Source organism: Pseudoalteromonas sp. PAB 2.2 (assembly GCF_001938575.1).
GTDB lineage: Bacteria > Pseudomonadota > Gammaproteobacteria > Enterobacterales > Alteromonadaceae > Pseudoalteromonas > Pseudoalteromonas lipolytica.
The window spans coordinates 57672-140088 of record NZ_LYPI01000016.1 but is presented as its reverse complement, the minus strand read 5'-3'; the positions used below and the strand labels follow the sequence as shown (position 1 = coordinate 140088).

The window sequence follows — 82417 nt, the reverse complement described above, 5'->3', positions numbered from 1 at the left end:
ACAGTTTCGTTTCGGAATAAACTCATTCCAATTACAGACCACATAATAGCTTCTAGCGGTAACCGCCTTCTGCGAACAGTGGCAACTCCCGCATGTTCAAATGCTTGTTCAAGAATATCTGGGTCAAGAACCTGCTTAAGTTTGTCGAGTGTATGTACATCATCTAAAAAGGAGGACATATCATCGAAGTGTTGAATTAGAGACATAAAAAAATCCGATACTATTTCTAATATCGGATTGTGAAGCTATGAAAAGATCAGTCAAGTGATCATAAAAATATGCTTAACTGATCTGCATTATGCAAAATTGCAGGTTTTTTGTGTTTGAATAATTACTTTATAAGCGTGGTTTTAAGCTTGTTTAGGTCGGCTGGGTTTACAACCGGCCAATCGTTTTTCCAGCTCATCGGTAAAATTCGTAGCTTTTGTACGCCGTTATCGGCTGTTTCATAGGCGTGCAACACGAGGTAGTCTTTACCATCAAACGTGTAAGCGGCATTGTGACCAAGGGCTGCCCACTCTTTGTTACCTTCAATCACTAAGCTACCACCGCCATCAACCAGAGAGCGACCTTGCTGATCTAAATAAGGACCTTCAACGTTTTTACTGCGACCAACGCGAACATTGTAAGTACTTTCAATACCTTGACAGCATTTATCAAATGATACAAACAGATAGTAATAGCCATTCTTTTTAAAGATATAAGGCGCTTCAATTGGGCCATGCTCCGTGTTTGGACGGCTGGCAATGTGATGCCACTTTTCAGGCTGTGCTAAGCGCACCATGTCATCATCTAGTTGCACTAATTTTAAACCACCCCAAAACGAACCAAAGCTCATCCAAGGTGTGCCATTGTCATCTTCGATAATAGCTGGGTCGATAGCGTTCCAATCATCACGCTCAGGCACTGACTCAACCACAATACCGTAATCAATCCACTTGTAGTCAGGTGATGATGGGTCAAGAGTGTCGTTTACCGTTACACCAATTGCTGAGGTGTTTTTACCAAATGCAGAAACAGAGTAATATAGGTAAAACTTGCCATTTTTCTCGTACACATCCGGTGCCCACAGATGGCCACCGAAATTAGGTGACACGCGTTTTGCCCAGCTAGGCTCGTCTTTAAAGACGCGGCCAGTGAGTTTCCAGTTAGTTAAATCTTTTGATTCATAATAGGTAATGCCAGGGCCTGTACTAAATACATAATACGTGTCGCCTTCTTTGGCCATAACTGGATCGTGTACTTCTACCTGTTTTGCCGACACTGCAGCTGCTGAGATAAGTAGTCCAGTTGAAAGCCACTTCATTGCTCGTGTCACTTGGTGTGCGGGTCTCATGATCGAATACCTTTTTGTTGTTTTAACTTTTGTGTTCATTCGTCTACTATATAATATGTAATACAATATTAACAATAAAATAAAAGCGAAATACAGGACACATTATGCTCAAAAAATTATCGCGGCTTACGTTACTTACCGTGTTAAGCGCTTCGTCAGTGCCAGCCTTTGCTGATGCTAATAGTAGCAAGACCGTCGCGCCAATTGATAACCCTATTGTACTTAAGCGTGCCGATCCTTGGTTAGTGCGTGATGAAAAAACCGGATGTTATACCTTTATTGGTAGTTCACCGATGTTTGATGAAATTGAACTACGCCAAGCATGTCGCTTAAATGACTTAAAACTAGCCGAGCCAAAAGTTATTTGGCAAAAGCATGATAAAGGCCCTATGAGCGTTAACATTTGGGCGCCTGAGCTGCACCACATTGATGGCAGTTGGTACATTTACTTTGCGGCCGGTGACATTGAAAAGCCTTTTAGCATTCGTATGTATGCACTTAAAAATGACCACGTTGATCCTATGCAAGGCGACTGGCAAGAAATGGGGCAGGTTATGAGTCACCTAGATAGCTTCTCTCTTGATGCGACCAGTTTTACTCATAAAGGCAAACGCTACATGATTTGGGCACAGCAAAACCAGCCTGCCACATACAACTCGGCCTTGTGGTTAGCAGAAATGGACTCACCAACGTCAATTAAAGAGCCTGTTATCGCGATTACTGAGCCGACTCTTGAGTGGGAAGTACAAGGCTATAAAGTGAATGAGGGGGCTGCTGTAATAACGCGTGGAGATAAAATTTTTGTGACCTACTCGGCCAGTGCCACCGATCATCGTTATGCGATGGGCTTGCTATGGGCAAATGTAAATGATGATTTACTTGACCCTAAAAGTTGGCATAAAAAGCCAGAGCCTGTTTTTACTACCCACGCTGAAGTTGGTCGCTTTGGTCCGGGTCATAACAGCTTTGTAAAAGCGGAAGATGGCGTGACAGATTTGCTAATTTACCATAGCCGCGATTATAAAGAGCTGAAAGGCACGCCATTGACGGATCCAAATCGCCATGCGCGAGCACGCATTATTACATGGGATAAAGATGGGTTTCCTGTGTTTTCACCACAGCTAGCTGATTAAAAAATTTTTAAAAAAAGGGCGCCAATTGGCGCCCTACAACTTTGGGAACGAAATGTTTACCAAAAGCGGTAATATATAAAGGCAGTTATGCCTAAAATGCCCGCTGTATGGATGTAATCCCACTTATCTAAACCCTCGGCGACCTCTTTGAGTGTTGCTTTGTCTAGGCTTGAGAAAGTAAGGCCTTTTAATTGCTCTTCATCTGCTTGTTTAGTGAAAATACTCACCACAATCATAATTACGACAACCACAACAAACAGCAGGATACAGTAGTACAACCAGTTCATTGTCGTTATCCATGCAAACGATGAACCCGTTAAATCATCTTTAAAGGGTAATAATACTAAGCGGATCATACCCAGTACGAAACCAGACACAAGACCAACAAACCCCGCTGTTGGCGTTATGCGCTTACTACATAAGCCGAGTAAGAATACAGCCGCGATGCCTGGTGCAATTAATGATTGAACACTCTGTAGATATTCATAAAGTACATCGGCAATTAAGCTCATGACGGGTATCCACAACAGTCCGAGTACAACGATAACGATAGTGGCCATTCTGCCTACTTTTAGAAGGTGTTTTTCGCTTGATTCTGGCTTAAACTTTTTATAAAAGTCGATCGTAAATAAAGTGGCTGATGAATTGAATAGCGAAGCGAGCGAGCTCATCAGTGCTGCGACTAAGCCACCAATCACAATTCCTTTCACACCCGCAGGTAACAGCTCAGCGACTAACGTAGGAAATGCTTGGTCAGCGCTTTCGTAACTAATAATTCCTTTTGCATTCAGAGCGTAAGCAATCATGCCCGGCACTAAGAAAATAAACACAGGGAGGAGTTTTAAATAACCCGCAAACATCGTCCCGCGACGTGCTTCTTTAATCCCTTTCGCAGAGAGTACGCGTTGCACAATATACTGATCGGTACACCAATACCAAAAACCGATAATAAACGAGCCAAAGATAATCCCAGGCCAAGGGAATTCAGTGTCTGATGCGCTGCGAATAAGGTGCATATTAACGTCATTTAAGCGTTCAACTTCTGCCCAGCCGCCGACTTTATCAAGACCAACAACTAAAATGACCAGTGAACCAATGATCAACACTGGCGTTTGCAGCACCGAGGTCCACATAATGGCTTTCATGCCCCCTAGAACAGTATAAATCCCGGTGATCACCACTAAACCAATGGCAGAAATCCAAAAGAAATCGATACCCCAAATACTCTCAATTCCTAAAATGGTTTTAAAGGCGATACCACCGGCATACACGGTCACGGCGACTTTTGTTAATACGTAGCTGATTAATGAGATAACAGATAAGAAAGTTCGCGACTTAGAATTAAAGCGACGTTCTAGAAACTCAGGCATGGTGTAGACCTTGCTACTCCAATAGAAAGGCACAAAAATCCAACCGAGTAATAGAATAATCCACGACTGCATTTCCCAATGGGCGAGTGCCATACCTGATTGAGCGCCAGAACCAGATAATCCGACTAAATGTTCTGAGCCGATGTTTGATGCGAAAATAGAGGCACCAATTACTAACCAGCTTGCATTACGACCCGCCAAAAAGTAGTCAGCGGTGTCTTCTTCTTTTTGTCGCATAGACATGACGACAACGCCTAATAACAGGACAAAAAATCCTGCCAGCACTGCCCAGTCTAAGGTACTTAGTTCGACCATTGTGTGTTCCACCTAATTATGAAAGAGAATGTTGCTTTTTAATTGTCAGTTAAAAATATTATATTATAAATTGGGTGAGTGAAAGTGATTTGTTAAAATAAGGTGACACTGGATATATAAAAAAGTGACGATTACGCGCGGTTATAATAAGAGGTTCTGTCTTTTTAATGTTTTGTTATTGATTTTAATCAACTATTTGCAGGATGACGGAATAGCTTTATAGATGTATTATATTACCTAGATCTTTAGAGGAACACACATGGCGCGTTTAGAGAATTTGAACTTATCACAACAAGTTACCAATGAACTTGGTAAAGCAATTATTGTTGGTGATTATAATACTGAGACGGGGTTACCAACCGAAGCACAGTTGTGCGAAGTGTATGGTATAAGCCGCACAGCTGTTCGTGAAGCAGTTAAAATGTTGGCTGCAAAGGGATTAATTTCTTCTCGTCCACGACAAGGGATCCGTGTTGAACCGGCGGATAACTGGAACTTATACGACACCAGCGTATTAAAATGGTTACTTGAGAGCAGTCCGTCACTTTACGTACTGAAAGAGTTCTTGCAAGTACGCTTAGCTATTGAGCCACAAGCAGCGGCGTTGGCAGCACGAAAAGGTGACCAAGCTGCGATCGCTGAAATTAAAATGGCGCTTGATAAAATGCAAGCGGCTGCCGATGAACCTGAAGGCGTAATGCACGAGCCAGACCTTGCGTTCCACACGGCAATTTTGCACGCCAGTGGTAACCGTTTTTTCTATCAATTACGTGACTTTATTCGTACGGCATTGCATGTCAGTATTCAGCACACAACACCCGCTAAAGGTAATAAACAAGCCATCGCTGAAGAGCACTTTAAAGTGTATAACGCGATTGCCAGTGGTGACCCTGAGCGTGCGAAAAATATGATGACGTACATGATTGATGAAGCGATGGCGTTTATCGAAAAAGAAATTGCAGACAAAGAAGCTGCAGCTCAATAAGTTTCGCTACTCAACGTTGTAAATACTGTAAAAAAACAAAAGGTTATCATGCCAAATTCAAATGAGCTTAAAACAGTTTACGCCAGCCTTGCCGGAAAAAGTGTATTTATTACAGGCGGAGCGACGGGAATTGGTGAAGTAATGGTAACGCGCTTCTGTGAGCAAGGCGCAAAAGTCACCTTTGTTGATATTGCAAAGCAGCAAAGCGAGGCTTTGTGCGCAAAGCTTGCGGGTAAATATGAGTTTGATCCGCAGTTTATCTATTGTGATATTCGTGATGTTGAGGCATTGCAAGCCGCTATAGAGCAAACCCGTCAGCAACAGGGCGATATTGGGGTATTAATTAATAATGCAGCCGATGACACTCGCCATGCAGCAGAAAACATGGATGTAAAATATTGGGAAGACAAGTTTGCTGTTAACTTACGCCCTTGTTTCTTTTCTTCACAGGCTGTTGTGGCGCATATGCAGCGTTTAGGTGGGGGAAGTATTATTAATATGGGGTCGGTCAGTTGGCGTATTAAGCAAACAGGAATGCCTGCTTACACCACTGCTAAAGCGGGTATTGAAGGTCTGACGCGTTCTTTAGCGGCCTCGTATGGCAAAGACAATATTCGGGTTAATACCTTGGTTCCTGGATGGGTAATGACAGAGCGTCAAATTACTCATTGGTTAACCCCAGAGATGGTTGAAGACGTTCGTTTAAGCCAGTGTATAAACGAAACAATACAACCCGACCACATTGTTAATGCAGCATTATTTCTGGCTGCTGATGATAGTCGGATGATGACAGCACAATCATTAATCGTAGACGCAGGTTGGACTTAATTGCATTTATACATTGCAAAATGACTGACTTGCGATAAAATTTTTTCAATAAAACAAATGATACTATAATAATAAAATATGGGTTGGTATTGTTACCATCTCCCCTATTTTTCTAAGGTGGTAAGAAAGTTTGACCGACTTTGTACTCGTGTATGTAATTCTGATCATTGGTGCTTGCTTGCAAAGTGTTATTGGCTTTGGCCTTGGTATGCTGTGTGTGCCAGTTTTATATTGGTTAATGCCTGAACTGGTGCCTGGCCCTATGATTTTGAATGCACTCTTTTTAACTTCGGTGTTAATGATAAAGCACCGAGGGTCAATCGATATGAAACAGACGGGGATCTCAATAGTCGGTGGTGCAATGGGCGTAATATTCGCAGCGGCAGTGATGTGGTATGTGAATGCTAAGCAGTACCAGTTATTGCTCGGAGTGAGTATATTAGTCGTCGTCGCATTATCTATCATAGGTATGAAACCTAAAATATCGACCATAACGAGTTTATTAGCCTCTATGTCGTCGGGGTTTTTAGGAACCACCACCTCCGCTGGGGGCGCGCCGATGGGGCTGCTCTATCAAGCTGAGGATAAAGATAAAATAAAGGCCAACCTTAGTGCATTCTTTGTTTTCATTAACCTATTTGGCATTATTGTGCTGATGCTTACTGGCTCTGCTGATATGGGGGATGTAAAACTGTTTTTCTTTTGTCTGCCAGCAATCTTAATTGGCTGGGGACTGTCTTTTATAATTAATAACAACTTAAATGAAAGAGCAATTCGCAGCATCATACTGCTAGTCGCAGGCTTATCTGGCCTAGCACTTATTTTTATACACAGATAGAATGGTAAAAGTTCAGCTGTTTATTTAATGAAATTTATGCTCGATGCCACCCTAAAAATAATTATTTCTAGCCAATGCCAATTAGGCGAAGGTGCTTACTTTGCAAAAGCCCACAACTGCGTATTTTGGGTTGATATTTTGGGTCAGCGTTTATTTCGTTTGCACTGCCAAAGTATGCGGGTAAGTCAGTTTGCCATGCCAGAGCCCATTTGTTGGGTAATGGAAACGGAGCAAGGTGAGCTTGTTGCTGGGTTTGCGAAGGGCATCTATAAACTTAATAGCGAAGACTTTAGCCGCGAACTGCTTTACTCAATCGACAATGAGCCACAGCAAAACCGATTAAACGATGGTAAAACATCACGGCAAGGTTTTGGTTTTTTTGGCTCGATGGACTCTCAAGAACAAGCTCCGAGTGGAAAGTTATACCGCGTTGGTCATGGAAAGGCTCCTGAAGTCGTTGACCAACACTACACCATTAGTAATGGACCGGCGGTAAGTAAATGCGGGCAGTTTTTATACTCAACAGACTCTGAAAAACAAACTATCTATCGCTTCTCATTAAGTGCACAGGGCGAGCTTAGTAATAAGCATGCGTTTATCCGTTTTACCGATAGCATGGGTTACCCAGATGGCATGACGGTTGATAATGACGACCACTTATGGGTCGCAGCATGGAATGGTTATGGTGTTTATCGTTTTTCGCCACGCGGCGAGCAAGTGCAATTTTTACGTATTCCCGCACCACGTGTTACCAGTGTTGCATTTGTCGGAGAGGCACTTGAGCATGTGGCAATTACTACCGCAGCAGTCGGGTTGGATGAGTCGGTACTTGCTGATTACCCGCACAGCGGGGGCGTGTTTATTTTAAAGCCGGGTGTTAAAGGCATCGCTGAAACACCGCTTAAACTATAGATTTTCCATTACTTGGTAGCGTAATTCGCCAAGAAATGCCCGTGCTGCGGGACCCAGTTTGTCACCGTCTTTGAAGAGCAAATGTAACTTAGCACTGCGGCTACTGTTATGCGTTAAATTGAGCGCTTTCATTTGCCCTGCTGCGAGTTGTTTTTCAATCGCTATTTTTGGTAACCACGCAAAGCCTAGACCATTACTGATCATATCAATAGAGGTGCGTAAATGCGTTACCGTCCAACGTTGATCGGCACCTAGCCAGCCGCCATCTTGTTTGTGTTTATTCGCTGAGTCACGCACTACAATTTGTCGGTGTGATTTTAAATCTTCTAATGTTATTTCGCGGTCAATCGCATGCAAAGGGTGATCTGGATGCGCCACGGCAATAAATTCAATATTGCATAACTCTTCATGAAAGCCAGCCGCTATCGGAAAACCTGTAATGGCAATATCGACCTGATCATTTACAAGTAATTCATTGCCACCCATCAGCACAGATTCATGCAATTCGATACGCAGTTGTGGGTATTGCGAAGACGTGTCGTTAAGCACTTTATAAAGTAATTGCTGTGGAAAAATGGCATCAACTGCAATGCGCAGCTTGCTTTCGATACCTTCGCCGAGGGTTTGGCCAATCGCTTCGACTTTGGCAGCTTCATCGAGTAAATAATTGGCACGGCGTAGCATCATTTCACCGGCTTCTGTGAGCACCGTTTTACGCCCTTGAATAGTAAATAATTTTACATTGAGTGCCGATTCAATTTTGCCCACGGCATTATGAATACTCGACTGGCTTTTATGAATGCTTTGTGCGGCTTGATTAAAGCCACCAAACTCAACAACAGCACGAAACATGCGCCATTGCTCTAGGGTGATTCTTAGCATGGTATTCCTTTGCTAACGTGGTTACTTACTAATTAGTGCCTGTAAATGGATAGTACCTATAAATTGCAAAAAAGTTTACTTTTTAGCAAAGGGCAACTCAATATATTCAAGCTCATCACCGGGGATTTTAGCAAAGCGCTGTGCTTGCCAATCTTGTTTTGCTTGCTCGATACGCTCTTTGCTGTATGCAACAAAGTTCCAGTGTAAATAAGGAACTTTATTGAATTTACTGCCACCGAGTAAAATAAAGCGGCTATGCACATGGGTCGTAATTTCGTGTTCGCTGTCATCGAGTAGAACAAAATTGTCTTGAGTATAGCGAGTATCACCAATACTAACTTCACCATAAATTACATACACAGCGGTTTCATGATGAGGATGCGGTTTAGTAATATAACTGCCTTGCTCTGCTACTGTATCTAAATAAAACATAGGTGAGTAGCTTTTCACCGGGGAGCTCAAGCCATAGGCATCACCCACGATTAGTCGCATCAGCACTCCTTTTTCTATTTTTTCAGGCAGTTGCTGTTTTTTGATATGTTCAAATCGCGGTGCTATTTCGGTCATGCTCTCAGGCAAAGCAACCCAGCATTGCAGACCATTAATGTCGTGCTCGCTTGCACGCACTTCAAGGCTTTCTCTTTCTGAGTGCACTATACCGCGACCTGCGGTCATCCAGTTAACATCGCCAGGTTCTATTTGCAGGCTATTGCCTAGTGAATCGCGATGGTAAATACTGCCAGTAAACAAATAAGTGAGCGTTGAAAGGCCAATATGAGGATGAGGCCCCACATTTATGCCTTCACCGCGAGGAAAGTGATTCGGCCCCATGTGGTCAAAAAAGATAAATGGCCCAACCATTTTTTTGTCAAAATGCGGCAAGATGCGTTTTACATCGAGCCCACCAATATCGTGGCTGGTTGCTGTTAATAACTTTGCCATATTTGCGCTCCTTAAAAACAAACCCAGCCAACAACCTAGGTTATTGGCTGGGAGAAATGTTATGCCTGACTACGTTTTAACATTAGTTGATCTAGGCTGATTTTGCCTGCACCAACACTGGCTAATGCTAAAAAGCCACCTGCCATTGCAATGTTTTTGTAGAACATTAAAAATTGCATTTGATCATCAAGTTGAAAGTGGAATAACAAAGCACTGGCCAGGCTGAAACCAGCAAAAGCGACAGCGGTTAGTTGTGTTAAGAAGCCGAGTAAAATAAATAACCCGCCAACCATTTCAAAAGCAATGACAAATGGCAGTAAGAACTCTGGTAAACCAACGGATGCCATGTACTGTGCTGTTGCATCGAAAAACTCGATTTTACTAAAGCTGGTGAGTAAAAAGATGGCCGATAAACCAATACGTGCCAATAAAGTGCTAATATTTTGTAATTGTGGTTGAGCTGAGATTAAAGTAAAAAGTTTCATAGTAGGTATCCTGTTTAGTTAAGCTGTGTGTCTGCGATGAAGTAACTATAAATTCACTTTAAAAGAATTAAAAATAGTAAAATTAGCGCTTATTATTCTTTAAAAAAGAATCTTAAAGAAGATTCAATGTGAAGTTATTGTTATCAATAGGATTTTGTTTTTCTATGGCTGCAAGCAGCGTGGTGTTTGCTAATCAAAACTTACCCAATAGTCGTCATTATGAGTTATTAGTTTCAGATATAGCGGTGCAGCAAAGCTGGCAAGTTAAAGACATAATTAAAGGTTATGAGATGTGGGAATATCAAATAAACCTTAATAAAGGCAATACATTAAAGGTTGATTTTGCTCCTTCAAACTCTAGTAACTACTTTAATATTTTACCGAAAGGTAACCCAACCGCTTTGTATGTTGGCCCGGCAAAAGGTGATCATGCTGAGCTTAAAATTCCTGATGATGGCAATTATGTGATTTGGGTATTTTTGATGCGCAATGCCGCAGGCCGTGATGAGCATAGTAAATTTACAGAAGATATTAGCGTTATCAAAAGCCCATTAAATGGGATGCACCCAAGCTGGGATGTCGATGGAGATGGGCCAATGATTGCGAGAAAGACGGCAGCTGTGATCACACCGTTGACTACAGTCTTCCTCGAAAGTCGAATAAGGCCTCTTATAAGGCCTCATTAAGTGACTTATTCAGGCGCGACTTCAAGGGTGGTAAATAATGAGTAACGCACGTTATCGATATCTGCTTCTGTTGGTTTTTGATCAACAGATGCTTCAATCAGATACATATCAGCGTGTTCGAATGTCACGGTGAAGAAACCTTCACTATCGGTAGTAAGTTTTACTTCATCACGCGCATTACGGTAACGAGCACTGCCGCGTACAATCGCTAGCTCAACGTTAGCGGCAGGTTTTCCATCCATTAATAATTGGAATTTAGCCTCTTCACCTGCAAATAAATCGTTTGGATGCGTTGGGCCCGAAATCTCTAAGCCTTGGCCAAGTAATGTGGGTTTAGAAGTGCCGTTACGGCTTACAAAGGTATCAACGGTTGCGATTGACTTAATCGTGCGTACTTCGGTTGCACCAGCAGGAAGATCAGCGTCTTTTTTACCTGTAAATACACGACCACGGTTGCCGTCTTTATCTTTGTAGAATGTCATTAGCAGGGGCTTTTGCTGCATCGCAATATGGTACGTCCCATCTTGCGATAAGCTAACGGCCGCTGAGTTTTTACGTTTTAGGTAGTACGCGCGAATCTTCTCTTCTACAGGCTTACCGTTTGGCGCAAGGGCGATTAATAAGTTGTCATCATATTCTGCGCCTTGTTCATTTGGGCGGTAGGCTTTGTCTGGGCTAAACAACTCGTTTGAAATACTGGCATCAATCATCACATAATGTGTTTTTTCACCCGATAAAGAGGTGTGCGATGGCATTAACCAACGAGCGTGTGCCTGTGCGTAACTTGATGCAAGTGCGGTGAACGTAACGGCACCGATTAGGGCCGTTTTTAATAATTTTAATTTCATTGTTTATCCTTAATTGCTAGTAATAGTAACGAAGCTAGTCGCGAATTCTTTTTCGCCAGCGAGAGTGACTTTGCCATCTTTTGTTAAGTCGATTTCAACACGGCTGTAATCACGGCCACCTTCTTCACGTACAACTTCCACATTGAGTAAATATTTACCGGGTTTAACGGGGTTACCTTTTAAATCCTTACCGTGCCACTCAATGGTGTAAGTACCAGGACGTTTTGTGGCACCTGTTACGCCGTCGAAGTTATCGTTACTGCGACCTGCTTTACGCCACCACTGACGTAAGTCTTTAAACCACTCTGCTTTTTCAACCCAAAGTGCCACTGTGGTTACATGTTTACGTTCTGGGGTTTCAAGCCAAAGCGCAACATATGGACGGTGATAAGGGGATACATCAAGCTCAGGCAAAGTGAACTCAACGGTGAGGTTGGCGTCTTTGGCAAAGCTAAGTGGGCTGAATAAACAGCTGAACAGTAGAGCAAGTAGTAAGTGGGCTTGTTTCATTAAGATACTCCTTTAAGTTGAGGCACCCAAACTAGATAAATAACCAGAGGTGTGACGACACCAAACAGTGTTAGCCAAAGCCCTGAGGTACGCTTTTTACGGTTTTGAAATAAAATAAATAAGCCAGTTATAGCGAAGATGATCATTAATACTGCTGAGATATCAATTACCCAGCTCCATGCCTCGCCTGTATGACGGCCTTTGTGCAAATCACCAATAAGGCTCATAACCCCACCTGTTTGGTAGTCAAGATTGAGCTCTCCCGTTTGAAAGTCGATTTCGGCATAAGCAAACCCTGCAGGCAACGGGTAGTCGAGCATGACTAGTGCGTCTTGTTTTTCCCATTCAATGCTTTTTACATTCTGCAGAGAAAACTGATCTGCCATATAGCGTTCAATTTCAGGGTAAAGAGTGGGTAATGCATTAAGGTTCTGCTGTGCTTTTTCGAAGAGCTGTGCAGAAATGAGCACGTGGGTTTGACCATTATGTTTGTCATTTTCAAGCCAACTTACGTGATTGAGGATGATGCCGCTGATACAAAATAAGATCAGTAGAAAAAATAGCGCGGTTGATAAATAAATATGTAAGGCACGGCTAACGCTATAAAACATGCGTTTATTGAAAGAGAACATAATGTAAGGTACTTGTTATTGATGCTCACATGATAATAGTTCGTATTATTAATAACAAGTGCGTTTACGTTCTTTACATTCGAGCAGTTAATACTGAATAGCGAGGTACGCAATAATGGCGAGTTGTGAGGTAAACAGGCTAGCAAGTAGCATTAATTGCAGCCGAGTGGATATGTTAAGTTGGATCAGCGTCGGATGATTAGGCTTTGAGGGACGATTGATTAAATAGCCCAACACGCACACCTCGATAACAGCTACAAGATACATAACCCAAATCGGTGCTGCGCTTTGCAGTAAGAAGAAATAGCCCACGGCCATGCCAAGGCCAGCTAAAAATTTTGCTCTTAGCGGAACCACTTTATAGAGCTGCCAATATCGAAGTGATTCGCCATACCGAGGATGATTTAATAGCCAAGCAGACAAAGCGGGAGAAGAGCGTGTAAAACAGCCCAAAGCAAGAATAAAGAAAATAGTTGTGGGCATCACAGGGAGTGCAATACCTATGATACCTAAGCCAACCATCAATAATCCAAGTAATTGATAGCAGCCATTTTTATAGGCGGTAAATACCGTTCTTACATTCATCAATATAATTGAGCCTGATAAAACTGAAAATGCGGTGATGCATATTTTGCAAAATCATACATTTATTCTGCGTTACTTTTAACTGTAGCTCAGCTAACGTTTTTTACCTAATGTTGCTCGAAGAACGTTTAAGGTGTGAATGACATAATAAGTTGTGAGATAGCAGGTGTTTATTTTAACTAATTAATTTTTAGCACTTAGCAAAACAAAGCAAATAATCACGTCCCTGCTTTGTTTTGTTAGCAGCATTAACAGTATGCTGCTTTTGAAGGACGTGAAAGTATGTATGCAATAACCAGCACTTTTATTATCCCTACGGTGCATATCAACCACCCCGAAGGTAAGGTAAATAGCAGCATGAGATAACTTACACTAATTCCCATTATCGCTAACATTTTTGCTTTTATAGGGATTAATTTATGTTTTTGCCATAGCCGTAGCGTTTCACCAAATCGAGGATGATTTAGCAACTTTTCAGCGAGTGTGGGTGATGCTCGGTTGAAGCATGCAAGTGCGATAATAAGGAACACTGTGGTTGGCATCACCGGTAAAAAAACACCGGCGATGCCCAGGCTCACAAACAAATAACCACATACTTTAAGAGCGGTATTCTTATAATGTGTGAAAGCCTTATTTTGATTCATGAGTAAATGTGAGCTTGAAAACGTTGAAAGCGAATAAATGCTTGGCGTGCTCCTTCTATAAGGGCATGTTCTTGCTGTGCTGTTAGTTGCAGATTATCAATAAATTGCACCAGTTCGCGCCACGCACTACCCCGACCAGCCCCTGGGCCTGTTAAGTAGCGTCCACCGTGACTTGCATCATAATTAAGATGCGTTTTCAGGTGTTTTCCAAGCATTGCTGCGCCGACTTTTGAGCCTTCGACGACATATAACCAACCTATTGCTGTAGCAAAGTCGGTTTTATCAGAAATATGTGGCTGTAAATATGCTTTTGGTAACGGTGTTTCCAAGTCTATAAAGTCTTGCTCCAACAGGTCTAAACGACGTCGTGAGGCTAAATTTGAAATCGTTTTTGTAAGCTCAGGATGCGTGTAAAGTGCACTTACATCATTTAAAAAATAATACTGCAAGTTCAAAAAAGAGAGGTAACTAGATGTATCAGCAAATGGATTTTGTGCCATGATACTTTTATCAACATGGTGATGAACATCGGCTGTTGCTGCTCTTAAGGTATGTGAGCGTGACGGGGTTGAGACATGAATAGTCATACTAATTCCAACAAAAATAACAATAAAAAATAACGGCAGCGATAAAACTGGCCACCGCCGTGTCAATCGAACAAAGTCAATTTACAATTTGATCTCTACACCTAATGTGATTGTTTTTCCGGGTTCTGGCATAGCAACGACAGAACCTGTTGAGACCTTATATTGGTCTGTTAAGTTAGTGATGGCGGCATAACCACTTAGGCTTTCACTTAAGGTATAGTCAATGTAAAAATCAAGCTGATAACCTGCAGGTATAAACTCTAATGCATCAACACCTGTGCCTGATAAAAAGCCACCAGGGTGATGTTTTTCAGAGTGTTTTTTGTAAATGAAGCCAGTATCAACGTCTCCCTCAAATAAGCGGGTACCCAGTGTTGCAACGTAGCTTTTCTCAGGTGGGATCCTCAGTGGTGTTAGGCTGCCAAGAAACCCTTCACTGTTACAACGCTCGGCTTCCCCAATATCTGCTAACTTATTTGAGCACATCTCGACATCTTGATAATTGATCATCGATGCGGATGCATATAAGTACGGGCTTTGATAATTCAGCTTAAACTCCATACCGGGTAAAGTGAAAGAATCATAATTTGTAAATGAATACGTGCGCTGCCATGAATGTGTATTGTGTTCTGTTTTTGGCATATTGGCAGTGGCAAGCATACTGTCTATTTTTGTGTGGAAATAGTTTGCAGTCATAGTGAGCGTATCATTTTCGTTTAGTAAGGCTGCAAACGTGCTTTCTAATCCTATTTCGTATGAATTCGTTTTTTCTGGTTCAATAGGGTGCTCTGGCGAATATGAAAACACTTCATTAGAGACAGTACCTTCGTACAAGCTTGGCATTCTGTACGCTTGACTGTATTTTGCTTTCAGCACCGTATTACTCAACACGTGATAATGCAGCTGAGCGGTCAAGTCTGTCTTTAGATCAAAGTGCTGAGTTAAATGTGTTTGATTATCGGTGATTTTTGCATCGTGGAGGTTCGCGTTAAATACTAGCTCAAGTTGGTTTAAATCAACTTGTGTATTAGCAAACATGCTGTTGGCTGTTCGTTTTCCATCTCGCGAAGTGGGTAATTTTGTGTGAAAGGTACTTTCATAACCGGGTTTTGGAGCCAACTTTTCCGCTTGCCATGAGTAACCTGTTGTTAATATGACCGGTGTGTGTGGATTTAGTTTGAATGACGCTACGTTATAGGCACTAAACCCATGTCGTGTATTAGAATACTGATGTAAATATTGCAGCGCACTTCGACCGTAGTTTGATGCTAACCCATTGTATTGATGTAATTTTGCATGTGTTTTCCATACATTAACTTTTACATCAACGAACGAATTATTGGTTGGCAAATAATGATAAACAGCACTTACGCTATTCACATGTGCAGTGCCTTGTTGCCATTGCGGCATTGCTTCTTCGCCTTCGGGTAGTGTTTGCCATTCGCCGTCAGGAGATTGAATATAGTCACCAGCTTCAAATTTATACCAATAAGAAGCAAGCATTTCTCCTGCTTTTTGTTGGTGATGGCGAGTGTTTACTTCAAGGGTATGTTCATCATTTAAGTCATAACTAAACTTGGCTAGGTAAGATTCACTTTCGAAACTCGTATTGACGACTTCTGCACCTGGATTGACTGGCGGTAATATTTCCCATGTTCCCCAAGAACTACTTTGCGTCTCTATGAATTTTTCAAAGCCATTACTCCCAGCAAAATAATTCCCCGTTTTTTTGTCGCTAAATGCAAATACTGCGCTAAAGTTATCGCTTTTGTACGCCGTCGCCAGCATGATGCTACCATTCTCAAAGTCACTGGAATTATGACTATTATCAACGCGATAATAATTTTGTTGAGTTGCATCATCGCTGACCGTCGGCATGGCATTATTGTTATAAGTTTTTAATTTTACTAATGCGCCTAACGGTTCACCGTTTTTTAAAACATCATGTGGATTTAATGTACTGATGTTGACGGTGCCACCAATAGCGCCTGAGCCAAATGGCGAGACTTTTGCCGAAGCGCCTTTTTCTATATTTACAGTGCTAATTAAATCTGAATCAATGTAGGTGCGATCAGATGTTCCCATGTAACCACGATTCGTATGGGTAGACTGCAAGCTGCCATCGATAAAAATAGGCACTCTCCCTTCACCTTGAACCCCCCGAATGCCAATATCTAATGCGCCAGCTTCATTACGAATATTATTTGCTTCAATCCCCGTGAATGTTGAAAAAATATCGGCATTTGCATTACCACGAGTTCGGTCAATATCATCGCGATCGAGTTGTAGCTGTTCTCCTTTTACGGTGATAACTTCTATTGATTTGTCATTTACTTTCTTTGCTAATGATTGAGTGCTATAGCCTAACAAGGAAACAGGTAGGGCTAGTAAAATACTTAAACTTAAAAGACGTCTTTTCACAATAAATCTGATGGAAACTAAAAGGTGCACACATGATAATGATTTTTATTTGTGTTTTAGGTGTTTGTATTTCATTTTGAGTCAGATCAGACCAGTCTAAATGTGGGGATATCTTTTTTTATAACACTTAACGAACACAATTCACTAAAAAGCCACAATGGTTCGTTGATTTGGTGCTCAATAGAGTGAATAGGTAAAAGGTAGAACGGTGTCGCGGTGTAAAAGAAGCGTAAGGGGAGTTAACTCCCCTTGATTTATAATCGTTTTAAAAGTAGTAACCGATATTGATATTGAAGCGCGTTTCGGTCTCGTCGCTGTCGCCAGCTATTGAGCCACCAACAAACGGTTGGTTTTTCGCTTTTACAAGATCAAAGTAGGTAAATAAGCCACCTGCGGCGACCGACACACCCGTTACATTCATCCACGTGTCTGCACTGTTATCTGACTTATCGTAAATAATGCCGTAGTCATTATAAAATTGCAGGTTGGTTACTGGCCCCCACTCAACAGGTAAACTGTAAGCAATGTTGGCATTAGTCATGGTGGCTTCGGCGGCGATACTGTCATAAAAAGAGTAGGCGCCGACAGCCATACGATTTACGTTATCAATGTCGTAATCGTATTCACCGTGTTGCAGTTGGAAGTTCCACGGGCCAATGGTGCTGTTAAGGTGCACAGCCCAAGCCATGTAGTCGCCTGCTTTGTCTTCACCGTCGTGTAGGCCGCCTGATAACGCAGAAACACCTAACTCAGTGGTGCCACCATCATGCTCGAAGTGGTAACCATAACGTCCAGAGAATGTATTGTATTCACCTATCGCATTGGTGGGTTCTGCGTAAACGCCTTCGTCGGCATCACGAAAACCAACGACATCATACGAATAACGATCGCTGCGATTATCAACGTAACCGTCAACACCACCTAATTCATCATTTTTAAAAAAGCCAAGGTCAATTTGCCAGTTATCGGCTATTTTACGCTTAAATAACACACCTAAATCGTGGTCATCTTCTAAGCCAACGTAATAAGTGGTGCCAAAAAAGTAGTTGTGAGAGTTATAAGGCCAGTTACCAAAGGGGACTTTGGTGATCCCCGCTTGCACTTGCCAATCTTCGGCAAAGTCATAGGCTGCATAGGCATATTTAACTGCGGTCATGTAATCGAAAAAACGAATTTCTGCATTTAATTGCACGTCACCAACATCGCCTGCAAAATTCAATCTGAAAATATCAAAATCGAAGTCGCCACCGCGGTTCTTATTGCCGTCATCATAAGATGTGTGACTAAAGTTAGTACGTACAGCACCGCCAACTCGAATCCCAGACTCTTTCTTTTCGAGCTCTGAATCAACAGCAGCCGTTTGCTGCTCAAGCTGCTTTTGTTGTTTAGCAACTTGGGCATCAATCTGTTCTTGCTGCGCCGCTTGTTGTTTTGCTTGTTGCTCTGCTTTATCGAGCTGAGTTTGAAGTTGCTGCATCTGTTGCTTTAGTAATTGCAGCTGCTTTTGAAGGTCATCGATTTCTGATGCCTGACTAAGACTTGAAGTAGTGCCCAACGCTATCGCTAGGGCTAACTTTGAAAGTTTAAGCATGAATTATCGCTAATGTAAGAATGGGTACTATTTAGCATAGATGATATTCACACTGAACCCAAGGGTAGCCACATAAATTTAATATTAATCAACGGGTTTATTATTGAGACTCAATGGTTCGCGTAAGCGCACCTACTTCAAGTAAGGGGGAGGCATCAAGTTGGTCTGCATCCATCATGGCTGCAATACGTTGCATAGATGACAATAATAGACTTTGTTCCCACTCTTCAAGGGCTGAAAACTTTTCAATAAAGTGCTCTTGTAAAGGCTGTGGCGCTTTATTCAAAATTTCTTTGCCGCGCTCGGTAAGGTATAGACTGACACGGCGCTTATCTAGTTGACTGCGAACACGCGTAACTAGCTCACGGTTTTCAATGCGGTCTAAAATATTGGTGACAGTTGCGGGACTTAAATTAACGTTTTGTGCGATGCGGCTGGCCGTAATGCCATCGGTGTGCGCGACTTCGTTCATTATAAGTAATTGTGGGCCTGTTAATCCCGATGTTTTGTTGAGTTGTTTTGAATGAAGGTCGATAGCCCTGATAACTTTACGTAACGATACCAATAGCTCGTCATACTTTTGCATAGTTGTGTCTCTTTAAAAAGGCGGTATCTGGCGACCGCAATCGCGAAATATTACACATCTAATAAATTGAGTTCAAATAAATTACACCTATATCAGCCATAGATTAAAGCTAATAATGGCATGGTTTTGATTTGTATTTAGTTAGAGCAGAAATTAAATGCTCTATTTTGTCGTTTAGATAGGGTAATTGTTGTTAACACTGAAAATGCTAATATGGGGTGACTTAGCATTTGGTTGTAAAACATTTTCATCAAATAACTAAATATTATTTACTAATTGCCACCGCTTTGGGTAAGGTGGATTTTTCTTTCATTAAATGGGACGAATTATGAAGTTATCGCCATCAGTTACGATTGAACAAAGTGACACCGGACTTGAGTTTATTAAGGTTGCGAGTGAGTTGTGTGAAGCAACTATTTTTCTGCAAGGTGCGCAAATTACTGAGTTCACGCCTGCAGGCAAAAAGCCGTTGTTGTGGGTGTCTGAGTTAGAAGACTATCAAGAAGGGAAAGGTGTACGTGGCGGTATCCCTATTTGTTGGCCATGGTTTGGTGTAAGTCAGCATGAAGGTTGGCCTGCGCATGGTGTGGCTCGTACAGGTCTTTGGCGCGCTGAAGAAGTGAAAGAACAAGAAGATTCAATCTATATCAGCCTTTCGTTACCGATGACTCAGGTTGATGATAAATATTGGCCCCACAAAACTAAGCTACTTGCGGAATTTATTTTAACGTCAAGTCTTGAGTTACGCTTAACGACCACGAACATGGATAATGAAACCATTCACTTTACTCAAGCGCTACACACGTATTTCCCAACACCTGCGATTGAAGAAACCAAAGTTGATGGTTTGCAAGGGGCAAAATACATTGAGTTTGGCGAAGGCCCTTATGAGCAGCACGACTTGGTTTCTTTTGCGCGCGAAACCGACATGGTGTACACCGAAGCAGAGGCTACACAGCGTATAATTACCCCAGACGGCATTATTGAAGTAGGTCGTGAAAACTCAACATCATGTGTGCTGTGGAATCCGTGGGTTGAGAAGTCAAAACGCTTGTCGAACTTTGCCGACGATGAGTATCATGTGATGCTCTGTTTAGAAGCAGCAAATGTACTTGATGACAGTGTAGAGCTTGCGCCAGGTGCCAGCCATACGCTTGCAACGACACTTCGCTGGGTTTAATTTACCACGCTCAACGTTAGCACGTAAGGCCAGTGACACTGGCCTTTACAAGGAATAATCGTGTTTAGTAATCAACAAATCGACACTCTGCCTCGCCACCATACTATTAAATTTCAGCCACTTGCAGATAACGCTATTTGGCATGTACAAATTAATTGGCTGCTTTTTTATATTCCACTCATGACGGTCATTGTGGCTGTTCGGTATTTTAATCAACCGTTTGCTGATGCGGTATCTGCACCTTGGTTGCTACTGCTGCCCGTGCTCGTTGTGCTTTCAATGCTGTATAACTTTTACAGTGTTCGTGTAAAAGGGATTGCATTACGTGAGCATGATATTGCTTATAAGCGTGGTTTAATTTGGCAACAAGTGACCCTGTTACCTATTTCTCGAGTTCAACATACTGAGATACATCGAGGACCCATTGAGCGGAAACTTGGCTTAGCAACACTCAGACTCTACAGTGCTGGTGGCATGAGTGCGGATCTTCATATCAGTGGTTTAACAGATAAACAATGCAATGACATTAGGCAGTTTGTACAAAGCTATGGTTATGACAATCATGCAACAGTTGATGAGCTAGCCGATGAATAACAGTGATTGGCAACGCGTGTCGCCGTGGGCACTTTTATATTTTATTGTGCATTTTGCTATTCGATTTGTTAAAGATGGCTTACTAAATTTACTGCCTATTTTAGTTATTTTTGTGACTCAGGTTGAGCAAAAATGGTTTTGGGGGCAAGTCGCAGCAAGCATCGCTATTGTCATGTTAGTGGTTTATGCATTTGCGTATTATAGAAATTTCTCTTATCGCATCAGTAGCGAAAATGAAATCCTGTTAAACAAAGGGGTATTTAAGAAAGAGCGCTTAACACTGAAGTTTGCCAGAGTGCAAAATGTGAATATCGCTGAGCCCTTTTATTTCCAGCCCGTAAATTTGGTTAACTGTATTTTTGATGCTGCAGGCAGTAGCGCTCAAGAAGCCGTGATCCCAGGTGTAAAGCTCAGTTATGCTGAGCATGTACGCGAACAAGTGATGGCATTTAAAGCGCAGTTGCAGCAAAGTGACACGCCTGAAAAAGCGGAACATGCAGCACAACCATCAGCACAATACACACTCACGCTTAGTAACGCCGAAATAGCGAAGTTTGGTTTGATGTCGAATATGGCTATTTTAGCGTTAGCGGCGCTTGCCCCTTTTATGAATGCCATTTTTGATTACCTTGAAACCTCATTGATTGCGCGTCTAGAAGCCATGTTTAACGAGCAGGCTGCCTTTGTTGGCAGTGCGGCAGCATTGGCTGTGGTGACAGTCATTGTTGTTATCGTGCTGTGCGCTGTGTTGTTGTCGATTACTATGGCTTTAATTAGGTTTTTTAATTTTCATTTATATTTTCAAGATAATAAGTTTAAACGTGTAGCGGGGCTCTTTGAGCGCCAGCAGTTATCAATAAGCTCAGAGAAAATACAAAGTGTACAAATTAAGCAAAATATCATTGCACGATTATTAAAGCGTTATACATTGATATGTCCACAAGTGAGCAGTGGTAATACAGCCCCAGGTGTTGCGGCGCATAAAAACAAACAAACACTGGTGATGCCCGTGTTAACCGCAGCGCATGTTCAGCAAGTGTGCCGTTGGTTGTTTCCGTGGTTTATTAATTTAAATGAGCTTAATTTTATTAAACCCGAACGGGCACTGCTGTATAAAAACACTGTGTTGTATGTATGTTTGCCGAGTGTGATTAGCATTGTCGTTATTGATCAACTATTTGAAACGTTATCAATGCTTTGGGGTTTATTACCTGCGAGTATATTGATGGCTGCCGTATTTTTACGTTATCAAAAAACAGGCATGGCGCTGTATCAACATGAAGGCCGCTCATTTGCCGTGTTTAGAACGGGAATGATAGGGACTCAGTATCGTTTGTTTGAAATTTATAAAGCACAAAGTGCCACGACTATTAGTACATATTTAATGCGAAAATCAGGTTTAAAAAGCCTGTATATACAACTTGCATCGGGTTCTGTATCAATGCCGTATTTAAAATCAGTTGATGCAGAGCAGTTAATTGATTTTGTGCTTTATGAAATAGAATCAGAGCCACGCAATTGGTTTTAAATGAAAATGATTATCAATACCGTTGATTCGGTTTCGTTTTTGGGTATACTGTCCAAAAGTGAGGGATGCAGGTATTCAGATGATTTATTTACTTCCAATTATCGCTATTTCAGGCTTAGTTGCTTTACTGTGGTACGCGCGCTTTAAAAATGAGTGTAAAGGCTTTTGTATTAGTTGCGCAATTACTTGTATCGCGTTATTGGTAACCAGTGCAATGATGCTCGCAGGCCTTGGTGCGCTCAGAAGCAGTATGATGTTTGCAGTGACTATTTTTATTATTTATCAACTTTTGGGGTTAGTAAAACCTATCAAAATCGATTAATTTCTTACATTTTTTAACTACACCCGCGCAAAAAAGCAACGCATACTAGTGTGAATATTTAAAATCAATATACCCAAGCTGGGGATCAAGGATTATGATGAAAAAAGCACTATTGAGCGTTGCGCTGCTTGTTGCAGGCGAGGCGTCTGGCCAAGAAATATGGCAAACAATTCACACTGAGCATTTTAATGTACACTTTAGCGTTGAAAACCAACAGTGGGCGCAATCGGCTGCCACAGAGCTTGAAATTGTGCGTGATAAAGTGCTTAAGCAACAGCATCGTGCTTTGGATGAAGTCGTTGATGTAGTCGTGTTTGACCCTCTGAATGCCGCAAATGGCTTTGCTCTACCTGTCTCTAATAAACCCTTGATGGCACTTTTTACCACGCCACCGCAATCCGATACGGTGATTTCTAATACCGATGGTTGGCAACAGCTATTGATCTTGCACGAATATATTCACTTGGTGCATTTAGCTCAGCCGACTCGCAGTGATTTTCGTCAAGCAATTAAAAATAGCTGGGATCTGTATGACTTAGCAGAAAAAGACATGCCACGCTGGGCCGCAGAGGGTTACGCAACATTATTAGAATCAAAAATGACAGGCCGTGGTCGAGTGTTTGACAATTTGTCTGAAGCGATTTTAATTGAGTTTGCTCAGCAAGGTGCATTGCCAGGTTATAAGCAACTAAGCAATACAAAAGGCGGCTTTTTGGCGGGGTCGATGGCGTATTTGGTCGGTTCGCGTTTTTTGGCTTGGCTTGAAGAAAACTATTCAGAACAAACGCTTGATGCTGTTTGGACACGAATGCAGGCAGTAAAAGACCGTGATTTCGATGAGGCATTTACAGGTGTATTTGCTGATTCTCCAGCCAAGTTGTATCGCCGCTTTGTTGCTGAGTATACATACAAAGCAATGGCTAAAGAGGTAAGTGAACAACCACTTACAAGTAAGCTTTGGTTGGAGCTTGATCTCTACGCATCAAATCCAGCACTTAGTCCAGACAACTCTAAACTGGCTATTGTTGAGCGTAATAAAGAGGGTGATACACGTTTAGTTATTTACAGTACAGAGCAAAATACACAGGCTGCAGAAGAATTTGCAACACAGCAAAATGCGCTTTTAAACGATGATCCTCTGGATATTGTCGATAAAGCACCCGCAGTATTTAAGCGTGAGCAGAAGCATGTATTGCAGCAAATAAATAGACAAGGGATTAAAAATCCACAATGGCTGGATGAAAATACGCTGTTTTTTACAGCAACAACCACCGTGGGCAAAGGGTCTGTTCTTGGGATTTCTGATTTATACCGTTACGATATTACAACGGGTGAGGTCACAGCATTGACGCATCACGCGGGCTTGCGTCGTTTTAGCATTAGCGAAAATGGCGAAACTGTTTATGCAGAACAAAATCAGCATGGTTTCTCAGCGTTAGTGAAAGTAGACCTTACTCATGGTGACGTCACTCCCTTGTTTACAAAAAGCCTTGAAACTGTTTATGACTACCCCGTATTAAGCCCTGATAAGTCGCGGCTGGCCTATTTGAAAACCACATTGAATCAGAATTGGCAGTTGTATATACAAGATTTAAACACGACAAAATCATATCGTGTGCCTATGCCTGCAGGGTATCAATATGTATCGCAACCTAATTGGCAAGCTGATGGGAAAGGCCTTTATTTTGTGGCGGGTAAAAATGCAGCAGTTGATTTGTACCACTATGACTTTGATAAAAATGAACTTTATCAACTAAGCCAAGGCCAAGAAGTTATCGCTCATCCCATGGCGATGAATAATGGTGAGTTATTGTATTTATCAGTCACACCGGATGGCCCAAATATTAAGCACTTTACAGACTTAACTCAGCGCGAAAAAGTGACTGAACTTGCTGTAAACCCCACACCACCGCGTGGTGTGACCGCAAGCGAAGTACTCCCTAAAGCGGCTATTTATCAACAAGCGACAGGTCGACAAACTGACTATGATGTATTACAGCAAAAACCGACTTTATCGTTGGGTTCTCAGTATTACTCCGCATCATCGTCAATATTAACCTTGGGTGTTAAAAGCAGTGACTTTTTAAAACAGCTTGATTTGCAAGCAGGCTACAGTATTGATTTACAAGATAGCGCATTAGAGGGGGCGTTTGCCGCTGCCAAATATTCAGCCTTTGATTTACACTTTAAAGCTTTGTTATTCGATTATCAGTTAGATACAGATAAACAGTACCACGGACACCATGCTGAAAAAATTGAAAACACGGGTATACACTTGGCAACAAGTTATCCAATGCAGTTTCAACAATTAAGTATAATTCCTTCTGTGAGTTATAACTACAGCGACTTTGTTCACGGCGATGATCAATGGTTAAAGCTGGGGCTAAAACAAAAGTGGCAATATGATAGACAAACAGTGGGGTTTTCTCAGTCAGCAAAGATAGCTTTACTGAAAGGTGATAGCAAAACGCATAATTGGCAAGGTTACGACTTTGCTACTGAGTTTGGTGCGCATGCGTTTAATATTCCTGTTTATGTTAACTTTGCTCAGCATTATCGTGACAATAATACGCTTGCGTTAGGTGGTTTTGCTTCTAACTTAATTAACAACGAGACTCAAAGTGGTTTAGTAGTGGCACCCGAATTACCGTTTATTAGCCAGCTTGGTAACCGCTATAAAGGTTATGGTGGCGGGGTTAGTTATAAAGATTCGCTCCCTTGGCTTTACTATCAACAGCACCAAGTAGATAACCGAGTATATGCACAAAGCTATGGACTAAAATGGCAAGGCGAGTTTAGCTTTGGCCTAGGGCCTGCTGGGCTGAATGATGTGAATATTGATTTGGGCGTCGCCCGTGTTGAAGGCGACGACTTTGAAAACGATTTACGTGCTTGGCTTAGTTTTTACTATTCTTTATAACGGTTACTGCTTGGTATTTAAGGCGAATAGTTTGGCGTGATAGAGCGCCCGCTTTTCGTCTTCCCTTTCAAGCTCAATGGCTTTTTCGAGCCACTCTTTGCTCGATTGCTCATTGCCTTGTTGGTAGTTAATAATAGCCAGCTCTAGATAGGGTCCAGACAAATAAGGTGCTAAGGCTATGGCGTCTTCGAGCTGCTTTCGGGCTTTAAAATACTGACCATTGTTGCGTGCATTTATTGCCGTTGCTAATAATTCGAACGGATCTTGCTTTGCTAGAGCAAGCTGTGAGTTGAGTTTAGTTAGAAGTACTTGGTCGTCGAGCTGTTCGGCCAGCACAGCGTAGTTATGAAGTAAATTGGTGTTTTCAATGTTGTGCTGTAATGCGGTTTGATAAATATGTTTTGCTCCCACTAAGTCACCAGCTTGACGGTGTAATACCGCTGCAAGATTATACAGTGCAGGATCGTAAGGGGTGTAATCGCCAGCTTTAAGAATATAGCTGTAACTTAAATTAAATTGTTTAGCGGCTAAAGCCTCGGCTGCTAAATTACTGTAGTAGCGACTTATTAAATCGTTTAAATGGGCTTTGCCGGTATAAAAACTGCCGCGGCTCGGAAAATAATCAATAATACTTCCCGGTGTGATTAAGTAAGTCACCTCATCATCAAGTGGGGCATAGACTTTGGTCCTAAAATGACCCGATACATACACAATATTACTTTCTTTGCTGTATACCGGTTCACTCGACACTGATTGAAACCCTGTTTTTAGCCCAGCTAACTGAGCATACGCCTGAGTTAAAATAGCAAGGCTAATACAATTACCTTTCTGTTTTTGAATTGTCTCAGAGGCAGTGAGTGTTTCACTGTAATAGTTAAAATTAGTGAGTTTATTTTCTAAATAGTGATAGAGAATTTGATCATCTCTGAGATAGCCACCTTGTCTTTGTGTAAAGTAATCAAGGAATTGTTGTTGCTCGTCGATGGGCAGAGCAAATAGCTCAGTGTCTTTTAAAGTAACAGGCTGAAAAAGTGTGCTATTAAGGAGGTCTGCAACACGAGGTGGCATAACAGGTTGGTTACTTTTACTGGCACATCCGAGCAGTAACATACTGATAAGTAAGATGCAGAAGAGTTGCTTCATCATCTACCTCTAAGCTTGTTTTTTATTCAATGTACCTATGTTATTCGTTGTATTCAAGTTATGAATGCTGTCTCTAAGCTGTAAACACACTGTACGGAAATCTTGCCAAGTCCTCGCTGGCTATTTTTTCATCTTCATTGCATTTTATGAGCATCTCATTAGAATGCCGCGCTCTTTTAAATGGCTTAAAAAACAATGATTTACTTGTTGTGTATGGGCTGTTTATAAACTGCTAACGTATTAACTAAATTGTAACGAGAGAGGTCTGTTTTGGCGCACTATTTGCCGATTATTTCATGCTTTATTTTGGCGTTTAGCTTTTATCCGCTATTAAATAAAATTCGTAAAAATCGCAGTGTGTCGGGCGTGTCGTTGCTAATGATGAGCTTTGGGGTGGCACAAAGTCTTTATTTCATTACCTACAATGTGTACTTTCAGCGCATTTACATGGTCTTACCGTTTATCGTGACGGGTGTGTTAAGTGGTTTAATTCTTTATTACTTCGTGCGTTACAATGCAGCGCGCCAGCAACGGTTGCAATTAGCTGGGCTATTAATTGTGTCGGTGACGCCTTTTTTGTTATTGCTTAGCCCGTCACTGGACACTGCCACAGTCCTTAATTGGCTGACATATGTTGGCTTAGCGATGAGTTCTATCCGTGTTATGCCGCAAACCTACAAAACCATTAAAAGCGGTGATATTAGTAACTTAAGTGCACGTTATTTTAGTTTACAGTTTGTAGCGGGAGCCTGTGGTTTAGGCGCAGAACTGGCGATGGCTTCACCGAGTGTGTCACATGTTCTAACTTTTGTGATGATATTGCTAACTAATGCCGCCCAACTTGGTTGTATTCAATATTACAAGTCACGTCCAGCGATGGCTTGATTATAACGTTGAAATAATAAAAGGCTGCCCGTTGGCAGCCTTTTGTGCTTATTAATTAAGCTTCGAGCGCTTTGCTAATTAAGCGATCGATATACTGCTTATGTGCTTTAGCAGCAGTGTCGGCACCCCATGGCGTACTGATATCAGCAATTTTGTTTAGCTGATAAAGCGCAGCAGCTTTGGCTAGGTTGTCGTGCTTGCTCGCTTTACCTAAGCCTGCAATCGCAATCAGCTGGTTCACATACTCAATTTGTAAGTTATGACTTAATGAGTTCGCTTTTTTACTATCGACAAAAATGCTGGCTGTTAGGTCATCCATAAATTGGCTTAGTGAATACTCATTACCGTACATTGCGCTGTCTGAAATACGCAGCATGACTGCAGGGTGCAACAATTGCGCAAGCACAAGCTTTTGCATGCCTAAAATCATGTTATGTGGTTTTGGATCTTCGTTCTTACCGTAATGATTAAAACCACGACGTTGCTGTTGTAAGTAGTTATATAGCGGTTGCATGCTGACTAACACATCAGGTGCAAACACATTTTTGGCCAGAATTTGCATAGCCTGTTGCTGGCGCTCTAATGGCACTGGCGTAAATGGTGCGCCATTTTTATCATCACCCACGACGTTGCGCTCAACATACACCCCACCGATTTGACGAGATACTACGCCAGCCTGTGTTCTGTAACTACCAAATAGGATGTTGGCAGAAGTAACTAGTTGCTGATATGACTCACCTTCAACCGTGGCTTTGTCTTTTAGTTCAGTAAATAGTTTATTGATTAAGGCCATACGGTCTGCGGCATAGGCCGCTGGGTTTGATGACATATCACCAATCATGATACGTGGATCAATGTGACGTCCTGGCGCTCGCATATCATCAGCGTCGTTACCAAATGCAAGCGCATGCTCAGATGAGCGAGCAAGAATTTTTTCTAAACGTTGTTGCTCGGCATCGGCGTCTGCCAAAGCTTGACTGTAACCATATTCAATAGCCCAGTCGTCATAAGGACCTGGTTTCGTTTGGAAAATGTCGCCTTGTTGCATGCCAATTGGAGCGATATTTGCCGGCGCATAGTCCATAACAGAGCCTGTAACAATCCCTTGCGTTTTACGCTTGTCGTGTACGTCTTTTTCGTTCCACAAAATAGAAGATTTCATATTGTGGTTTAAGCCTAAGGTATGACCGACCTCATGCAAGACAAGTTGCGTTAAACCTTGGCGTAAAATTTCTTTGTCTTCGATGTTTGCACCAGTACCTAGGCCTTTTGCAAGTAACATGTTTTCTTGAATACTGTGGCCCAAAGAGCAGTGTAGTTCTGAGTCATTCATATGTTCAGTGAGTGTCGCCGCACCTTGTGTATATAGGGTGTCGTACATCCAACGGTTTTTCATGAAGACATACTCAAGCATGATGTCTGAGCCTAAGATCTCACCCGTTAATGGATTAGCAAGTGCAGGACCATAGCCACCAAATGGTGGACGTGGAGATGCGGTCCAACGTAATACGTTGTAATTTATGTCGCCTGCATCCCAGTCTGCATCGTCTGGTTGTATTTTTACTTCAATCGCATTTTTGAAACCTGCTTTTTCAAACGAGGTGTTCCATGCCAGTACCGCATCGCGGATGGTATCGCGCCACTCAACCGGTGTGGTATTTTCAATCCACCACGTAATTGGTTTTACAGGTTCAGATAAGGCTGCGGATGGATCTTTCTTTTGTAAATCCCAGCGTTTGATCACGTCTTCATAAGGGGCCCAGTCGGCAGAGGTCATATTATCGAACTGGTTAGTAAAATAACCAATTCGCGCATCATCTTGACGAGGTTGGTAGTCATTTTCAGGTAAAGCAACAAATGAGTGCTGTACTTTTATTGATACGTTACGAGGGTCGCTTATAGCGGCAGAGCCCCGCACACTTGGGTTGGCGTTGCTGAATACATAATCAACAATAACATCTAGGTTATTTGCGTAAGGGCGCTGGTTAACAATACGCGATTTTTTGTCATCTAGTTTACCTAGCTTGAAGCGTTTTTTAGCGTTTTTATCGTCAGGGTTAACCCATGGAGACACTTTATGCAGTGCTTCGCTTAAAAATAGCTTATCAACGTCAAAGGCTATTTTGCCGTCTTCTTCTTTGTCTATTTTGATACTTGCGAGAACGGCTTCACTGATATTGGCATCTGCAGAGCGGGCAAGCGCTGAATTCTCGTCAAACTTATAGCGTGGTGTTTTGCTTACAATATCAATACGATCAAAATGCTTTCTAAACTCTATGAGTTTGGTCTCTCGGTATGAGCCTCGAAAGTGGCCTGCATCTGTCACGCCATCAACGGTATGTGCAAAATACACAAACGGGGTATTAAGCTGTGACTCATTGATGACCATTAAGTTTTTACCCGTTTTGGCATCTTGGTAAAGTGTAAAAATACCGATAAATTCGGTTTTATCTTTGATCATCTCAGCCAGTGTTTCTGGCTTTTTTTCTTCTTTTTTTGCTGCAATGGCATGACCATTGACTGTCAATGCTAGGCTTAACGCTAGCGCAATATTTGTTATTTTCACTGTTAGAATGTCCTTAAACTATGTCATAGAGCAGTTTAATGAAATAACGTCTTGATAAAAGGTGATATGTTAACAAATGTGAAATTGTGTTTTTAACCAGCTGAAATTAAAATGATTTTCTTTGTAACAAATTGTTTTATACGTCACTTTAATCTGAACGGCATCATTCTATGTCTGTTTGTAACAGTTACTTACAAATGTCACATTAATGTTTCTGTCAGCTTTGGTATGATAGGACCAGTTAAAATATTAAAGGTGTAAGTTATGCGCACGAATTTATTAAAATGGACGTTACCTATTATCGCTTTATTCATTGGTATTGCTGGTTTTATGGGGATCAATGCGATTGCCCAAGAGCCACAAGATAAGGATGAAGTAGATGTGCGTCCTCTCGTGAAAGTTGAAGCTGTTTCTAGTGATGATCACCAAGTGATTATTAACAGTTACGGTGAAGTGAAACCACTTGAAAGTACCCTGATTGCATCGCAAGTTGCAGGTGAAGTGACCAGTTGGCATCCAAATTTTGTTGCGGGCGGAATCGTCGCGCGTGGTGAAGTGTTATTTACTATTGAAAAAGATAACTACGAAGCTGCTGTATTACAAGCAGAGGCTTCGCTTGCAAGTGCGCAAGCGGCATTGATTGAAGAGCAAGCACAAGCAAAGGTTGCACAGGATGAAGCAAAACGTTACCCAGAGCGTGAACGCACAGACTTATTCCTTCGTAAACCGCAAGTATTAAGTGCCCAAGCGGCTGTAAAATCAGCACAAGCTGCATTGAAACGCGCTGAGCGTGACCTTGCTCGCTGTGAAGTGAGAGCACCTTACGATGCATTGGTCATTAACCGTGAGATTGGTGTAGGTCAATACATTAATGTGGGAAGCCAAGTTGCTGAACTTAATAACATTGAAAGTGCCGAAATCATTGTTCCTATTGCTGGTTTTGATAGTGTGTTTTTACCGAAACGCCTTAAAGGTGTTAAGGCGACGATTATTAATAAAGGTTTAAACAGCTTTACACGTGAAGCGGTGATAGACCGCGATCTAGGGGTTGTTGATAATGCGACGCGTATGAGTAATTTGGTGATACGAGTGAACGATCCATATGGTCTCAAGCATGACGTACAGCCGATTAAGTTTGGTGCTTATGTGCAAGTTAGCTTCGCGGGTGAAACACTGCAAAATATTTACCGTTTACCGCAATCACTTGTTAATAATCAAACGGTTTGGGTTGTAAATGACGAGCAAAAACTTGAGCCTCGTAAAGTCACGGTAGTGCGTGAAGAAGGTGAGTTTTTCTATATCAGTGACGGCTTACAAGTTAATGATCAATTGGTGCTTACATTACCGGAATACCCGCAAGCGGGTATGGAAGTGAAAATTGCAGGCATGAAAGAAATGACGAGCGATGCAGAGAATACTGCAGCGGTTGAAAAGCTTTAAGGTGGCGCTATGACAGACGAAAACACAGAAAAACAGTCTGGCATTATTGCCTACTTTGCCAATAACTCGGTTGCTGCGAACCTCATGATGGTCTTTATCGTTATTATGGGGATTATTAGTTATTTTACGATTCAGCGTCAGATGTTCCCGAATGTCGAAATTAACTACATTGAGATACAAGCCAATTATCCGGGTGCATCACCGCAAGAAATTGAAGAAAGTATTCTGATCAAGATAGAAGAATCGTTAAAAGACATCACCGAAATCAAACGAGGTGTGTATCGTGCGTTTCGCAACAATGGACGAGCAAGTTTAGAGATTAATACCGATGCAGAACTCACGGATGTACTTGATAAAGTAAAGCTGCGTGTTGACGGTATTGCAACATTTCCTGCAGGTATGGAGCCCGTTACCATTAGTCAGGTCGAGTTTCGTCAAGACGTCATTGGTATGACCTTGGTCGGTGATATTCCGCTAACTGAGTTAAAACCGGTTGCTAATCAAATTGAAGATGAGCTACTGCAATTATCGAATGTGTCCTTGGTACAAAACGATGTGCCACTTGATGAGATTGCGATTGAAATAGACCCTGATTCGTTGCGTCAATACAACCTGACATTAAGCGATGTTGCTAATGCGGTGCGTCGTTACTCGGCTAACATTTCGGCGGGTCAATTACGCACAGATGCAGGTATTATTTCTGTGCGTGTTGAAAATCAATATTACAGCGGTGACGAATTCCGCCAAATTCCCGTTAAAATTGGTGAAAATGGTGCGAAAGTCCTGTTGCAAGATATTGCCGTAATTAAAGATCAATTTATCGAAGGTGAACGCTACTTTAAATTTAATGGCGAGAATGCGGTTTATTTATCGGTAAAAGCAACGAAAGAGCAGAACATGATCCCCGTTGCAGACTCTGTTAAAGCCTTTATAGAAAAGAAAAATAAAGAGCTGCCAGTTGGTTTGCGCCTAGAACCGCTCATGGATATGACCTACTATCTTAATGCGCGTTTAGACATGATGAAAACCAACCTGATCCAAGGGGCGATTTTGGTTGCCATTATGTTGTCGATTTTCTTACGCTTTAAGTTAGCACTGTGGGTAATGATTGGTTTACCCGTGTGTTTCTTAGGGGCGATGATGATGATGCCGCTCTTTGGGATTAGTATTAATATTGTATCGTTATTTGCCTTCATTATGGTACTGGGGATCGTGGTCGACGATGCCATCGTCATAGGGGAAAGCGCCTACACCGAAATTGAGAAAAAAGGGGGAGGCGTTGTTAATGTGGTGAATGGTGCTAAGCGAGTTGCAACACCAGCAACCTTTGGCGTATTAACGACCATCGCGGTGTTTGCACCGTTTACATTATCAAGTGGCCCCGAAAGTGCGTTTTTCTTTGGTATCGCAGTGGTGGTTATACTGTGTTTAATATTCAGCTTAATTGAATCTAAACTGATTCTACCGGCTCACATTGCGCACACGAAGTTTCCACCTATTAACCCAAATAGCTGGCGTGCCCGTTTTAATAAGCGTTTTTTCAAATTTGTAAACGGCCCATATAAAGCATTTATCGTACGTTGTGTAGAGTGGCGCTGGTTTGTGTTGTTTTCATTCATTGGCCTATTAATTTTAACCTTTGGCTTGATTTCTTCTAATCAAGTGCGCGTGGTGCCAACACCAAAGGTACCTCATGATTTCCCACAAATTCGTTTAGAGATGAACGAAAATGCGTCGGACATTCAAACAATTGATGCGGTTCGTGAAATTGAAGCTATGGTGTTAAGAGTTGATCAGGAAACTGAGCGTGAGTTTGGCCAAAAACTGATCCGCGATATTTTGGTATTTAATCAAGGCCGAACTGAAGCACAAATTTTAGCGCCGTTGGTTGATGAAGACCTTCGTCCATATAATGCCTTTGAGCTATCACGCCGCTGGCGTGAACAAATGCCAAGCATTGCGGGGGTTAAGTCTTTACAAATTTACGATGACGTGAATGGCGGTGGCAGTGATGGCGAGTTTGGTTATCTACTTTATGGCCCAGACATTGATACCTTAAATGATGCAGGGCGTCGCTTTATTCAGTTATTACAACAGCAAAAAGGGCTGTTTGATATTAGCTCGACTATCGACCCAGCCAGTAAAGAAGTACAGCTCAGCTTAAAACCTGTGGCGTATGACTTAGGGTTAGACTTAGCAAATATTGCTAATCAAGTCGGCGCAAGCTTCTATGGTGGTGAAGCACAACGTGTTATTCGTCGTGGTGAAGAGGTGCGTGTAATGGTGCGTTACCCTAAACTCACACGTGAAGCGTTTGCCTCTTTAAAGCATGCTGTAATCACAACCCCTGCGGGTAAAGAAGTTATGCTAGGTGACGTGGTTGAACTAACCGAAAAACCGGGCATCAGCTATATTCGCCGCGAAGGCGGTTATCGTACGGTTTATATTTACGGCAGTATTGATGAAGAAGCCATTGAGCCGGGTGCCGTTGTTAAACAAGTTGAAGACACTTTATTACCACAATTAAAAGAAGAGTACCCATCAGTGAAAACTGAGTTAGGAGGCTCAATTGAAGAGCAACAAGCGCAAGCAAACGAGCAATTAATGTTCTTCATTGGCGGTATGATACTTGTGTATATTTTGCTTGCAGTCCCACTTAAGAGCTATTCACAGCCGTTGATTGTGATGTCAGTTATTCCATTTAGCTTAACAGGCGCTATATGGGGTCATTTTTGGTTTGGCCTAGACATTAGTTTAATGTCGGGCTTTGGTTTAATTGCAGCTGCTGGGGTGGTTATTAATGACTCCTTAGTAATGACAGACTTTGTAAACCAAGCGAGACGAGAAGGCATTTCAACTCGTCAAGCCGTTATCGAGGCGGGGTGTGCACGTTTTAGGGCTATAACCCTAACCTCTATTACAACGTTTGCCGGTGTGTTGCCGATCATGTTTGAAACAAGCCTACAAGCGAAGTTTGTTATTCCGATGGCGGTCGCACTGGGTTTTGCTGTGATGTTTGCAACGTTGATTACCTTAGTGCTTGTCCCTTGCTTATACATTGTGATGAGTGACGTTGGGCACGTATTCTTACGTTTCTTTCGCTCGGTGCGTGAGTTATTTCCAAGCGCTAAGCCAGTAAGAGATTAAGTTAAGATAATGTTTAAAAGCCAACCTCCGGGTTGGCTTTTTTGTATCTGCATTTGCTAGTACTTAATAGTTATATGTATGTTTTGGTTACATTCTTTTGTTTGATTTGTTTTCCGGTCGCGATTATACTCAACTCAGTTTTTGGCAAACTAACTGAAAAGTTAGGACGCAAAGTTTCCGGTCTAAGGTTTTGTTAACAAAACTATGATAGCGGGGCCGCCGATAAGCGCATATTCTTCGGGCTTTGGATCTTTTGCCTCAAACTAAAAAATGTATTTATTTTGTTCGGTTATTGTTGGATAGTACCTATTAGTTGTTCTTAGGGTGTTACTTTGTTTATGCATTCGTCATTGGCCTCTGGAAAGTGGTTACCGATTGGTTGCTTGAACCATCATACTCAGCTTTTTGTTGGGGATACGGTGGTCGTAACCTTTTATGACATGCAAGGAGAGCTAGTCGATTTATCATTCAATTACCGGATCACCAGTACGGATGAAGGTGAGCCTCATAATTGGCCACGTTTAGTTGCCGAGCATATAAACGTGCACATTCCACTGGTTGAGGCCGGAAAAATGACCGAACAAGGTTTGGTGGTTGCATACCGTTCAAACCAAATTTATGCCCTTGAAGGTTCGGGCATAACACATGCAAAAGTGGCGTTTAACTGCATCGCGAAATGTAAAGAACGCGCGGTCGATAATCCACAAGATTATGATTATGTTTACCCACAGGCATGCAGTGATTACAGTGCTGGTGTAAAAGTGCTACAGCCTAAAACAGGCCACATTTATAGGTGTAAGCCTTGGCCATTTAGTGAATTTTGTCGTGTTAAAGATTCACATAACCCGTTGTTTGAACCGGGAGTTGGCAAAAGTTGGGCCATGGCATGGCAGCAGATATCGCATTAACCGTTTTCCCCCTAAATGCTATTTTAGCATTGCTTAGCCCACTCAATTTGAGTGGGCTTTTTTATACCCATTTGTTAAGCGAATTGGCCAAGCTTCTATGGTAAACTCGGTTTAATTCGTTTTTTAATTGTGGTTTCTTTGTGTCATCAAGTTCGTATTCATTGTCATTATTAGCGCATCCGCCGGTTGCTAAAAAACAGCCTCATTCCTTAAGCACTCATCAGTTTACTCGCATCGATAATTACTATTGGATGCGCGATGATGAACGACAAAATACCGAAGTATTAACTCATTTGCATGCCGAGAATGATTATTGTGAAAAGCAGCTTGCAGGTATAAAGCCACTTCGTGAGCAGCTATTTGATGAGCTAAAAGGGCGTATTGTAAAAGACGATAATACCGTACCCGTAAAAGATGGAACGTATTGGTATCATTCAGAAGTACGTGGCGATGATGAATATGCCCGCCACTACCGCAGTAGCTCAATTGACGCCCATGATAAGCAGTTACTATTAGACGTAAACCAATTAGCCGGTGAGTTTGAGTTTTACGAGCTGGGCGAAGTGGCCATTAGTCCAAATGAGCAGTTGCTTGCTTACTCAGAGGATACTGAAGGCCGACGTGTTTATACGGTACGATTTAAACACCTTGCCACAGGTGACATGTTTACTGATGTACTCGAAAACACCGAAGGGCAAGTCGTGTGGGCAAACGACAGTAACACCGTATTTTACGTGAAAAAAGATCTGCAAACCTTGCTTGGTTTTCAGGTTTTTCGCCATGTGTTAGGCACGCCTCAGGCCGACGATGTATTGGTGTATGAAGAGCAAGATAAAAGCTTTTTTATGGGACTTGGCAAAAGCCGTGATGAAAGCCTTATTATCATTGATCTTGCGACCACAGAAACCAGTGATACATGGGTGCTTGATGCCAACAATCCATGTGGTGAATTTAGTGCGTTAACACCACGTGAAGAAGGCCATGAGTTTGATGTAGATAAGCTAGGTGATACGTTTTATATCGTGACTAACTGGCAGGCAAAAAACTTTCGTTTAATGACGGCTACGTTAAGTACAATCGCAGATAAATCACTTTGGCAAGAACACACTCCACACCGCGACAATGTGTTACTAGAAGGTGTAGAGATATTTGATGATTATTTAATTTTAACTGAGCGAGAGCTAGGACAAACACGATTTGTTGTGGTGAATAAGCACGGTGAGCGACTCACTTTAGAGTTTGATGATCCCTGTTATTACGCTGCAATTGCAATGAACCCAGAACCCAACGTACGCTCTGCGCGTATTTATTATTCGAGTCTGACGACACCGGGATCACTGTATGATGTTGATTTAAATACAGGGCAAAAAACCTTATTAAAACAACAACAGGTATTGGGTGAGTTTAAACCAGAAAAGTACCGTTCAGAACGTATCATGGTGACGGCAAGAGATGGCGAACAAGTACCTGTATCACTGGTTTACCGCATCGATAAGTTTAAAAAAGACGGCACAAATCCATTGCTGCAATATGGGTATGGTGCGTATGGCATTACTATCGATCCGAGCTTTTCTAGTAGTTCATTGAGCTTACTCGATCGTGGCTTCGTGTATGCGATTGCTCATATTCGCGGTGGTGAAATGCTGGGGCGTAGTTGGTACGAACAAGGTAAAAAACAGCACAAGCAAAATAGCTTTAATGACTTTATCGATATTACGCGAGCGTTAACCAAGCAAGGGTACGCACACCCTGCAAAAGTCTGTGCGTCGGGTGGCAGTGCTGGAGGTCTATTAATGGGTGCCGTCGTTAACCAAGCACCCGAGCTTTATTTAGGCATTGGCTGTCATGTGCCATTTTTAGATGTTTTGACGACCATGTTAGATGAAAGCATTCCGCTTACGACTAACGAGTATGATGAGTGGGGAAACCCGAACGACCCCGCGTATTATGATGTGATTCAGGCCTATTCTCCGTATGACAATATTAAGGCGCAAGCGTACCCTAATATTTTAGTGACGACGGGCTTTCATGATTCACAAGTACAGTATTGGGAGCCCATGAAATGGGTGGCTAAACTTCGCGAGATGAAAACAGATGACAACATTCTTGTCTTTAAAACAGATATGGATGCAGGTCATGGTGGTGCGTCGGGTCGTTTTAAAAGCCTTGAAGAAAAGGCTCTTGAAATCGCATTTTTTATTGCTTTATTATCGAATTAAAGCTTAGATAACACCTATAAGTGCAAAACTTAAGTTGTATTTTAAGGGGTGAGCATGTTTAAAGCCCACGGTGATTGGTGTTACTTTATTGAACCGCCAGTGATTTATGTGGAAATAAGTGGCAGTTTTAATAAAGAAGCTGTTGCTTCGTTTAGTGTTGAAGTTGCTCAAGAAATAATGAAATACCCTGAGCACTCAATTCAGTATGCTGTTGTTAATTTAGCGCAATTTGAATTAGCAACGGCAGATAGTATTGAAACCGCGAAGGCGTATTTTCAAGCTATAAAAGCACGTGGTTACAAACGCGTTGACTATATCAAAGCAAATATAATTGCGCGCAATTTACTCGAGACAATATGGTCGGGTGTCGATATGGATATTAACTTCCATCACAATGCTGATAGCTTTTTTGAAGACAGGCCAGAATACAGTCACCTGAGAAAGTGGTTAAAATAAAAAAGCCCTCATAGAGGGCTTTTCAAGTGATGTAAAGTAAGGGCCTAGCCTAAGTAAGCTTTTAACATCCAAACAAGTTTTTCTTGTTCTTTAATGTAATCACTCATTAGTGATGCAGTCCCTTCGTCATCAGCATCGCCAGCTTCTGTTAAAATTTCGCGCTGCATTTGAATAAGTGTGCTGTAACCTGCTAATAGGTTTTCAACGGCTGCGGTGCCTTCAGTAATGTTCTTCGCTTCATTAATCTTACTTGCTTCGAGGTATTCTGAAAACGCATGAACAGGTGCGCCACCAAGTGTCAAAATACGCTCTGCAATTTCATCTACTTTTTCAAGAAGTAGGTTATAAATTTCTTCAAATTTAAGGTGTAATTCAAAAAAGTTACGACCTTTAATATTCCAATGAAAGCCACGTGCATTCATATATTGAATTTGGTAGCAGCTTAATAAAGTATTGAGAGATTTTACGATATCTTCACTTTTTGCGCTGTTTAAACCAATTGCATTTACCTGTGACATAGATTAGCTCCTTAAAAAAATAATCGTGAATAGGTTACTTGCTAGTGCGTGATATCAAGTATTGGCCATTTTTATTAATCTGTAAAATGGTTTAATTCGAACGGGGTGATAGGTTTTAGCTATCAATACGCATTTTGAATCAGTCGTCCACTATCAGCATAACCTCGAAGTACTCTTCTATAAACTTGGGGCAAATGACGTAAAAAACCACCATAAAAAGTGATTATTTTTTAATGAAGGTGAAAATATGATCTAAAACAAGTTTTGCTTTAGCTAATATACACGCCGATTTAGAACTTGATTTAGGTCAAAAAATCAACGTAGCAGAAGCGCATAATACCTTTACCGCATTTAGCTAGGAGAACAAAAATGGACGGTAAAACAGTAAAAGAAAACAAAGCAGAAATAGTGGTTGTTGTTATTGCATTACTTGCGTTTGTAATCGGTTTAGTTGGTCATCTTGCAGGGGCAAGCTTTGCTAATTTTGACACCTTTGGTTATATCGCTGCGCCGGTGCCGTTGATTCTGGGGATTATTGTATTAATTTCTTACAAAGTTGCCGCAAGTGCTGAGAAATAAAATACAGCTAACGTTGATTGATAAGCTTAATAATGTAATCCATGACTTGGCGTGAGTAGATCATACTGGTGTGACTTAAATGAAACACCTTGTGCTCTGCCATGCCATTGAGTTTGGTTTCATCTATAAGCACTGTGCCATCGGAGGCACTGCCTTTAGCAATGAGCGGCATTAATCCAATGGGTAAGTCGCCTGCAATACTATAAAGCTTGGCATTAAACGGCCAGTCGCCATTTTCAGACAACAAAAACTCGACACTATTTTTAAGTAACATATCGAAGCCTTTTTGCTGCATTTGCTTAGCAATATGGCTGCCTTTATGAGGCGTGCCTAAGGTAATGACTTTTTCAACATGTTTGCTTTGTAGCGAGTTTGCTTCAAGGTAGGCTCGGGCGACTAAACCGCCCATTGAATGACACACCATTGCTGTGGGTTTGCCATTAATAAAGCGGTCAATCTTATCAAAAATAGCCGTTCTATTTGGCGACAGCGTATTGTAGGTCAAATTGAGTATATTAAGCCCTGATTTTTCAAGACGTGCGCACAGAGGGCGCATTACAAAGCCCGACATATAAAGTCCGTGTAATACTACAACCTGCCTAATTGCCATCGCATTCCTTACATGAGTTGCTGAGGTTTAATTTCGATATTTGCTGTGTCTGAGCTCACCCATACCTCACCGTCTTGAATCGTAATCGTAAGCTTAATATTACGGTCTGCCAGTGCGGCTAATGCTTGAGTCGCAGCATAATCGAGGCTAAAAATACTTAAGTTTTTAAAATCATACAACTTAGGTTGATGCTTTTGCCACCAAATAGTTTGGTTATTTTCGCCGTAAGTATACAAAATAACCTGTTTAGCTTTGTTACAGGCTTTTTTCAAACGCTTTTCATCAGGTAGACCAAGCTCAATCCATAACTCAATTTCTTCGCTGTAGTTTATGTGCCAAAGCTCAGGTTCATCATCAGCACACAAGCCTTTGGTAAACTCCAACCCTTCACGGGCATTAAGTGCAAATGCCAGCAAGCGGATCATCAGTCGCTGCTCGGTCTCTGATGGGTGCTGAGCAAGGGTTAGATTGAAATCTTGATACAGGTGTCGGTCCATATCGCTCAGCGATATGTGTGCTTTTATAATGGTTGATTTAAGAGCCATAACTGCTTACTTGAAAAAATTTGCGTCATTATAGCGCAATTAACTGCTGAGCCAGTTAAAATACCGTGAAATTATCTTGTAGGAGTAAAACATGGCAATCCAGTGGTTCCCGGGTCTACAGCCTTAACTTCCATAACTTTCCATGTTAATTTTCCAATAAGTTTAAATTTTTGAAAATAAACGATTTAATTGCCTTTCCTTTCCGTGCTCTTCCACCAGCTGCCAGGTGCTATAGTACCCACCAAAGTACCCATGGGTTCTAAAAGCGTATATACTGACCTAAATAAAGCAGGAGTTTATATGCCTAGGCCAGTAACCAAACTAACCGATAAGAAAGTTAAAGCAGCAAAGCCGCAAGAGAAAGAGCAAACTCTTTCAGACGGTGGAGGCTTGCAATTGCGTGTCTTACCAAGCGGTACAAAATCTTGGCAGTTTAAGTACAAAAATCCAGTTACGGGTAAATACAACAAAATGCCTTTAGGTATTTACCCAGATAAATCCCTTTCAGACGCAAGGGATGATGCCACTGATAAAAGAAAGTTATTAGCCAATGGCGTTGATCCAAAAACACATAAGTTAGAGAAGAAGAAAGAGGAAATCCGTAAGCATAATAATACTTTTATCGCTGCAGCAGAGCTTTGGTTTGAGCGTAAAAGGCCAACCGTCACTGAGCAGCATGCGTCTCGTGAGTGGAGGGCTTTAGAAAAGTATGTATTTCCAAAAATGAAAAATATGCCTCTGGAAAGCATTACAGCACCTGAGACTATTGAGATTCTTAGGCCTTTAGAATCTGATGGGAAACACTCAACTGTTAAGCGTATTTGCCAGAGCCTTAATCAGATTATGGATTACTCTGTTAATCATGGCTATATACAAGCTAATCCATTAGCCAAAATTATTAAGGTGTTTTCTAAGAATATAGTAGAACATATGGCAACTATTGAGCCAGATGAGTTGCCTGAATTCTTAAAAGCTTTATGGGGTGCGCCAAACATTCAAAATAAGACTAGGTTATTGATTCTTTGGCAGCTACACACCATGACTCGACCAAAAGAAGCTGCTAGGGCTAAATGGGAAAATATTCACTTTGACGATAAAGTTTGGATAATTCCAGCTGAAGAAATGAAGCGCAGAAGAGCGCATAGAGTACCTTTAACACCTGCTACGATAGCAATATTAGAGAAAATGAAGCCACTCAGCGGGCATCATCAATATATTTTTCCTAATGAACGTGATCCTCATGGGCATGCAAGCACCTATACAGTGAATGCAGCTATAAAACGCAGTTTAGGTTACAAAGGTAAGCTGGTGGCTCATGGCCTTCGTTCTGTTGCATCTACGGCTCTTCATGAGCAAGGTTACGATAGTTTGTTAGTTGAAGCTTGCTTAGCTCATGCAGATGAAAATGAGACTAGAGCGGCATATAACCGCTCAGATTATTTGGAGCAAAGAAGGCCGATAATGATGTGGTGGAGTGATAACTTAGAGCGGTCTGTGAGGGTAATTGACGTATCCTAATCAAGTTGCTTTGCATGTTCTTTCTCAATTAATTGTTCAACTAAATGGCCGAGGGTTACGTTTCTAGCTTTAGCTAATTCGTCTAGTTTTAACTTAGCATCTTCGTGTAGCACTATGCTACATGCTTTTTTCCCTTGTCGACTATCGCGTAGCTTTTTTTGTTGCCATGCCTTATTAAATTCGATTGAAAAAAGCCTCTTAGCTTCTGTTGTCGTTCTCCAAGTGTCATACGCTGCATATATAGTTAAATATACTTCCGCAGTATTCGTAGGTGAAAATTTGTAAATTGTAGGTTTGGAGCGATTAAAATCAATTTTTCTCATATATTCCCATGCCCAACGACATTGTTCGTCGTTATCTTTTTCTAACCAAGAAAAAGGTTTACGGCTACTAAAAATATGACCCCAAACACCTTTTAGATGCGTCATTAAGTCTAACTTCCACTGTTTATGTTGCCTAACTCGATCAAAGTATTTAACAGCTTCATTAAACCTCTCCATTGAGTTTGAAGGGTTATTTTTTAATCCTAATTGAAAATAAGATAGGGCATACTGGAGAGTAGGTGGTGGTGCAGTCGCAGTTGGATTGCTCGGATCATAGTAATAAGGGTCGTATGTGGGTGATTGAGGTTGTGGTGCGGCCGTCGGATGATTCGGGGCTGAGTAGTAACTATTGAGATAGATAGAAGCCCAGACAAAGTAACATGCACGCTCATCATCTTTAAACCAATTAAATTCTTCTAAAGGCAATAGCTCCTGCTTGGCTTCATCAATTAAAGATAAAGCCATTTGGTCTTTTTCTTCTGAGCTTGCCTCTCTTGATGCAATAATTTGATTAATAATTTTTGCACCTTCTATGGGAGTCTCAAAGCTATTAGGGAGTTGTTCGCCTTCACGTTGGAGTACACGGAAGCACGACTCAATGAAACGTCTTTCTTTTCCCTCTATTTGGCTCACACCCTTAAATTTAGTCATAATTATGCTCTGTTACTACGTAGTATTTAAAGTAGTCTTCAGTGTAGTTTGTTTAGTGGCTTTATGGTAGTTTTATAGTGTACTTGCAGTGATTTTTACGTGGCTAAGATTCATTAGGTGCTATGTTTTATAAGGGGGGCAGGCGATTTTTGGCTAAATTATAACTTCAGAGTTAATTTAAATTTTTAAAGCAGCCCTCAGTAATGCTTTAGTGAAGTTAGCCGTTGTAAATTAAGATGGCATTATTAGTGTAAATTTCGGTTTGGTAATATTAATTAGAGTTACTAGTAACTAGGTAATATTAATTAGAGTTACTAGTAACTAGGTAATCATCACAACAAATACAAATTAAAAAATACTATTCATCCACCTGATATGAACTAATACTTATCAGGACAAAGAGAATGAATAATCCAACACAATACCCAGTAACCACCAATCCTACCTACAAGCAATATCAAACACTCGCTAGAGACAATCAGCCTTTAGTTACTCCCTACTTAGATGCTATTGAGAAAGTCATGCTTGCTGCATGTGCTGAATATAAAAGGACGTTTGCTGTGAGAATTGATTTAAGGTTACCTACTCATTCAAATACAATTGATTTAGATTGTAATAAAGTTATTAAACGATTCGTTGCCTCTCTTGAGGCGCAGATTAAAGCAGATACAAAGCGTAAAGCTCGTGAAGGTAGAACGTCACACCCTTGCAATGTTAGGTATATTTGGGCAAGAGAACAGAGCACAGCTCATCATCAGCATTACCATTGTGTACTGTTTTTTAACAAGGACCGGTACCATTGTACGGGTAAAATAAATGTAGAGAGTGATAACCTGTTTACTCGAATAGTTAAGGCCTGGGCAAGTGCGTTGAGTTTAACTGTAGATGAAACTGTGCAATTAGTTCATTTACCTAATAATGCACATTACTACCTTGACGCTAATAACTCTGATTTCAATCAAGACTTTCATGCTCTGTTTTATCGACTGAGTTACCTCGCAAAACTCAATACTAAGCAATATGGATTAGGGCAGCGTTGTTTTGGTTATAGTCAGAGGTAATACTTTTAATAAAGACCTGTGCTTCTCATTATTCGTTTTAACTAACTTTTGAGACCTTCAACTAGCTAAATAAGCTTAAACCCTTAGTATATAAGGGATGGCAAGTTCCCAAAATACCATTATGAGAACCTAAAAATAAACGGTGTTATTACACTTTAAAAGAGTGCTCATTTAGAGCACTCGTATTTGACTAATCAAACAAACTAGCAATGCCAGCAACTATCCCTCCAGCAACAGCTAGAGGGACTGTAACAGGCGCAGACGCAACACCAGCACCAATTACGATTGCGCCAGATGTAAGTGCTCCAGCGGCTGCACCGGAGCCTATAGCCACAGCTGTTCTGCTTACGCTAGAGTCACTACTGCCAGTTATCTGTTTTGATAACTCATTACCAACTAAGCCGCACGAAACGGCTTTATTTAAAGACATAATGCTTTCCTTTTAGTTAAGTATCACGAGCACCAAAATGGCGCTGTTAGGGTTTATAGCTCTAGTTCTTCAAAGTCTTTGTCTATTTCCTCCTGTGTTATGCCTATGTAACGAAGTGTGGTTGCTTCGGAGCTATGGCGGAGCATTTTCATTACTCGGGCGATGTCATGGGTTTTCTGATACAAGTGATAACCGCGTGTTTTACGCATTGAGTGAGTCCCCAAATGAATATTTAGTTCTTCACCTACTAGCGCAAATGCTTTTGTGACAGCTCTGCGTGATAGCGGTCTAGGCTTTGAATTAATCGCTTGTTGATTGCGGTATGATTGAAATAAGTAGATGTGATGTGGATGAGTTAGTTTAATTTCGTTGATTAAGGTAAGCGCCTTATCATTTAGTTTTATTTCAGCTAATTTCGAGGTCTTTGACTCATAAATAATTAATCTATCGTTACTTATGTCAGTAAATTTCACAGCAAGTAAGTCAGATATTCTAAGCGCGAGATTTAAACCAATGTTCCATATTTGGCTCATTTGTTTTGAGCAACGCTTTTCTAGTAAATAGCTAACGAGTCTAACTGTATCAAGGTCTTTAACTGCTTGTACTTCAGCCATAAAAACCTCCCTTTACTCAGTCGTAACCGTTACCTTATAACAACCTGTGTTGTAGTACTCTACAAAGTTTGAAATGAATAGGTCTAATAGCTCTTCACCTTCTTTAGCGCTTAACCAACCTACTAAATAGTGAAAAATCTGCTTAATGCTGAAGCACACATCAATCTCTTTTATCAGTTCAGAACTATGGTGTCCATGATACGAGAAGTCAGTAATGTAAAGAAGTTGCCAGTTGGTGATCTGCTTTTCTAATCGTACCTCTACCGGATGAAACCCTCCAGACTTAGGGCTATAATCGGGATCTCTAAAGTTAAGTGTAATCGCCTTTGCCTCCCCAACAGAGTCACCCCCGTCAGTAGCTGCATTAATAATCACACTAATAAATGAGTCAGGCACTTTTAAGCCTGACACTTGCTCTATTTTTAACGTCATATTTAACTCCTTTTAAATTAAGCCATGCTCAGCAAATGAATATGTGCTTTCGCCAATGATGATGTGATCAAGTATTGATACATCTATTAGGTTAAGTGCCTGCTGTAACTTGGTGGTAATGAGCTTGTCTGTTTGAGATGGGGTGGTAACGCCTGAAGGGTGGTTATGCGCCAATATAACGGATGCTGCATTAAGCTCTAAAACCTCTTTGACAACTTCTCTAGGGTAAACGTTAGCAGCGTTAATAGTGCCTCTGAAGAGCTCTTTAAACTCTAGTATGCGGTTTTGGCTATCTAAAAAAAGTACGGCAAAAGCTTCATGCTCATGTATTGCTAGTTTATGTTTCAAGTACTCTTCGCAATCATTAGGGCTATTTAGTACACCATCTCTAAACTGCTTCTGAGCGATGATGTAGGCAGCAGCTTCTAGTATCTGTTTATCATTTACCGGATGCTTGAATTCATATAACGACTGTTGACCTTGCATTATTAATTCCTCTTAAGTGGTTTATGCAAGTTAGTGATGTATATGTGTAAGTTTTTCATTTGGAAGGCGTAAAAAAATACTGCCCCCGGAAAGGTTATGTACTAATAACCAACCGGAGAAATTCCATGCGTTTAATTAAACTGAAAGAAGTGATGGCAAAAACATCACTGGGTCATTCGAGTATCTATAAATTTATTTCTGAGGGCACTTTTCCAAAGCAAGTATCGTTAGGTGCTAAGTCAGTGGCTTGGGTTGAGTCCGAAGTGGATGATTGGATAGAAGAAAAAGTTAAGGGGAGAGGCTAATGAATCTTCCATTTAATAAAGATAGAGTATTGTCGTGCTTAGATGGAGTATTAAACAACAATACAAGGCTTAAAGTCGTTGCTGAGAGAAATGATGGATTAAAAGTATGTAACTTCTTAAACGATATATACAAACCTCTCTTCCCTGAAATTCGCGTAAATGAAACCGTTATCAATACTGAGACATCAGTCTGTTTATATACAGAGGACGAATTAGGTGTAATTACGAGCACAGTATCAATATCTTGGCTGGATGGAGAGGTAGTGCCTAAAGCATTGATGGAAGAGGCTGCTTTGATTAACAAAAATAATGAGGTCACATTACAAATTGGGCGGTTTTACATTGGAGCTGTGAAAGAGCAGTCATTACTAAGGTTGTATTTTAAATGTTTTGTGGAACTTGCTGGTGCTTTGAGGGTATCGACAATTACAGGTCTAGTTAAGAGCAAAGATTTACGACTTCATGAAGGAAGATTCAAGGCTGATGTCTTAGTGAGGAATACAGGACTTCGGTTTGGCAGTGCACACGTCTTTGCTTTGGTTCAATGGAGTTTAAATCGCTTAGGCAGCCGTTTTTACAAGTGGCTTGGGGATCTTCAATCCACGACCCCTAAAATCTTTACAGCTCAAGATTGGAATGGATATGCGAGACCTTTCGCCTCAGTGCAAACTCAGGTTCAACAGGAGCTTCAACAAGAGGCTGTGAAGCACTTAAAAGGTAAAGTCGGTGATTTTGGCTGCGGTAGTGCAAAAATTGGTTTGATGGTATCAGATAATAATAGAGTCCGATCATATGTTGGTATTGATGCATCGATAGAGATGACTAGAATTGCTAGAGTATTGCTCAAAGAGATTGAGCCAATAAATGAGCAAAGTATTCATCATGGACTTATCGAAGACTACACCCTTACATCTTTTGAAACAGCAGTTAGCTTAAATAGCTATTATTCTTGGCCAAACCCACTTACTACCTTAAAGCATATTTATAATTTAATAGAGACAGATGGTATCTTTATTTTAGCTACACCAAACAAGACCTTAGATCTGGTTTTATTAGATAAACAAGCAAAAAAGGAATTAATAGCACACCCCGATTATAAAGAATTCAGAGAGCATAATTTGAAACTAATAAATGACAAAGATGCCAATCTAGTTGAAATGTCAGAGTTGATCAAGCAAGTGCAAAGTGTTGGCTTTAAAGTTGAGGCTTGCCACCAAGAGTTTTATTGTGGGGGCTTAAACTTCTTAGTTTTATCTAAGTAAAACAGTTTGCTGAGAGGGACCTCAGCAACTTATACGGACGAATAGTTAAGTTGTTTGATGTAAAACTAGTATATTGCCTCAATGAAACTGTTATTCTTCATTTAGTTAGATGTTGTAATGTTATAAAAAGGAATTTGCTTTGAGTGAAAATGAAATAAGTTTGTGGCTTAAGTCGCTTTTTACTGCTTCTCAGAATAAAGGTATCGGAGAATTTAAAGAATACTGTTTTGAGCACCTGAAGAGTGTAATTGAATTCGATAGCGGACTCTGGACCACGCGCTCAGATATGTTTAAGAAGGTCAATGTGCACTGGGTAGATGACTCTTTCTTATTTAATCAGCCTGATGCATTTATGGAAAATTACTTCAATATTGCAAGTGCTGCTGAAACTCCCGACTTATTGAATGAGTATTTAATTAACCATCCAAATCAATTCATCGACTTATGGCAAGTCGTTTCAGTTGATGAATGGCAACGTACAGTCTATTACTCTGAACATTGTAAGCTGTATGGTATTGAAAATGCCTTAGCTGCTTTAGCTAGTAAAAATGAGAATACATCAGTTAGCCATGCAATTAGTATCTATCGAAATGATTATGCCCATAAGTTTACCGAAAAAGAGCGGGAGCTGCTAACTTTCCTATTACCATTTCTACTTCAGGCCTTTAGACTTAATCTGCTTTATTCATTTATGCCCAATAGCTCGGGAAGAGTAGTGAGGGGAGTTGTTGATCGGTTTGGTACTATTATTGAAGCTCAAGATCAATTTATAAGAATTATGACTTTTTGTGATGTATTTGATTGCGGCATGCTTAAATTGGAATCTTACGGAGGTGTTGATGCATTATCAAGCTTTTGGTTGGATCGATATTTAATACAAATAGAACATGAAAAAGGTCTGTTTTTTATTAAGGTTACTCTACCTTTAATTGAAGAGTTGCTTAGCCCGAAAGAAATCGAAGTAGGAAAGTTATTACTCAATGGATTGAGTAATAAAGATATTGCAAACTACTTATGCCGAAGCCCTAATACAGTAAAAAACCAAGTAAATAGAATACTACAAAAGCTGAATGTTAATACTAGAGAAGCTGCAGTATTAGCATTAATGGAATGGATGGTTTGAATGTGCAGAAGGTACCGAAATCTACGCAATCTAATTATCAGAATACAATAAGTAAAATGTATGAAGCAGCCCTCACTTTGGTACCAAGTTTGTTTCAACAGAAACTTAGTGAGCAGTTGAATGGAATGACGAGTTCATCTTGTCAAATTTGGATTTATGAAAATCAACGCGGCCTTGTAAGTCACTTTAGCAAATATGATTTCTATGAAGTGAAAAGTAGAATGCGAACACTAACCGATGTAAAAATTTTACAGCGGTTCGAATCTTTAAGTAACTCGCAGGTTACAATATTGTCTAACGAGCAGTGGTTAGGAGTGTTATGTGATTATCCTAGTTATAAACAATATAGACCTCCAATAATTTTAACCATCAGCAGCAGCGATGAATTGCAAAGCATAATTCTTTTTCGCTTGAGTAGCGAAAAAGAATTTTGCAAAACGGATGTTGAGGTTCTTGAATTTTTAGAGCCTCATATAGGCGGTGCAATTGAGATGAATAGTAAGGAGTTTATTCGGTATGGCTGGAAAGTAACTAGAAACCAAAGAGCACTCTTTGATAATCACAATGAGTTAATCGAAAAAACAGAGCTATTTGATAGCTTTTACAATAAGTTGTGCTTGCTAGATAGCCGCTTTTCAGTACTTTCAAACCTATTAGCAAGTTCAGCAATATATAATATTGATTGTAAGTTTAAGGTATCAATATCTTGCTTATCAGCTTACAAGACTATCAGTATCATTGAATATGACTTTTGTATTGAGTCACTTTCAACAGCAGAGTGGTCAGTGTGTGAGCTTCTAGCGTTAACCTATTCTAATCAAGATATAAAAAACACACTGGGCATAAGTGTTAAAACAGTTGAGGCACATATAAAACAAATAATGAGTAAGCTAGGAGCATCTTCTCGTGCAGAGATTATTAGCTATCTGTATTACTCAGGTTATGATCTAATTGAAAGTAACTTTAATAATGAACAAGTTAGATTTTAGTCCAAAACCCTTATTCTCTTGATACTACTCCTTCGCCATACTAAAACCAAGTGTAAGGTGTTGACCCAATTGGGTTTTAATTAACTGTTAGACAGCGCGTCAGCAGTTGAGACTTTTATAGGGCTGGGAGCTTTAAAATGGAAGATAATGACGAAATATTGGCAGCTAGTGGGGATAGTGAGGTATATGAAGAAGGTAGCTTTCTTAGTAAAGAGTTAATTATTTGGGGTGTAATATCTGTTCCAGTAGCAATATTTGCATGTTCAGCTCAACCTGAATTTACTTATGCAGGTTTTTGGCTCTCATCTCTGTCAATTATATTAGCGAGTATTTTTGGTTTAGTTGGAGCTTTAATTGGTAATGCCTTAAGAAAGTTCGCTAAACCTGATTCGGTTTTTACTAGTGGTGGTTTTTTTCAATTAATTTGGATTAAGATCTTTTGGAGTATTGGGCCTCAAGTTATTGGGCTGCTAATAGGGGTCACTATAGCAGGAGCTTTGGTTCTTAAGTAGTTATAAATAGTTCAATTTTTAGCACGCTATTTAACCCACATTTGACGAGGATGGCTTACTGCGACAATGTCAGGTTCCAGCTACGGGTTGGCATTGTCCATTTCTCGGAAGTATTCAATATGCCCGTATACAATAAATCATCAAACTACTTCTTTGGGCCTCCTTGGTATTTAAGCCGTCTCCAAAAAATCCTTGATGCTAACCATTGCCTTATCATTACTAAGGCCAAATCGTTTCTCGTGGCTTTTTGATGCGAGAACTAACTTAGGCTAGATACTTCAACCACATTAATGTTAAGGCTTTTATAAAAATACTTTATCCGTTAACTTAAGGCGATAATTGTTGATATATTAGTTTCGGTAATTTTACAGGGATTTTGAAATGTCTATTCGGTTGTGGTTAGAAAAAGGCTTAAATGAAAACAACTTAACAGTAGCTGGGTTAGCTAAAAAGTCATCTGTGTCGGTGTCTACATTGTATAGGTTGAAGTTGTATGATTATCGATTTCCAAGCTCTAAAATAATGCAAAAGTTAGAGAAAGTGCTGGGAGTATATAGTAAGGAGGAGTTTAAGTTAAGAGAAACACTTACAAGGCACTTTACCGATGACTATGGGGAGGTGCCTATTGAACAACTTACTTTGAATAAACAAAATCATCGGTGTGCAGTATGTCAAACGATTCTTGATGGTAAGAAAACAGAGTGTTTTATCATCAATCTACACCGAATGAAAAACTATCCCGAAGGTGCTTCTCGAGAAGTCTATGCTGATGAAATAGATACTGAAGAGCCTTATGTAGTTACGTGTGAAGATTGCTCGTTTGTTTTTGAAGATGTGATGAACTATACGTACCCAGAAATGTTAAAAATAATTATGGCGCCAGGGCCGTCACCTATTACATTTTTTTCTAAAGAGCTAAACAAAGATGTTGCTATAACGAATCAGTCGTTACTTGCTGAAAGGCTTTATGTCAATCAATCAACAATATCGAGAATTATTAGTGAGAAGAGAAAAATACGAGAGAGTCAATCTTATAGGAGCTTTAAAATAGATCTTATCGGCTGTAAGTTAGCAATAAATATACACGTTTTATGCGCGAAAAGAGTTTTGGATCAGTCGTTTAAACCGGGTGATATTTTAGATAAGACTTTTGCCAAACCCCACCTCAGAAGGATATTAATAAACGATTTTAAATACCCAGATGATCACCTTATCAGTGATTATTCACAAACAGTGCAAGGAACTGACTTTACTGTGAAATGCGATCTTATGGTTTTGAATGAACAATTCGAAAAATTAGCAGCATGTTTTATCGTTGATGTTTCTAACCAAAATTTAGAAGGTATAACTGGATTTGATATATCTAGAGATGAGTATATCGGGTTAGCGCTTTGTATGAAGGTTAAATTTATAAACATTATAGCTTTTGATAATAAGAATAGCTTCTTTCCTGTATCCGATATTATTACTTATCAAATCGACCACACCAATAGTCAAATTACGATTGCGCTATCACATTTTAGAGATTTCAATACATATGATTATTGGTAGTCATACTTTTAAAAGTTTGTAAGGAACCAAGTTAAACTTTTTTGCTTCAATTCTTTTTTGTGCATAAATTGGTTTCTTTTTATGCATAATCAGTTTCTAAGATAATTGAAGTTTTATATTGCGCATAAATTTAATTTTATGTTGTCATGCTCATTTTTAGAGCCTAACCTGTTTACATCAACCGCAACCATGCGGATCCAGTGAGTCTTTGGCTAAATTTATTGATGTGAGGTAAGAGTATGATGAACCAACTTTCCTATACAACTAATAGTAACTATGTGCGCTTAGTTTTGCAGGTAAATACTCAAGAAGGCTTCAGCATTGAGTGCATCGAAGGGCTCCTTGATATTGCACTTGCAAATTATCAGCTACTTACCAAAAAACATGAATTGACCTTTTCTAAATTATTAGAAATTTGGGAAAGAGATTGCTCTCATACCTTACCCTGTTGGAATCTGGCCGCCTAAGTACGGCTTGACTTAAGCGTATTAAAGTCTTCTAGCTCTCAGTTAACCGAAAGAGCTTAAATAAATTTCTTAACTTTTCTATTTTGGATGTTATCAATTAAGGTAGCAAGGGGATCTCTATGCCTAAAAGTAAACAAAGCTCAGATCTATTTACGTGTTTTTTTGATTCATTAGGTAGAAAGTATATGCCTGACTGGGTAGAGGTTGCACTTGATGAAGCTTATACTTTTTTTTCAAAAGCAGGTGAGGATCACCTTCATGCTTCCGTCAGCATACCTTTCACAAATATGGATATGCGGGGTATAGAAGCATTCATTTTATTGGGGGTAAAAAATCTTGAAAGCTGGTACATCAATGAAAGGGGCTTTTCTAATAGTCGAAGCTTACAAGCTGAAATTATCATCAATACTAAATCTCTTACCAAAATAGTGGCACAGCATTACAAGGTCTATGATCAACGTTTATTTTTCCAACATGTGAGAGAGTTTGCTGATTCTCTTAGACACCAGTTCGAAATAGGATGCTTTTCAGACTTCGGTGAGCTATTGGATAAGTTTGTAAGCTTATTGATTAATATGGATTTAAAAAGTAAAAACTGGGATCTTGATGACGAACTAACAAGCTCAATATTTGATAGTTTAAAAGATTACAGCTTAACGGATTTGCTTAACTCCTCAGATGCAAACCAGATACAGGGAACACTTGAAAATTATCTAGATGATGATTGGTTTGAAGAGGGGTCAAAAAAACCAGCTGATAATCAAATAATACTAGATATTGAGCCATCAAAGGCTGATCCAATTTTCATTAAGTTAGCAGATCTCACTAACAGTGGAGCCTCAGATACAAAGCAGCTAGTAGAGCAGTTAACGCTTATGTCTTTAGGAAAAGGATTTCAAACAAATAGGTTTAATAAATTCCCCTCTCTAGTTGAAATAAAAAAAGATAACTCAAAGTTACCAAAAATCAATAAAGAGCTTCTTCTTGCGGGCGTTTATGGTTCTCCTATTGTCATGGAAAAAATCGCCTTGGAAATGGGAGTACCTATCCGACAAATAAGGTTTCCGAGGGATGTAATTCTAGCGAGGCAAGCTCTTAAAGAGACTCCAATGATGAATAAAAGCTTTCATCATTGTGGGGTTGAGGCAACATTCTTTCATCATGCTCAGAGCTTTAAAAGTGAGATTCAAATAGATAATACTGACAATGAACTTAATGAGTTATTTTTACAAAAAGCACCTCACGCACCAGTAACCATTAACTATTCATTGATTATTGAATGGCTGCAAGAATATCAAAAGCCGCTGAGTGCTCAGCTTGCTAGGAAAAAATCAAATCGATTAAAGAACTTTCTTTCTGAAAAGGTTATTGGTCAGAAGTTAGCAATAGATATCGCAGCTGATCTTTATTTTGGTTCAATCCATCCAAATCAATCTTCATCAAGTTTAAAAGTTGAATCATTGATTCTTTTAGGAGCGTCTCAATCTGGAAAAAGTCTACTCGCAGATAGTTTTTCGGAGGCTCTGAATTTTATCGATGAAGGGGTAGGGTATGAGTCATTATTTCTACCAATGGAAAGCTATTCTGATTCAAAAAGTGTTTTGAAGTTAATTGGTTCAGGTTCTCAATATGTAGACTCTGCACTTGGCTACTTAACATTAGCTGCTGAGTTAAATCCGCGAACGTGTTTTGTTTTTGAAAACTTTGAGAAAGCTCATCCTATTGTTCAGGAAGCATTACTAACTCTTTTAGACTCTGGTGAGCTACCAGATAACACATCAAATAGACTGGTTAATTTTAAACAATGCTTTTTTCTGTTTACTACTTCGGTGGGCTCTTCTCAGTTTTCAGCTATTGAACAAGTTGGGGTGTAATTATGATTGATGCGAAGTCTTTATTAAAAGGTAAAAATGGAATTTCAGTAGAGCTTTCTGAGCGGTTGATGGCGGGTCATGTTGCTGTCTTTTCGCCCCTTAAGCCTCTTGAGTTACTGCAAATCGCTGATCAGCGAGTTCAAATCTTTACTAAAGAAAATAAAGAGCATGTCTCATTACCTTTAAATATGTCTGAGTTTGTCATAGAGAGTCTTGGCAAAGACTGTTACGCCAGAAATATTGATTCAGAATTTGAAAAGATGGTGCTTAGGTATGAATCTCTTGTCTATGACGAAGTGGATGAGTTAGTTGACATTATTAAAATTAAAAGAGCGGTGCCTGTATTAAACGAAACAACTTATATTTTGAGCACACAACCAAACGATTGGTTTATAGAATATTTAAGTTTAGAAATAAACGCATTTCATCATGTACAAAACTTTATGTTGGAAGAAGTGAAATGTTCTTCTTTGTTACTAGATTTGAATAGCGCAGACCCTGAATATTGGCTTACAGAGCTGGATAAAATTGATTTGAACCGCTTAGGTGTAGTCGGTTTTACCCATTTGGGGGGAGCAGAGGAATATAAACAACTAGCATGTATTGGCGTTAAATTGATCGAATCTAATAACGTAGATATTGGCGAATTAAGTTTATGTGCAAATCATAGAACTGATGTCTTAAGAAATCTAAATGATAGAAGACGTCGCTTTTTACAAGCCATATATAATCCTAGTGTAAAGTTTAACAATGGTGTTGCTGTAGTTGAAGTGCCTGCACCAGAGTTTCAAACATCATTTGATCCTAATGATTTTGATGTGCCTTTCATGGGTCTCCATCAAGCTAGATTTGGCTTTTCTAAAGTCGTCGGAAATGAAAAACTAAAAAGCCAAATGCGCCTTATTAGAGAGCAATTTAAAAGTAAAAATATTAACCAAGATAATATTCCTAAGGGGTTGTTATTTTCAGGTCCTCCAGGGACAGGTAAAACATTCATGGCAGAGGCATTTGCCCATGAATTGGGGTTGTCATTTATTGTAATTAATGGAGCCGACATGGTTTCGCAAGGGTGCGCGGTTACCAATATTAAGAAGTTATTTGAGGTAATAAATAAAATATCACCTTGTTTAGTCTTTTTTGATGAAGCAGATAGCTTATGTAGAGCTAGAAATGAAAATAACCCTGTCCATAGCTTAGCTGTAAATACCTTACTAGCTCAAATGGATGGTGTTACATCTAGCAATAATAGCTGTATTTTTATAGCGGCTACTAATCACCCTGAATTGCTTGATCCAGCTCTTTTACGAGCTGGTCGTTTTGAGCGTGAAGTGCGTTTCACTTATCCAACAGAAAACGAGCGTTTGCAAACTATTCAAGCCCAGTCTGAGCTTTTTGATACTAGGCTGTCACAAGAAGAGTGCAGAGTATTAGCAAGTTTGACTGCTGGACAAACCCATAAAGCGATTCAAAATATTTTTCGAGATGTAGTTGTTTACTCAAATGATACTGACCAAAAAAGTAACTTTAACCAGCTGTTGGTCACACTGCTAACAAATTTAAGCTCTGGTTCTACCAATGAGCATGACTTTAAAAGTAAAAAATTATTACATGTAAAAGCAACCCATGAAGCTGGGCACTTTATTGCTATTAAATCGCAATTTCCTAATGCTAGCGTCAGAATGATTTCAGGGAAATATGGTGTAACAGTGTCTGACGAGTTTGATAGTTTAGATATCTTAACTAAAGAGAGGCTCAATAAAGTGTTGATTACTCTGTTAGGGGGAAGAGCAGCTGAGGAAGTGATGTATGGAGAAGAGCAAGTCAGCCATGGGTCCTCGGATGATATGAAGCGTGCTACCAGTATGGCAAAGCAGGTTTTGGTAAGCCTCGGAGCAATTAGTCAGTGTGAGGGTGTTGATGTCAGCCAGCTTAGAACATTTGAAGGAAAAGTTGACCAAGAAGCGAATAAAGTTGTCAATACTGCTTATCAAGAAGCAAAGAGCTTAGTTAATAGGTATAAGAAGGGAATAGAGCAAGTTACTGATATGCTTTTAAATGACGATTATATTCTCGAATCTTCATTAAATTTTATTGAACTCGAAAAACAAGGAGACAGTGTTTATGCGCAAAGGTTGCACTAACGTTAATTCTATCTCGTACTACGAGAATAATTCAGGATCATTTATAGAGCAGACAAAAGCTCTTGATATGAGTGAGATATATAGCCATTTTTTACGACATATTAGGCCGCAAGGGTTAATTTTAGATGCAGGATGTGGAGCTGGTAGAGATATTTGCGCTTTTCGAAGCAAAGGCTATGAAGTTGAAGCTTTTGATGCCTCAGAAAAGATGGCTTTGTATGCGTCAGAATACAGTGGAATTCAGGTCAGAACTACTTCTTTCTTACAGTTTAATACAAAGAGTAATTTTGATGGAATTTGGGCATGCGCTTCTTTATTACATGTAAAAGAAAGTGAGATAGAAGGAACTATTAATCACTTAGCACTATTCCTAAAGAAACAAGGAGTATTTTACCTATCCTTTAAACTTGGTGATGGTGAACGCCTAGATGGGGATCGCCTATTTCTTGATATGACTGAAGTACGCTTAAGAAAAATAATAAAGAAGTTAATAAATTTAAAGTTAAAAGAGCTCTGGATAACTAAAGATGTACGTGGGGAAGAGCGCCCAGCTTGGCTAAATATTATTTTATATAAAGTGTAGGAGATTTATTTATGAAGCAAGGTATCAAGAAAGCTAGCATTGCTGAATACATAGGAGACAAAAACCATAGTGAAAGTTTGAGAAGTTTAAGAACTATTACTTTGTTTGGAAAGAATGTGGCGACGTATAAATTTGCTTTAGCTCTTGCTCTTCTAAAGGTAGAGTCAAATCAATCCACAATGAAATTCGCAGATCTTCAAGAAAGCTTCTTGAAAGAATTTCTCCTTCATTATGAAGAAGTTCCTCAGCAATTTAGTAGCGGGAAACCAACCAGAATTACAGAAGCTTGTGATCTTTATATTAAAGCAGGGAAAACGCATTCAGCTTTTGAAGTTCTTAAAGAGAGTACCGCTGCTCTATGGCATAACTATGTTTTTGATGCATTTCATAATGTTGGAGGGGGTACTATTGATGATAAGTGGTGGCTATTCGAGCATGACTCTAATAACAAGTCTCTAGTACTCACGGATAGGCTACTTGAACTGCGAGAAAGTTCATTTGAAAAAGAAATAATGATTAATGAAATATTAGCTCGTTGGTCAATTGTGCAATCTGCTTGGGCTGCTGGTGTATCTACAAATCTAGTGACTCACTCTGAGACTGAAGGGCTTGTAATCTCGTCTCAAAATGGCAGTAAAAGAGTTAGTCTTCGTAGCGCTTTAGGTGCCCTATTACCCTACCAGAAAGGGCGATGCTTCTACTGTGATGCTCTGGTTGATAAAACTAGTCAGAGTAGTGAAGATTTATTTCCCGATGTAGATCATTTCTTTGCTCACTCCTACATTTCAGGACTCAAGACAGAGGGAAATAAAAGAGCTTTATCTATAAATAAAGACGGTATTTGGAACCTAGTAATTGCATGTAAAGCATGTAATAGAGGAGCCAATGGTAAATTTGATAGCCGGCCGCCGCCTCAGTTTTTTGAAAAGCTAGTAAAACGAAATATGTTGTTTATCGAAGAACATAAGCATGCTTTTCGCAGTGGAGTATTAACGTCTTTAGGTGTGGAATCAAGTATGCAAATGCAAAAGAAAATGCATGATCTTTGGAATGGTTTCGAAATACGTAAAGTTTGGGTTCCCAAAGATATTTAGATAAGCAAAACCCTGCTTGATCGAAGTATGTATTGTCGCTGTTTACATTAATACGCTTCTACAATCTTTCATATCTTCTTGTAATAAAAAGCATTGTTCTGATTATTTTTTCATTAATCGGTAGGGCTTTTTATTGCCTGAAAAATATGATTTTCCACTAAATTGGTATTTAAAAGGTCTCGAACAATGAAACTAATAAAATTAATAGCAATACAGTTTGTACTGTTTTCACTTGTTGCTTGTGGAGGAGCAAGTGAATCTTTGGATACATCAAAAGATGTTGCTCAAGCCCCTGATGATAATAATCTGCCAGAGCCAGAGCCAGAGCCAGAGCCAGAGCCAGAGCCAGAACCTGAGCCAGAAACAATCACTTTAACGCTTTCTACAGAAACGGTTGAAATTGACGAGTTAGATTCGTACTCATTAGCAATGACTGTTGATTACACAGGCGATAAAGAGCTTACTTACACAACGTCAATGGAAGCACCTATCAATGCAACATTTGAAGACAGCACAGTGACTCTTGATGTGGATGACTTAGCTAAATGGTATGTGCCAACTGACTACACAATCACTGTGAGTGATGGCGATGTATCAAGCTCAGCAACGTTAACTGTGCAACTAAACAACACATCACTTGATGACAAAATCAGTCAATTAGAGGGCGATATTGCTCTTTATACTGAGGGTGAGTTCACTCAACCTTCTTATGAATTGATTAATATTACTGATTTTTTCTCTGTTCTTACTTATCGTGCTGGACTTGCAACAGCAAGCGAAGCACAACAGTTAGTCATTGAATCAAGTAAAATCATTAGTGACAACAACGATAATACGTATATGTCGATATATGAAGTACGTAATAGTCTTATTGAACTTAAAAGTAATGAATCGCTGAGTGAAAAGAGTGTTGACGCATTAATGGGCGAATTTTACAGTGTTATCGTAGAGTTCACAGAGACCGCATTTGATTCGCTCGATGTTTATTCTTTAATTTCACAAGGCTACATGCCTGAATTACGCGTGGAAAAACCGACTTTTAATGGTGATTCATTCTCTTTCTTTATCGGCAACCCGAAATTTGGCAGCTACGAAAATGGCACTGGCGCATGGCTGTTTGATAGTGAATTTGAATTCCTATCATCACTAACTGTTCGCTATGGACAGTGTTCTTTAAATTTATAATCGCGAAAAAGGCCACAAACATGAAAACACGTTATAAACATTTTTTTGCACTGACAGTCATGCTTGCAACTAGCTTTGCCATCCAAGCAAATTCAGATGTAGTGACACTCGTAATTGCGAAAGATGCTAACCCACGACTAGAGTCAACTGCAAAAAATTACTCTCAGTCCGTACAGGGTATTAGCATGATCAGCGCTGAGCGCAACAATTCACAATCAGAAAAGCTATCTTTGATTGATGTTCCTAAATCTGATGTGGAATACCAAATCGAGTTGCTTAAAAGCCAAGGCTTCAAAGTCGCTATCGATCATCCTATTTACCCTGAGGGTAAACCTGACTTTAACTCACGTGCTAAAGTTAGCAACAAAACACTATCTGCACTAACTGAGGGGCAAATCGTCACACAAACAGTTACTTATAACGACCCTTACTTCGACAGTCAAACACACCTACACCCATATAACGAAGACAACCTTGTGGGCAACAACTTTGTTGGAGCTTGGGGGTTAGGTGAACCACGCAGCAAAGCGCGTGTAGGTATTATTGACGGTGGATTCTTAATGGAAGGCTTTTTTCCTGATATGCGTCTTCCTGTTGCAGAAAAATCATTAACACATGATCGTCTCGGACAAACTGCGTGGAACACCGAAGAAGATATGAGTTGTGAAAATGGTCATGGTGCAGCGGTATATGGTGTTATTGGTGCCGTGAGCAATAACAATGATGGCATCTCAGGACTCGCTGATGCAGATATGGTTATGGCCCAAAGCCACTTATGCGGGAATAGTAGCTTTTATATTGTCTCTAAAGCAATTTATTGGCTGGCTGGTATTGATTACTTTAGTATCCAAGGTTTGAGCGAACCTGTTGATATTATCAATATATCTTCAGGTGCAGAACTCGAATGCCCTTATTACATGCAAGATGCTATTGATGCTGCGACTGCTAAAGGTATTACAATTGTGACATCATCAGGTAATGACGCTAACGACATTAAAAACATGGCACCTTCAAACTGTAAAGGCGTTGTCTCTGTCTCTAATATTGATGATTATACGGGGGATTTATACACAACATCATCTTATGGTGAAACCGTATCATTATCAGCAAAAGGCGTATCTGTCCCGTCTTTTTACAAAAATGCGAGTACACTTGTGGCAAATTGGTCGGGTACGTCATTCTCTGCACCAATTGTGGCGGGGGCGTATGCTTTAGCTAAATCTCACGCTCCGTCATTATCGGGTTCGACATTGCGTAAACTATCAGAAAGTACGGCGCGAGAGCTTACTGGGCCTGAGTGTTCACTGAAAGGTTGTGGTGCGGGTTTGCTTGATGCAAAAGCGTTTACTGAGGCTGCTATTGATCTACAAGAAAATGGCTTTGGTGCAATTGCACCCGCTTTATTATCAAATGAGAAATGTGATGATGAATTGTTTGCAACGGCAACGGGTATTCTTGATCGCTTATGTGCATCATCAGAGTTTACTATCACGCCTCATTTTGATGATGGTAAAACAGCGTTTCGTATCATGAGCGCACCAATGCGTGAAGAGATTACTGAATTAAACACTACTACTTTGACGACAACATCTGAAACTAAATTTATTCTTGCAGATGTTGATACACGTGAAAATAAATATTTCTATCAATTGTGTGAAAAAGATGGCGAATGTGACGAAAGTACACTTTACCATTTTAATGTTGATGAGTTTGAACAACCTAGTTACTGTAATTAGAAGGTAATTTAATCGTTTTTATTTTCTGCTTATGTGTTCTAATTTTTGTTCGGGTAGTGAATTCACTACCCGCAATAATGAAAATTTGTAAACTTTAGTAAGGTCCAGCTCGACCTTTGGAAAATACATTGAGCTCATAAATATCATCACTAGCTTTAAAGTGAAGCCACAAAAGATCACCTACTTATATCGTATTTAGCTGAAGATTATGCAACTTTTTCATACTGCAGTCATTTCCAAGACATAAGAGTATATTAAAAAACATCACTGGGTCATTCGAGTATCTATAAATTTATTGCTGAGGGGAGCTTTCCAAAGCAAGTATCGTTAGTTGCTAAGTCAGTGGCTTGGGTTGAGTCTGAAGTGGATGATTGGATAATGGAAAGAATAGGTGAAAGGGGGTAGGCTGATGTAGTCACCTAATCATTTTAATTTAGATAGATTAAGTTGTACTAGTATTAGGTAAACCTTTACTTGTGTTAAAAGCCTTAGCAGCTCGATTATTAATATATAGAAGGGTAGGCCAAGCTTACCCCTCTATTAGATCTATTACTTCAATATTAAGCTTAAAAGCTTAAATACGGCCTTGCTCCTTAAGCCACCACTTTGGCGCCCAGCTGGTGGCGCTTTTAAATAACTCCTCGTTTTCATTAAACGTATAAAACTGTTTTAATTCGCTGAGTACTGTTGAGCTATTTTGTTCACTGTTTGAGTTTGGATACATAGAGCGAAGCCAAAGACCAAAGTAATCAGTAAATTTAGGGTGCTCAGCAATTTGGTACCTACAGTTATCCATCACAGACCTGAAGTAATGACCCATCGCCAACAATAAGTAGCCTAAATCTTCGTACTGAGCTTTTTTGCTTTCAAGACAAGAGTATCCATAATCCTTCAATGTTTCTTTATTAATTTCCCACCGTGTTAATTTCTCAATATCTTCTAGTGACGATTCATTATTAATTGGGGTACGCAGTAAATCCCAAAACTTAGCTATAAGCTCTTCTTTTGGCTCTTTTGTTATACAGTTATTAAATGCTTTATTAATAAGCTCTGGGTATTTATCGATTAAGCAGGTACTGGATACGGCATTGCTATTCAACGAATTAGCTTGCTGCATTAAATCGTGATAATCACGATAGCCTAAATCCTGTGAGCACTCTTCTAAGCATTGTGAGAGTGTTTTTTCTGAGTTTTGTTTATCGCGATTTTGTTTATGTAGTTTCTTTGCTCGCTTTTTAACGTGTGCAATTAAATTTGAATTTGTATATGACATGACGTTCTCCTCAAAGCCATTGAACAAAGTGCACCCCTCACCAAAAACAATGACGAAAAAAACGTTAAATTTGAATAGTTAGGTTCTCCTGAGGAGATTTCCCTTTGGGGTGGGGAGGCGCCCTTTTAAGCACCACGAATATGATGTCTTAAAATAACAGGCGTTGTCAACAGCGATATTTCATAAGTAACCAATAACGTTACAAATAATATTTAATTTTGGTGTGTATAAGTTCTGCTGTAAGTAAGGGATAACTAATAAATTGACTTAGGAGTGTTCAATTTATTAAGTTTGTTTTACTCTACCAGTAATAAAGGATTGTTTAGCATTAGATTGAGTCAGTAAAGCTTAATATGGATATGAGCAACAAACCATGCCACTGTACTTATTAAGCTTCCATCAACTACTCTGCTCATTAATGTATAATCTAGCCTAGAAACCCTCAGCTTATCGCAAGTTAAATACAACGAGATTCAATAATGGAAAAAATAACGCTCTCACAGCTAGAGCAGTACCTCTCAAAGGCAGCCTGGATCTTAAAAGGGCCAGTAGATGCTTCCGACTTTAAAGTATACATATTCCCGCTACTTTTCTTTAAGCGTATATCTGATGTGTACGACGAGGAGTACCGCTTAGCACTTGAAGAGTCAGATGGCGATAAAGAATACGCGGCATTGCCTGAGATGCACCGCTTTGAAATCCCACAAGGCTGCCACTGGCAAGATATTCGTGAAACAACCACCAACGTAGGTGCCGCGATTGAAAGCGCCTTACGAGGCATAGAGCAAGCTAACCAAGAATACCTTTACGGTATATTTGGTGATGCCCAGTGGAGCAATAAAAATAAGCTATCTGATGCCCTACTCATTGACTTAGTTGAACACTTTTCACAATACATATTAGGCAACCAAAATGTTGATCCTGATATGCTAGGTAATGCTTACGAATACCTCATAAAACATTTTGCTGATTTAACCAATAAAAAAGCGGGTGAATTTTATACGCCTCGCTCAGTAGTGCATTTACTTGGGATGATACTAGACCCTCACGAAGGCGAAACTATCTACGATCCAGCCTGTGGTACAGGGGGGATGTTGCTTGAGTGTGTCGAGCATCTTAAAGAAATTAATGAAGATTACCGAACGCTAAAACTATACGGCCAAGAAAAAAACCTAACCTCTAGCTCTATAGCCCGTATGAACATGTTTTTACACGGTATAGAAGACTTTGAGATATTACGAGGTGATACGTTACGTCATCCTGGGTTCTTTGAAGCCGATGGTCTTAAAACCTTTGATTGCGTAATAGCTAACCCACCGTTCTCATTAAAAGATTGGGGCGCAGATACTTGGGCTAGTGATCCTTATGGGCGCAACATTGCTGGAGTCCCGCCAAAAGGCAATGGTGATATGGCCTGGGTACAGCACATGATTCAATCTATGAATAGTACAGGAAGAATGGCCGTAGTTCTGCCTCATGGAGCTTTATTTAGGCCTGCTGCTGAAGCGAAAATAAGAAAAGCTCTAATTGAGCAGGATTTGTTGGAAGCGGTAATTGGTATAGGGCCCAATATTTTCTATGGTAGTCCAGTCTCGACGACAGTTATGGTTTTTAGGCAAAACAAACCAGCTCACAAAAAAGGCAAAGTGTTGTTTATTGATGGATCTGAACAGATTAGAGTCGGTCGTGCACAGTGTTTTCTAGATCCGGAACATGTGCAACAGCTATTTGATTGGTATGACAATTACCAAGATGTTGAAAATTACGTGAAACTTACCTCAATAGAAGATCTAAAAGAAAACAATTTCAATTTAAATATTCCAATTTATGTTGAAAAAATTATTGAGGATAACTTACCGTCAGTTGATGAAGCTATGGCTGATTTAAAACAAGCATGGCAAGCAAGTCTGAATGCTGAAAATAAGTTTAAAAAGGTATTGGAGAAATTTGTTCAATGATGACGCTGCAAGAATTAGAAAAATATCTTTGGGGGGCTGCCACTACCTTGCGAGGCACTATTGATGCAGGTGATTACAAGCAGTATATATTCCCATTAATGTTCTTTAAGCGCATCTCTGATGTGTATGATGAAGAATTTGAAAACGCCTTAGCAGAAAGTGAGGGTGACCTAGAATATGCGGCTTTTGCGGAAAACCACCATTTTCAAATTCCAGAAGGAGCACATTGGCAGGATGTTCGTGAGGTTACATCTAATGTAGGCATGGCATTACAAAATGCCATGCGAGCAATTGAGCAGGCAAATCCTGATACTTTAGATGGTATCTTTGGCGATGCGAGTTGGACCAATAAAGACCGACTTTCTGATGCTATGCTGATTGAACTAATTGAGCATTATTCTCTTCATAAACTAAATATTAAAAATGTACCTGACGATAAATTAGGCAATGCTTATGAGTATCTAATTAAAAAATTCGCCGATGATAGTGGCCATACCGCAGCAGAGTTTTATACCAACCGCACAGTTGTAAAACTGATGACTATGATTATGGATCCACAACCGGGTCAATCGGTTTATGACCCTACCTGTGGCTCAGGTGGTTTGTTGCTTAATTGTGCCTTGCATTTAAAAGATGAAGGTAAAGAATATCGAACGCTGAAGTTATATGGTCAAGAAATTAACCTGTTAACTTCTGCTATTGCTCGTATGAATATGTTTATGCACGGAATTGAAGAATTCAATATCATTCGTGGCGATACGTTATCTAATCCAGGATTGTTGGAAAAAGATGAGTTGAAAAAGTTTGATGTTATTCTAGCTAATCCTCCCTACTCAATTAGTCAATGGGATAACAAATCGTTTGAAAACGATCTTTTCGGTAGAAATATGTGGGGAGTCACTCCGGCTGGTTGTGCGGATTATGCATTTCAACAACATATTCATAAGAGCTTAGATGAGAAAAACGGAAAATCTGCAATTCTTTGGCCGCATGGAATATTGTTTCGAGAAATGGAAAAAGAAATGCGTACAGAAATGATAAAGACAGATACTATTGAATGTGTGATTGCGCTTGGGCCTAATCTTTTTTACAACTCTCCAATGGAAGCTTCAATACTTATTTGTAACAACAATAAAAATTTAGATGCAAGAGGAAAGATACTATTTATAGATGCGCTTAAGGAGGTCAAAAAAGAAAAAAATCATTCTTATCTGACCGAAAAACACATCGAAAAAATTCATAAAGTCTACTCATCGTTCAGTGAAGTTGAAGCCTTCTCAAGAATAATGACATTACAGGAAGTTTTAGATAACGATTCAAATTTGAAAGTGTCTCAGTATATCCGCTCTTCAAAAATACCTGATAGGGATTCGGCTTCATTGAAACAAGTGTATGACAACTTCATTGATTCCAGGGAGCAACTTTCTATTGGGATGACAAATTTAATTAGTGAGTTGAGATTATGAAACTAGCTTTAGATAAATCTACTTGGCAAAAGGTTTCTTTTGGTGATGCCGTTAAAAAAATCACTAACAAAATCGACCCTTTTGAATATCATTCGGATATCGTCGTAGAGGGTGGTCACATAAATAAGCGTGATTTTCATATTCGTAAATATGAAAATAAAAATGAGCTCGGTTATTTAGGGCCTGCATTTCACATGGGTTTCAAGAAAGGTCAGATACTATACGTGTCTAGAAATCCTCATCTAATGAAAGTTGGTTATCCTAAATTTGATGGCATATGTTCCAATACTACTTTCATAATGGAAAGCAAAAACAAGGATGTATTGCTAAATGAATTAATTCCTTTTTTGATGCATTCAGATACATTTGTTGAACAATCGGTTGGTAATGTACGTGGAGGTGTTAACCCTTATGTTAACTGGGGGGATTTAGCTAGTATTGAGCTTTTAGTTCCTCCGAAGGCGGAACAACTGGAACTGGCAAAGTTGTTGTGGTCAATTGATGATCTCATTGAAAAAGAGATTTTGAACGAAACCAAGCTTCAAACGGCACATCAGGCTATTTTTAAGGATGAGTTATTTAATTGTAGTGATGAGTTAGACGAGCTCTTTTTAAATCTGACTTCAAAATATGAAGTAAAGAAGCTAGACGAGTTAATAACTGAAATTCAATATGGAATATCAGAAAGCTTATCTGAAGAGCCTGATTCAGGTATTCCGATCTTACGTATGAATAATTTACAAGGAGGAAGTTTAGATCTGAAGGATTTGAAATATTTTGGCGCAACTAATGGAGAGCTTGAAAAGTTCATTTTACAAAAAGGTGACATCCTATTTAATCGAACAAACAGCTATGAGCTTGTAGGTAAAGTTAGTTTATTTAATGAAGATGAAGTGTATTCATTTGCTTCTTATCTTATAAGAATTAAGACGAATAAAGAGTTACTTGATCCAAGGTTTTTAAACTACTACTTAAATACAGCAATAGGATTAGCCAAAGTAAGAAAATACAGAACTCCTGGTGTCAGTCAAAGTAACATAAATGCACAGAATCTGAAGAAAATTCCAATTCCACTCCCTAGTATTGATTTTCAAAAGGACTTAATGGACAAAATAGAATTGCTTCAGCAGTCTGAGCAAGAGAGTAGAACGAATATTAGTTACACAAGACAACTTAAAAAATCAATTATTAATCAGGTGTTTTAGGTATGGGATTTACCGAATTAAATAGTGTGGAACACTACATCATTCATCAAATGACTGGCGTTAACTTAAACGCTAGTCAAGATAATAACCAAGTTAACGACCCTCATGGCCAATATGCTCTGCAATGGCAATTTCAATCGCCAGAGCAATTAGGTCGTGGTGTGAATGAGGTTTTAGTTGAATCGCAATTAGTTAAGGCGTTAATTCGTCTTAATCCTGAGATTGAAGCTAACCCTAATTTGGCTGATGAAGTAATACATAAGCTCCGTGCTATTTTAATTTCGGTAAATCAAGTTGGCTTGGTAAAAGCTAATGAAGAGTTTTTCGCTTGGATGACAGGTGAAAAAACCATGCCATTTGGCGAAAATAATCGTCATGTGCCTGTTAAGTTAATCGATTTTGATGACTTAACTAATAACGACTATGTGGTTACGACTCAGTTTCGTATTCATCACCGAGAAACCAAAATACCTGATGTGGTATTAATGATTAACGGTATTCCGGTAGTGGTGGGTGAAGCTAAAACACCCATTCGCCCATCAGTAACTTGGTTAGATGGTGCCCATGAAGTACACAGCATTTACGAAAACGCCGTACCGCAGTTATTTGTACCTAATATTTTGTCGTTTGCTACCGAAGGGCGTGAGCTGTTTTATGGTGCAATACGCTGCCCATTAGAGTTTTGGGCCCCATGGCGTGTAGAAGACGCACAGTTAACTCGTGCTGTTGGCCTATCGGGTGTAGGTGCTGAGCTGACCGATTTATTAAGCCCTGAACGCTTGCTCGATATAATGCGTAACTTCTCGTTGTTTACCACCAACAAAAAGAAACAGCGCATTAAAGTGATTCCTCGTTTTCAGCAATATGAAGGGGCCAATAAAATTGTTCAACGTGTGATTGAGGGTAAAGTTAAAAAAGGCTTAATTTGGCACTTTCAAGGCTCAGGTAAGTCGTTATTAATGGTGTTTGCCGCGCAAAAACTTCGCCGTGCTGCCCAGCTTAAAAGCCCAACTGTAATTGTATTGGTTGATAGAACCGATTTAGATACCCAAATTAGCGGCACCTTTAATGCCGCTGATGTCGCTAATGTGGAATCAACCGATAGCATTAAAGAACTGCAACAAATGCTAGAGCGCGATACCCGTAAGATTATTATCTCAATGATCCACAAGTTCCGTGATGCCAAACCTAATATGAATGAGCGTGAAAACATCATCGTATTAGTGGATGAGGCACACAGAACCCAAGAAGGTGACTTAGGCCGTCAAATGCGAGCTGCCTTACCTAATGCCTTTTTATTTGGCTTAACCGGTACGCCAGTAAACAAAGCTGATAAAAATACCTTTTGGGCCTTTGGCGCCGAAGAAGATAAAGGCGGCTACATGAGCCGTTATACCTTCCACGACTCTATTCGTGATGAGGCTACCTTACCACTGCATTTTGAACCACGTTTAGTAGATGTGCATGTAGATAAAGAAGCGCTCGATAAAGCCTTTAAAGACTTTAAAGAAAGCGCTGCGCTAACAGATGAAGAAGCCGATGCGCTTAATCAAAAGTCTGCCAAAATGTCTGCGTTTTTAAAATCACCTGAGCGTGTGGAAAAAATAGTTGAAGACATTGCTATACACTTTATGGATAAAGTGGAGCCACATGGTTTTAAAGCTATGATAGTCACGCCAGACCGTTATGCCTGTGTGCAATATAAAAAAGAACTCGATAAACACTTTGATGAAGCAGCCAGTAAGGTGGTTATATCCACCAGCGCGAACGATGACTATGAATTTAAGCAAAAATGGGGCGTAGATAAAAGCCAGCAAGAAAAGCTGGTGGATGAATTTAACGATGCAAAATCAGAGCTTAAATTTATTATTGTTACTGCAAAGCTGCTAACCGGGTTTGATGCGCCTATATGCCAAACCATGTATTTAGATAAGTCGATTAAAGACCACACCTTATTACAAGCAATATGTCGTACAAACCGTTTATACCCCAATAAAACCTTTGGCTGTATTGTTGACTACTTTGGCGTATTTGACGATGCCGCAAAAGCATTAGAGTTTGACGAAGAAAGCGTACAGCAAGTTATCTCTAACTTAAGCGAGCTACGCGCAAAGCTACCAAAAGCGATGGCTGATACATTAGCTCACTTTGCTGATGTAGACAGAACTATTGAAGGCTTTGAAGGCCTAGAGGCTGCACAGAACGCCATTAGTACAGACGAAAAGAAAGACGCCTTTGCACTGGATTTTAAATACCTGGCCAAACTGTGGGAGTCGCTTTCACCTGATAGTGTACTTGATCAATACAACGAAGATTACAAATGGCTAGCCCAGGTTTATGAATCGGTAAAACCAGCCTCAGATAACATTGGTAAGTTGTTATGGCTAACGCTAGGCGCACAAACAACCCAGCTCATACATGACAACGTGCATGTAGGTAATGTACATAACCTAGAAGAGTTTGTGCTAGATGCTGACGTTATCGAAAACATTTTTAATAACCCAGATCCACGTAAAACAAAACAGCTTGAAAAAGAACTTGCAAAGCGTTTTAAAGACCGTGGCGACTTACCTGTATTTAAATCGTTAAGTGAGCGACTAGAAGCCCTGCGCGACAAAGCCGAAAAAGGCCTAATAGCTTCAATCGACTTCGTCAAAGAGCTGTGCAAAATAGCCAAAGAAACCGTTCAGGCAGAAAAAGAACTAGACGACGAACTACAAGAAAAAACACCTAAAGCTGCATTAACAGACCTGTTTTTAGAGCTTAAAAATGATCAAACCCCCGCGGTAGTAGAGCGCATAGTAACCGATATAGACGCCATTGTACGTGTTGTTCGCTTCCCTGGCTGGCAAGGAACAACCGGCGGCGAACGCGAAGTACAAAAGTCACTACGTAAAGCATTACTAAAATACAAGCTCCACACAGACCAAATACTGTTTGATAGAGCGTATGGGTACATAAAGGAGTATTATTGATGACAATTATTTTAGGGACTGGGTATGCAAGTTTTAGATGACATCTGGTCTACGATAAAAGGTAATGCAAAGACCAGAATCAAAGATCCCATAGCAGGAACGTTTATTGTTTCATGGTGTTTTTGTAACTGGGATAAATTAGCGCTTTTGTTTTGGGGTAAAGGCGACTTAGAGAAAAGAATAAATGCTTTAGTCGAAAGTATGTCTGTGTTGTCAAATCCAAGTCTATTAAAACAAGATTTAGATTTATTAGTAATACCGACTGTACTCACTATAGGCTACTTATTTATACTTCCTTGGGCTTCTTTATGGGTGAAAGAAAAGCAAAAAAAGACAGCTGTTTTGCAGCATTCACATGCAGTTGATTTAGATATCGAACATACTAAAAAGCAATGGGAGCTTAATAAAGAAAGACTTAGAACAAACCCTGAAAAAGACTTTTTAGCACAAGATGTAGCGTTAGATATTCAAAAAGAAAAAGATAGGGTAGAGCGAAGAAATAAAATTCGAGATTACATTGATAAGAAAGTTAAAGCAGCTACAGCAATAGCTGATAAAGCTAAAGCAGATGCTGAAGCTGAACAAATTAGTTTAGAGAAAAAGCGTTTAGAGCTAGAAGAAAAACAACGCAAAGCAACCAAAGAAAAGCAACGGTATGAAGAGCAGTCTGCAATTCATAATGCCACTATGGCTTCGCATCGGTTTCCCGCTGTTTTTTATTTTATGGATTTGCTGTCTAACTCTTTAAAAGAGGACGGGGTTGTACTTACAGCATCAGGGCTTGCCTCATGTATTGCAGCTGTTTTTGGCTATGAAATAGCTGATGAACTTATAAATGACAAAGATTTTAATAATGAGAATCTGAGTAAACTTAAATATATTATTTTAGATAACGATTTAGCTAAAATGTTAGATGATATATGTGAACTAGAAAATTCAGAGAATGAAGATTTAAGTTCGGATTTAATATTTGATCATATTCAAATGTTATTTGAGAGCCTTCCTTTCAAGCTTGTATCAGAAGATACATTAGCCGAAGAAATTTCAGAAAGGGTTAATGAAGATTCATATGATTTATTAATGGGAGATGAGTTATCAGGACCGATGGCTGAAACAGATACCATTTTTGATGAAATTGAGTTATCAGTTGATGTTTATAATTTTAATACAAGCTTTGATGTAAAGCTAAGTGGGTATGCGAGTGGCTCTCATAGAAAGGAGTCAGATGTTCCGGGAAGGGATATAACTGTAAGTGTTGAGGCTAAATGCCAGCCAGTTATGGGCTATTTGGGCTTACAAGATTACGAACTTACTGTTAACGGTGCGCCAAGGGATTACGGCTAGGTTTTTAGTTGTTATTTACGTTACATTGATTTCATGTTGGAATTTAAGCGAGTTATAGAATTTTGAGGTATAAGGATTTCATGACAGTATCAGTATCTCATATAACGCACATTGATAACTTGGCTAGCATTTTAGGTCAAGGTTGCTTATGGTCTGATGCTAAACGTATTGAGCTTGGTTTAGTTAACCAAAATATTGGCTATAACCATATTAAGCAACGCCGTTTAGTTCGCCCTGTAAAAGTGGCTGCGGGTGGTACGATTGGGCAGTATGTGCCGTTTAATTTTTGCCCGCGTTCAGTCATGTTGTATGTTATTCATTGTGGACATGACAACTTTGGCGGCGGGCAAGATAAGGTATTACACTTAATTAGTGATACTGAAACAGTGCGCCTGGGAAACCAACATTGCTTTTTTACTGACATTCATGCTGATTTAGAATATGCAGAGCAAATTGATGATTTTACACGTATAAATGAGCTAGATATCAATCGAATTATTAATGAGCGTTATTGGCAGGACTTTAAAGAAGAAAAACAAGCTGAGTTTTTAGCGTTTGAATCTGTACAATGGGCAGCTATTCGCCAAATAGGCGTAAAAACACAAGATGTTGCTAATGAAGTTAATATGCTACTTCAAACTGTGCAGCATAAACCTGAGGTATTAGTTATGCCGCAGTGGTACTACTGAGGTCAATATGATTATTTATCAAACTGGCAATATTTTGCATGATCAAGCTGATGCTATTATCAACACAGTTAATACTGTAGGGGTAATGGGTAAAGGGCTGGCTTTGCAATTTAAAAAAGCCTTTCCTGATAATTTTAAGGTTTATAAAAAAGCCTGTGATGACCAAGGGCTGGTAACAGGTGAGGTGTTAACTGTTGAGCTTAATTCTATTAACGCGCCATTTTATATTATTAACTTTCCGACTAAAGCACATTGGAAGAGTAAGTCTAAGCTTGAATATATAGAGCAAGGGCTTAGTAGTTTAAAATCTGAAGTAAAACGCTTAGGCCTTAAATCTGTCGCATTACCTGCATTAGGCAGCGGCTTAGGAGGCCTAGATTGGCATGCTGTTGATTCACTTATACAGAGCTCTTTAAGTGAATTACCAGGTGTTGAATGGCGTGTATATCCACCACAAAATGCACCAAGCGCTCAAGCAATGCCTAATAAAACGAAAAGACCTTGTATGACTTTGGGAAGAGCTGCCGTGCTTGGTTTGATAGAGCGTTATACCTCTACAGGGTTTGGGTATCGTTTGTCTTTATTGGAAGTGCAAAAGCTTGTGTATTTCTTAACGGCAGCGGGCGAGCCTTTAAATAAAGTGGTGTTTAAAAAGCATCATTACGGCCCTTATGCTGATGTATTACGCCATGTTCTCGATAAAATGGAAGGCCACTTTATAACTGGTTACGCAGATGGCATAAATAAGCCTGATACGCCTATAGAGCTTAAAGATGATGCGGCTATTGAAGCGCTTAACTATTTGGAGGCGTGCCCAGAGACCAAGCAGCGATTTGACAAAGTCGCCAGGCTAATAGAAGGCTTTGAGTCGCAAAATGGTATGGAACTGCTTTCAACGGTTCATTGGGTTGTTACTAATGAGCTAGAAGGAACCACTATTACTGATGAAGGGCTTGTTAATGCAGTGCACAGCTGGAATACTCGAAAATCGCAAATGAAGCCCGCACATATCCTTGCTGCTTGGAATAAGTTAAAGCAAGAAGACTGGCTAAATTTAAAAGCACAAACAGCTTAAAACTATTTTAAAGGGAAGCGTATAGCTTCTCTTTTATGCCATATTGCTGAAAGATAAGGCCCAATTGGCTCTGTATTCCCTGACTTTATAGTTTTAGAGTTCTGACCTCTAGAGTTACGTAAAAGCAGCTAACTTCACATTGTCACCTTTATAAAATACAATATGCTAACGCTAATCATAAAGGACTGCATTGTGCGTATTCAGCATCTAATCATTTTTACTTTTCTTATTTTCATTGCATCTTGTAAATCTACTATGCAAGCGAGTTACTCTTCTCAAGTTGATCCTAATTATAAGTTTTATACAGATACTTATATCGCTGTTTTTGCAGCACAAGGTGAGAATTTTAACACTCTAGAATCTAAATATTATATCGATCACGTTGTCTACTCGATGAAGCAGAGAGGATTTAAAAATGTATATTCCTATAAAAACCTTCCTGTACCAGGAGTTAACTTTGATGCTGTTGTTTATATTAACGTTAGTAAAAGTAATGGCTCATATCAGTATGAAACATCGAATTATGGTTTGATTGATAGTGGTTACTCTACCATCAATTGTACGGGTACCTTTTGTACTCAAAATAAACAAAAAACATTAGGCATAACTGGTAGTTCAATTAATACGGGATACTTCACTAATTACTACTTTTCTACAAGTTGGTTTAGCGTAAATTCAGATGAAAAAATATTATTTAGTTTTTCCTCTTCAAGTCAAGAGGGTTGTTCAGATCGCGGCATGTATGAGTTTTTGATAGCTCAGACAATAGATCGTTTAAACTTTAAAGAGCCGAAGGAATATAAATACTCGGTTGATATGCCATCTGAATATAGCTGCAATTACTAAAGAGGGTTGTTTTAATGGACAAATTACTAGAAAAAATACCTTTCATTGTAATGTTTGGTTTTGCAGCTACATTTGCTGTAATAGGCTTTATGGATAATGGCTTTATAGGAGGTTTCAAAGGATGGTTTGGTGGTGTACTACTTAGTCTACCTATTATGGTATTTTTTATGATTTTAGGCAGTGATGTTAAATGGTACCTAAAATTTCCAAGTGCAATCATTGGAGCATTGTTATATCTAAACTATATTCTTGGTACATTTAAAGGGATTTTTTAGCTAAGACTTTGGTTGGTATAGCTCTTTATTAATTTTTATAGTTGTTATCTAAAGTTTACAAACCATTTTAAGTTTATCGTTTTTATTTTCTACGGGAGTTCAAGGCTGGTTTTGTAGTAAACTCTTTGCATAAATGAAAAGTACAAAAGCATAGTTTTACTTTTAGTACCCACATTAGTACCCATAGGCTGCGGCCCTTAATTAAAGGTCATATAAATCAAATGAGTAGAACAGGAATACAGTGGTTCCCGGGTCACATGAACAAAGCCCGTAACGAAATTAAAGAAATCATGCCACAAATGGATGTGATCATTGAGGTGCTTGATGCCCGTATTCCTTATAGTAGTGAAAACCCGATGGTTACAGCGCTTCGCGGTGATAAACCCGTTATAAAAATCATGAATAAAGCTGACCTTGCTGATCCTAAACTCACGCAAGCGTGGAAAGACTACTTTGAACAACAAAGCGGTGTTAAAGCAATTGATTTTGGTAATGATAAAGCGGGTGAAGTGCATCGTATTAATGAGCTTTGTAAAAAGTTAGTGCCGCATAAAGTGGGTGCAGATAAGCAAATAAAAGCCATGATAATGGGCATTCCAAACGTAGGTAAATCAACGCTAATCAATACTTTAGCTGGCCGAATTGTTGCAAAAACGGGCAATGAACCTGCTGTAACCAAAGCCCAGCAACGCATTAAACTTGATGATGGCATTATGTTGTACGACACGCCAGGCATGTTGTGGCCAAAAGTAGAAAACGAAAACTCAGGTTATCGTTTAGGTGCAACAGGTGCGATTCGTGATACTGCGATTGATTATGAGGAAGTGGCAAGCTACACGGCGGAGTATTTATTGCACGCATACCCTGAGCTTTTAAAAAGTCGTTATAAGATTGACGAATTACCTGAGTCTGACTGGGAATTTGTTGAAATGGCCGGTAAAAAGCGTGGCTGTATCCGTGGTGGTAATCAAATTGATACCTATAAAATGTCAGAAATTCTGATAAATGAATTACGTGATGGCATTATTGGTCGAATTACCATGGAAACCCCCGCAATGCGTGAAGAAGAAGAGCGCATGGTGGCAGAGCTTCGCGCTGCGGCAGAAGCTAAAAAAGCAGCAAAAGAAGAAGAGAAAAAACAGCGCCGAGCGCGTGCTCGTAAAAACCGCCGTTAATCACACTTTATTTGCAGACATAAAAAAAGCCCGTAAGGGCTTTTTTAGTTTCATATCTACCGTCACCGATATGAGCAATGTAGCAAGTAAAATAAGTAGGGCGATCGCCTGTTGCCAACATCAAGGGGCGCTGCGGTTAGCAACAAGCGATCTTAGCTTTATCGTGGGCCACACGTGTTTCAGGGTCGAGAAACAAATCAGTTTATTCCGATAACAATTCGCCAAAATACGTAATTAAGCGAACAGCTATTACAATCCGTAATGCTTTTTCCGTCTTGTTGATATTGATTATCAATTAGATTTAGATATCTGTCAACACTCTATTGCAAATAATTCTCATTTAATTTTTGTTTTCTTCAAAGTATAGCTATTACACGCATTAGCACTAAAGTTAGGCTGTAAATTAGCGCCAATAAAAACTATGCTGGTGCCATAATAATTAAAAAATCACATGCGATGTTTTCAATTTGGTCAATAAGCCTACTTGCGATTGTTTATTTAGCAATTTTATTTGCTGTTGCAGGCTGGGCAGATAAAAGAAAGGTGTTGCCTTTTAAAGGCTTAACTTATGGTTTGTCGTTGGGCGTGTATTGTACGTCGTGGGCTTTTTTTGGCACTACGGCGCAAGCAGCTTATAACGGCTGGTGGTTAGCACCAACGTACGCTGGCACGATTCTGCTGTTTATTTTTGGCTGGCAGATTTACTGCCGAATTGCCCATATTTGTAGACAGCAAAAAATCACTTCCATGGCTGACTTTATCGCGACTCGTTATGGTCAATCATCTAGCTTGTCGGGCTTAATATCGCTAATTTCTGTGATTGCTATTGTACCGTATATTTCGTTGCAACTCAGTGCGACCGCACAAAGTATTAATTTACTAACCGACCGAGCAGTGACACAAAGCAGTGAGGTATGGGCCGACAGCACTTTTTATATCACGCTCTTGTTGGCGTTATTTGCAATTTTATTTGGTGCAAGACGCTTAAAACCCAGTGAACATAACCCCGGTTTAATCGCCAGTATTGCCTTTGAGTCGGTGGTGAAACTTCTGGCATTTTTAGCGGTTGGTTTATACGTATGCTTCGTTTTATTCGACAGTCCCATCGCTCTTTTTGAAACGGCACAACAATTAAATATTGACCAACAAGTTGCGGCTTCAAAGAGTCCGACCTATGTGTATGTTGCACATACTCTCTTGGGTATTTTGGCTACCTTGTGCTTACCACGTCAGTTTCATATGAGCTTTATTGAAAAAAATAACGATAAAGAACTGGCTTCAGCACGTTGGCTGTTTCCTATTTACTTATTACTTATCAACTTGTTTATTTTGCCAATTGCGTATGCCGGGCTTATTTATTTTCAAGGACAAGACGTAGGCTACGATACCTTTGTATTGGCATTACCCATGGCCGCAGACGATGCCTTTGTTGCATTGTTGGCCTTTTTAGGCGGCTTTTCAGCGGCGACGAGTATGGTGATTGTGTCGGCAATTGTACTCTCGGTGATGATCACCAATGACTTTATTAACCAGTTCATTTTACGCCGCTCACAACTCACGTCGAGTAGCCGAGGCTTGGATAAAAATAACCTTTTGCATGCGCGTAAAATCGTTATCGTACTGATTTTATTATTAAGTTACTTCACGCATCGGGTTTTAGGCGAAAGCACTACCTTAGCTAATGTTGGTTTGATGTCGTTTACGTTGGTTGCCCAATTTTCACCGGCCATGATTATTGGTTTATGGTGGCGACAAGCGTCTTGCCGGGGTGCACAACTGGGTATTTTGAGCGGTTTTATTATTTGGGGTTACACGTTATTACTGCCCAATTTAGCGGGCGGATTAGGTAACGATAGCCAATGGTTGGTTGATGGCCCTTGGCACATTAGCTGGCTTGCACCGACTGATTTATTTTCGCTGGGTCTTGAAAGTATCAGTCAGGCTTTATTGTTATCGTTGGGTGCGAATTGTTTGGTGTACTTTTTGGTGCCTCTGTTTAGTCGTGCAACACTGGCTGAGCGTTTACAAAGTAATAAGTTTGTTGCTCAAGGAAATGAATCTCGTGTAAGTAACCATTTGCAGCCTTTAAGTTATCACGATTTAGGGGCTTTATTGCAGCGCTTTGCTGAAAAAGAAGCGGGGCAATCGCTGGTAAATCACTATTTTCCTGAAGATAAAAGTAAATGGAAGCGGCCCGCAAATGTTGAACTTGAGTTACTCGTAGAGCGTGAAATGTCGGCGGTCATCGGGGGCGCTTCAGCACGCCTTATCTTGGATGTTGCCAAAAATGAGCAGCGCCAACCTCTTGAGCAAGTTGCTGAATTTGTTGATGAAGCAAGCCAAGTATTGAAATTTAATCGTGACCTGTTGCAATCAACCATAGAAAATATTCAACAAGGTATCAGTGTAGTCGACAGTGAACTGCGTTTAGTTGCTTGGAATCAAGGCTACAAAAACATGTTTGCTTACCCAGATGATGCCTTGTATATCGGTCGTCCAGTTGCCGATATTATTCGCTTTAATGCTGAGCGCGGCTTGTTTAGCGGTGAAAGTATGACCAGTGAAGTTGAAAAACGCTTGGCGTATTTGCGCCAAGGCAGTGCGTATAAATATCAGCGCTCACACAATGATGGCCGCGTGTTTGAAATGCAAGGTAATCCGCTGCCAGGTGGTGGCTTTGTAACGACTTACACAGATATTACTGAATTTGTAAAACAACAAAAAGCACTCACAGAGGCCAATGTTAGCCTTGAAGAAAAAGTGGCGGCACGGACCTTAGCACTCACTCAAGCGAACCAAGAGCTATCAATGGCAAAACAAGTCGCCGAGCAAGCAACCGTCAGTAAAACGCGCTTTTTTGCAGCTGCCAGCCATGATTTATTACAGCCATTTAATGCTGCGAGCTTATTTTGTTCCTTAATGAATGAAAAAGCCCAAGACACAGAACTTAAAGAACTGGCAATGAATATTAAGAATTCGCTCGGCAGTGCTGAAGAATTGTTATCGAGTATTTTAGAGTTAACTAAACTTGATTCGGGATCATTTAAAGTGCAAATGAGTGAATTTGCCATCAGTAGTTTGGTTGAACCATTGCGCAATGATTACGAAGCGTTAGCAAGTGACAAAGGGTTAAAGTTCATTTTAGAAACATGTGATGTCCGTTTGCATACAGACAAAGCATTATTGCGTCGTGTGCTTCGCAATTTACTCAGCAATGCAATTCGTTATACCGAGCACGGCGAAGTTCGCCTGAAAATGCATCACGATGATGACCATGTATCGTTTATTGTTGAAGATACAGGGATTGGTATTGCTGCTGGTGATCAACACACCATATTCCAAGAGTTTAAGCAGTTGGGTGTTAAACCGAGTGCTGAAGGACTTGGATTAGGCCTTGCCATTACAAAACGTATTTGCGACTTATTAAAAATACCGCTCGTAATGGGCTCTGAGCTGGGCAAAGGTACACAGTTTACTTTAACCTTACCATGCAAAGTTAGCACTGCACCAAAGCAGGCACAACATGCTGAAATATCGCAAGAAACAGAGCTTGGGCAATTAAGGATTTGGCTGCTGGATAACGATAGCAATGTATTAGAGGCGTTAAAGCAGTTACTTGAAAACTGGGGATGCGAAATCTCTACGGCAACTAACTTAGCTGAGCTGGAACAATTAAAAGCTGAGCAGCCCTTGCCGCAGTTGCTGATCATTGATTATCAACTTGATGATGGTGTTACGGGTCTTGAGGTCATAGAGCAAGCAGGCTTAACAACACTGCCTGCAATTGTAAATACCGCAAACCATGACGAGGGTATACGCGAGCTGGTGCTCGATGCGGGCTATCCGTTGCTTTATAAGCCACTGAAAGCGCCCGCATTAAAGCGTATGATTAAGCGACTGACTTAATCTGCGTTTTGCTCAGTTGCTGGGGTATTGGCTTTAATTAAGCGCTCTACCTCAGCGACAAACTTCTTATCTAAGTCATCTTCATGGCTCAAAAATAACAGCATTTCATCACCATTGTGGTCAATGACCGTTAGCGTGGTGGTTAGTAGGGCGCTTTTAGCATAATCAACGTTGAGCTTTTTAATGTCACTAAAGCGGCGCTGATCTTTCTCAAGCACACCGTGCTCATTTTCCCAGTAACTAAAAATGGTGTTTTCAGTTATGCCGTTTCCATCAGTTTTAAAATCAACAAAGGCATCACTATAAAAGTATTGCACATTCTCATTTGCTGGGATGATCTCTTTTCGTTTTAAAAAGTTAACTTGATACGACCATAGCTTATCGCCGGTTACTATGGTTGAATTTGGCAACAAATATAGCTCATAAATTAAGCCATAAAATAGCCAAGGCAACATGAATATCGAAATGATAACCTGCCTTGCTCGCCATTGAGAGTGATACTCAAGAGCTTGTTCAGGTTGCTTGAGGTTTTGAATGTAATTAACTAGAGGCAACCATAAAATAGGCGTAACTAAAAACAGCCAGGTACCATATTCCCAGTTATAGCTTACGACTTCAGAAATGATAATCGCCAGCCATAACACGAATCCAACCGCGACGGGCATGATCTTATTTTTGCCAAAGGTTTGTTCGCTGTGCTTGCAAAGCTCAAGTAACAACGGAATAAAAAACAGTGGTGCAAATATACCTCGGGCAATCGGCATTATATGGCTTTGTTGTTGCTCTTTTATCGCTTTCCAGTTGCGATAGCTCCAGTAGTTAATGAATATTCCTAAGCTGAATAAGCTGTAAATAACAAACTTACTGTTACTGACAGGGTAGAACTGCGTACCTTCAAATTCTGGACGTTTTCGAACTTCAAAACGCCAAGCCGCGATGAAAAAGATGATTGCCACTAAGTAGCTTAAAATAAAAACGCTATACCAATTGGTTTCTTCATCTACCTGCATGGTAGTCGCAGTGTTAGTACCATATTTGATAATGCCATATTGCGTTTCGTTAATTAGTTTTTTCCGCGCGTTGAGGTATTGCTCTATTTGGTCTGCAGGAATATGGTCTTGCTTCGCACTGTAATCAAAGTAAAGGGTAAGTATAGAGTCTTTGAAGGTAACGCGTTTTTCCAGATGGAAAAAGGGATTGTCGATACTGAGTTGTTCTTCCTCAAATTCCCAATTAGGCTCTGAGAATGCGATTTGAATTGTTGTTTCAATATCATTTGGATACCGAAACCACATGGGTGCATTACGCTCTAGCTGTTCTGGTTTATAAACGCTGTTTTGAATTTCGCTGGCATAAAAATCGTTGCGATAGCCTTTATTGTCAGGTTTCCAGAAATTATCAATTGTGTAGTATTCATTTGTAATTAGTTGACCTGTGTCATCAAGGGTATCTACGGTCATGGGTTTAGCTGTTTTTAAACCTTTGAAAGAGTCTTGATAATATTCTCTGTAATCATCTTCTGTGCTTTTAAGGCTATTTTTTGCTATTGAACTACGGCGGCTTATCGCTTCAAAATCGCCGTATTCATAGCGAGTTGTAAAGTGGGTGGCATCATCTACCTTTTCAGGGATCGAGTAGCTATCAAAGACTTGAACACGCTTTACCAGAGGCTTAGTAAGCATGTCTGTAAAGCCTGTTTCACCTTCTTTAACGATTAAAGCCACGCCATAGTTTGGTTGTGCTAAATGCGCTAAGTCGCCGCGTTGATATGACGTGGTAGGATCAAGCCAATAGCGCTTCCCTTGGTGCTCTAGGGTGACAATGACGTGATCAAATAAGTTTGGGGCGACAGGTAAACTCGCTAAACGCTTTGTTTCTTCTGTATTTACCAATGCTGGATAGGCGTCAACGCCCAGTGCTTTTAACAATGAAATAAGCAGTACTGTTTTGTCTTTACAATCACCATAGCGCAGTGCAAGGGTTTCTGATGCCGGAGTTGGCCGATGCGAGTTGGTGCCCATTTCGAGCCCCAAGTAACGAACTTCGTCTTGACTGAAACGCAGTGCTGCAACTATTTGTGACTCTAAATCAGTATGCTGCAACTTGATTTGACGAGTAATAGTTTCAATAGCAGGGCTAATTTCAATGGCTGATTGGTAAAGTGGCAGTGACCAATCAATGACCTCTTGCCAGTTATTAACTTCAGAGAAATAAACTTGTTTATACGGTGAGTACCAATAAGGTACTTCACTTGCTGAGATCATTGTAGGTTCATTGTGTTGGTTTATTTGGTAGTCAAATCCTATATTTAGGGGAGTACTGATAAGAGTTGATTCGCCATTGACAAAGTTGATGTGTAAAGGGGTTGGCTTTTGCCATAGAACCCGCATAAATTGCTGCACAACGGGCACAGACCAATTAAGAGTTCTCGCTGTACTAAAGTGTTGATAAACCGGATTGCTGCCCGAAATCGTATAGCTGTAATCTAATATATCCATGACACGCATATCATCAATAATGATATTTAGGCTTAATGTGCCATTGTATATTCGACTTGCTAGGTCGGTCTCACGTTGTAAAACCTGTCGCTGAGCACTACCCAGTTTGTCTATATATTCACCATTACGGATAATCCCTAAACTATTGAGCGAAAGTGATTGATAACTAGGGTCAAAATCAATATTGAGTTGACTAATATAATCGACTCCAGATTGATTGGCAGCTTGCATAACCGTTCGAGTAAAACGTTGCTGTGGTGCTTGTTCAGTCACCTTAAACTGTGTATCGAGCATAAGATAGAAGGTCCCATCTTTAATATGCTCATTGGGGATATTCGGTGTTAGTAGTTCATGCTGTTTGACCCAGCTATCCGCTGGCGTAACCTGGTAATCATCAGCAACTACCAAGCAGCTTATAAAAAGTAAAAAAAGCGATGATAACGTGAGGTATAGGTGCGTCCATTTCATTATTATTTTCTAATTACGTTTAGTTTTATATGACAAATTACTGAAATAAACAGTATTAGCCAACCAAAATTAGCCTTTTTTGTCTCTTTTTTAGTTATAAAGGCATTTGGTGAAAATGAAGAGTGGATGATGTTTAAATAGTGTGAGGTGGAAATAGGATTCTTCAAAAATCGGCGTATAGTGAAAAAATAATAAAAAGGAGATGTCATGGAAGAGGTTAAACAACAAAGCGCGACTCAAACAGCCGATGT

Annotated in this window: 72 protein-coding genes, 1 pseudogene and 1 riboswitch (1 of these 74 running past the window's edge); of the genes and pseudogenes, 46 read left to right on the top strand and 27 right to left on the bottom strand. The window is 40.0% G+C overall.

The genetic code is table 11. The annotated features are described in order from the left end of the window. Together BWD47_RS15270 and BWD47_RS15265 are read right to left on the bottom strand one after the other, a co-directional pair. Nucleotides 1-206, bottom strand: a 206-nt coding sequence (locus tag BWD47_RS15270; protein ID WP_178387093.1) for a transposase domain-containing protein, incomplete at its 3' end; no start/stop codon positions are given. A 125-nt stretch (nucleotides 207-331) separates the two neighbouring features. Continuing rightward, nucleotides 332-1336, bottom strand: a complete 1005-nt coding sequence (locus BWD47_RS15265; protein WP_036973614.1) for an arabinan endo-1,5-alpha-L-arabinosidase — start codon at nucleotides 1334-1336, stop codon at nucleotides 332-334. Between the two features lie 104 nt (nucleotides 1337-1440). On the opposite strand from BWD47_RS15265, the gene BWD47_RS15260 reads away from it, so the two are divergent. After that, entirely contained in the window at nucleotides 1441-2469 is a 1029-nt protein-coding gene (locus BWD47_RS15260) for a family 43 glycosylhydrolase (protein WP_036973613.1), read from the top strand. Nucleotides 2470-2525: 56 nt separating this feature from the next. Here the strand turns inward: BWD47_RS15260 and BWD47_RS15255 are convergent, their stop codons facing one another. Further along, nucleotides 2526-4154, bottom strand: a complete 1629-nt coding sequence (locus tag BWD47_RS15255; RefSeq protein WP_036973612.1) for a sodium:solute symporter — start codon at nucleotides 4152-4154, stop codon at nucleotides 2526-2528. Nucleotides 4155-4413: 259 nt separating this feature from the next. Here BWD47_RS15255 and BWD47_RS15250 point away from each other — a divergent pair, with 259 nt between their 5' ends. The 4 genes from BWD47_RS15250 to BWD47_RS15235 all read left to right on the top strand — a co-directional run bounded on the left by BWD47_RS15250 (nucleotide 4414) and on the right by BWD47_RS15235 (nucleotide 7717). Beyond that, on the top strand, nucleotides 4414-5139 hold the full coding sequence (locus BWD47_RS15250) for a FadR/GntR family transcriptional regulator (RefSeq protein WP_036973611.1): 726 nt from the start codon (nucleotides 4414-4416) through the stop codon (nucleotides 5137-5139). A 48-nt stretch (nucleotides 5140-5187) separates the two neighbouring features. After that, a complete protein-coding gene (locus tag BWD47_RS15245) occupies nucleotides 5188-5967 on the top strand; it encodes an SDR family NAD(P)-dependent oxidoreductase (RefSeq protein ID WP_036973609.1) in 780 nt (259 codons plus the stop codon). Nucleotides 5968-6097: 130 nt separating this feature from the next. Beyond that, entirely contained in the window at nucleotides 6098-6805 is a 708-nt protein-coding gene (locus tag BWD47_RS15240) for a sulfite exporter TauE/SafE family protein (RefSeq protein ID WP_036973607.1), read from the top strand. Nucleotides 6806-6832: 27 nt separating this feature from the next. Further along, nucleotides 6833-7717: an SMP-30/gluconolactonase/LRE family protein gene (locus BWD47_RS15235; protein ID WP_227006793.1), complete on the top strand. Its 885-nt coding sequence runs from the start codon at nucleotides 6833-6835 to the stop codon at nucleotides 7715-7717. On the opposite strand, the gene BWD47_RS15230 is transcribed toward BWD47_RS15235, so the two are convergent. The 3 genes from BWD47_RS15230 to BWD47_RS15220 form a co-directional block, all read right to left on the bottom strand. Beyond that, a complete protein-coding gene (locus tag BWD47_RS15230; RefSeq protein ID WP_036973605.1) occupies nucleotides 7712-8599 on the bottom strand; it encodes a LysR family transcriptional regulator in 888 nt (295 codons plus the stop codon). The genes BWD47_RS15235 and BWD47_RS15230 overlap by 6 nt on opposite strands. A gap of 75 nt (nucleotides 8600-8674) precedes the next feature. Then, on the bottom strand, nucleotides 8675-9541 hold the full coding sequence (locus tag BWD47_RS15225) for a pirin family protein (RefSeq protein WP_036973604.1): 867 nt from the start codon (nucleotides 9539-9541) through the stop codon (nucleotides 8675-8677). A 59-nt stretch (nucleotides 9542-9600) separates the two neighbouring features. Beyond that, nucleotides 9601-10026, bottom strand: coding sequence for a DoxX family protein (locus BWD47_RS15220; protein ID WP_036973603.1), 426 nt, complete (start codon nucleotides 10024-10026; stop codon nucleotides 9601-9603). A gap of 164 nt (nucleotides 10027-10190) precedes the next feature. Between BWD47_RS15220 and BWD47_RS15215 the strand changes: the two genes are divergently transcribed. Then, nucleotides 10191-10712 (top strand): hypothetical protein, encoded by a 522-nt coding sequence (locus tag BWD47_RS15215; RefSeq protein ID WP_051501945.1) that lies wholly within the window; start codon nucleotides 10191-10193, stop codon nucleotides 10710-10712. Nucleotides 10713-10717: 5 nt separating this feature from the next. On the opposite strand, the gene BWD47_RS15210 is transcribed toward BWD47_RS15215, so the two are convergent. The 9 genes and pseudogenes from BWD47_RS15210 to BWD47_RS15170 all read right to left on the bottom strand — a co-directional run bounded on the left by BWD47_RS15210 (nucleotide 10718) and on the right by BWD47_RS15170 (nucleotide 19116). Beyond that, nucleotides 10718-11560: a DUF4198 domain-containing protein gene (locus tag BWD47_RS15210; RefSeq protein ID WP_036973602.1), complete on the bottom strand. Its 843-nt coding sequence runs from the start codon at nucleotides 11558-11560 to the stop codon at nucleotides 10718-10720. A gap of 9 nt (nucleotides 11561-11569) precedes the next feature. Then, nucleotides 11570-12070: a DUF2271 domain-containing protein gene (locus tag BWD47_RS15205; RefSeq protein WP_036973601.1), complete on the bottom strand. Its 501-nt coding sequence runs from the start codon at nucleotides 12068-12070 to the stop codon at nucleotides 11570-11572. Continuing rightward, nucleotides 12070-12702, bottom strand: coding sequence for a PepSY-associated TM helix domain-containing protein (locus BWD47_RS15200; protein WP_065979485.1), 633 nt, complete (start codon nucleotides 12700-12702; stop codon nucleotides 12070-12072). The genes BWD47_RS15205 and BWD47_RS15200 overlap by 1 nt, the downstream gene beginning before the upstream one ends. 201 nt (nucleotides 12703-12903) lie before the next feature. After that, nucleotides 12904-13287: pseudogene (locus tag BWD47_RS15195) on the bottom strand (YbaN family protein); the annotation flags it as partial. A 248-nt stretch (nucleotides 13288-13535) separates the two neighbouring features. Continuing rightward, the gene (locus tag BWD47_RS15190; RefSeq protein ID WP_065979483.1) at nucleotides 13536-13931 is read right to left on the bottom strand and encodes a YbaN family protein; all 396 of its coding nucleotides are present in this window, start codon (nucleotides 13929-13931) and stop codon (nucleotides 13536-13538) included. After that, the gene (locus BWD47_RS15185; protein ID WP_065979482.1) at nucleotides 13928-14518 is read right to left on the bottom strand and encodes a biliverdin-producing heme oxygenase; all 591 of its coding nucleotides are present in this window, start codon (nucleotides 14516-14518) and stop codon (nucleotides 13928-13930) included. Before BWD47_RS15185 ends, BWD47_RS15190 begins: the two co-directional genes overlap by 4 nt. A gap of 81 nt (nucleotides 14519-14599) precedes the next feature. Continuing rightward, nucleotides 14600-16939: a TonB-dependent receptor plug domain-containing protein gene (locus BWD47_RS15180; protein ID WP_065979481.1), complete on the bottom strand. Its 2340-nt coding sequence runs from the start codon at nucleotides 16937-16939 to the stop codon at nucleotides 14600-14602. Between the two features lie 265 nt (nucleotides 16940-17204). Further along, on the bottom strand, nucleotides 17205-18530 hold the full coding sequence (locus BWD47_RS15175; protein ID WP_065979480.1) for a porin: 1326 nt from the start codon (nucleotides 18528-18530) through the stop codon (nucleotides 17205-17207). 100 nt (nucleotides 18531-18630) lie between these two features. Further along, a complete protein-coding gene (locus BWD47_RS15170; protein ID WP_036973598.1) occupies nucleotides 18631-19116 on the bottom strand; it encodes a MarR family winged helix-turn-helix transcriptional regulator in 486 nt (161 codons plus the stop codon). Between the two features lie 328 nt (nucleotides 19117-19444). Here BWD47_RS15170 and BWD47_RS15165 point away from each other — a divergent pair, with 328 nt between their 5' ends. The 5 genes from BWD47_RS15165 to BWD47_RS15145 all read left to right on the top strand — a co-directional run bounded on the left by BWD47_RS15165 (nucleotide 19445) and on the right by BWD47_RS15145 (nucleotide 25660). After that, on the top strand, nucleotides 19445-20296 hold the full coding sequence (locus BWD47_RS15165) for a D-hexose-6-phosphate mutarotase (RefSeq protein WP_075594252.1): 852 nt from the start codon (nucleotides 19445-19447) through the stop codon (nucleotides 20294-20296). Between the two features lie 60 nt (nucleotides 20297-20356). Continuing rightward, entirely contained in the window at nucleotides 20357-20890 is a 534-nt protein-coding gene (locus BWD47_RS15160) for a PH domain-containing protein (protein ID WP_075594251.1), read from the top strand. After that, a complete protein-coding gene (locus BWD47_RS15155; RefSeq protein WP_075594250.1) occupies nucleotides 20883-22418 on the top strand; it encodes a PH domain-containing protein in 1536 nt (511 codons plus the stop codon). Before BWD47_RS15160 ends, BWD47_RS15155 begins: the two co-directional genes overlap by 8 nt. A 79-nt stretch (nucleotides 22419-22497) precedes the next feature. After that, complete coding sequence (locus tag BWD47_RS15150) at nucleotides 22498-22740, top strand: hypothetical protein (protein ID WP_036973594.1); 243 nt, start codon at nucleotides 22498-22500, stop codon at nucleotides 22738-22740. A 97-nt stretch (nucleotides 22741-22837) separates the two neighbouring features. Then, nucleotides 22838-25660, top strand: coding sequence for a hypothetical protein (locus tag BWD47_RS15145; RefSeq protein ID WP_075594249.1), 2823 nt, complete (start codon nucleotides 22838-22840; stop codon nucleotides 25658-25660). Nucleotides 25661-25663: 3 nt separating this feature from the next. Here the strand turns inward: BWD47_RS15145 and BWD47_RS15140 are convergent, their stop codons facing one another. Next, the gene (locus tag BWD47_RS15140; protein WP_256719386.1) at nucleotides 25664-26806 is read right to left on the bottom strand and encodes a lipopolysaccharide assembly protein LapB; all 1143 of its coding nucleotides are present in this window, start codon (nucleotides 26804-26806) and stop codon (nucleotides 25664-25666) included. Between the two features lie 267 nt (nucleotides 26807-27073). Between BWD47_RS15140 and BWD47_RS15135 the strand changes: the two genes are divergently transcribed. Next, nucleotides 27074-27688, top strand: a complete 615-nt coding sequence (locus BWD47_RS15135; RefSeq protein ID WP_036973591.1) for a membrane protein — start codon at nucleotides 27074-27076, stop codon at nucleotides 27686-27688. Between the two features lie 55 nt (nucleotides 27689-27743). Here BWD47_RS15135 and BWD47_RS15130 read toward each other — a convergent pair whose 3' ends face one another. Then, nucleotides 27744-30254 carry a zinc-dependent metalloprotease gene (locus tag BWD47_RS15130; RefSeq protein ID WP_036973589.1) on the bottom strand — a complete coding sequence of 837 codons (2511 nt, stop codon included), beginning with the start codon at nucleotides 30252-30254 and terminating at the stop codon, nucleotides 27744-27746. A 264-nt stretch (nucleotides 30255-30518) separates the two neighbouring features. Between BWD47_RS15130 and BWD47_RS15125 the strand changes: the two genes are divergently transcribed. From BWD47_RS15125 to BWD47_RS15105, 5 genes are all read left to right on the top strand, one after another. After that, nucleotides 30519-31694, top strand: a complete 1176-nt coding sequence (locus tag BWD47_RS15125) for an efflux RND transporter periplasmic adaptor subunit (RefSeq protein ID WP_036973588.1) — start codon at nucleotides 30519-30521, stop codon at nucleotides 31692-31694. 9 nt (nucleotides 31695-31703) lie between these two features. Further along, nucleotides 31704-34841: an efflux RND transporter permease subunit gene (locus BWD47_RS15120; protein ID WP_036973587.1), complete on the top strand. Its 3138-nt coding sequence runs from the start codon at nucleotides 31704-31706 to the stop codon at nucleotides 34839-34841. Nucleotides 34842-34974: 133 nt separating this feature from the next. Beyond that, nucleotides 34975-35065: riboswitch (cyclic di-GMP riboswitch) on the top strand. Between the two features lie 114 nt (nucleotides 35066-35179). Continuing rightward, entirely contained in the window at nucleotides 35180-35749 is a 570-nt protein-coding gene (locus BWD47_RS15115; RefSeq protein ID WP_065979472.1) for a chitin-binding protein, read from the top strand. Nucleotides 35750-35889: 140 nt separating this feature from the next. Further along, on the top strand, nucleotides 35890-37968 hold the full coding sequence (locus tag BWD47_RS15110; RefSeq protein WP_036973585.1) for a S9 family peptidase: 2079 nt from the start codon (nucleotides 35890-35892) through the stop codon (nucleotides 37966-37968). Between the two features lie 54 nt (nucleotides 37969-38022). Continuing rightward, on the top strand, nucleotides 38023-38424 hold the full coding sequence (locus tag BWD47_RS15105; protein WP_036973584.1) for a hypothetical protein: 402 nt from the start codon (nucleotides 38023-38025) through the stop codon (nucleotides 38422-38424). Nucleotides 38425-38468: 44 nt separating this feature from the next. Here BWD47_RS15105 and BWD47_RS15100 read toward each other — a convergent pair whose 3' ends face one another. Continuing rightward, nucleotides 38469-38942, bottom strand: coding sequence for a Dps family protein (locus tag BWD47_RS15100; RefSeq protein WP_065979471.1), 474 nt, complete (start codon nucleotides 38940-38942; stop codon nucleotides 38469-38471). Nucleotides 38943-39311: 369 nt separating this feature from the next. Between BWD47_RS15100 and BWD47_RS15095 the strand changes: the two genes are divergently transcribed. After that, nucleotides 39312-39521, top strand: coding sequence for a hypothetical protein (locus tag BWD47_RS15095; RefSeq protein ID WP_036973582.1), 210 nt, complete (start codon nucleotides 39312-39314; stop codon nucleotides 39519-39521). Nucleotides 39522-39528: 7 nt separating this feature from the next. Here the strand turns inward: BWD47_RS15095 and BWD47_RS15090 are convergent, their stop codons facing one another. Together BWD47_RS15090 and BWD47_RS15085 are read right to left on the bottom strand one after the other, a co-directional pair. Beyond that, on the bottom strand, nucleotides 39529-40131 hold the full coding sequence (locus BWD47_RS15090; RefSeq protein ID WP_065979470.1) for an alpha/beta hydrolase: 603 nt from the start codon (nucleotides 40129-40131) through the stop codon (nucleotides 39529-39531). A gap of 8 nt (nucleotides 40132-40139) precedes the next feature. Then, the gene (locus tag BWD47_RS15085; protein WP_036973580.1) at nucleotides 40140-40676 is read right to left on the bottom strand and encodes a YaeQ family protein; all 537 of its coding nucleotides are present in this window, start codon (nucleotides 40674-40676) and stop codon (nucleotides 40140-40142) included. Nucleotides 40677-40976: 300 nt separating this feature from the next. On the opposite strand from BWD47_RS15085, the gene BWD47_RS15080 reads away from it, so the two are divergent. After that, on the top strand, nucleotides 40977-42194 hold the full coding sequence (locus BWD47_RS15080; protein WP_075594247.1) for an integrase arm-type DNA-binding domain-containing protein: 1218 nt from the start codon (nucleotides 40977-40979) through the stop codon (nucleotides 42192-42194). On the opposite strand, the gene BWD47_RS15075 is transcribed toward BWD47_RS15080, so the two are convergent. Continuing rightward, nucleotides 42191-43168 (bottom strand): hypothetical protein, encoded by a 978-nt coding sequence (locus BWD47_RS15075; protein WP_075594246.1) that lies wholly within the window; start codon nucleotides 43166-43168, stop codon nucleotides 42191-42193. The genes BWD47_RS15080 and BWD47_RS15075 overlap by 4 nt on opposite strands. Before the next feature lie 404 nt (nucleotides 43169-43572). Between BWD47_RS15075 and BWD47_RS15070 the strand changes: the two genes are divergently transcribed. Next, a complete protein-coding gene (locus BWD47_RS15070; RefSeq protein WP_075594245.1) occupies nucleotides 43573-44229 on the top strand; it encodes an inovirus Gp2 family protein in 657 nt (218 codons plus the stop codon). A gap of 190 nt (nucleotides 44230-44419) precedes the next feature. Here the strand turns inward: BWD47_RS15070 and BWD47_RS15065 are convergent, their stop codons facing one another. The 4 genes from BWD47_RS15065 to radC are packed head-to-tail and all read right to left on the bottom strand — an operon-like array spanning nucleotide 44420 to nucleotide 46191. Beyond that, nucleotides 44420-44659, bottom strand: a complete 240-nt coding sequence (locus tag BWD47_RS15065) for a hypothetical protein (RefSeq protein WP_036973951.1) — start codon at nucleotides 44657-44659, stop codon at nucleotides 44420-44422. 53 nt (nucleotides 44660-44712) lie between these two features. Then, a complete protein-coding gene (locus BWD47_RS15060) occupies nucleotides 44713-45273 on the bottom strand; it encodes a tyrosine-type recombinase/integrase (protein ID WP_075594244.1) in 561 nt (186 codons plus the stop codon). A 12-nt stretch (nucleotides 45274-45285) separates the two neighbouring features. After that, on the bottom strand, nucleotides 45286-45705 hold the full coding sequence (locus tag BWD47_RS15055; protein ID WP_075594243.1) for a DUF2787 family protein: 420 nt from the start codon (nucleotides 45703-45705) through the stop codon (nucleotides 45286-45288). Between the two features lie 12 nt (nucleotides 45706-45717). After that, nucleotides 45718-46191: a DNA repair protein RadC gene (radC, locus tag BWD47_RS15050; protein ID WP_075594242.1), complete on the bottom strand. Its 474-nt coding sequence runs from the start codon at nucleotides 46189-46191 to the stop codon at nucleotides 45718-45720. Between the two features lie 125 nt (nucleotides 46192-46316). Here radC and BWD47_RS15045 point away from each other — a divergent pair, with 125 nt between their 5' ends. The 14 genes from BWD47_RS15045 (at nucleotide 46317) to BWD47_RS14980 (ending at nucleotide 61418) form a co-directional block, all read left to right on the top strand. Then, nucleotides 46317-46496, top strand: coding sequence for an AlpA family transcriptional regulator (locus BWD47_RS15045; protein ID WP_036973947.1), 180 nt, complete (start codon nucleotides 46317-46319; stop codon nucleotides 46494-46496). Then, nucleotides 46496-47758, top strand: a complete 1263-nt coding sequence (locus BWD47_RS15040; protein WP_075594241.1) for a bifunctional 2-polyprenyl-6-hydroxyphenol methylase/3-demethylubiquinol 3-O-methyltransferase UbiG — start codon at nucleotides 46496-46498, stop codon at nucleotides 47756-47758. The genes BWD47_RS15045 and BWD47_RS15040 overlap by 1 nt, the downstream gene beginning before the upstream one ends. Before the next feature lie 139 nt (nucleotides 47759-47897). Then, nucleotides 47898-48881, top strand: coding sequence for a response regulator transcription factor (locus tag BWD47_RS15035; protein WP_075594240.1), 984 nt, complete (start codon nucleotides 47898-47900; stop codon nucleotides 48879-48881). Then, complete coding sequence (locus BWD47_RS15030; protein WP_083633675.1) at nucleotides 48869-49870, top strand: helix-turn-helix transcriptional regulator; 1002 nt, start codon at nucleotides 48869-48871, stop codon at nucleotides 49868-49870. The genes BWD47_RS15035 and BWD47_RS15030 overlap by 13 nt, the downstream gene beginning before the upstream one ends. A gap of 137 nt (nucleotides 49871-50007) precedes the next feature. Further along, on the top strand, nucleotides 50008-50382 hold the full coding sequence (locus BWD47_RS20195) for a hypothetical protein (protein ID WP_075594238.1): 375 nt from the start codon (nucleotides 50008-50010) through the stop codon (nucleotides 50380-50382). Between the two features lie 381 nt (nucleotides 50383-50763). Continuing rightward, the gene (locus tag BWD47_RS15020) at nucleotides 50764-51933 is read left to right on the top strand and encodes a helix-turn-helix transcriptional regulator (RefSeq protein ID WP_075594237.1); all 1170 of its coding nucleotides are present in this window, start codon (nucleotides 50764-50766) and stop codon (nucleotides 51931-51933) included. 239 nt (nucleotides 51934-52172) lie between these two features. Continuing rightward, nucleotides 52173-52400 (top strand): hypothetical protein, encoded by a 228-nt coding sequence (locus BWD47_RS15015; protein WP_143474500.1) that lies wholly within the window; start codon nucleotides 52173-52175, stop codon nucleotides 52398-52400. A gap of 119 nt (nucleotides 52401-52519) precedes the next feature. Then, a complete protein-coding gene (locus BWD47_RS15010; protein WP_075594235.1) occupies nucleotides 52520-54274 on the top strand; it encodes an AAA family ATPase in 1755 nt (584 codons plus the stop codon). A gap of 2 nt (nucleotides 54275-54276) precedes the next feature. Beyond that, complete coding sequence (locus BWD47_RS15005) at nucleotides 54277-56415, top strand: AAA family ATPase (RefSeq protein WP_075594234.1); 2139 nt, start codon at nucleotides 54277-54279, stop codon at nucleotides 56413-56415. After that, nucleotides 56396-56998 (top strand): bifunctional 2-polyprenyl-6-hydroxyphenol methylase/3-demethylubiquinol 3-O-methyltransferase UbiG, encoded by a 603-nt coding sequence (locus BWD47_RS15000; RefSeq protein ID WP_075594233.1) that lies wholly within the window; start codon nucleotides 56396-56398, stop codon nucleotides 56996-56998. The genes BWD47_RS15005 and BWD47_RS15000 overlap by 20 nt, the downstream gene beginning before the upstream one ends. 11 nt (nucleotides 56999-57009) lie before the next feature. Continuing rightward, nucleotides 57010-58092 carry an HNH endonuclease domain-containing protein gene (locus BWD47_RS14995; RefSeq protein WP_075594232.1) on the top strand — a complete coding sequence of 361 codons (1083 nt, stop codon included), beginning with the start codon at nucleotides 57010-57012 and terminating at the stop codon, nucleotides 58090-58092. Between the two features lie 186 nt (nucleotides 58093-58278). Next, nucleotides 58279-59277 carry a hypothetical protein gene (locus tag BWD47_RS20140; RefSeq protein ID WP_075594231.1) on the top strand — a complete coding sequence of 333 codons (999 nt, stop codon included), beginning with the start codon at nucleotides 58279-58281 and terminating at the stop codon, nucleotides 59275-59277. Between the two features lie 20 nt (nucleotides 59278-59297). After that, nucleotides 59298-61013: a S8 family serine peptidase gene (locus BWD47_RS14985; protein ID WP_075594230.1), complete on the top strand. Its 1716-nt coding sequence runs from the start codon at nucleotides 59298-59300 to the stop codon at nucleotides 61011-61013. 267 nt (nucleotides 61014-61280) lie between these two features. Further along, the gene (locus BWD47_RS14980; RefSeq protein ID WP_075594255.1) at nucleotides 61281-61418 is read left to right on the top strand and encodes an AlpA family phage regulatory protein; all 138 of its coding nucleotides are present in this window, start codon (nucleotides 61281-61283) and stop codon (nucleotides 61416-61418) included. 169 nt (nucleotides 61419-61587) lie between these two features. Here the strand turns inward: BWD47_RS14980 and BWD47_RS14975 are convergent, their stop codons facing one another. Beyond that, nucleotides 61588-62286, bottom strand: a complete 699-nt coding sequence (locus BWD47_RS14975; protein WP_075594229.1) for a hypothetical protein — start codon at nucleotides 62284-62286, stop codon at nucleotides 61588-61590. Between the two features lie 479 nt (nucleotides 62287-62765). Between BWD47_RS14975 and BWD47_RS14970 the strand changes: the two genes are divergently transcribed. From BWD47_RS14970 to BWD47_RS14920, 11 genes are all read left to right on the top strand, one after another. After that, nucleotides 62766-64244 (top strand): class I SAM-dependent DNA methyltransferase, encoded by a 1479-nt coding sequence (locus BWD47_RS14970; RefSeq protein WP_075594228.1) that lies wholly within the window; start codon nucleotides 62766-62768, stop codon nucleotides 64242-64244. Beyond that, nucleotides 64241-65710 carry a class I SAM-dependent DNA methyltransferase gene (locus BWD47_RS14965; RefSeq protein ID WP_143474498.1) on the top strand — a complete coding sequence of 490 codons (1470 nt, stop codon included), beginning with the start codon at nucleotides 64241-64243 and terminating at the stop codon, nucleotides 65708-65710. Before BWD47_RS14970 ends, BWD47_RS14965 begins: the two co-directional genes overlap by 4 nt. After that, nucleotides 65707-66915 carry a restriction endonuclease subunit S gene (locus tag BWD47_RS14960; protein ID WP_075594227.1) on the top strand — a complete coding sequence of 403 codons (1209 nt, stop codon included), beginning with the start codon at nucleotides 65707-65709 and terminating at the stop codon, nucleotides 66913-66915. Before BWD47_RS14965 ends, BWD47_RS14960 begins: the two co-directional genes overlap by 4 nt. 2 nt (nucleotides 66916-66917) lie before the next feature. Continuing rightward, nucleotides 66918-69890, top strand: coding sequence for a type I restriction endonuclease subunit R (locus tag BWD47_RS14955; RefSeq protein ID WP_075594226.1), 2973 nt, complete (start codon nucleotides 66918-66920; stop codon nucleotides 69888-69890). Between the two features lie 24 nt (nucleotides 69891-69914). Then, the gene (locus tag BWD47_RS14950; protein WP_075594225.1) at nucleotides 69915-71234 is read left to right on the top strand and encodes a hypothetical protein; all 1320 of its coding nucleotides are present in this window, start codon (nucleotides 69915-69917) and stop codon (nucleotides 71232-71234) included. Between the two features lie 80 nt (nucleotides 71235-71314). Next, nucleotides 71315-71923 carry a DUF4433 domain-containing protein gene (locus BWD47_RS14945; RefSeq protein WP_075594224.1) on the top strand — a complete coding sequence of 203 codons (609 nt, stop codon included), beginning with the start codon at nucleotides 71315-71317 and terminating at the stop codon, nucleotides 71921-71923. Nucleotides 71924-71930: 7 nt separating this feature from the next. After that, on the top strand, nucleotides 71931-72998 hold the full coding sequence (locus BWD47_RS14940; protein WP_075594223.1) for a macro domain-containing protein: 1068 nt from the start codon (nucleotides 71931-71933) through the stop codon (nucleotides 72996-72998). Between the two features lie 192 nt (nucleotides 72999-73190). Then, nucleotides 73191-73844 (top strand): hypothetical protein, encoded by a 654-nt coding sequence (locus BWD47_RS14935; RefSeq protein ID WP_075594222.1) that lies wholly within the window; start codon nucleotides 73191-73193, stop codon nucleotides 73842-73844. Nucleotides 73845-73858: 14 nt separating this feature from the next. Further along, on the top strand, nucleotides 73859-74119 hold the full coding sequence (locus BWD47_RS14930) for a hypothetical protein (protein WP_075594221.1): 261 nt from the start codon (nucleotides 73859-73861) through the stop codon (nucleotides 74117-74119). Nucleotides 74120-74340: 221 nt separating this feature from the next. After that, nucleotides 74341-75294, top strand: a complete 954-nt coding sequence (gene ylqF, locus BWD47_RS14925) for a ribosome biogenesis GTPase YlqF (protein ID WP_075594220.1) — start codon at nucleotides 74341-74343, stop codon at nucleotides 75292-75294. A 456-nt stretch (nucleotides 75295-75750) separates the two neighbouring features. Then, nucleotides 75751-79200: a PAS-domain containing protein gene (locus tag BWD47_RS14920; RefSeq protein WP_075594219.1), complete on the top strand. Its 3450-nt coding sequence runs from the start codon at nucleotides 75751-75753 to the stop codon at nucleotides 79198-79200. On the opposite strand, the gene BWD47_RS14915 is transcribed toward BWD47_RS14920, so the two are convergent. Beyond that, nucleotides 79197-82166 carry a DUF3857 domain-containing transglutaminase family protein gene (locus tag BWD47_RS14915; protein ID WP_075594218.1) on the bottom strand — a complete coding sequence of 990 codons (2970 nt, stop codon included), beginning with the start codon at nucleotides 82164-82166 and terminating at the stop codon, nucleotides 79197-79199. The two genes, BWD47_RS14920 and BWD47_RS14915, sit on opposite strands and share 4 nt — an antisense overlap. 207 nt (nucleotides 82167-82373) lie before the next feature. Here BWD47_RS14915 and BWD47_RS14910 point away from each other — a divergent pair, with 207 nt between their 5' ends. Then, nucleotides 82374-82417, top strand: partial view of a DUF2569 domain-containing protein gene (locus BWD47_RS14910; protein ID WP_075594217.1) — the beginning only. Its footprint extends 475 nt past the window's final position; the window shows 44 of its 519 coding nt (coding positions 1-44); the start codon lies at nucleotides 82374-82376; its stop codon lies off the right edge, out of view.

Excerpts from the sequence above, each read along its gene's own strand:
- BWD47_RS15265 (WP_036973614.1), bottom strand. The coding sequence starts at position 1,336 with ATGAGACCCGCACACCAAGTGACACGAGCAATGAAGTGGCTTTCAACT.
- BWD47_RS15260 (WP_036973613.1), top strand. The coding sequence starts at position 1,441 with ATGCTCAAAAAATTATCGCGGCTTACGTTACTTACCGTGTTAAGCGCT.
- BWD47_RS15255 (WP_036973612.1), bottom strand. The coding sequence starts at position 4,154 with ATGGTCGAACTAAGTACCTTAGACTGGGCAGTGCTGGCAGGATTTTTT.
- BWD47_RS15250 (WP_036973611.1), top strand. The coding sequence starts at position 4,414 with ATGGCGCGTTTAGAGAATTTGAACTTATCACAACAAGTTACCAATGAA.
- BWD47_RS15245 (WP_036973609.1), top strand. The coding sequence starts at position 5,188 with ATGCCAAATTCAAATGAGCTTAAAACAGTTTACGCCAGCCTTGCCGGA.
- BWD47_RS15235 (WP_227006793.1), top strand. The coding sequence starts at position 6,833 with ATGAAATTTATGCTCGATGCCACCCTAAAAATAATTATTTCTAGCCAA.
- BWD47_RS15230 (WP_036973605.1), bottom strand. The coding sequence starts at position 8,599 with ATGCTAAGAATCACCCTAGAGCAATGGCGCATGTTTCGTGCTGTTGTT.
- BWD47_RS15225 (WP_036973604.1), bottom strand. The coding sequence starts at position 9,541 with ATGGCAAAGTTATTAACAGCAACCAGCCACGATATTGGTGGGCTCGAT.
- BWD47_RS15220 (WP_036973603.1), bottom strand. The coding sequence starts at position 10,026 with ATGAAACTTTTTACTTTAATCTCAGCTCAACCACAATTACAAAATATT.
- BWD47_RS15215 (WP_051501945.1), top strand. The coding sequence starts at position 10,191 with ATGGCTGCAAGCAGCGTGGTGTTTGCTAATCAAAACTTACCCAATAGT.
- BWD47_RS15210 (WP_036973602.1), bottom strand. The coding sequence starts at position 11,560 with ATGAAATTAAAATTATTAAAAACGGCCCTAATCGGTGCCGTTACGTTC.
- BWD47_RS15205 (WP_036973601.1), bottom strand. The coding sequence starts at position 12,070 with ATGAAACAAGCCCACTTACTACTTGCTCTACTGTTCAGCTGTTTATTC.
- BWD47_RS15200 (WP_065979485.1), bottom strand. The coding sequence starts at position 12,702 with ATGTTCTCTTTCAATAAACGCATGTTTTATAGCGTTAGCCGTGCCTTA.
- BWD47_RS15190 (WP_065979483.1), bottom strand. The coding sequence starts at position 13,931 with ATGAATCAAAATAAGGCTTTCACACATTATAAGAATACCGCTCTTAAA.
- BWD47_RS15185 (WP_065979482.1), bottom strand. The coding sequence starts at position 14,518 with ATGACTATTCATGTCTCAACCCCGTCACGCTCACATACCTTAAGAGCA.
- BWD47_RS15175 (WP_065979480.1), bottom strand. The coding sequence starts at position 18,530 with ATGCTTAAACTTTCAAAGTTAGCCCTAGCGATAGCGTTGGGCACTACT.
- BWD47_RS15170 (WP_036973598.1), bottom strand. The coding sequence starts at position 19,116 with ATGCAAAAGTATGACGAGCTATTGGTATCGTTACGTAAAGTTATCAGG.
- BWD47_RS15165 (WP_075594252.1), top strand. The coding sequence starts at position 19,445 with ATGAAGTTATCGCCATCAGTTACGATTGAACAAAGTGACACCGGACTT.
- BWD47_RS15155 (WP_075594250.1), top strand. The coding sequence starts at position 20,883 with ATGAATAACAGTGATTGGCAACGCGTGTCGCCGTGGGCACTTTTATAT.
- BWD47_RS15150 (WP_036973594.1), top strand. The coding sequence starts at position 22,498 with ATGATTTATTTACTTCCAATTATCGCTATTTCAGGCTTAGTTGCTTTA.
- BWD47_RS15145 (WP_075594249.1), top strand. The coding sequence starts at position 22,838 with ATGAAAAAAGCACTATTGAGCGTTGCGCTGCTTGTTGCAGGCGAGGCG.
- BWD47_RS15140 (WP_256719386.1), bottom strand. The coding sequence starts at position 26,806 with ATGATGAAGCAACTCTTCTGCATCTTACTTATCAGTATGTTACTGCTC.
- BWD47_RS15125 (WP_036973588.1), top strand. The coding sequence starts at position 30,519 with ATGCGCACGAATTTATTAAAATGGACGTTACCTATTATCGCTTTATTC.
- BWD47_RS15120 (WP_036973587.1), top strand. The coding sequence starts at position 31,704 with ATGACAGACGAAAACACAGAAAAACAGTCTGGCATTATTGCCTACTTT.
- BWD47_RS15115 (WP_065979472.1), top strand. The coding sequence starts at position 35,180 with ATGCATTCGTCATTGGCCTCTGGAAAGTGGTTACCGATTGGTTGCTTG.
- BWD47_RS15105 (WP_036973584.1), top strand. The coding sequence starts at position 38,023 with ATGTTTAAAGCCCACGGTGATTGGTGTTACTTTATTGAACCGCCAGTG.
- BWD47_RS15100 (WP_065979471.1), bottom strand. The coding sequence starts at position 38,942 with ATGTCACAGGTAAATGCAATTGGTTTAAACAGCGCAAAAAGTGAAGAT.
- BWD47_RS15095 (WP_036973582.1), top strand. The coding sequence starts at position 39,312 with ATGGACGGTAAAACAGTAAAAGAAAACAAAGCAGAAATAGTGGTTGTT.
- BWD47_RS15090 (WP_065979470.1), bottom strand. The coding sequence starts at position 40,131 with ATGGCAATTAGGCAGGTTGTAGTATTACACGGACTTTATATGTCGGGC.
- BWD47_RS15085 (WP_036973580.1), bottom strand. The coding sequence starts at position 40,676 with ATGGCTCTTAAATCAACCATTATAAAAGCACACATATCGCTGAGCGAT.
- BWD47_RS15080 (WP_075594247.1), top strand. The coding sequence starts at position 40,977 with ATGCCTAGGCCAGTAACCAAACTAACCGATAAGAAAGTTAAAGCAGCA.
- BWD47_RS15075 (WP_075594246.1), bottom strand. The coding sequence starts at position 43,168 with ATGACTAAATTTAAGGGTGTGAGCCAAATAGAGGGAAAAGAAAGACGT.
- BWD47_RS15070 (WP_075594245.1), top strand. The coding sequence starts at position 43,573 with ATGAATAATCCAACACAATACCCAGTAACCACCAATCCTACCTACAAG.
- BWD47_RS15065 (WP_036973951.1), bottom strand. The coding sequence starts at position 44,659 with ATGTCTTTAAATAAAGCCGTTTCGTGCGGCTTAGTTGGTAATGAGTTA.
- BWD47_RS15060 (WP_075594244.1), bottom strand. The coding sequence starts at position 45,273 with ATGGCTGAAGTACAAGCAGTTAAAGACCTTGATACAGTTAGACTCGTT.
- BWD47_RS15055 (WP_075594243.1), bottom strand. The coding sequence starts at position 45,705 with ATGACGTTAAAAATAGAGCAAGTGTCAGGCTTAAAAGTGCCTGACTCA.
- radC (WP_075594242.1), bottom strand. The coding sequence starts at position 46,191 with ATGCAAGGTCAACAGTCGTTATATGAATTCAAGCATCCGGTAAATGAT.
- BWD47_RS15045 (WP_036973947.1), top strand. The coding sequence starts at position 46,317 with ATGCGTTTAATTAAACTGAAAGAAGTGATGGCAAAAACATCACTGGGT.
- BWD47_RS15040 (WP_075594241.1), top strand. The coding sequence starts at position 46,496 with ATGAATCTTCCATTTAATAAAGATAGAGTATTGTCGTGCTTAGATGGA.
- BWD47_RS15030 (WP_083633675.1), top strand. The coding sequence starts at position 48,869 with ATGGATGGTTTGAATGTGCAGAAGGTACCGAAATCTACGCAATCTAAT.
- BWD47_RS20195 (WP_075594238.1), top strand. The coding sequence starts at position 50,008 with ATGGAAGATAATGACGAAATATTGGCAGCTAGTGGGGATAGTGAGGTA.
- BWD47_RS15020 (WP_075594237.1), top strand. The coding sequence starts at position 50,764 with ATGTCTATTCGGTTGTGGTTAGAAAAAGGCTTAAATGAAAACAACTTA.
- BWD47_RS15015 (WP_143474500.1), top strand. The coding sequence starts at position 52,173 with ATGATGAACCAACTTTCCTATACAACTAATAGTAACTATGTGCGCTTA.
- BWD47_RS15010 (WP_075594235.1), top strand. The coding sequence starts at position 52,520 with ATGCCTAAAAGTAAACAAAGCTCAGATCTATTTACGTGTTTTTTTGAT.
- BWD47_RS15005 (WP_075594234.1), top strand. The coding sequence starts at position 54,277 with ATGATTGATGCGAAGTCTTTATTAAAAGGTAAAAATGGAATTTCAGTA.
- BWD47_RS15000 (WP_075594233.1), top strand. The coding sequence starts at position 56,396 with ATGCGCAAAGGTTGCACTAACGTTAATTCTATCTCGTACTACGAGAAT.
- BWD47_RS14995 (WP_075594232.1), top strand. The coding sequence starts at position 57,010 with ATGAAGCAAGGTATCAAGAAAGCTAGCATTGCTGAATACATAGGAGAC.
- BWD47_RS20140 (WP_075594231.1), top strand. The coding sequence starts at position 58,279 with ATGAAACTAATAAAATTAATAGCAATACAGTTTGTACTGTTTTCACTT.
- BWD47_RS14985 (WP_075594230.1), top strand. The coding sequence starts at position 59,298 with ATGAAAACACGTTATAAACATTTTTTTGCACTGACAGTCATGCTTGCA.
- BWD47_RS14975 (WP_075594229.1), bottom strand. The coding sequence starts at position 62,286 with ATGTCATATACAAATTCAAATTTAATTGCACACGTTAAAAAGCGAGCA.
- BWD47_RS14970 (WP_075594228.1), top strand. The coding sequence starts at position 62,766 with ATGGAAAAAATAACGCTCTCACAGCTAGAGCAGTACCTCTCAAAGGCA.
- BWD47_RS14965 (WP_143474498.1), top strand. The coding sequence starts at position 64,241 with ATGATGACGCTGCAAGAATTAGAAAAATATCTTTGGGGGGCTGCCACT.
- BWD47_RS14960 (WP_075594227.1), top strand. The coding sequence starts at position 65,707 with ATGAAACTAGCTTTAGATAAATCTACTTGGCAAAAGGTTTCTTTTGGT.
- BWD47_RS14955 (WP_075594226.1), top strand. The coding sequence starts at position 66,918 with ATGGGATTTACCGAATTAAATAGTGTGGAACACTACATCATTCATCAA.
- BWD47_RS14950 (WP_075594225.1), top strand. The coding sequence starts at position 69,915 with ATGCAAGTTTTAGATGACATCTGGTCTACGATAAAAGGTAATGCAAAG.
- BWD47_RS14945 (WP_075594224.1), top strand. The coding sequence starts at position 71,315 with ATGACAGTATCAGTATCTCATATAACGCACATTGATAACTTGGCTAGC.
- BWD47_RS14940 (WP_075594223.1), top strand. The coding sequence starts at position 71,931 with ATGATTATTTATCAAACTGGCAATATTTTGCATGATCAAGCTGATGCT.
- BWD47_RS14930 (WP_075594221.1), top strand. The coding sequence starts at position 73,859 with ATGGACAAATTACTAGAAAAAATACCTTTCATTGTAATGTTTGGTTTT.
- ylqF (WP_075594220.1), top strand. The coding sequence starts at position 74,341 with ATGAGTAGAACAGGAATACAGTGGTTCCCGGGTCACATGAACAAAGCC.
- BWD47_RS14920 (WP_075594219.1), top strand. The coding sequence starts at position 75,751 with ATGTTTTCAATTTGGTCAATAAGCCTACTTGCGATTGTTTATTTAGCA.
- BWD47_RS14915 (WP_075594218.1), bottom strand. The coding sequence starts at position 82,166 with ATGAAATGGACGCACCTATACCTCACGTTATCATCGCTTTTTTTACTT.